This is a genomic window from Pseudomonas sp. lyk4-TYG-107 (assembly GCF_030209055.1).
Taxonomy (GTDB): domain Bacteria; phylum Pseudomonadota; class Gammaproteobacteria; order Pseudomonadales; family Pseudomonadaceae; genus Aquipseudomonas; species Aquipseudomonas putida_A.
In genome coordinates, this window is the sequence record NZ_JARVST010000022.1 from 1 (window position 1) to 115,343 (window position 115,343).

At 61.8% G+C, this 115,343-nt stretch carries 74 protein-coding genes and 1 other RNA gene (1 of these 75 running past the window's edge); 43 read left to right on the forward strand and 32 right to left on the reverse strand.

The genetic code is table 11. The features are described from left to right. Positions 1-180 precede the first annotated feature (180 nt). The 4 genes from QRN61_RS18895 to QRN61_RS18910 form a co-directional block, all read right to left on the reverse strand. A complete protein-coding gene (locus QRN61_RS18895; protein WP_285374546.1) occupies positions 181-1,140 on the reverse strand; it encodes an alpha/beta hydrolase in 960 nt (319 codons plus the stop codon). A 67-nt stretch (positions 1,141-1,207) separates the two neighbouring features. Then, complete coding sequence (locus tag QRN61_RS18900; protein WP_285374549.1) at positions 1,208-16,204, reverse strand: non-ribosomal peptide synthase/polyketide synthase; 14,997 nt, start codon at positions 16,202-16,204, stop codon at positions 1,208-1,210. Further along, a complete protein-coding gene (locus QRN61_RS18905; protein WP_285374552.1) occupies positions 16,204-28,524 on the reverse strand; it encodes a non-ribosomal peptide synthetase in 12,321 nt (4,106 codons plus the stop codon). The genes QRN61_RS18900 and QRN61_RS18905 overlap by 1 nt, the downstream gene beginning before the upstream one ends. Positions 28,525-28,753: 229 nt before the next feature. Beyond that, the gene (locus QRN61_RS18910; protein ID WP_027614202.1) at positions 28,754-29,488 is read right to left on the reverse strand and encodes a thioesterase II family protein; all 735 of its coding nucleotides are present in this window, start codon (positions 29,486-29,488) and stop codon (positions 28,754-28,756) included. Positions 29,489-29,620: 132 nt separating this feature from the next. Between QRN61_RS18910 and QRN61_RS18915 the strand changes: the two genes are divergently transcribed. After that, a complete protein-coding gene (locus QRN61_RS18915) occupies positions 29,621-30,754 on the forward strand; it encodes a cupin-like domain-containing protein (protein WP_108182192.1) in 1,134 nt (377 codons plus the stop codon). A 179-nt stretch (positions 30,755-30,933) separates the two neighbouring features. On the opposite strand, the gene QRN61_RS18920 is transcribed toward QRN61_RS18915, so the two are convergent. Then, the gene (locus QRN61_RS18920; RefSeq protein ID WP_285374561.1) at positions 30,934-32,106 is read right to left on the reverse strand and encodes an MFS transporter; all 1,173 of its coding nucleotides are present in this window, start codon (positions 32,104-32,106) and stop codon (positions 30,934-30,936) included. 252 nt (positions 32,107-32,358) lie between these two features. Here QRN61_RS18920 and QRN61_RS18925 point away from each other — a divergent pair, with 252 nt between their 5' ends. From QRN61_RS18925 to QRN61_RS18940, 4 genes are all read left to right on the forward strand, one after another. Beyond that, positions 32,359-33,159, forward strand: a complete 801-nt coding sequence (locus tag QRN61_RS18925; RefSeq protein ID WP_285374563.1) for a glucose 1-dehydrogenase — start codon at positions 32,359-32,361, stop codon at positions 33,157-33,159. After that, the gene (locus tag QRN61_RS18930; RefSeq protein ID WP_285374565.1) at positions 33,152-34,978 is read left to right on the forward strand and encodes a glycoside hydrolase family 15 protein; all 1,827 of its coding nucleotides are present in this window, start codon (positions 33,152-33,154) and stop codon (positions 34,976-34,978) included. Before QRN61_RS18925 ends, QRN61_RS18930 begins: the two co-directional genes overlap by 8 nt. 390 nt (positions 34,979-35,368) lie before the next feature. After that, the gene (locus QRN61_RS18935) at positions 35,369-35,758 is read left to right on the forward strand and encodes a hypothetical protein (protein ID WP_135295325.1); all 390 of its coding nucleotides are present in this window, start codon (positions 35,369-35,371) and stop codon (positions 35,756-35,758) included. Between the two features lie 176 nt (positions 35,759-35,934). After that, entirely contained in the window at positions 35,935-36,828 is an 894-nt protein-coding gene (locus QRN61_RS18940) for an alpha/beta fold hydrolase (RefSeq protein WP_285374570.1), read from the forward strand. Here the strand turns inward: QRN61_RS18940 and QRN61_RS18945 are convergent. After that, a complete protein-coding gene (locus QRN61_RS18945) occupies positions 36,797-37,780 on the reverse strand; it encodes a GlxA family transcriptional regulator (protein WP_285374572.1) in 984 nt (327 codons plus the stop codon). The two genes, QRN61_RS18940 and QRN61_RS18945, sit on opposite strands and share 32 nt — an antisense overlap. Before the next feature lie 89 nt (positions 37,781-37,869). On the opposite strand from QRN61_RS18945, the gene inhA reads away from it, so the two are divergent. The 3 genes from inhA to QRN61_RS18960 all read left to right on the forward strand — a co-directional run bounded on the left by inhA (position 37,870) and on the right by QRN61_RS18960 (position 41,252). Further along, complete coding sequence (gene inhA, locus QRN61_RS18950) at positions 37,870-38,556, forward strand: isonitrile hydratase (protein WP_285374575.1); 687 nt, start codon at positions 37,870-37,872, stop codon at positions 38,554-38,556. A gap of 236 nt (positions 38,557-38,792) precedes the next feature. Beyond that, complete coding sequence (locus QRN61_RS18955; protein ID WP_285374578.1) at positions 38,793-39,584, forward strand: CPBP family intramembrane glutamic endopeptidase; 792 nt, start codon at positions 38,793-38,795, stop codon at positions 39,582-39,584. A 102-nt stretch (positions 39,585-39,686) separates the two neighbouring features. Beyond that, positions 39,687-41,252 carry a methyl-accepting chemotaxis protein gene (locus QRN61_RS18960; RefSeq protein ID WP_003223402.1) on the forward strand — a complete coding sequence of 522 codons (1,566 nt, stop codon included), beginning with the start codon at positions 39,687-39,689 and terminating at the stop codon, positions 41,250-41,252. Between the two features lie 739 nt (positions 41,253-41,991). On the opposite strand, the gene QRN61_RS27805 is transcribed toward QRN61_RS18960, so the two are convergent. Continuing rightward, a complete protein-coding gene (locus QRN61_RS27805; protein ID WP_440131040.1) occupies positions 41,992-42,210 on the reverse strand; it encodes a DUF6124 family protein in 219 nt (72 codons plus the stop codon). A 308-nt stretch (positions 42,211-42,518) separates the two neighbouring features. Between QRN61_RS27805 and QRN61_RS18970 the strand changes: the two genes are divergently transcribed. Next, the gene (locus tag QRN61_RS18970; RefSeq protein WP_098967989.1) at positions 42,519-42,986 is read left to right on the forward strand and encodes a hypothetical protein; all 468 of its coding nucleotides are present in this window, start codon (positions 42,519-42,521) and stop codon (positions 42,984-42,986) included. Between the two features lie 647 nt (positions 42,987-43,633). Here QRN61_RS18970 and QRN61_RS18975 read toward each other — a convergent pair. Beyond that, positions 43,634-44,311 (reverse strand): alpha/beta family hydrolase, encoded by a 678-nt coding sequence (locus QRN61_RS18975; protein ID WP_027613247.1) that lies wholly within the window; start codon positions 44,309-44,311, stop codon positions 43,634-43,636. Between the two features lie 95 nt (positions 44,312-44,406). Here QRN61_RS18975 and ccoN (QRN61_RS18980) point away from each other — a divergent pair, with 95 nt between their 5' ends. From ccoN (QRN61_RS18980) to ccoP (QRN61_RS19015), 8 genes are all read left to right on the forward strand, one after another. Further along, positions 44,407-45,831 carry a cytochrome-c oxidase, cbb3-type subunit I gene (gene ccoN / locus QRN61_RS18980; protein ID WP_103368400.1) on the forward strand — a complete coding sequence of 475 codons (1,425 nt, stop codon included), beginning with the start codon at positions 44,407-44,409 and terminating at the stop codon, positions 45,829-45,831. 10 nt (positions 45,832-45,841) lie between these two features. Beyond that, entirely contained in the window at positions 45,842-46,450 is a 609-nt protein-coding gene (gene ccoO / locus QRN61_RS18985; protein ID WP_003223389.1) for a cytochrome-c oxidase, cbb3-type subunit II, read from the forward strand. Positions 46,451-46,455: 5 nt separating this feature from the next. After that, a complete protein-coding gene (locus QRN61_RS18990; RefSeq protein WP_095138674.1) occupies positions 46,456-46,653 on the forward strand; it encodes a cbb3-type cytochrome oxidase subunit 3 in 198 nt (65 codons plus the stop codon). Further along, a complete protein-coding gene (gene ccoP / locus QRN61_RS18995; RefSeq protein WP_285374589.1) occupies positions 46,650-47,603 on the forward strand; it encodes a cytochrome-c oxidase, cbb3-type subunit III in 954 nt (317 codons plus the stop codon). The genes QRN61_RS18990 and ccoP (QRN61_RS18995) overlap by 4 nt, the downstream gene beginning before the upstream one ends. Before the next feature lie 482 nt (positions 47,604-48,085). Further along, positions 48,086-49,528, forward strand: a complete 1,443-nt coding sequence (gene ccoN, locus QRN61_RS19000; RefSeq protein ID WP_285374591.1) for a cytochrome-c oxidase, cbb3-type subunit I — start codon at positions 48,086-48,088, stop codon at positions 49,526-49,528. Continuing rightward, positions 49,528-50,136, forward strand: coding sequence for a cytochrome-c oxidase, cbb3-type subunit II (ccoO, locus tag QRN61_RS19005; protein ID WP_024164411.1), 609 nt, complete (start codon positions 49,528-49,530; stop codon positions 50,134-50,136). The genes ccoN (QRN61_RS19000) and ccoO (QRN61_RS19005) overlap by 1 nt, the downstream gene beginning before the upstream one ends. Before the next feature lie 6 nt (positions 50,137-50,142). Further along, on the forward strand, positions 50,143-50,328 hold the full coding sequence (locus QRN61_RS19010) for a CcoQ/FixQ family Cbb3-type cytochrome c oxidase assembly chaperone (protein ID WP_003175465.1): 186 nt from the start codon (positions 50,143-50,145) through the stop codon (positions 50,326-50,328). Then, a complete protein-coding gene (gene ccoP / locus QRN61_RS19015; protein ID WP_027613250.1) occupies positions 50,325-51,308 on the forward strand; it encodes a cytochrome-c oxidase, cbb3-type subunit III in 984 nt (327 codons plus the stop codon). The genes QRN61_RS19010 and ccoP (QRN61_RS19015) overlap by 4 nt, the downstream gene beginning before the upstream one ends. Positions 51,309-51,363: 55 nt before the next feature. Here ccoP (QRN61_RS19015) and QRN61_RS19020 read toward each other — a convergent pair whose 3' ends face one another. Beyond that, positions 51,364-52,368 (reverse strand): metallophosphoesterase family protein, encoded by a 1,005-nt coding sequence (locus QRN61_RS19020; RefSeq protein ID WP_285374595.1) that lies wholly within the window; start codon positions 52,366-52,368, stop codon positions 51,364-51,366. A 626-nt stretch (positions 52,369-52,994) separates the two neighbouring features. Between QRN61_RS19020 and QRN61_RS19025 the strand changes: the two genes are divergently transcribed. The 8 genes from QRN61_RS19025 to hemN all read left to right on the forward strand — a co-directional run bounded on the left by QRN61_RS19025 (position 52,995) and on the right by hemN (position 61,000). Further along, on the forward strand, positions 52,995-53,249 hold the full coding sequence (locus QRN61_RS19025) for a type II toxin-antitoxin system Phd/YefM family antitoxin (RefSeq protein WP_047599120.1): 255 nt from the start codon (positions 52,995-52,997) through the stop codon (positions 53,247-53,249). Continuing rightward, complete coding sequence (locus tag QRN61_RS19030) at positions 53,249-53,659, forward strand: type II toxin-antitoxin system VapC family toxin (RefSeq protein ID WP_027613254.1); 411 nt, start codon at positions 53,249-53,251, stop codon at positions 53,657-53,659. The genes QRN61_RS19025 and QRN61_RS19030 overlap by 1 nt, the downstream gene beginning before the upstream one ends. 222 nt (positions 53,660-53,881) lie before the next feature. After that, a complete protein-coding gene (gene ccoG / locus QRN61_RS19035; RefSeq protein WP_027613255.1) occupies positions 53,882-55,297 on the forward strand; it encodes a cytochrome c oxidase accessory protein CcoG in 1,416 nt (471 codons plus the stop codon). Between the two features lie 11 nt (positions 55,298-55,308). After that, on the forward strand, positions 55,309-55,848 hold the full coding sequence (locus QRN61_RS19040) for a FixH family protein (protein ID WP_096797655.1): 540 nt from the start codon (positions 55,309-55,311) through the stop codon (positions 55,846-55,848). 212 nt (positions 55,849-56,060) lie between these two features. Beyond that, positions 56,061-58,511 carry a heavy metal translocating P-type ATPase gene (locus tag QRN61_RS19045; protein WP_285374600.1) on the forward strand — a complete coding sequence of 817 codons (2,451 nt, stop codon included), beginning with the start codon at positions 56,061-56,063 and terminating at the stop codon, positions 58,509-58,511. 22 nt (positions 58,512-58,533) lie between these two features. Further along, positions 58,534-58,746: a cbb3-type cytochrome oxidase assembly protein CcoS gene (ccoS, locus tag QRN61_RS19050; protein ID WP_007965536.1), complete on the forward strand. Its 213-nt coding sequence runs from the start codon at positions 58,534-58,536 to the stop codon at positions 58,744-58,746. Further along, positions 58,739-59,422, forward strand: coding sequence for a sulfite exporter TauE/SafE family protein (locus QRN61_RS19055; RefSeq protein WP_285374603.1), 684 nt, complete (start codon positions 58,739-58,741; stop codon positions 59,420-59,422). Before ccoS ends, QRN61_RS19055 begins: the two co-directional genes overlap by 8 nt. Positions 59,423-59,617: 195 nt before the next feature. Beyond that, on the forward strand, positions 59,618-61,000 hold the full coding sequence (gene hemN, locus QRN61_RS19060) for an oxygen-independent coproporphyrinogen III oxidase (protein WP_285374606.1): 1,383 nt from the start codon (positions 59,618-59,620) through the stop codon (positions 60,998-61,000). On the opposite strand, the gene QRN61_RS19065 is transcribed toward hemN, so the two are convergent. After that, positions 60,997-61,479 carry a hypothetical protein gene (locus tag QRN61_RS19065; protein ID WP_103368391.1) on the reverse strand — a complete coding sequence of 161 codons (483 nt, stop codon included), beginning with the start codon at positions 61,477-61,479 and terminating at the stop codon, positions 60,997-60,999. The two genes, hemN and QRN61_RS19065, sit on opposite strands and share 4 nt — an antisense overlap. A gap of 155 nt (positions 61,480-61,634) precedes the next feature. Between QRN61_RS19065 and fnr the strand changes: the two genes are divergently transcribed. Together fnr and QRN61_RS19075 are read left to right on the forward strand one after the other, a co-directional pair. Continuing rightward, the gene (fnr, locus tag QRN61_RS19070; RefSeq protein WP_003223347.1) at positions 61,635-62,369 is read left to right on the forward strand and encodes a fumarate/nitrate reduction transcriptional regulator Fnr; all 735 of its coding nucleotides are present in this window, start codon (positions 61,635-61,637) and stop codon (positions 62,367-62,369) included. A 78-nt stretch (positions 62,370-62,447) separates the two neighbouring features. Beyond that, positions 62,448-62,996, forward strand: a complete 549-nt coding sequence (locus QRN61_RS19075) for an adenine phosphoribosyltransferase (protein WP_027613261.1) — start codon at positions 62,448-62,450, stop codon at positions 62,994-62,996. Between the two features lie 110 nt (positions 62,997-63,106). Here QRN61_RS19075 and QRN61_RS19080 read toward each other — a convergent pair whose 3' ends face one another. From QRN61_RS19080 to dnaX, 5 genes are all read right to left on the reverse strand, one after another. Beyond that, positions 63,107-64,255, reverse strand: coding sequence for an acyl-CoA dehydrogenase family protein (locus QRN61_RS19080; RefSeq protein ID WP_285374614.1), 1,149 nt, complete (start codon positions 64,253-64,255; stop codon positions 63,107-63,109). Between the two features lie 209 nt (positions 64,256-64,464). Further along, positions 64,465-65,067, reverse strand: coding sequence for a recombination mediator RecR (gene recR, locus QRN61_RS19085; protein ID WP_007965550.1), 603 nt, complete (start codon positions 65,065-65,067; stop codon positions 64,465-64,467). 66 nt (positions 65,068-65,133) lie between these two features. Further along, the gene (gene curA, locus QRN61_RS19090) at positions 65,134-66,168 is read right to left on the reverse strand and encodes an NADPH-dependent curcumin/dihydrocurcumin reductase (protein ID WP_135295317.1); all 1,035 of its coding nucleotides are present in this window, start codon (positions 66,166-66,168) and stop codon (positions 65,134-65,136) included. 263 nt (positions 66,169-66,431) lie between these two features. After that, positions 66,432-66,770 carry a YbaB/EbfC family nucleoid-associated protein gene (locus QRN61_RS19095; RefSeq protein WP_003223337.1) on the reverse strand — a complete coding sequence of 113 codons (339 nt, stop codon included), beginning with the start codon at positions 66,768-66,770 and terminating at the stop codon, positions 66,432-66,434. A gap of 67 nt (positions 66,771-66,837) precedes the next feature. Continuing rightward, positions 66,838-68,919, reverse strand: a complete 2,082-nt coding sequence (dnaX, locus tag QRN61_RS19100) for a DNA polymerase III subunit gamma/tau (RefSeq protein ID WP_285374620.1) — start codon at positions 68,917-68,919, stop codon at positions 66,838-66,840. A 143-nt stretch (positions 68,920-69,062) separates the two neighbouring features. Here dnaX and QRN61_RS19105 point away from each other — a divergent pair, with 143 nt between their 5' ends. After that, positions 69,063-69,812 (forward strand): substrate-binding periplasmic protein, encoded by a 750-nt coding sequence (locus tag QRN61_RS19105; RefSeq protein ID WP_027613266.1) that lies wholly within the window; start codon positions 69,063-69,065, stop codon positions 69,810-69,812. 121 nt (positions 69,813-69,933) lie between these two features. On the opposite strand, the gene QRN61_RS19110 is transcribed toward QRN61_RS19105, so the two are convergent. The 7 genes from QRN61_RS19110 to QRN61_RS19140 form a co-directional block, all read right to left on the reverse strand. Then, positions 69,934-71,883, reverse strand: coding sequence for a hypothetical protein (locus tag QRN61_RS19110; RefSeq protein ID WP_285374622.1), 1,950 nt, complete (start codon positions 71,881-71,883; stop codon positions 69,934-69,936). 228 nt (positions 71,884-72,111) lie between these two features. Beyond that, positions 72,112-72,208, reverse strand: an RNA gene (gene ffs / locus QRN61_RS19115) — signal recognition particle sRNA small type. Between the two features lie 111 nt (positions 72,209-72,319). Continuing rightward, the gene (locus QRN61_RS19120; RefSeq protein WP_027613268.1) at positions 72,320-73,486 is read right to left on the reverse strand and encodes a zinc-binding metallopeptidase family protein; all 1,167 of its coding nucleotides are present in this window, start codon (positions 73,484-73,486) and stop codon (positions 72,320-72,322) included. Positions 73,487-73,738: 252 nt separating this feature from the next. Continuing rightward, on the reverse strand, positions 73,739-76,096 hold the full coding sequence (gene ligA, locus QRN61_RS19125; protein WP_285374626.1) for an NAD-dependent DNA ligase LigA: 2,358 nt from the start codon (positions 76,094-76,096) through the stop codon (positions 73,739-73,741). A gap of 147 nt (positions 76,097-76,243) precedes the next feature. Then, positions 76,244-77,107 carry a cell division protein ZipA gene (gene zipA / locus QRN61_RS19130; protein WP_027613270.1) on the reverse strand — a complete coding sequence of 288 codons (864 nt, stop codon included), beginning with the start codon at positions 77,105-77,107 and terminating at the stop codon, positions 76,244-76,246. 259 nt (positions 77,108-77,366) lie between these two features. Then, positions 77,367-80,855, reverse strand: a complete 3,489-nt coding sequence (gene smc, locus QRN61_RS19135; RefSeq protein ID WP_285374629.1) for a chromosome segregation protein SMC — start codon at positions 80,853-80,855, stop codon at positions 77,367-77,369. A 2-nt stretch (positions 80,856-80,857) separates the two neighbouring features. Then, positions 80,858-81,517, reverse strand: a complete 660-nt coding sequence (locus QRN61_RS19140; RefSeq protein ID WP_007961062.1) for a GntR family transcriptional regulator — start codon at positions 81,515-81,517, stop codon at positions 80,858-80,860. 267 nt (positions 81,518-81,784) lie between these two features. Between QRN61_RS19140 and xdhA the strand changes: the two genes are divergently transcribed. From xdhA to guaD, 4 genes are all read left to right on the forward strand, one after another. Continuing rightward, positions 81,785-83,239, forward strand: coding sequence for a xanthine dehydrogenase small subunit (gene xdhA / locus QRN61_RS19145; protein ID WP_285374634.1), 1,455 nt, complete (start codon positions 81,785-81,787; stop codon positions 83,237-83,239). After that, on the forward strand, positions 83,232-85,631 hold the full coding sequence (gene xdhB / locus QRN61_RS19150) for a xanthine dehydrogenase molybdopterin binding subunit (protein ID WP_097087625.1): 2,400 nt from the start codon (positions 83,232-83,234) through the stop codon (positions 85,629-85,631). The genes xdhA and xdhB overlap by 8 nt, the downstream gene beginning before the upstream one ends. A 142-nt stretch (positions 85,632-85,773) precedes the next feature. Continuing rightward, complete coding sequence (xdhC, locus tag QRN61_RS19155; RefSeq protein ID WP_285374637.1) at positions 85,774-86,631, forward strand: xanthine dehydrogenase accessory protein XdhC; 858 nt, start codon at positions 85,774-85,776, stop codon at positions 86,629-86,631. Positions 86,632-86,644: 13 nt separating this feature from the next. Next, positions 86,645-87,949: a guanine deaminase gene (gene guaD / locus QRN61_RS19160; RefSeq protein WP_285374638.1), complete on the forward strand. Its 1,305-nt coding sequence runs from the start codon at positions 86,645-86,647 to the stop codon at positions 87,947-87,949. A 156-nt stretch (positions 87,950-88,105) separates the two neighbouring features. On the opposite strand, the gene QRN61_RS19165 is transcribed toward guaD, so the two are convergent. After that, entirely contained in the window at positions 88,106-88,870 is a 765-nt protein-coding gene (locus QRN61_RS19165; protein WP_027613276.1) for a GntR family transcriptional regulator, read from the reverse strand. Positions 88,871-89,229: 359 nt separating this feature from the next. Here QRN61_RS19165 and QRN61_RS19170 point away from each other — a divergent pair, with 359 nt between their 5' ends. Further along, positions 89,230-90,426 (forward strand): benzoate/H(+) symporter BenE family transporter, encoded by a 1,197-nt coding sequence (locus QRN61_RS19170; protein WP_097087620.1) that lies wholly within the window; start codon positions 89,230-89,232, stop codon positions 90,424-90,426. Positions 90,427-90,463: 37 nt separating this feature from the next. Here QRN61_RS19170 and QRN61_RS19175 read toward each other — a convergent pair whose 3' ends face one another. Next, on the reverse strand, positions 90,464-90,808 hold the full coding sequence (locus QRN61_RS19175; protein ID WP_003223308.1) for a YggL family protein: 345 nt from the start codon (positions 90,806-90,808) through the stop codon (positions 90,464-90,466). A 235-nt stretch (positions 90,809-91,043) separates the two neighbouring features. Here QRN61_RS19175 and dacB point away from each other — a divergent pair, with 235 nt between their 5' ends. Further along, on the forward strand, positions 91,044-92,504 hold the full coding sequence (dacB, locus tag QRN61_RS19180; RefSeq protein ID WP_096797083.1) for a D-alanyl-D-alanine carboxypeptidase/D-alanyl-D-alanine endopeptidase: 1,461 nt from the start codon (positions 91,044-91,046) through the stop codon (positions 92,502-92,504). 125 nt (positions 92,505-92,629) lie between these two features. Here dacB and QRN61_RS19185 read toward each other — a convergent pair whose 3' ends face one another. Both QRN61_RS19185 and rlmKL read right to left on the reverse strand, forming a co-directional pair. After that, positions 92,630-95,017 carry a sensor domain-containing diguanylate cyclase gene (locus QRN61_RS19185; protein WP_027613279.1) on the reverse strand — a complete coding sequence of 796 codons (2,388 nt, stop codon included), beginning with the start codon at positions 95,015-95,017 and terminating at the stop codon, positions 92,630-92,632. A 148-nt stretch (positions 95,018-95,165) separates the two neighbouring features. Beyond that, entirely contained in the window at positions 95,166-97,436 is a 2,271-nt protein-coding gene (gene rlmKL / locus QRN61_RS19190; RefSeq protein ID WP_285374643.1) for a bifunctional 23S rRNA (guanine(2069)-N(7))-methyltransferase RlmK/23S rRNA (guanine(2445)-N(2))-methyltransferase RlmL, read from the reverse strand. Positions 97,437-97,968: 532 nt separating this feature from the next. Here rlmKL and rmf point away from each other — a divergent pair. Next, complete coding sequence (gene rmf, locus QRN61_RS19195) at positions 97,969-98,184, forward strand: ribosome modulation factor (protein WP_003223300.1); 216 nt, start codon at positions 97,969-97,971, stop codon at positions 98,182-98,184. A gap of 267 nt (positions 98,185-98,451) precedes the next feature. On the opposite strand, the gene QRN61_RS19200 is transcribed toward rmf, so the two are convergent. Beyond that, positions 98,452-99,471: a quinone-dependent dihydroorotate dehydrogenase gene (locus tag QRN61_RS19200; protein WP_027613281.1), complete on the reverse strand. Its 1,020-nt coding sequence runs from the start codon at positions 99,469-99,471 to the stop codon at positions 98,452-98,454. A gap of 222 nt (positions 99,472-99,693) precedes the next feature. Between QRN61_RS19200 and QRN61_RS19205 the strand changes: the two genes are divergently transcribed. From QRN61_RS19205 to cobA, 8 genes are all read left to right on the forward strand, one after another. Continuing rightward, a complete protein-coding gene (locus QRN61_RS19205) occupies positions 99,694-100,905 on the forward strand; it encodes a CmpA/NrtA family ABC transporter substrate-binding protein (protein ID WP_285374647.1) in 1,212 nt (403 codons plus the stop codon). 15 nt (positions 100,906-100,920) lie between these two features. Next, a complete protein-coding gene (locus tag QRN61_RS19210) occupies positions 100,921-101,496 on the forward strand; it encodes an ANTAR domain-containing response regulator (RefSeq protein WP_027613283.1) in 576 nt (191 codons plus the stop codon). A gap of 365 nt (positions 101,497-101,861) precedes the next feature. Beyond that, positions 101,862-103,073 (forward strand): nitrate/nitrite transporter, encoded by a 1,212-nt coding sequence (locus tag QRN61_RS19215; protein WP_027613284.1) that lies wholly within the window; start codon positions 101,862-101,864, stop codon positions 103,071-103,073. Between the two features lie 7 nt (positions 103,074-103,080). Then, positions 103,081-104,751: a bifunctional protein-serine/threonine kinase/phosphatase gene (locus QRN61_RS19220; protein ID WP_285374652.1), complete on the forward strand. Its 1,671-nt coding sequence runs from the start codon at positions 103,081-103,083 to the stop codon at positions 104,749-104,751. 420 nt (positions 104,752-105,171) lie between these two features. Further along, complete coding sequence (nirB, locus tag QRN61_RS19225; RefSeq protein ID WP_285374654.1) at positions 105,172-107,625, forward strand: nitrite reductase large subunit NirB; 2,454 nt, start codon at positions 105,172-105,174, stop codon at positions 107,623-107,625. After that, positions 107,622-107,939, forward strand: a complete 318-nt coding sequence (nirD, locus tag QRN61_RS19230) for a nitrite reductase small subunit NirD (protein ID WP_027613287.1) — start codon at positions 107,622-107,624, stop codon at positions 107,937-107,939. The genes nirB and nirD overlap by 4 nt, the downstream gene beginning before the upstream one ends. After that, entirely contained in the window at positions 107,939-110,650 is a 2,712-nt protein-coding gene (locus QRN61_RS19235) for a nitrate reductase (RefSeq protein WP_285374658.1), read from the forward strand. Before nirD ends, QRN61_RS19235 begins: the two co-directional genes overlap by 1 nt. Before the next feature lie 13 nt (positions 110,651-110,663). Continuing rightward, entirely contained in the window at positions 110,664-111,428 is a 765-nt protein-coding gene (gene cobA / locus QRN61_RS19240) for a uroporphyrinogen-III C-methyltransferase (RefSeq protein ID WP_285374661.1), read from the forward strand. Between the two features lie 62 nt (positions 111,429-111,490). On the opposite strand, the gene QRN61_RS19245 is transcribed toward cobA, so the two are convergent. From QRN61_RS19245 to cmaX, 5 genes are all read right to left on the reverse strand, one after another. Beyond that, a complete protein-coding gene (locus QRN61_RS19245; protein WP_027613290.1) occupies positions 111,491-112,540 on the reverse strand; it encodes an OmpA family protein in 1,050 nt (349 codons plus the stop codon). A 107-nt stretch (positions 112,541-112,647) separates the two neighbouring features. After that, complete coding sequence (sigX, locus tag QRN61_RS19250; protein ID WP_011333251.1) at positions 112,648-113,238, reverse strand: RNA polymerase sigma factor SigX; 591 nt, start codon at positions 113,236-113,238, stop codon at positions 112,648-112,650. Between the two features lie 87 nt (positions 113,239-113,325). Next, on the reverse strand, positions 113,326-114,150 hold the full coding sequence (locus tag QRN61_RS19255; protein ID WP_007916401.1) for a mechanosensitive ion channel family protein: 825 nt from the start codon (positions 114,148-114,150) through the stop codon (positions 113,326-113,328). A 2-nt stretch (positions 114,151-114,152) separates the two neighbouring features. Further along, positions 114,153-114,401: a hypothetical protein gene (locus QRN61_RS19260; protein ID WP_003223293.1), complete on the reverse strand. Its 249-nt coding sequence runs from the start codon at positions 114,399-114,401 to the stop codon at positions 114,153-114,155. A gap of 63 nt (positions 114,402-114,464) precedes the next feature. Beyond that, on the reverse strand, positions 114,465-115,343 hold the 3' portion of the coding sequence (cmaX, locus tag QRN61_RS19265) for a divalent cation transporter CmaX (protein ID WP_027613291.1). 117 nt of this gene lie beyond the right edge of the window; only the last 879 of its 996 coding nucleotides appear in the window; its start codon lies off the right edge, out of view; it ends in the stop codon at positions 114,465-114,467.

Here is a 115,343-nt window from a genome sequence, read left to right on the forward strand (position 1 = left end):
GCAAACCGTAGGCGCTGCCCCCGGATGAATCCCGGAGCGAAGGAACCCGAGCCTAAGCGAGGGCCGAACGTCAGGGTAAAGCCCTTTGGTTACTTTGGGGCTTTTGCCAAAGTGACCCGCCGTCAGGGCGGAACCCTAGGCGGCCGTTACCGCAGCAACGGATATTCACCCCCCACCCCGTCAAGCCAAAGCAAACACCTCCATCAAGCGCCCAGCAATCAACCCCAGCGCCTCTTCAGCCTCATCAACAATCGCCCCCATCCGCATAAAGTCATGGGTCATGCCCGAGTACACCTGCAAATCCACAACAACCCCCGCCGCCTGCAAATGCCGGGCATACGCCACCCCCTCATCGTGCAACGGATCACACTCGGCCAACACCATCAGCACCGGCGCGACATTGGCCGGGACTTCGCCGAGCAACGGCGAGAAACGCGGATCAAGACGATCGCTGGCATCACGCTGATAGTGCGCGTAGAACCACTGCAGCGAAGCCTTCTCCAGCAGATAACCTTCGGCAAAACGCTCGATCGAAGGCGTAGTGCGACTGGCATCGGTAACCGGATAAATCAGCACCTGCAAACGCGGCTGCACAGCAGCATCCGTCAGTTGCGCAGCCAGCACCGTGGCCAGGCTGCCACCGACGCTGTCGCCGGCAATCGCCAGCCGCGCCGCATCGATGCCCAGATCAGCAGCACTCGCCACCAGCCAGTCCCAGGCATCGCGGGCGTCGTCGGCCGCTGTCGGGAAACGATGTTCCGGCGCCAGCCGATACGCCACCGACAGCACCACACAATCGGCCAGCGCGGCCAACGCGCGGCACAGCGAATCATGCGAGTCGAGGCTGCCGACCACATAGCCGCCGCCATGGAAATACAACAGCGCCGGACGTCCGGCGCCCGCCTGCAACGGATGATTGCTGTAGATCCGTGCGTTCAACAGTGCACCGTCACGCACCGGCAATTGCAGCTCATCGACTACGGCCAGTTCTTCACCGCCGGCGTCCATCAGCAACGATGACTGATCGAATTGTTCACGGGCCTCGGTCGGACTCAACTCGTGCATGCCGACGCGTTTGCCACTGGCCCGGCCGTTGCCGACCAGTTGCAGAAATGCGGCGATATCAGGATTCAATGACATTCAAATCTCCAAACCGATCGGGCGCCATCAGCGCCCGATCGGTTTTGCTTGGGTTTCACAGCAGGTTTCAGGACATGACTACTGATTCAACGATCTGGCCGAGCATTTCTTCAGCCTCGGACAGGAAAGTTTCATCGCGCGGGATCTGGAAGTGCCCGCAATCCAGCCATTCACCGCCCATGCCCGGCTGGTCGAGTTGCGCCGCCAGCTCCAGTGCCTCGGCTTCGCGACCCAAGGTCCACCAGCACGTCGGGTTGACGGTCAACGGCGCACAACGCTCAAGCTTGAGCGACAACTGCTTGAGCCGGCGCGCCACGCTGAACACCTGCGCCAGTTCTTCGGCACCCAGCGCCACATAGGTCGACGCCCCGCGCTCGGCGCTCATGGCACGCTGGAACAGCGCGCGCAGGTTGTGCGGCGTTTCCTCACCGTCGATAGACAAGTCCGAAGCGGCGTCCGGCAGCGTCACCTGCAAGAAATCGCGCAGGTCGGCTTGCCAGTTATCGACAGCCCCGGCGTCGACCGCCGCCGACGGCACGAAGCTGTCGACCAGCCCGACAAACTTGACCTGTTGCCCGGCCTGCTCCAGTTGCGCGGCGATCAACATCGCCAGCGTACCGCCCAGTGACCAGCCCAGCAGGTGATACGGCCCCTGCGGCTGTTTCTGACGAATCTGCGCCAGGTAATCACTGGCCATTTCCTGCAGCGAGGTGTCGTTGAATGCCGGATCCAGCAGCATCCGCGACTGAATCGCCAACACCTGGCGTTGACCGCTCAAGCGCCGCGCCAGCGGCTCGTAGTCGAACACCGTGCCGAAACCGGCGTGCAGGCAGAACAACGGCGCCACGCCCCTGACCTCGGCGTTCATCGCCAGCAACCCGGAGGCTTTTTCCGCCGTGCCCTGAACACTCGCTACCAGTTCACCGATGCTCGGTTTCTGCATCAGGTCGCGCAGTTTCAGGCTCAGGCCCTGAGCCTTGAGCACACGGCTGCGGGCAACCACTTGCAGGCTGAGGATCGAGTCGCCACCCAGTTCGAAGAAGTTGTCGCTGAGCCCGACCCGTTCGACTTTCAGCACCTCCTGCCAGATCTTCGCCAGGGCTTTTTCCAGCTCGGTGCGCGGCTCGACGTAGGCCAGACGCTGTTCGGCGTCCGGATTCGGCAGGGCCTTGCGGTCAAGTTTGCCGTTCGGCGTCAGCGGCATGCGCTCAAGCACCATCAGGTGTGCCGGCACCATGTAATCCGGCAGGCTGGCCTTGAGTTGCTCGCGCAGACGTTCGCCCAAACCGTCGGCCGGCGTCTCGGCAGCGGCCAGTACATAGCCGAGCAGTTGCTTGCCGCTGACGCCCTCGCGGGCCACCACGGCGGCGTCACGCACGCCCGGCTGCTGCTTGAGGCGCGCTTCGATTTCACCCAGCTCGATGCGGAAACCACGGATCTTCACCTGATGGTCGATCCGCCCGAGATAGTCGACAGTGCCGTCGGCACGCTGGCGCACCAGGTCGCCAGTGCGGTAGAGGCGACTGCCATCGGCACTGAACGGGTTGGCAACGAAACGTTCGGCGGTGCCACCGGCACGCCCCAGATAACCGCGAGCCAACGCGCCACCCAAGTACAACTCACCGGCAATGCCGGCCGGCAGCGGGTTGAGATCGCTATCGAGCACATAACAGCTGCGCTCGCCGACCACGCTGCCGATCGGCGCATAGGCCGCGCCGCATTGATCGTCGACCGCGGCCTTCCAGATCAACGGCGTGACCACCGTTTCGGTCGGGCCATAGCCGTTGATGATGTACTGCGGTTGCAGTGCGCGTTTGGCCAGTTCGAAACTCGCCACCGGCACCGCATCCCCGCCGAAGCAGTAGATCCGTACCGGCGGCGGATTGCCGTGCTGCTCAGCGTGTTCAGCCAGTTGTTGCAGATACACCGGCGGGAACGCGGCCACAGTCACGCCATGCTGATGCAGGGCGTCGAAGGTTTGTTCGGCCGTCCACAGGCTGTCGTCACGAATCAGCAAACGGGCGCCGTGCGTCAGGGTGGTCAGCCAGCGCTCATGCGCGCCGTCGAAGGCGAACGACATGAAGTGCAACTCGCAATCGGCTGCGCTCATTTCGTAACGCTGACCGATCGCCTGGCAGTGCATCGCCAGCGGCCCGTGCGCCACGCCGACACCTTTCGGTTGACCGGTGGAACCGGAGGTGTAGATCACGTAGGCCAGGTTGCCCGGCTGCACCGCCACCTGCGGTGCCGACTGCGGCTGAATGCGCAGGTCCAGTTGATCGAGTTCCAGCACATGCAGGTTGGCCTGGGTCGGCAGCACCTGACGCAGACTCGAATCGCTGAGCAGCAAGGCGATGCCCGAATCGTGCATCAGATAACTCAAGCGCTCGCGGGGATAGGTTGCGTCCAGCGGCACATAGGCGCCACCGGCCTTGAGCACCGCCAACAGCGCGACGATCATGTTTTCGCTGCGTGGCAGGGCCACACCGACCCGCACTTCCGGACCGACACCTTCGGCAATCAGCGCATGCGCCAGACGATTGGCCCGCGCTTCGATCTGGCCATAACTGAAGGCTTGCTCATTGAAGATCACTGCGGTTTGTTCGGCACGCTGTGCGGCCCAACCGGCAATGCGCTGGTGCACCAGCGGGGCCTGCGCTTGCGCGACAACCTCCGGCGCGGGCGCGACTTGCCCGGTCGGCAGACCGATGCGTCCCAGCGCCTGCCCGGCGTCCTGAACCATTGCGGTGAGCAGGCCTTCCATGTTGCTGCGGATGCCTTCCACGGTCGCCAGATCAAAATGCTCGCGCAGGAACATGTACTCGATCACCAACCCGTCTTCGAGGGTGACCATCAGGTCCATCGGGAAGTTGGTCAGGCCCGAGTTATTGATCTCGCCAAACTTCAGCGAATCATCGCGCCACTCACGCAGCGCCTGATCGATCGGGTGGTTTTCGAACACGATGATGCTGTCGAACAGCGACTGCCCGGCACGTCCGCCCCAACGCTGGACGTCGGTCAGCGGGGTGTACTCGCGCTCGCGCAGTTCCAGGTTGAAATCCTGCAACTCGCGCAACCAGGCGCCCACGGCCTGCTCGGCCGGCACGTCCTTGATCACCGGCAAGGTGTTGATGAACAGGCCGAGGATCGATTCCGACGCCGGCAGACTCGCCGGACGCCCCGCCACCGTGGCGCCGAACGCCACGCAACGCTGCCCACTGTACCGGCTCAGCAGCACCAGCCACGCGCCCTGCACCAAGGTGTTGAGGGTGACCTGCTGCGACTGGGCAAAGGCTTTCAACTGCTCGGTGCGGGTTGCGCCCAGACGGCTGTACAGCGCCTGGTGACCGCGACCACTGCCGGTGCGCGTCACCGCGTCCGCCAGATAGGTCGGCTCGTCGAGCAGGCTCAGGTGCTGACGCCAGAAACCTTCGCTGGCATTCGCGTCCTGCTGCTGCAGCCAGTTGATGTAACCGCGGTACGGCACCGCGTCGGCCAGTGGTCGTCCGGAATACTGGCTCAGCACTTCACCGATCAACTGCGAACTGCTCCAGCCGTCGATCAGAATGTGATGGTAAGTCCAGATCAGTTGATAGCTGTGCTCGCCGACTTGCACCAGCGTCAGCCGCTGCAGCGGTGGCTGGTCAAGGTCGAAGCCCTTGGCCCGCTCGGCATCCGCCAGGCCTTGCAAGGCTTCGGCCGAATGATCCTGCTCACGCCAGTCGAGCAGACTGAACGGCAACTGCGGATCGGCGAGCACAAATTGCAGCGGCTCGGCCATATCCTGCCAGAGGAAACCGGTGCGCAGAATGTCGTGGCGACGGCTGACGGTTTCCCACGCGGCTTGCAGACGCAGCGGCTCAAGGCCCTGCACCGGAACGCTCAACTGGTTGACGTAGAGATCCGCTTCCGGCGAATTCAGGCCAAGGAACAGCATGCCCTGCTGCATTGGCGACAAGCGATAGAGCCCGTCCAGTTGCCCGGCCGGCAGTGGCAGTTGCGCCACCTGCGCCTCGCTCAAGCCGTGCAGCGGCAGGTCGATCAGCGCCGGCTCCGGCGCCACACGCCCTTCGGCAGCCTGCACGCACAGGGCCAATTGTTGAATGGTCGGTTGCTGGAACAGGTCTTTCGGGCTCAGCTCCAGCCCTTGCTGACGGGCGCGACTGACCACCTGAATCGAGATGATCGAGTCGCCGCCCAAGGCAAAGAAACTGTCGTGGGTGCTGATCTGCTCAAGGCCCAGCACCTCTTTCCAGATCTCCACCAACGCCTGCTCGGTGGCGTTCACCGGTTCGACATGCAGCTGCGCGGCGCTGAGCTCCAGTGCTGGCAGGCGCTTGCGATCGATCTTGCCGTTGGGGGTCAGCGGCAGCTGCGCCAGCCACAGGCGGTGGCTCGGCACCATGTAATCCGGCAAGGTCGCGCCCAGCCAGTTGCCGAGGGTTTTCTGCAGTGCGGCCTGTTGCTCGGCGTTGGCGTCGATGATCGCCGGATCGCTCGGCACCAGATAGGCAATCAGTTGCTGACTGCTCGACACTTCGCTGGCCACGACCACCGCTTCACGCACGGCGGCATGCGCCAGCAGACGCGCTTCAATTTCGCCCAGCTCGATACGCAAGCCGCGAATTTTCACCTGATGGTCGATCCGGCCCATGTACTCCAGCTCGCCCGCTTCACGCTCACGAATCAGGTCGCCGGTGCGGTACATGCGCTCGCCGTTGCCGACGAAAGGATTCGGCACGAAGCGCTCAGCGGTCATCGCCGCACGCCCCAGATAACCGCGCGTGATGCCTGCGCCGGACACGTACAGCTCGGCCGAAACACCCTGCGGAACCGCGTGCAAATCGGCATCCAACAGATGGCTGGCGCTGTGCTCGAGCGCGCGACCAATCCGTGCCTGACCGCCAGCGCTGCGGCGGGTCCAGGTCGAATAAGTGGTGTCTTCCGACGGGCCGTACAGGTCGTAGACGTGCTCGACGGTTGACTGCTGATACAGCGCATCGACCAAGGCTTGCTTCAGCGGCTCACCCGCCAGATTGATGATGCGCACGCTTGGCGGAATCTGCCCGGCACGCTGCAGCGCGGCAATCGCCGACGGCACAGTGTTGATCAGGCGCACCTGATCACGGGCCGGCAGTTGCGCCAGCTCCAAGGCATTACGCGCGATGATCAGCGAACCACCGTTGGCCAGCGTGACAAACAGCTCCCACACCGACAGGTCGAAGCACACCGAGGTCGAGGCCAGTACGCCTTGAATGTCGTCGCGGCTGTAGACCTTGGCCGACCAGTCGATCAGCGCCATGACGTTGCGATGGGCAATCGCCACGCCTTTCGGTTTGCCGGTGGAACCGGAGGTGTAAATCACGTAGGCGAGGTTGTCCGGTTGCACCGCAGTCTGTGGCGCAACAGTCGAATAACCGCTCAACGAAACCTGATCCATCAGCAGCACTTGCGTATCGCCCGGCACGCTCAGGGTCGAGGCAACCGCCTGTTCGGTCAGCAACACCCGCGCCCGGCTGTCCTCCAGCATGTAGGCAACGCGATCCGCCGGGTAATCCGGGTCCAGCGGCACATACGCACCACCAGCCTTGAGCACCGCCAGCAAGGCAATCAGCAACTGCTCGGAACGCGGCATCGCCACGCCCACGCGCACTTCCGGGCCGACACCCAACTCAAGCAGTTTGTGCGCCAGACGATTGGCCTGCGCGTCCAGCTCGACGTAGGTCAGTTGCGTATGGGCGAAGGTCACCGCCAAGGCATCCGGGGTCGCCGCCACTTGGCGGGCGATGGCTTGATGGATGCACAACTCGGTGGCGAAATCGCTGTTTACCGACGGGCTGTGTTCGATCAGATTCAGTTCGCTAAGCGAACGCTCCCCCGACTCGCTCATTTGCCCGAGCAGGCGCTGCAGATACCCGGCCAGTTGCACCACGCTGTGCGCGGCAAAGCTTTCGCACTGGTAGCTGAAGTGCATCGACAATTCGTCGCTCAAGTGCACCAGCAGCGTCAGCGGGTAGTTGGTCTGCTCATGATTGTGGATTTCACCGAAGCGCAGTTCTTGCGGTGCGCCCTGCGCCAGGGCCTCGGACACCGGGTAGTTCTCGAACACCAGAATGTTGTCGAACAGCGCCTCACCGTTGCGCTCGGCCCAGCGCTGAATGTCGAACAGCGGGGTGTGCTCATGCTCTCGCAAGGCCAGGTTCTGCGCCTGCACGCTCTGCAACCATTCGCCAACGCTCGATGGCGACTGCGGACTGGCGATGACCGGCAAGGTGTTGATGAACAGACCAATCTGCTGCTCGACCCCTTTGAGCTCGGCCGGACGCCCCGCTACCGTCGCGCCGAACGCCACGCACGGCTGGCCGGTCAGGCGCTGCAACAGCAGCAGCCATGCCGCTTGAATCAGCGTGTTGAGGGTGACTTTCTGCTGGCGCGCAAACTCGCCCAGACGCCGCGTCTGCTCAGCGTCGAGCACGCAGAAATGCTCGCCGTGGCCGTCGCGCGGTGCATCGCCGCGCTGCGCCTGCAACGCTTGCGCCAGCAAGGTCGGCGCTTGCAGGTCAGCCAGTTGTGCGGTCCAGTAACGCTCGCTGGCCTGCACGTCCTGGCGCTGCAGCCATTCGATGTAATCGCGATAACGCCCGGCCAATGGCGGCTGGGCAACCCCGCTGTAGCGCTGCAGGACTTCACCAAGCAATTGCGAGTTGCTCCAGCCGTCCATCAGGATGTGGTGGTTGGTGTAGATCAAGTGGCAGCGCTGCTCGTCCAGACGCACCACGACCATGCGCAACAGCGGTCCCTGGCTCAGGTCGAAACCTTGCGCCTGTTCGGCGGCCGCCAGTGCATTCAGATCACCCTGGCAATCGTCACGATCGCGCCAGTCGAGGACGCGGAACGGCATGTCCAGTTGCTTGTGCACCACTTGCACTGGACGCGCCAGTTCACCCTGCCAGACAAAGCTGCTGCGCAGGATGTCGTGGTTGTCCACCGCCGCTTGCCAGGCTTGCTGGAAGCGTTGCGGATCGAGGCCTTCGACATCGAGCCGGACCTGGTTGATGTAATCGCCGGTGGCCTGCTCGTAGAGGCTGTGGAACAACATGCCCTGCTGCATCGCCGACAGCGGATACACATCGGCGACCTGCCGTGGCGCCAGCGGGAACTGATCGAGCTGCGTCTGCGTCAGGCCAGCCAGCGGGAAGTCCGACGGGGTCAGGCCTTCGATGCCCGGGGTCAGGCAATGGCCGATCAACGCTGCGAGTTCTGCGGCGTAATCTGCGGCCAGGGCTTCGATCACTGCACTGTCGAAACGCTCGCGGCTGAACGTCCAGCCCACCCGCAGCTCGCCGCCATACACTTGACCGTTGAGGGTCAACCAGTTGCCCAGCGGCGCCTCCGGGCTCTGATCGAGGCCGGCGTTGTCCGGCGACGGCACGAACAGCGCAGCGTCATCGCCGGCGAAACTGCCGTCGAACTGCCCAAGGTAGTTGAAGGTGATGCGCGGGCTCGGCAAGGCCTGCAGGCTCTGCTGCGCTTGCGCATCACCAAGGTAACGCAAGGCGCCGAAACCGATGCCCTTGTTGGGGATCGAGCGCAGTTGTTCCTTGATCTGCTTGATCGACTCGCCAAGCGTCTCTACCGGCGTCAGGCGCACCGGGAACAGGCTGGTGAACCAGCCCACCGTGCGGGTCAGATCGACACCGTCGAACAGTTCTTCGCGACCATGGCCTTCGAGCTGGATCAGCGTCGACGCCTGCCCGCTCCAACGGCCGATGACCCGCGCCAGTGCCGTCAGCAACAGATCGTTGACCTGGGTGCGGTACGCCGCCGGGGCCTCTTGCAGCAGTTGGCGGGTCAGCTCGGTGCCGAGCCGGGTTTGTACGGTCTGGGCCAGACGATTGTCCTGACTGGCGTCAACGCGTTTGCACGGCAGATCGGTACTTACATCGCTCAGGCAGGCCTGCCAATAATCCAGTTCGGCCTGCAACGCCGGGCTGTTAGCGTAACGCTGCAAATGCTCGCCCCAGTCCTTGAAGGCGCTGGTCCGGGACGGCAGGCTCAACGGCTGATCATTCAGCAATTGCTGATAAGCGTTTTGCAGGTCTTCCAGCAGAATCCGCCACGACACGCCGTCCACCGCCAAGTGATGAATCACCAACTGCAGACGCTGCGTGCCATCGGCCAGATTCGCCAGTACCGCACGCAGCAACGGCCCGTGTTGCAGATCGAGACTGCGCTGGGCGCGATTACCCAAGGCCTCAAGGGCGGCGGCATCGGCCACGTCCTCCTGCCAGAGCAGGTGCTGCGGCAGCGCTTCGACCGCGCGGTGCTCGGCCTGCCACACGCCATCGCGCTGGGTGAAGCTCAGGCGTAAGGCATCGTGATGAGCCACCAGTGCGCGCAACACTTGCTCGAGTTTTTCAGCGTCCAGCGCCTGCCGCGGTTGCAGCAGCACCGACTGGTTCCAGTGATGACGCTGCGGAATTTCGTCGGCGAAGAACTGCTGCTGGATCGGCAGCAGCAACGCTGCACCGCTCGCGGCTTGCTGATCAATCGTCGACTCGTCGCCACCCCACTGCGCGACCAGTGCCAGACGCTGCACGGTCTGGTGCTGGAACAGGTCTTTGGGATTGAGGCGAATGCCGGCCTGACGGGCACGGCTGACCACCTGAATCGAGATGATCGAGTCGCCGCCCAATTCGAAGAAGTTATCGTGGATGCCGACTTGCGGCAGCTTCAACACGTCTTGCCAGATCGCCGTCAGACCCTGCTCCATCGCGCTTTGCGGCGCCTGATAGGCCTGCTGTGACTGGCTGGCGTCGGGTGACGGCAAGGCGCTGCGGTTGAGTTTGCCGTTGGCGGTCAACGGCAATTGCGCCAGCAGCAACAGGTGCGCCGGAACCATGTGATCCGGCAGATTGGCCTTGAGTTCGGCACGCACGCTGTCGCGCCACAGCGCCTGTTCGGCCGGGCTTGCGTCGAGCAGCGCGGCGTCGCCTGGCACCAGATACGCCACCAGTTGCTGACCGCTGAGGCCCGGCTGCGCCAGCACCACGGCCTGGCGCACGGCAGCCTGTTCCAGCAGCTGCGCTTCGATCTCGCCGAGTTCGATACGGAAACCGCGAATTTTCACCTGATGGTCGATCCGGCCGATGTATTCGATCACGCCGTCGGCGCAGTAACGCGCCAGGTCACCGGTACGGTACAGACGCCCGCCATCGGCGGCGAACGGGTCGGGAATGAAGCGCAGGCTGGTCAGATCCGCGCGGTTCAGGTAACCGCGAGCCAGGCCGGCGCGACCGACGTACAGCTCACCGATGCAGCCTTTGGCGACCGGATTCAGATCACCGTCGAGCAAGTACCAGGACAGGTCCGGGATCGGCTCGCCGATCGGACTGCTGGCATCACGCTGCAAGTCGGCCAGCGAAATCGGCCGGTAGGTCACGTGCACGGTGGTTTCGGTGATGCCGTACATGTTGATCAGTTGCGGTGCCTGATCGCCGAAACGCTCGAACCACGGACGCAGGCTCTTGACCTCCAGCGCCTCGCCGCCGAACACCACGTAACGCAGCGCCAGTGCTTGCGTCGCGTGTTCGGGGGCACAGGCCACTTGCATCAATTGCTTGAACGCCGACGGCGTCTGGTTCAGAACGGTGACGCCTTCACGGCAGAGCAAGGCGAAGAAATCTTCCGGCGAACGGCTGACCTCGTAAGGCACCACCAGCAGTTTGCCGCCGTACAGCAGCGCCCCGAAAATCTCCCACACCGAGAAATCGAACGCGTAGGAATGGAACAGGCTCCAGACATCCGTGGCGCCGAAATCGAACCACGCATCAGTGGCCTCAAAAAGGCGCAGCACGTTGCGATGGGCCAGCAACGTGCCCTTCGGCTGACCGGTGGAGCCGGAGGTGTAGATCACGTAAGCCAGGTTGTCCGGGCTCATACGCACCTGCGGATTGCTGTCGCTGTAGCCTTCCAGACCGTCACGTTCCTGATCGAGCATCAGGCTGCGCAGCGAATCCGGCACCGGCAGACGCCCCAGCAGATGACTCTGGGTCAGCAGCAAGGCGATGCCGCTGTCGCCGATCATGTAGCTCAGGCGTTCCTCCGGATACGTCGGGTCCAACGGCACATAGGCGCCGCCGGCCTTGAGGATCGCCAGCAGACCGACCAGCATGTCGAGGCTGCGCTCCACCGCCAGACCGACGCGCACGTCCGGGCCGACACCGCTGGCAATCAGCTTGTGGGCCAACTGGTTGGCGCGACTGTTCAGCTCGCCGTAGCTCAAGGACTGCCCGGCACAGCTCACGGCAATCGCTTGCGGGGCGCGGGCGGCTTGTTGTTCGATCCGTTGATGCAGGCACTGCTCGCTCGGGAAATCGCGGATGGCCGGATTCCACTGCTGCAAGGTCGCCGCGCGTTCGGCGGCGTCATGCAGCGGCAGTTCGGCGATGCGCTGAGCGCTGTCGGCGACGATGCCTTGCAGCAGATGGGTCCAGTGTTGCGCCAGGCGTTCGATGGTCTCGACGTCGAACAGGTCGGTGGCATAGGTCAGCTCGGCCCAGACGTTGTCGCTCGATTCAAAAGTGTTCAGGGTCAGGTCGAACTGCGCGGTACTGGACGCCCACGGCAAGCCTTCAATCGCCAGTTTTGGCAGACGCGTGGCGCCCTGCGCCTGACGCACCTGGCTCTGGTGGTTGTGCATCACCTGGAACAATGGGCTGTGGCTGAGGCTGCGCTCCGGTTGCAGCGCGTCGACCAGTTGCTCGAACGGCAGATCCTGATGCGCCTGGGCGCCGAGCACCGTATTTTTCACTTGCTGCAGCAGGCTGCGGAACGTCTGCTGACTGTCGAACTCGGCCTTGAGTACCTGGGTGTTGACGAAGAAACCGATCAGGCCTTCGGTCTCGACCCGGTTGCGGTTGGCCACCGGCACTCCGACGCGGATATCGGCCTGACCGCTGTAGCGATGCAGCAAGGTCTGGAACGACGCCAGCAACAGCGCAAACAGCGTAACGTTCTCGCGCTGCGCCAGTTGCTTGAGCGCGGCGGCCAGTTCGCGGCTCAGCGGGATATCGCGACGGGCGCCACGATAGCTCTGCTCGGCTGGACGCGGCCGGTCGGTCGGCAACTCCAGCAGCGGTTGATCACCATCGCCGAGTTGTGCGGCCCAGTAGCTCAATTGACGCTCGCGTTCACCGGCGTCCATCCACTGTTTCTGCCACACGGCGTAGTCGGCGTATTGCACCGGCAGCGCCGGCAATTGCACGCTCTGGCCCTGGCTGTAGGCGGCATACAGCGCCACCAGCTCATCGACCATGACATTCATCGACCAGCCGTCGGAGACGATGTGATGCAGGGTGATGACCAGCGCGTGGTCATCGGCGGCCAGACGCAGCAGTTTGACCCGCAGCAACGGGCCTTGCTGCAGATTGAACAGGTGCAGGGTTTCGGCGGAGACCAGCGCTTGCAGCGCCGCCTCGTCGAGATCCGCCGCCACGTCCTGCACCTGCAGATCGAGCGTGCCGTGAGCCTGGATCACTTGCAGGGTCTGCCCCTGCTGCTCGACGAAGCAGGTGCGCAGCGATTCGTGGCGCTCGATCAGCGCGTCGAAGCTGCGCTGCAACGCTGGCAGATCCAGCTCACCGCGCAGACGCAGCGCCGCCGGCACGTGATAAGCGGTGCTGGTCGGTTCCAGTTGCCAGAGGAACCATTGACGCTCCTGGGCATAGGACAGCGCCAGCGGCTGCTGGCGTGGCAAGGCAACAATTGGCGGCTCCCGATGCGCCTGATCGACACCCAGCGCGGCGACAAAGTCTTCCAGCGTGCTGTGTTCGAACAACGTGCGCAGCGGCACTTGAACGTTCAGTGCCTGACGTACGCGCGAGACCACTTGCGTGACCAGCAACGAGTGGCCGCCCAGTTCGAAGAAGTTGTCACTCAGGCCTACGCGATCGAGCTTGAGCACCGCTTGCCAGATCTCGGCAACGCTGTGCTGAGTGGCGGTTTGCGGCGCGAGGTAAGTCGATTGCAGCTGGCTGGCGTCGGGTGCCGGCAAGGCTTTGCGGTCGACTTTGCCGTTCGGCGTCAGTGGCAGTTGCGCGAGGAACAACAGGTGCGCCGGCACCATGTATTCCGGCAGCTCGGCCTTGAGGCTGGCTTTCAATGCGGCGCGCAGTTCGCCTTCATCAAAAGCCTCGGCGGTCGGCACCACATAGCCGACCAGTTGCGGGCCGGTCGGGCCGTCCTGAGCGACTACCACGGTTTCGCGCACGCTATCGAGGGCGAGCAAACGCGCTTCGATCTCACCGAGTTCAATCCGGAAACCACGGATTTTCACCTGATGGTCGATTCGCCCGATGTACTCGATCACGCCTTCGGCGCGGTAACGGGTCAGGTCGCCGGTGCGGTACAGACGCGCGCCGGTTTTCGAAAAGGGATCCGGGACAAAACGTTCGGCGGTCAGGCCTGGGCGCTGGAAGTAACCACGCGCCAGGCCGTCGCCGCCGATCAGCAGTTCCCCCGGGGCGCCGAGCGGATTGAGCTCCAGGTCGCTGCCGAGGATGTACAACGCGGTGTTGTCGATCGGCGTGCCGAGGAATGGACGGCTGCTGTCCGCACTCAAGGCGTGCTGCGCCGACCAGATAGTGGTTTCGGTCGGGCCGTAGAGGTTCCACACGCTCGGCGTCAGTGCAAGCATGCGTTGCGCCAGTTCCTGCGGCAGCGCTTCACCGCCACAGAGGAACGTGCGGCCCGCCAGGATTGGCGCCTGTTCATTGTCCAGCAGCATGCGCCAGGTCGAGGGCGTGGCTTGCAGCGCCGTCACGCCATGACGCGCGATCAGTTCGAGCACCGCTTGCGGGTCTTGATGCACATCCTTGCCGGTCAGCACCACACAGGCACCGGCCAGCAATGGGCCGTAGATTTCCAGGCCGAAAATATCGAACGAAAAGGTGGTCAGCGACAGCATGCGATCGGCGGCACAGATGCCCGGCTGCTTGATCATGCTCGCGACAAAGTTGCTCAGCGCCGCGTGGCGCACCATCACGCCTTTCGGTTTGCCGGTAGAACCGGAGGTGTAGATCGTGTAGGCCAGATGCTCGCCATTGACTGCCACGTCCGGCGCGGTCTGTGGATAAGCCGCCAGCCACTCGTGTGGTTGATCCAGCAACAGCGCTTGCACGCCCGGCGGGATCGGCAGCTGCGTCTGCAAATGGCTTTGGGTCAGCAGCAATTGCAGGCCGCTGTCCTCGATCATGTAGGCCAGACGATCCTGCGGATACGCCGGGTCCAGCGGCACATAAGCACCGCCAGCCTTGAGGATCGCCAGCAGGCCGACGATCATTTCCACGCTGCGCTCGACGGCGATACCGACCAGTTGATCCGGGCCGACACCGGCCTCGATCAGCTTGTGCGCCAGTTGACTGGAGCGGGCATCCAGCTCGCCGTAGCTCAGCACGTCTTCGCTGATGATCAGTGCCGTGGCCTGCGGCGTTTGCTGCGCACGCCGGGAGAAATCCTGCTGCACGCATTCGGCTTGCGCAGTGCGGTCGGCGCTGCGCAACCAGTCCTGCAACAGCACGCCGTGTTCGGCGCTTTCCAGCAACGGCAATTCGCCGACGCGCAGGCTCGGTGCGGCGACAATGCCGCGCAGCAGGTTCTGCCAGTGACGCGCAAGACGCTCGACGGTTTCAGCTTTGAACAGGTCAGTGGCGTAGGTCAGCTCGGCGGCAAAACCGTCGCTGGACTCGTAGGTATTCAGCGTCAGGTCGAACTGCGCGGTGCGCCCTTCCCACTGCACATCCTCGACACTCAGCTGCGGCAACTGCGCCGCGTTGCGCCCCTGATCACGGCTGGTCTGATGGTTGAACATCACCTGGAACACCGGGCTGTGGCTCAGGCTGCGCTCCGGCTGCAGGGCTTCGATCAGTTGCTCGAACGGCAGATCCTGATGCGCCTGCGCGGCCATCGCCGCCTGCTTGACCTGAGCCAGCAACTGGTTGAACGGCAGTTGCCCGCTGACCTCGGCACTCAGCACCTGCGTGTTGACGAAGAAGCCGATCAGGCCTTCAGTCTCGACCCGATTGCGGTTGGCGGTCGGCACCCCGACGCGAATCTGCGCCTGTCCGCTATAGCGATGCAGCAACGCCTGGAACGACGCCAGCAGCAGCATGAACAGGCTCGCACCTTCGCGCTGCGCCAGCTGTTTGAGGGCGTCACCGAGGTCAGCCGGCAGGTTCAGTTCCAGCCGCGCACCGCGCAGGCTTTGCACGGCCGGACGCGGGAAATCGATCGGCAGCTCCAGCACCGGCTGCTCGCCGCCCAGGGTCTTGACCCAGTAGGCCAACTGGCGTTCACGCTCGCCCGCTTCCAGCCAGTGCCGCTGCCAGATCGCGTAGTCGGCGTACTGTATTTCCAGCTCTGGCAGGCTCAGCGGCTGCCCGGCGGTGTCGGCGGCGTAATGCTGAATCAACTCGTTGACCAGAACTTTGATCGACCAGCCATCGGAGATGATGTGGTGCTGGATCAGCACCAGCACATGGTCGTCTTCCGCCACTTCGAGCAGCGCCACCCGCAGCAGCGGGCCCTGCTGCAAATTGAACGGGCGTGCGGTTTCGCTCTCGACAAAGGCCTTGATCGCCGCGTCTTCCCCGGCGGCATCGAGGCCCTCCGGCAATGGCGTCAGGCTGATGCTCAGCGGCAGCTGCGGGTGAATCACCTGGCAAAAGCTTTCGCCTTGCTCGGCGAAGGTGGTACGCAAGCTTTCGTGACGCGCCGCCACCGCGTTGAAGCTTCGTTCCAGTGCCGCCACATCCAGCCGACCCTTGAGGCGCAAGGCGCTGGGGATGTGATACGCGGTGCTGTGCGGGTCCATTTGCCAGAGGAACAGTTGACGCTCCTGAGCGTACGACAGAGGAATCGCCGCAAACCCGGAACGTGTTTCCGGGATCGGCAGGTTGGCCGGAGAGACGCCCTCTTCGAGCATCTTTTCCAGGTACAGCTTACGTTTGTCCAGCGGCAGAGTGATAAAGCGCTTGGCTACCCTCAAAGCAACACTCTTGTCCATCAGACTTCCTCCATATCGTCAAGCAGGGCTTCCAGCTTGCTCAGTTTCTGTTCGTTGATTGCCCCGCCTCCTGTATCGAGTCGAGCGACAAAATCGCTCAGGACGGGGTGCTGGAATAACAGTTGCGGGGTCAGCGTCAGGCCCAGTTCAAGGGCCATGCGCGACACCACGTTGACCGCCAGCAGCGAGTGCCCGCCGAGTTCGAAGAAGTGATCGTTCAAGCCGATGCGTTGCACTTCGAGCACTTGCTGCCAGATCGCCGCGACCTGCTGCTCAAGCTCACTGTGCGGCGCGACATACGCGGCCTGCATCTGGCTGGCATCGACCGCCGGCAGGGCCTTGCGGTCGAGTTTGCCGTTGGGGGTCAGTGGCAACTGCTCAAGGAACAGCAGGTGCGCGGGAATCATGTAGTCAGGTAACGAAGACTTGAGGCCAGTCTTTAGTCCCTCGCGCAGTTGGCGCTGCGCGTCCCCGTCGTGCATCTCCAGTGACGGGGCAACCACATACGCCACCAGTTGCGCGCCGGTGTCGCTCTCGACGGCCAGCACCGCGGCCTCAGTGACTGCCGGTTGCGCGAGCAATCGCGCCTCGATCTCCCCCAGTTCGATGCGGAATCCACGAATTTTCACCTGATGGTCGATCCGGCCCATGTACTCCAGCTCGCCCTCCTCGCGCTCTCGAATCAAGTCGCCGGTGCGGTACATGCGCTCGCCGTTGCCGACGAAAGGATTCGGCACGAAGCGCTCGGCGGTCATCGCCGCACGCCCCAGATAACCGCGCGTGATGCCGGCGCCGGACAGGTACAGCTCGGCCGAAACACCCTGCGGAACCGCGTGCAAATCGGCATCCAACAGATGGCTGGCGCTGTGCTCGAGCGCGCGACCAATCCGTGCCTGACCGCCAGCGCTGCGGCGGGTCCAGGTCGAATAAGTGGTGTCTTCCGACGGGCCGTACAGGTCGTAGACGTGCTGGACCGTCGACTGCTGATACAACGCCTCCACCAGCGCTTGTTTCAGCGGTTCACCCGCCAGATTGATGATGCGCACGCTTGGCGGAATCTGCCCCGCACGCAGCAGCGCGGCAATCGCCGACGGCACAGTGTTGATCAGGCGCACCTGATCGCGGGCCGGCAGTTGCGCCAGCTCCAGCGCATTACGCGCGATGATCAGCGAGCCGCCGTTGGCCAGCGTGACAAACAGCTCCCACACCGACAGGTCGAAGCACACCGACGTCGAGGCCAGCACGCCTTGGATGTCGTCGCGGCTGTAGACCCTGGCGGACCAGTCGATCAGCGCCATGACGTTGCGATGGGCAATCGCCACGCCTTTCGGTTTGCCGGTGGAACCGGAGGTGTAGATCACGTAGGCGAGGTTGTCCGGCTGCACCGCAGTCTGTGGTGCAACAGCCGAATAGCTGCCCAGCGACATCTGATCCATCAGTAGCACTTGGGTATCGCCCGGCACGCTCAGGGTCGCGGCAACCGCCTGTTCGGTCAGCAACACCCACGCCCGGCTGTCTTCGAGCATGTAGGCAACGCGATCCGCCGGATAGTCCGGATCCAGCGGCACATACGCACCACCAGCCTTGAGCACCGCAAGCAAGGCAATCAGCAATTGCTCGGAACGCGGCATCGCCACGCCCACGCGCACTTCCGGGCCGACGCCCAGTTCTACCAATTTATGCGCCAGACGGTTGGCGTGGGCATCCAGTTCGGCGTAGCTCAGTTGCTTATGGGCGAAGGTCACCGCCAAGGCATCCGGAGTCGCCGCCACTTGATAGGCGATGGCTTGATGGATGCACTGCTCGGTAACGAAATCGCTGTTCACCGGCAGGTTATGTTCGATCAGGTTCAGCGCGCTGAGCGTACGTTCGCCGCCATCCGCCATCTGGCTCAGCAGACGCTGCAGATGCGCGCCCAACTGCGCTACGCTGGCCGCAGCGAAGCTGTCGCGTTGATAACTGAAATGCACCGACAGTTGCGCGCCCATGTTCACCAGCAGGGTCAGCGGATAGTTGGTCTGCTCCTGATTGGCCACCGCGCCGAAGCGCAGACCCTGCGGCGCACCGCGTTCCAGTGCTTCGCCGATCGGGTAGTTCTCGAACACCATCAGGCTGTCGAACAGCGCGTCACCGCCCTGCCCGGCCCAGCGCTGAATGTCCGCCAGCGGCGTGTGTTCGAACTCGCGCGAGGCGAGGTTCTGCGCCTGCACCGCTTGCAGCCAGGCGATCACGCTCTGCTGCGCGGACGGCGCAGCGATCACCGGCAGCGTGTTGATGAACAGGCCGATCTGCGCTTCGGCCCCCGGCAGATCCGCCGGGCGCCCGGCGACGGTGGCGCCGAACGCCACGCAATCCTTGCCGGTGTAGCGCTGCAACAGCAGCATCCACGCCGCTTGCACCACGGTGTTGACGGTAACTTTCGCGGCCCGGGCAAACTCGCCCAGGCGCTGGCTCAGCTCAGCGTCCAGCACCTGGTAATGATCGCCGTAACCCACGCTCGGCAAACCGGCCTGCGGCCGCGCGATGGCATCGGCCAGGCGCGTCGGTTCCTGCAGATTGCCCAGCGTCGCCCGCCAGTAGGCTTGCGCCGCCGCGCCATCCTGACGTTGCAGCCAAGCGATGTAATCGCGGTAGCGACCTGCGCCACGGGCGACCGCTTCGCCGCTGTAGTGCTGCAACACTTCGCCGAGCAACTGCGCGCTGCTCCAGCCGTCCATCAGGATGTGATGGTTGGTGTAGATCAGGTGATAACGCTCGGCTGCAGTGCGCACCAGCACCAGGCGCATCAGCGGCGCACAGCTCAGGTCCAGACCCAGTGCGCGCTCCTCATCGGCGAGGGTTTGCAGCGCTGCCTCCAGATCAGTCCTGCCGTGCCAGTCGAGCACGCTGAATGGCACCTCGACCTGACGCTGCACCACTTGCACCGGTTGCGGCAGATCGCCTTGCCAGAAGAAACCGCTGCGCAGGATGTCATGCGCATCCACCGCCGCCTGCCACGCCGCGCGGAAGCGTTGCGGATCGACACCGTCGACGTCCAGACGCATCTGGTTTATGTAGTCGCCATTGCCGTGTTCGAGCAAGGTGTGGAACAGCATGCCCTGCTGCATCGGCGACAGCGGATAGATGTCGTCGATGCCTTGCGGCTCCAGCACCAGCGCATCCAGTTGCGCTTGCGACAGTTGCGCCAGCGGGAAGTCCGACGGTGTCACGCCACGGTTGGCACTGTCGCAGCAGTGGCCGATCAGCGTGGTAAGTTCCTGCACATAGTCGTCGGCCAGACGCTGGATGGTGGCGGTGTCGAACATCGCGCCGCTGTAGGTCCAGCTCAGGTCCAGCTCACCGCCGAATACCTTGCTGTTGAGCGCCAGCGGATTGCCCAGCGGCCCTTGCAGATTGACCTCTGCGCCGCCGGACTCGCTGGTCGGCACGAACAGGGCATCGCTGGCAGCGTCGAAGCTGCCGTCGAACTGGCCGAGGTAGTTGAAAGTCAGGCGCGGCGCCGGCAAGGCTTGCAGGGTGGCACGCGCCGGCTCATCACCAAGGTGCGCGAGTGCGCCGAAGCCGATGCCCTTGTGGGGAATCGCCCGCAGCTGCTCCTTGATCTGTTTGAGCGAGGCGCCGAGTTCGGCGGCCGGTGCCAGACGCGCCGGGAATACGCTGGTGAACCAGCCCACGGTGCGGGTCAGATCGATGTGTTCGAACAGGTCTTCGCGACCATGGCCCTCAAGCAATACCAAGGCATTGTCGTCCCCGGTCCAGCGCACCAGCACCCGCGCCAGCGCGGTCAGCAACAGGTCGTTGACCTGGGTGCGATAAGCCGCCGGAGCTTCCTGCAACAGCTGACGGGTCAGGGTCTGATCGAGTTTGCTGCGCAGGGTCAGCGCCTGATCGTGTTGCTGACCACCCTGCGGCCGGTCGTAAGGCAAGGCCGCCGAAGCGCCCTGCAACTGCTGCTGCCAGAAGCCCAGCTCGGCCTGCAACGCAGGGGTTTGGGCGTAGTCCTGCAACGCCGCTGCCCAGGCTTTGAGCGCACTGGTTTTCGCCGGCAATTGCACGGGCTTACCTGCGAGGAGCTGGCGATAGGCGTTTTGCAGATCTTCGAACAGAATCCGCCACGACACGCCATCGACCACCAGGTGATGGACGATCAGCAGCAGGCGCTGACTGCCATCAGCCAGGTTTGCCAGCACCGCGCGGATCAGCGAACCGCCGCTCAGTTGCAAGCTGCGCTGGGCCTTGTTGCCCAGTGCCTCAAGGGCGGCGAGATCAGCGACCTCGACTTGCCAGAGAATGGTTTCCCCCGCTTGCGTGGCGACGTCGCGGTAGTACGCCGACCAACCCGCAGCCTGCTCGACAAAGTCCAGACGCAAACTGTCGTGCTGAACGACCAACGCATCCAGCGCCTGCTCCAGTACCTGAGCGTCCAGTGCCTGCGTCGGCTTGAGCATCACCGACTGGTTCCAGTGGTGACGGTCGGGAATCGCTTCGGCGAAGAATGTCTGATGAATCGGCAGCAGCGCGGTTTCGCCGGTTTGCGCATGCTGATCGATGGGCTGCACGGCTTCGCCGATCTGCGCGACTGTAGCGAGGGCCTGAATGGTCTGGTGCTGGAACAGGTCTTTGGGGCTGAAGCGAATCCCGGCCTGCCGCGCCCGGCTGACCACTTGAATCGAGATGATCGAGTCGCCACCCAGTTCGAAGAAGTTGTCGCTGACGCCGACCTGCTCAAGCTTGAGCACGTCTTGCCAGATCGCCGCCAGTTGCTGCTCCAGCGCCGTCTGTGGCGCGAGGTAGGTCTGTTGCAGTTGGCTGACGTCCGGTTTTGGCAGGTTCTTGCGATCGAGCTTGCCGTTCGGCGTCAGCGGCATGCGCTCAAGACGCAGGACATACGCCGGCACCATGTGCGCCGGCAGGCTGGCCTTGAGCTGCGCGCGCAGGTCTTCGGTGAAGCCGTCACGGGCCGAATCGCCGACCACGTAGGCCACCAGACGCTTGCCACTGCCGGCACTGCCTTCCTGCGCCACGACCACCGCTTCACGCACGCCGTCGAGGGCTTGCAGCGCCGCTTCGACTTCGCCCAGTTCGATACGGAACCCACGAATCTTCACCTGATTGTCGATGCGATCCAGATAGTCGAACGTGCCGTCGACGCGCTGGCGCACCAGGTCACCGGTGCGATACAGCAAGCCGCCATTTGCGCTGAACGGGTCGGCGACAAAACGCTCAGCAGTCAGCCCCGGACGGTTCAGATAACCCCGCGCCAACCCGGTACCACCGAGGTACAGCTCACCGGCCATGCCTTGTGGCAGCAGGTTCAGATCGGCGTCGAGCACGTAGGCGCTGCGGTCGCCGATCCGGCTGCCGATCGGCGCGTAAGCGGCACCGCATGGCTCTTCACGGCCAGCCTTCCAGATCAATGGCGTGACCACGGTTTCCGTCGGGCCGTAGCCGTTGATGATGTAGTCCGGATCGAGCGCGCGTTTGACCCGTTCGAAACTGGCGCTCGGCACCGCATCGCCGCCGAAGCAATAGATCCGCACCTTCGGCGGGCTGCCGACACGCTCGGCGTGTTCGGCCAGTTGTTGCAGGTACACCGGCGGGAACGCAACCACGCTCACGCGGTGTTCGATCATCGCGTTATAGGTCTGCTCCGGCGTCCACAGCGTGTCGTCGCGAATCAGCAGCGAAGCCCCGTGGGTCAGGCTGGTCAGCCAGCGTTCGTGGGCGCCGTCGAAGGCGAACGACATGAAGTGGAATTCGCAGTCGCTGTCGCGCATTTCGTAGCGCTGACCGATGGCTTGGCAATGCATCGCCAGTGGGCCGTGGGCAACGCTGACGCCTTTCGGATTGCCGGTAGAACCGGAGGTGTAGATCACGTACGCGAGGTTATGCGGATCGACTGGCACCTGTGGCGCCGTGATCGGCAATTCGCGCAGGTCGAGACGATCCAGCTCCAGCAATGGCACCGATTCGGCCACCGGCAATTGCGCCGACACCGACGAATCGCTGATCAGCAGCGCCAGCCCCGAATCTTCGATCAGATAGGCCAGGCGTTCACGCGGATAACTGGTGTCCAGCGGCACATACGCACCGCCGGCCTTGAGCACCGCCAGCAGCGCGACGATCACCGCCTCGCTGCGCGGCAGGGCCACGCCGACCCGAGTCTCGGCGCCGACACCACGGGCGATCAGCGCGTGAGCCAGTTGATTGGCACGCTGCTCGATCTCGCCATAGCTGAAGTGCTGACCGTTGAAGATCACCGCGGTGCGCTGCGGACGCTCGACCGCCAGCACGGCAATGCGCTGATGCACAGCGATCTCCACCGGGTAAGGCTGCGGCTGGTTTTCGGCTTGCTGGCGGGCATGCTCTTGCGCGCTGGCCAGAGCGATTTCACCGAGGTTGCGCTCGGCCGACAGCGCAAACTGCTCAAGCAATTGCAGCAGATGGGCACTGATGCCTTCGATCATCTCACTGGCAAACTGGCTGCGGTCGAAGCTGTAGTGCAGCGCCAGTTGCTGACCGAGGGTGACCGCCACGCTCAGGGCGTAGTGGGTCTGCTCCAAGTTGCCGACATCACCGAATGTCAGGCCTTGCCCGGCCTGGCTCAGCGCCTGGGCGACCGGGTAGTTTTCGAACACCAGAATGTTGTCGAACAGCGCTTCCCCGCCCTGCCCGGCCCAGCGCTGGATGTCCGCCAGCGGCGTGTGTTCGAAGTCGCGCAGGCTGAGGTTTTGCGCCTGCACCGCTTGCAGCCATTGGCCAACGCTTTGGTCTGGACGCGGCGCGCCGATCACCGGCAGGGTGTTGATGAACAGGCCGACCTGCTGCTCGATGCCCGGCAAATCCGCCGGGCGCCCGGCCACGGTCGCACCGAACGCCACCGCTTCGTGACCGGTGTAGCGTTGCAGCAACAGCAGCCACGCAGCTTGCACGAGGGTATTGACGGTGACTTTCTGCTGCCGGGCAAACGCTTCCAGCGCCTGAGTGCGCGGCACGTCCAGCGTCAGGTAATGGTCGCCATGGCCGCTGTCGCCTTCGCAGCCGGTGGCGGCGCGAGCCAGTCGGGTCGGCTCTTGCAGCGCGGCCAACTGAACGCTCCAGAAGTCCTGACTGAGTTGCGCGTCCTGACGCTGCAGCCAGGCGATGTAGTCGCGATAACGTCCGCCACCATGGGCCGGGGTGCGACCGCTGTAGCGCTGCAAGACTTCGCCGAGCAACTGCGAGTTGCTCCAGCCGTCCATCAGAATGTGGTGATGGGTGTAGATCAGGTGCCATTGCTCGGCAGCGGTCTGCACCAGCACCAGACGCAGCAACGGTGCCTGGCTCAGATCGAATCCTTGCTGACGTTCGGCATCGGCCAGCGCCGCAAGGGCTGCCGGCTGATCGTCGCGCTCGCGCCAGTCGAGAATGCTGAATGGCAACTGCACCTGCTTATGGACGATCTGCAGCGGTTGCGCCAGTTCGCCTTGCCAGACGAAACCGCTGCGCAGAATGTCCTGCGCAGCGACGGTAGCCTGCCATGCGGCGCGGAAGCGCTCAGGGTCAAGACCTTGCACATCCACGCGCAATTGGTTGATGTACTCACCCGCCGCCTGCTCGTAGAGAGTATGGAACAGCAAACCCTGCTGCATCGGCGACAGCGGATAGACATCATCGAGCTGACCGGCCGGCACCGGCAGCGCATCCAGTTGCGCCTGGGTCACCCGAGCCAGCGGGAAGTCCGACGGCGTCGCTTGCGCGGTTTGCAGTCTGCAGCAGTGTTCGATCAGCGCCTGCAATTCGCTGGCGTATTGATCGACCAGGTGCTGCACCGTGGCGCTGTCGAACATCTCGCGGCTGAAGCCCCAGCTCATCGACAGTTCACCGCCATACACCTGACCTTCGACGGTCAGCCAGTTGCCCAGAGGCGCCGACGGATCCTGCGCCACGCCGCTGGTTTCAACAGCCGGCACGAACAGCGCAGCTTCGTCGAACTGGCGGTCGAACTGGCCGAGGTAGTTGAAGGTGATGCGCGGTTGCGGCAGCGCGGCCAGTTCGGCGCGCACCGACGGTGCGGCCAGATGCCGTAGCACGCCGTAACCCAGACCTTTGTCCGGCACCGCGCGCAGTTGCTCCTTGATCGCCTTGATCGAGCCGTCGAGATCAGCGCTGGCGGTCAGGTTGACCGCGAACAGACTGGTGAACCAACCCACGGTGCGGGTCAGGTCGACGTCATCAAACAGGTCTTCGCGACCGTGGCCTTCCAGTTCGATCAGCGTGCCCGGCTGCTGGCTCCAGCGGCTGATGGTGCGCGCCAGTGCGGTGAGCAAGAGGTCGTTGACCTGCGTGCGATACGCGGCGGGCGCCTGTTGCAGCAACTGGCGGGTGCGCTCGGCGTCGAGGCGCCATTCGATTTTCGCGCCATGCAAATTTTGCAGGCTGCCATCCGGGCGGTCGCACGGCAGATCCTTGGCACCCTGATGCTGGGCTTTCCAATAGCTCAATTGCTCATCGAAGCGCGACGCTTCCTGCGCCAGACGCGCAGTCCAGCTCTGGAACGCGCTGGTCTTCGCTGGCAACTGAATGCCGCCACCCGCCGCCAGTTGCTCGTAAGCCTGCTGCAGATCTTCCAGCAGCACCCGCCAGGAAACGCCATCGACCGCCAGGTGATGAATGATCAGTGCCAGTCGTTGCGAGCCGTCGGCCATCGTCACCAGCAACGCGCGCAGCAACGGGCCGTTTTGCAGGTCGAGGCTGCGCTGCGCTTCGTTGCACAGCGCCTGCAACTGTTCGGCAGATTCGGCATCGCGTTGCCACAGCTCAGCGCTGCTCAGCAACGGGCCGTGGCTTTGCTGCCAGCCTTCGCTGCCTTCGACAAAACGCAGGCGCAAGGCGTCGTGGTGATTGATCAGGTGGGTCAGCGCCGCATCGAGCCATTGCGCGTTCAATGCCTCACGCGGGGTCAGCAGCAACGACTGGTTCCAGTGCTCGCGCACCGGCATCGCCCGACTGAAGAAATCCTGCTGGATCGGCCCGAGCACGGCGTCGCCGGTCACCGGGCCCTGATCCACCGAGGACAGATGATCGTGGCTCGCGACCAGCGCCAGACTGCGCACCGTCTGGTACTGGAACAGGTCACGCGGGCTGATGCGGATCCCGGCCTGCCGCGCACGGCTGACCACTTGAATCGAGATGATCGAATCGCCGCCCAGTTCGAAGAAGTTGTCTTCGAGGCCGACGCGGTCGAGGCCGAGCACAGCTTCCCAGATCGCCGCGAGGGCTTTTTGCATGGCGTCCTGTGGCGCCACGAATGCCTGTTGCGGCGCGGCCTCCGGTTGTGGCAAGGCCTTGCGGTCGAGTTTGCCGTTGGCGGTGACCGGCAATTTGTCGAGGGTGATCAGGTAGGTCGGCACCATGAACTCCGGCAGACTGCCGAGCAGCCACGCCTTGACCTCCTGCTGCCACTGCTCGTCTGCCTGCGGGTTTTCCAGCACCAGATAAGCCACCAGATGCTTGCCGCCCTGCACCAGCACCACCGCCTCACGCACCAGCGAGTGCTGCATCAGGCGGGTTTCGATTTCACCCAGTTCGATGCGCAAACCGCGCAACTTGACCTGATGGTCGAGACGCCCGAGGTATTCGATCACGCCGTCGGCACGCTGCCGCACACGGTCACCGGTGCGGTACAGGCGCGCGCCGTCATGGAACGGGCACGGCACAAAACGTTCGGCCGTCAGCGCCGGGCGCTGGTGGTAACTGCGCGCCAGCCCGGCACCACCCAGATACAGTTCACCGGCGACACCGCTCGGCACCGGCAGCAATTCGGCATCGAGGACATGGGTGCGCAGGTTGGCGATCGGCCGGCCGATCGGCACGCTGTCGGCGCCTTCATCGACACAGGTCCAGTGGGTAACGTCGATGGCCGCTTCGGTCGGGCCATACAAGTTGTAGAGGCTGGCGTTCGGCAGCTTGGCGAAAACCTGCAGCTGCGCATCAAGCGGCAACGCTTCACCGCTGCAGACAATCCGCTTGAGTCCGCTGCAGCTTTCCACGCCCGGTTCATGGATGAACGCTTGCAACATCGACGGCACAAAGTGCAGCGTGCTGATGCCGTGGCGGTTGATGCTATCGATCAGTTGCAGCGGATCACGGTGCGCGCCCGGCGCGGCCACCACCAGCCGTGCGCCGGTCAGCAGCGGCCAGAAGAACTCCCACACCGACACGTCGAAACTGAACGGGGTTTTCTGCAGCACCGAATCACTGGCATCCAGCGCATAGGCTTCCTGCATCCAGCACAAACGGTTGACCAGCGCCGCGTGGCTGTTGCCAGCGCCCTTCGGTTTACCGGTGGAACCCGAGGTGTAAATCACGTACGCCAGGTTCAGCGGATCGACGCTGACCTCCGGACGGCTATCGCGGTAACGGTCGAGCAGCCCCGGCTGATCCAGGGTGATGACGTTTACGCCGTCAGTCGGCAGCGCTGCCAGCAACGCCTGTTGCGTCAGCAGCAAAGTGATGCCGCTGTCCTCGATCATGTAGGCCAGACGCTCCTGCGGGTACTCCGGATCCAGCGGCACGTAGGCGCCGCCGGCCTTGAGAATCGCCAGCAGCGCGACGACCATTTCCACCGAACGCAGGGCACAGACGCCGACCAGGCTGTCCGCTTGCACGCCCTGTTCGCGCAGCAGATGCGCCAGGCGATTAGCTCGGGCATCCAGTTCGGTGTAACTCAGGGTCTGTTCGCCGAACAGCAGTGCCGGTGCCTGCGGCGTACGCGCGACCTGCGCTTCGATCAACTGGTGAATCGGCGTGTTGCTCGGGTACTGCGCATGGACGTTGTTCCAGTCGTGCACCAGGGTGCGCTGCTCGTCAGCCTCCAGCAGCGGCAACTCACCGATGCGCTGCGACGGATCAGCGACCATCGCCGTCAACAAGCGCAGCCAGTGCCGCGCCATGCGTTCGATGGTCGGTGCATCGAACAGGTCGCTGGCGTAGGTCAGTGCGGCGTGGAGCTTGCCGCCCTTCTCCCAGGTGTCCAGCGTCAGGTCGAACTGGGTGGTGCGGCTCTGCCAGTCGAGGCTGTCGAGTTGCAGGCCGGATGCGGTGCTAATGGTGGCGATATCGGCGACGTGCGGCTGATGGTTGTACATCACCTGGAACAGTGGCGTGTGGCTGAGGCTGCGTTCCAGCTTCAGCGCTTCGACCAGTTGCTCGAACGGCAGATCCTGATGCGCCTGGGCACCCAGCGCGGTTTCCTTAACCGCCCGCAACAGTTCGTCGACCCGGGTCTGGCCGTGCAGCTGCGTGCGCAGCACCTGGGTGTTGACGAAGAAGCCGATCAGGCCTTCGATCTCGCCACGATTGCGGTTGGCGATCGGCACGCCGACCCGCAGGTCAGTCTGCCCGGTGTAACGGTGCAGCAGCGCATTGAAGGCGCCGAGCAGGAACATGAATAAAGTGACTTGATGCTGTTGCGCAGTGCTGCGCAGTTGCTCGGCGAGTTGGCCGTCGACCGCAAACTCGTAACGAGTGCCGCGATAGCTCGGCATCGCCGGGCGCGAATGATCCAGTGGCAGCTCCAGCACCGGGTGTTCGTCGCCCAGTTGCGCCTGCCAATAGTCGAGCTGGCGCGCCTGCTCACCGGCCTCCAGCCAGCGGCGTTGCCACAGCGAATAGTCGCTGTACTGGATCGGCAATGGCGGCAATTGCGGCGTCTGACCGGCGTCGAACGCGTCGTAGCAACGGATGAATTCGTCGATCAACACGTTCATCGACCAGCCATCGGACACGATGTGGTGCAGGGTCAGCAGCAGCACGTGTTCCTGCTCGGCAAGCTTGAGCAAGGTCACCCGCAGCAAGGGGCCGACCGCCAGATCAAATGGCAACACCGACTGCTGTTCGGCGGCACGGATCACCGCCTGCTCGCGCTCACTGGCCGGCAGTGCGCTGAAGTCTTCCCGGGTAATCAGCAGCGGCGCGCTGGCTGGCACTTGCAGCAGGCTGTCATCGGCCTGGCGCTGGAACACCGTGCGCAGGGTTTCGTGGCGCTCCACCAGACTGGCGAAAGCTTGCTCCAGCGCCGACTGGTTCAGTCGACCATTGAGTCGCACCGCACCGGGCAGGTTGTAGGCGCCGCTCTGCGGATCGAGTTGCCACAGGAACCACATGCGTCGCTGCGCGTAAGACAGCGCCTGACGATCCTCGGCTGCGATGCCGGCCGGTATCGGGAACCGCGCGAAATCCACGCCCTCCTTGTGCAGGGCCGCGAGGAACATCTGGCGCTTTTCCAGGGGCAACCCGATAAACCGGCGAGCAAGTTTCAAGGAGTCTTCAGCATTCATTTCTCAGCATCCGGATCAGTAGGCAGGAAGCACAAAGGCACGTCGTCCCTATAAAACGAATGCAGACCGGAAAAATTAGCGGATGAGAACAACTGTCAGACAGACAAAACCCTGTGGGAGCGAGCCTGCTCGCGATAGCGACCTGTCAGTCAATGTTGCAGTGACTGATCTATCGCTATCGCGAGCAGGCTCGCTCCCACAGGGTCTCGGATGAATCCGCAGAATCGGTTTACACGACGGCCATCAGGCTGTGCCGACGATGATGGCCCTCCAGCTGATCCTTGATCACCTTGAGCACTTTGGCCTCATGCTCATGAATGAAGAAGTGCCCGCCGGCGAGCATGTCCACCGAAAAGCTGCCACGGGTTTCCTTGCTCCAGCCGATCAGTTGTTCGGTGGTCGCGCGATCCGCCTTGCCGCCCAGCACGTGCACCGGGCAGTTGAGCAACGGCCGCGACAACGGCTCGAATTTGCCGCAGAGCAGAAAGTCGGCGCGCAGGATCGGCAGGGTCAGGCTCATCAGCTCGGCATTGGCCAGCACTTCTTCGCTCGTGCCGTTGAGTGTGCGCAATTGATCGATCAGCTCGGCGTTGGTTTTCGGCTCGGCAAAACCGCGATCGTAATCGGCGCGCATCGTCGGCGCCGCCGTGCCCGAGGCAAACAGCGCCACCGGTTCCGGACAGCCCAATGCGCGCAGCGCGTGAGCGATTTCGCAGGCCAGCAGCGCGCCCAGGCTATGGCCGAACAACGCATACGGCGCTTTGAGATTCGGCCGCAATTCCTTGGCCAGTTGCATCGCCAGCGCACGCATATCCGTGTGCAGCGGCTCGTCAAAACGTGCGCCGCGCCCCGGCAGTTCCACCGGCTGCAGTTGCAGCCATTGCGGCAGTTTTGGCCGCCAGCGGCTGTAGACCATGGCGCTGGCGCCGGAATACGGCAGGCACAGCAGGGTCAGCTTGTTCACCCGGCTTTCCTCGAAAAATTTGTCTGTAGAGAGAAACGGATTACGCCCCCGGCAAATTAGTCGCGCGCCGGTAAATTGCGCCAACAGGCGCTCGTTAACTGTTCAGGCCAAAACCAATAACGAGGATTCACCGTGGACCTGCAGAGCATCCTGGGCAAGTTGTTCGCCAACGCCGGTGCCGTCGGCATCGAAGGCGTTTTCCAATTCGTGTTTGGCCCGCAGCAGGCCTACTGGTCGGAGGTCAAGGCCAGCAGCCGCACCGCGCCCGGACGCCATCCCAGCCCCGACGTGACCATTGAAGTCGCCGAGAGTGATTTTCTCGGGATCATGGGCGGCCGAGTCAATGTCGAAGAACTGTTCGCCAGCGGACGCCTGAAAATCGGCGGTAACATGGGCCTGGCGACGCTGCTGCCGCAGATCATCGAGCATGCGATGCACGGTGGCGCCGTGGCGCAAAAGGTCGACATGAACAAGCGCTACCCGACCCCGCCACGCTTCAGTGAACAACTCACCGCCGGGCTGCCGGTGCAGACCCGCATCGAGCGCCATGCGCGCGATGAATTGTCGGTCAGCGAATTCAAAAGCAGATACTTGCCCAACGGCATCCCGGTGGTGATCAGCAATGCCTTGCAGGACTGGCCGCTGTTCAAGCTCAGTCGCGAGGAATCACTGGTGCATTTCGCCGAACTGCAGGGCATCACCCGCCACGGCGATTACGTGAAGAAAACCTTTTCCACCGAACGTGATTTCCGCTCGACGTCGATGGCCGAGTTCATTGCCTCGCTGGACCAACCGGCAGTCAAACGGGCTGACGGCGAACCGCCAGCCTACATGGGCAACAACATCCTGCCGGCGCAATTGCTGCAGCAGATCAAGTACCCGCCCTACTTCGATGCCTCGCTGTTCATCCCGCCACGCATCTGGATCGGCCCCAAAGGCACGCTGACGCCGCTGCACCGCGACGACACCGACAACCTGTTCGCGCAGGTCTGGGGCCAGAAGCAGTTCACCCTCGCCGCCCCGCATCACCGCGAAGCACTGGGCACCTGGTCGACAGCGCCAAAGGGTGGCCTGGACGGCTGCGACTTCAACCCCGATGCGCCGGACTATGAGCGTTTTCCTGCGGCACGCGATGTGACATTCCTGCGCGTGACGCTGGAGGCCGGGGATCTGCTGTTTTTACCGGAGGGCTGGTTCCATCAGGTGGAATCGGTGTCGACGTCGCTGTCAGTGAATTTCTGGGTGAATTCGGGACGGGGTTGGTAACCCATCCGCTGTCTGTGTGGATAACTCTGTGGCGAGGGGATTTATCCCCGATCGACTGCGCAGCAGTCGCAAACTCACCCGGCACGCTTCTTCTGAAGGAAAGAGCTGGCTGGATTTGGGGCTGCTTCGCGGCCCATCGGGGATAAATCCCCTCACCACAACAGCTCATCAATGCCGGGTTATTTCAGGTGCCGATAACTCTGAAACGCCGACGCCAACACCACCGCCCCCGCCACAATCGCCAGCCAGAATCCGCTGCGTGCACCGAAAGCATCCACCAGAGCGCCCGAGCCGGCGGCGCCGATCGCCACGCCGATGCTCAAACCCGTCACCAGCCAGGTCAGGCCTTCGGTCAGTTTGGCCGGCGGCACGATGCGCTCGATCAACGCCATCGCCACAATCAGCGTCGGCGAGAAGAACAATCCCGCGACAAACACCGCCAGCGACAAACCGAAAATATTGCTCGCCAGCAACAGCGGCAGCGTGGTCACCGCCGTCGCCACGCCGCCGTACAGAAACAGGCGCGGCAACGGCAGTTTCGAACGCATCGCGCCAAACGCGATACCGGCCAGACACGAGCCGATGGCGTACACCGACAACACGATGCTCGCCGCCGCCGGCTGGCCCTGCTGCTGGGCGAAGGCGACGCTGACCACATCGACCACACCGACGATAACGCCCATGGCGAGCATCAACGCCAGCAGCCATTGCACGTCGGTCGAGCGAATGATCGAACCCTGATGCTTTGATTCCTGTGGGTGCACCGCCGGCTCGGTGCTGCGCTGGGCGACAAACGCCGTCACGCCAATCGCCAGCGCCAACAGCGCGGCCAACGGCCCGGCCTCGGGAAACGCCACCACGCACAATCCCACTGACAGTGGCGGGCCAACGATGAAACAGACCTCATCGAGTACCGATTCCAGCGCATAGGCGGTCTGCAATTGCGGCTGGCCGCGATAGATCTCGGTCCAGCGTGCGCGCACCATCGCCGACATGCTCGGCATGCATCCGGCCAGCGCGGCGAAGATGAACAGCGTCCAGGTCGGCGCCTGCAAACGCGTGCACAGCAGCAACATCAACAGCGCCCCGCCACCGATCAATGCCGACAGCGGCAGCACTTTGCCCTGGCCGAAACGATCCACCAGACGCGAGACCTGCGGCGCACAAAACGCCGTGGCCAGGGCAAACGTCGCCGCCACCGCACCGGCCAGCGCGTACCCGCCCTTGAGCTGCGAGAGCATGGTGATCACGCCAATGCCGGTCATGGAAATCGGCATGCGCGCGATCATCCCGGCCAGTACAAAAGCCCGGGCGCCGGGGGCGGTGAATAATTCGCGGTAAGGGTTTGCCATGGATTGCAGCCTCATCAGGGGCCGCCAAGTTGCCATAAAGGTTGATAAGCGTGGAAGCGCACAATTGTTGGTGGAATGTGAAGGCCCCTTCGCGAGCAAGCCCGCTCCCACGGGGCCAGCGCATTCTAACCGTGGGAGCGAGCCTGCTCGCGAAGAGGCCGGCATATTCACCACAACACCGCACCGTCGAATGAACTCTCATGGCTTGCGACCAGTCAGCTAAATAGGCCCTCACTCAAGGCGCGACCCTGCATGCAAATATCCCTCGCCCGCCAAGTAGCACTGGTCACCGGCGCCAGCTCCGGCATCGGCCACGCTGCCGCCAAAGCGCTGGCCGCTGCCGGCGCAGCCGTCGTGATCAATTACAACCGTCAGGCCGAACCCGCCGAAGCGCTGGCCCGGCAGATCATCGCCGATGGCGGTCAGGCACTGGCCATCGGCGCCGATGTGTCGAAGGAAGACGAGGTTGAACGGCTGTTCGCCGAGACCCTTGAGGCCTTTGGCTCGCTGGATATCCTGGTGGCCAACTCCGGCCTGCAAAAGGATGCCGCTGCGGTCGACATGACCCTCGAAGACTGGAACACGGTGATCGGCGTCAACCTCACCGGCCAGTTCCTCTGCGCTCGCGCCGCGCTGCGGATTTTCAATCGCCAGGGTGTGCGTGAAGGCGTGTCCCGCGCGGCCGGCAAGATCATTCACATGAGTTCGGTACATCAACGCATTCCGTGGGCCGGGCACGTCAACTATGCGGCGTCCAAGGGCGGCGTCGATCAGTTGATGCAGACCCTCGCCCAGGAAGTCAGCCAGCAGCGCATCCGTATCAACGGCATCGCGCCGGGGGCGATTCGCACGGCAATCAATCAGGAAGCCACTGAAGGCGCGGCCGGTGAAAAGCTGCTGGAGCTTATCCCCTACGGGCGCATCGGCGATGTCGAGGACATCGCCAACGCGGTGGTGTTTCTCGCTTCCGACGCCGCCGACTACATCGTCGGCACCACCCTGTTCATCGACGGCGGCATGAGTCTTTATCCGGAGTTTCATGGCAATGGCTGAGCATCATCCTGAACGACAAAGCCCGATCGACGCCCACGGCATCATCGGCGACCTGCGCAGTGCCGCACTGGTCAACGACAAGGGCAGCGTGGATTTTTTCTGCTGGCCGGAATTCGACAGCCCGTCGATCTTCTGTTCGCTGCTCGACACGCCCGAGGCAGGGATTTTCCAGCTCGCCCCGGACTTGCCCGATGCCCGGCGCGAGCAGATCTACCTGCCCGACACCAACGTTTTGCAGACGCGCTGGCTCAGCGAACAGGCCGTAGTGGAAATCACCGATCTGCTGCCGATCGGCGACAGCGTCGATGACCTGCCGCTGCTGATGCGCCGGGTACGGGTGGTCAGCGGGGAAGCGACGTTTCACATGCGCTGCGCGGTGCGGCATGACTACGCGCGTGCCAACACCCGGGCGCAAATGGATCAACAATCGGTGATTTTCAGCGCCGAGGGTCAGCCATCGCTGCGGCTGGTGGCGGATCAAGCGTTGCAGATCGATGGCGAATCGGCCGTTGCCGCGTTCAGTTTGAAACAGGATCAGCACGCCGAATTCGTCCTCGGTGGCGCCGACGATCCGCGTTTCAAGGATGACGGCGCGAAAATGTGCCTGGAGCGCACGTTGAAGTTCTGGCGCGACTGGATCGGCCAGTCCAACTACCGCGGGCGTTGGCGGGAGATGGTCAATCGTTCGGCCCTCGCGTTGAAGCTGCTGACCTCGCGCAAGCACGGCGCAATCCTCGCCGCCGCCACCTTCGGCCTGCCGGAAACTCCCGGCGGCGAGCGCAACTGGGATTATCGCTACACCTGGATCCGCGACGCCTCGTTCACCGTCTACGCGTTCATGCGCCTAGGTTTTGTCGATGAGGCCAATGCCTACATGGGCTGGCTGCGTGGTCGGGTCAGCGATTGTCAGGGAAATTCGACCAAACTCAACATCCTCTATGCGATCGACGGTCGCCAGGAGCTGCCGGAAACCGAACTCTCTCACCTCTCCGGTCATGGTGGCGCGCAACCGGTGCGCATCGGCAATGGCGCGTACGATCAGATTCAGCTCGATATCTTTGGCGAACTGATGGACGCGGTGTACCTGGTCAACAAGTACGGCGACGCGATTTCCCACCAAGGCTGGAAACACGTGCGCGAAGTGGTCGATCAGGTGTGTGAGACCTGGCAGACCAAGGATGTAGGCATTTGGGAAATGCGCGGTGAGCAACATCACTTCCTGCACTCGCGACTGATGTGTTGGGTGGCGCTTGACCGGGCCATCCGCCTGGCCTCGAAACGCTCGCTGCCGGCGCCGTTCGTCCAGTGGGATCAGACCCGGCAGGCGATCTACGCCGACATCTGGGACAACTTCTGGGATGAGGAGCGCGGGCATTTCGTCCAGTACAAGGGCGGTACCGCGCTCGACGGTTCGATGCTGCTGATGCCGCTGGTGCGCTTCGTCAGCGCCAAGGACCCGCGCTGGCTGTCGACCCTTGAAGCGATCGAAAAGCATCTGGTGCGCGACGGCATGGTTTATCGCTATCGCAACGACGACGCCAACATCGACGGTCTGACCGGCACCGAAGGCGCGTTTGCCGCCTGCTCGTTCTGGTACGTCGAATGCCTGGCCCGGGCCGGTCAGGTGGAAAAGGCCCATCTGGAGTTCGAGCAATTGCTGCGTTATGCGAACCCGCTGGGCCTGTACGCCGAAGAGTTCGACAGCAAAGGCCGCCATCTGGGCAACACCCCGCAAGCGCTGACGCATCTGGCGCTGATCAGTGCGGCGAGTTTTCTTGATCGGCGTCTGAGTGGGGAGAAGAGTGTTTGGCAGCCGTAATTTCGTCAGTGTCTGTAGGAAATATGCCGCATAAGCGCGCTGCGCCGGGCTAACCCCTACACAGAAATAAACAGAATCAGATCCCCTGTGGTGAGGGGATTTATCTCCGACGGGCTGCGCAGCAGTCCTGATTTTTCCGGTGCATTTCGTCAACAGCACCGCGTTGCTTGGCTTTGCGCCTGCTGCGCAGCCGATCGGGGATAAATCCCCTCACCACAGTTTGGGTAGTTTGTTCCTGCTTCTTCTAAACAACACCCAGGCAAATCCCTCCCCCGCAACCTGCACTTACACCCTGAAATACCCTGTTGCCAGCTGTTACATCCCCCCCTACCATCCACCGCAACGGGCACAGCGGAGCTGTCCAATAAAACCCGAATTCAAGGAACCAGAATGACCCAGCACGTCCACCGCCCCATCGCCACGCCCCTGCGCAGCGGCCTGACCCGCACCCAACTCTGGGAAGCCGCCGACAAAGGCCTGATCAAGTGCTGGGAAATCGGCCGCCAGCGCGCCACCCGCTTCCCCGACCTTGCACAACAATGCCTCGCCGGCGAACTGCCGGTGCTCGGCTGGAAAGGTGGCGTGAGCCGCAGCCTGAAGAAAAACGAGAAATACGGCTCGCTGAAATACCTCGCCCAGTGGCAGGGGTTGCGTGGCGAGGATCTGGATATTGATCTGGGTGAGGAACGTTCGCTGACCTGCTCGCGGACGAAGATGCGGGTGACGTTTACCCCGGATCGGACGAAGTATTTCAATCAGGTGGCGGAAGCCGAGGCTTAAGGAGAAGCAACCCCGGCAAGTGACGCTTCACCGGTGGCGAGGGAGCTTGCTCCCGCCGGGTTGCGAAGCGACCCCATACTTCAATGGACCTGCTGCGCAGGCCTGCGGGAGCAAGCTCCCTCGCCACAAAGGAATGGTCTAGTGTTGCCTGACGCCCAATTGCTGTGGAGTCTGCCGTGTCTGACATTCAATGCGTATTGACACCGAACTTGGCCGTAGCCTTTGAACAGCACGGCCCGTCCAGCGGCGACGCGGTCATATTGCTGCATGGCTTCCCCTACTCGCCTCGGGCGTACGACGAAATCGCCCCGGTCCTCGCCGCCCACGGTTATCGGGTGATCGTCCCGTACCTGCGCGGTTACGGGCCGACTCGCTTCAACTACCCCGAAACACTGCGCTCCGGCCAGCAAGCAGCCCTCGCCCAGGACTTGCTGGAGTTGATGGATGCATTGGGTATCGAACACGCCACGCTTTGCGGTTACGACTGGGGCGGTCGGGCAGCGTGCATCGTTGCGGCGTTGTTTCCCGAGCGGGTACGCGGGCTAGTGACGGGGGATGGTTACAACGTGCAGGACATCGCCAATTCGACCCGGCCACTGGACCCCGAGACCGAGAACCGTTATTGGTACCAGTACTATTTCCACACACCCCGCGGCATCGCAGGCCTGACGCAAAATCGGCGGGCGTTCTGTGAGCTGCTGTGGAAATTGTGGTCACCGACCTGGGCACGCAACGCCGAACGTTATCCGCTGAGCGCACCGGCCTTCGACAACCCTGATTTCGTAGACGTGGTGATTCATTCCTACCGTCATCGCTTCATGTACGCCGCAGGCGATCCGGCGCTGCAATGGCTGGAAGATGCGTTGATCAAACAACCGCCGATCAGCGTGCCGACTATTTCTCTGTGCGGTGCCGATGACGGGGTCGGCCCGGCGCCGGAAATAGATGACGACATTGCGCACTTCACCGGCCCGTACGAAAGGCGCGTCCTGCCCGGTATCGGCCACAACATTCCCGAAGAAGCACCGCAGCAAACCCTCAAGGCATTACTGGATCTGCTCCGGAACTGACCGAAAACCGCTCCCTGTACGCCTGCGGCGTCACCCCGATCGCCCGCAGAAAACTGCGGCGCAACGTTTCTTCACTGCCAAACCCGCAGTTGGCCGCAATCCGTTTCACCGGCAGCCCGGTGTCGCTGAGCAGGCGCCGGGCGGTTTCGACGCGGATCAGTTCGATGGCGCGGGCCGGGGTCTGGCCGGTGTCGGCGCGGTAGTGGCGGACGAAGCTGCGTTCGCTCATGCCGGCCTGTTCGGCCAGGGTCGGCACGCCGAGGTCGCAGGTGAGGTTTTCGGCGATCCAGGCGTGCAGTTCATCAAAGCGATTGCCCTGATTCTGCAGGGCCAGGGTCACGCTGAATTGCGATTGGCCGCCCGGACGTTTGAGGAACACCACCAGATGCCGAGCGACGTCGAGGGCGATGTCGCGGCCCAGATCTTCCTCGACCATCGCCAACGCCAGATCGATGCCGGCGGTGACGCCGGCCGAGGTCCAGACCGGGCCGTCGTTGATGAAAATCGGGTTGGCTTCGACCTGCAGCTTCGGGTGCTGCAGGGCCAGTTGTTCGCAACGAGTCCAGTGGGTGACCACGCGACGTCCGTCGAGCCAGCCGCTCGCCGCCAGTAGAAATGCCCCCGTACACACCGAGGCGACGCGTCGACATTTCGCTGCGTGCTCGCGTACCCAATCCACCAGCGACTCATCTTCAGATGCCGGATAGATCCCCCAACCACCCGCGATAATCAGCGTGTCGCTGGCGTCTTGCGGCAACGGTTCGGCGAGCACCGCCAGCCCCGCCGAGGACATCACCGCCCCGCCCTCGCGAGCAATCACCGACGGTGCATACGGCACCGGCAAGCCGCGCTGGCGAGCGATGTCGTTGGCCGAGGCGAACACTTGCAGTGGGCCGGTGACGTCGAGGATCTGCATGTTGGCGAACGCGAGTACGTGAATGGCTTTGGGCATTTGGCGTAATTCGTGGGGTGATTGGCGTATACGCCAGAACCTACGCGCCTACAGTGAAGCCGTCCACCCCCCAACTGGAGAAACACCCCATGACGTTGCAGATCGGTTTTCTGTTGTTTCCGCAGGTGCAGCAACTCGACCTGACCGGTCCCTATGACGTACTGGCCTCGCTGCCGGACGTGCAGGTGCATCTGATCTGGAAAGATCTGGTGCCGGTCACCGCCAGCACCGGCCTGCTGTTGAAACCGACCACCACCTTCGAGGACTGCCCGGATCTGGATGTGATCTGCGTTCCCGGCGGCGCCGGGGTCGGGCCGCTGATGGAAGATGAGCAGACGCTGGGGTTCATCAAGCGTCAGGCGGCACAGGCCCGATATGTGACGTCGGTATGCACCGGTTCGCTGGTGCTGGGCGCGGCGGGACTGCTGAAAGGCAAACGTGCGACCACCCACTGGGCCTATCACGAACTGCTGCCGAAACTCGGCGCGATTGCGGTGCAGGACCGGGTGGTACGCGACGGTAATCTGTTTACCGGTGGCGGCATTACCGCCGGCATCGACTTTGCGCTGGTGCTGGCTGCCGAACTGGTGGGGGCCGAGGCGGCGCAGCTGATTCAGTTGCAACTGGAATATGCGCCGGCGCCGCCGTTCAATTCGGGCAGCCCTGATACGGCACCGAGCGCGATCGTCGATGAGGCTCGCCTGCGTGCAGCACCGTCGCTGAAACTGCGCAAGGAAATCACCGAGCGCGCGGCGGCGAAGCTCGATCTGCGCTGATTCCTCAGCCACACACAGATCTACTGTGGGAGCGGGCTTGCTCGCGAATGCGGTGTATCCGTCGAGATTTTTATCGCCTGACACACCGCATTCGCGAGCAAGCCCGCTCCCACAATGGGTTTTGTGGATAGCCTCAGGTTGGGAGCCTGTCCCCGCATCCCGCCACAGCTTTACTTGTCCCGACGCCCTCACCCGTGTAGAAAGCCCTTCCACAAAATTCTGCACAAGGACTTTCGATGAAGGCGTTGCCATGGCTCTATCTGGCACTTCTCAGCCTCGGTTATGGATTGGCGTTAAGCTTTGGCCAACTCGGCTGGCTCGCGCTGATCTCCGTGGGACTATTGCTGTTGACCGGTTTCGCCGTGCGCCAACAGCAGGTGCCGGTGGCGCGCCTGTTGGGGCATGCCGTGTTCATCTTCCTCGCCCTGTCGCTGGCGCTGCACTGGTTGCCGGGATTCGCCAACGGCCGGGCCATTGCCCCACTGCGTTTCACCGACGACGCCGTGCCGTTTGCGATGTACCTGAATCTGGACAAACCCTTGATCGGCTTCTGGCTGTTGCTCGCCTGCCCGTGGATTGTCGCGGCACGCTCGCTGCGTCCGACGGTGTACGCCAGCGTCCTCGCCCTGACCTTGAGCGCCGTCCTGGCGCTGGGCGGCGCACTGTTGTTCGGCATGATTGCCTGGGCGCCGAAGTGGCCCGATCAGGCGTGGCTGTGGCTGCTGAACAATCTGCTGTTGGTGACGCTGGTCGAGGAGGCGCTGTTTCGCGGCTATATACAGGGCGGTTTGAGCCGACTGTTCAAACACCAGCCCCACGGCGACAACCTCGCCCTGCTGCTGGCGTCGCTGATCTTTGCCCTGGCGCATGTGGGTGCCGGCTGGCACTGGGTGTTGCTGGCGGGTCTGGCGGGTGTCGGCTATGGTCTGGCCTACCGTTTCGGTGGCCTTGCGGCGGCGATCGCCACGCACTTCGGGCTGAACCTGCTGCATTTTGCGCTGTTCACCTATCCGATGCTGGTCGCTTGAAGCAAGAGCCGTTTTGCGACGCCGTACTTATATCTGAAAAAAAACTTCAATAATTTCCTGACAGCGCCGACAACCTTTCAAAGCCTTGCGGATTGAAAAACCATGCGTAATAACCAGCCCATTACACAACGCGAACGGACTTTCCCGGCTCAGCAGCGGTTGATTTCCACAACCGACGCCAAAGGCGTGATCACCTACTGCAACGACGCTTTCGTCGAAATCAGCGGGTTTTCGCGTGAAGAGCTGATCCGTGCGCCGCACAACCTGGTTCGTCACCCCGACGTCCCGGCTGCGGTGTTTTCGCACATGTGGGGCACACTGAAACAAGGCTTGCCATGGATGGGCATTGTCAAGAACCGCTGCAAATCCGGTGACCACTACTGGGTGAACGCCTACGTGACACCGGTGTTCGACGGCAATCAGGTGGTCGGTTACGAGTCGGTGCGGATCAAACCCACCGCCGAACAGATCCGCCGTGCCGAAGCGCTCTACCAACGCATCAACCAGGGCAAGTCGGCGATCCCTTCCAGCGACAAATGGCTGCCGGTGCTACAGGACTGGCTGCCATTCATTCTGGTCAGCCAGCTGAGCTTCGTGATCGGCGCGACGCTGAACTCGCACTGGGGCTTTGCCCTCGCGGCCGGTTTGTCGGTACCACTGGGCCTGATGGGCCTGCAATGGCAGCAACGCGGACTCAAGCGCCTGCTGCGCCTGGCCGAACAGACCACCTCCGACCCACTGATCGCGCAGATGTACACCGACAGCCGTGGCGCGCAAGCGCGTCTGGAAATGTCGATCCTCAGCCAGGAAGCGCGCCTGAAAACCTGCCTGACCCGTCTACAGGACACCGCCGAGCACCTGACCGATCAGGCCAAACAGTCCGACGCCCTGGCGCACAACAGCTCCAGCGGTCTGGAACGTCAGCGCGTGGAAACCGAACAGGTCGCCACTGCGGTCAACCAGATGGCCGCGACCACCCAGGAAGTGGCCAGTCACGTGCAGCGCACCGCTGACGCCACTCAGGAAGCCAACCGCCTGACCGGTCGCGGCCGCGACATCGCCGGGGAAACCCGCGAAGCCATCCAGCGCCTGTCGGTGGTGGTCGGCGAAACCGGCCTGACCGTCACCCAACTGGCCAAGGACAGCGACGAAATCGGCGGCGTGGTCGACGTGATCAAAGGCATCGCCGACCAGACCAACCTGCTCGCGCTCAACGCCGCCATCGAAGCGGCACGTGCCGGCGAGATGGGCCGTGGCTTCGCCGTGGTAGCTGACGAAGTGCGCCAACTGGCGCAACGTACCAGCGAATCCACCGGCCAGATCCACGCCCTGATCGCCAAGCTGCAACAGACCGCGTCCAGCGCCGTGCAAACCATGGAAGCCGGCCATCGCCAGGCGGAAGAAGGTGTGGCGCGGGTACTGGAAGCGGATCAGGCACTGGTCGGCATCAGCGAAGCAGTGGCCAACATCACCGACATGACCACCCAGATCGCCGCGGCGACCGAAGAGCAAAGTGCGGTGGCTGAAGAGATCAGCCGCAACATCAGCAACATTTCGGAACTGGCGGATCAGACCTCGGAACAGGCGCATAACTCGGCGTTGCTGAGTGAAGAGCTGACCAAGACGGCGAATACTCAGTATTCGTTGGTGGAGCGGTTTAACCGCTAAAAGCAAAAGATCGCAGCCTGCGGCAGCTCCTACACCGATCACCTGTAGGAGCTGCCGCAGGCTGCGATCTTTTGACCTGGAAGCCCGGGCAGCGAAAGCGTCCGGGCTTTTTATTGCCAGTCTGAAAATGATGGTGCTTGGCAGACCGCATTCGCGAGCAGGCTCACTCCCACAGGGAAATGCATTCCAAATGTGGGAGCGAGCCTGCTCGCGAAGAGGCCTTCTCTACCAACGACGATCTCACTCAAGCAACGCAGACACTGCCTACAACTGCGCCAGAATGCGCCGACTGGTGCTTGGTGCAGCCAAGTTCTATCGTTTGCCGGTCGCTACTCAATCACGCAGATCGGCCAGCATGAATCCATACCCCACGCGAAAACCCCACAAACCGAAAGTTCGTGATGAACTGACATTCCTGGATGTTCGGCACGCCGCGCGTGATGGGCAGAAAGTATTCGATAAATATGTGATCTCTGGCAGGCTATCCACCACAAAGTAAATCAAAAGTTCGCAGCCTGCGGCAGCTCACCGATCACCCGTAGGAGCTGCCGAAGGCTGCGATCTTTTGACCTGGAAGCCCGGACAGCGAAAGCGTCCGGGCTTTTTATTGCCAGTCTGAAAGTGATGGTGCTTGGCAGACCGCATTCGCGAGCAAGCTCGCTCCCACATTTAGTCCTGTGTACGCAGAACCAATGTGGGAGCGAGCTTGCTCGCGAAGAGGCCATAACGGCCAGCGGAATTATTGAGGCAACCGCAGTTTGTCCAGCAATCGATTAACCAACAGCTCGTTCAACATGATCAGCTGTTGCAGCGCCAGCAGCGGATTGCCCTCCGGGCCACCGATTGAGTTGGCGATATTGCCAGCCATGACTTTGGCCAACGACAACGATTCGCAAGCCTCGGCGATCGAGAGGAGGTGCAGCGAAGCAAACCGTAGGCGCTGCCCCCCCGGATCGATCCCGGAGCGAAGGAACCCCGAGCTCCAGCGAGCGGGCCGAACGTTGGAACAAGCGTTTTTTTGCTTACTTTTGAGGTATTTGTCAAAAAAGTGAGTCGTCGTAAGGGCGAAACCTTAAGTGGCCGTTACCGCGGCAATGGATATTCACGCAGTCTCGGCAACGTTATTAGCTGACCAGCACATATAAGGCTGGCTGCCTAGCTGTCAGATCTGACAGTAGACGCACACCTGTTCGAGCGCATATCAAGAGAAACCGTAATTGCAGTCGGTTGTAACACCTCCTCTTACTCGAAAAGGCAGGTTTAACAATGACCACTCACGTTATGTTTCTCCCGAAAAAACCGCTCGTCAGTGATGACAGGTTTCAATGGAGATTGGGCGGTAAACGGAAAACAGCGAAATTCAGATCTTTCTATCAGGACGAGTTCTTGGGCGAGCGGTATTGGTCCATCAGTGGAGGAACAGGAAATTTCGACGATGAAAGCTATTTTTCATTCTCCATGACTCTGCCCTACCAATCCGATGAGTCACTCACAGGCGTCTATAACTTCGACAACGGGCTGACATTTGTTCACAGCCATTGGATCCCTGCGCCGCCGGGATTTATCGGAATGGCTTCGGTGGACGCCGACTCGGCGATCCTCAGCGTTAAATATGATGCTGAAACGGATATCGCTACGGGATCATTCGAGGCCGTATTCAAAAGTCATCGCTATCGCCTGAATCCCAAGGGGACTTTCACCATGACGAGACTGAGACCGTCGGATGCTGGCTAGATCTGGCAGGGGTGCTCGCTGCAACTCCGGAGGAGTACCCCTTCAATGTAATTTGAAAGAATGACTCCTTGGAGCTGCCGCAGGCTGCGATCTTTTGATCGTGAAAAACCGGTTAGCGAAAGCCTCCGGGGTTTTATTGCCTGTTAGAAATGGATGGCGCGCGGAAGACAGCTTTCGCGAGCAGGCTCGCTCCCACAGTAGGGCCGGGGACATCAGTAAGAGAATGGTCGGCTGTCAGGCCGCCATCGCCAGCAGTCAGGCTCCACACAAAGGCAAGAGCAGAACGCGCACCGCTCTTGCTCCTCACCACTCAACACGATGAGCGTTAGCTCGAGTACCGCTTTTGATCTTGATCCACAGGCGACATCGGAAGGCTGAGCGGAGGGATTCATCCGGGGGTGGGAGCGCAGCGACCGTTTGGCGAAGCCAAACACAGCGAGAGGAGGTGCAGCGAAGCAAACCGTAGGCGCTGCGCCCGGATGGATCCCGGAGCGAAGGAACTCCGAGCCCCAGCGAGCGGGCCGAACGTAGGAGCAAGCGTTTTTTGGCTTACTTTTTTTAGGCGCTTGTAAAAAAAGTGAGTCGCCGTCAGGGCGAAACCCTAAGTCGCCGTTACCGCAGCAACGGATATACCCCCCAACCAAACCTCAACGAAGAAACCCGGCAACCTTCTCCACCGCCGAAGCCAAATGGTCCGAATGCGTAAACCCGGAAACCTTGAGCGGCTTCAAATCATGATCCCCAGAGGCTAACCAAAACACCTCAATACTCGGCGATAGATCGTAAGCCTCGACAGCGTCCCGATTTCCGAGAGCATCCCGCTCCCCCTGAACAATCAACGTCCGAGTCCGCAAAGAAGCCAAATGCTCAACCCGCGGTTTCTCAGGTTTCCCAACCGCATAAAACGGATAACCGAGACAGACAAGCGCATCAGCGCCCAACTCATCAGCCAAGAGACTGGCCATCCGCCCGCCCATGGACTTACCACCGATGGCCAAAGTCCCAGCGACATGACGTCGCACTTCAGCGAACACTTCGCGCCAGCACTCAAGCAGTTTCGGCGCCGGATTAGGCGGCCGTTTACTGCCATCCACCCGCCGCTGCGCCATATACGGAAACTCAAACCGCAACACATTCACCCCAAGTGCAGCAAGGCGCCCAGCCATATCCGTCATCCACTCACTGTCCATCGGCGCCCCTGCCCCATGCGCCAGGATCAAAGTCGCCGAAGCCTCGCCCGACGCGGCATCCCACAACCACCCATGATCCCGCACGCACTGCGCCCATTGATCCCCGTCAATACTGGCCTTGTGCTGTTTGTCCATGCTTGCCTCGCTTTTAGTCTGCCTATAACTCCAGGCGAAGGATTCGCGGCGTTTTCTGCGCGCGCTCACTTCGGCTGAACCGTGGATGGGGAACCATGAACACTTCTATCAGTACCGCCTACAACTACAAGGTGGTCCGCCAATTCGCCATTATGACGGTGGTGTGGGGCATCGTCGGCATGGGGCTCGGGGTTTTTCTCGCGGCCCAATTGGTCTGGCCTGAACTCAACTTCAATTTGCCCTGGACCAGTTTCGGCCGTCTGCGCCCGCTGCACACCAACGCGGTGATCTTCGCCTTCGGTGGCTGCGCGCTGTTCGCCAGTTCGTTCTACTCGGTGCAGCGCACCTGCCAGACGCAATTGTTCGCGCCGAAAATCGCCGCGTTCTGCTTCTGGGGCTGGCAGCTTGTGATTCTATTGGCGGCGATCAGCCTGCCGCTGGGTTACACCAGTTCCAAGGAATACGCCGAGCTGGAATGGCCGATCGACATCCTGATCACCATCGTCTGGGTCGCCTACGCCATCGTGTTCTTCGGCACGATCATGCAGCGCAAGACCAAGCACATCTACGTCGGCAACTGGTTCTTCGGCGCGTTCATCATCACCGTGGCGATCCTGCACATCGTCAACAACCTTGAGTTGCCGGTGAGCCTGACCAAGTCCTACTCGGTGTACGCCGGTGCAACCGACGCGATGGTGCAATGGTGGTACGGCCACAACGCCGTGGGCTTTTTCCTCACCGCCGGTTTCCTCGGGATGATGTACTACTTCGTGCCGAAACAGGCCGAACGTCCGGTGTATTCGTATCGCCTGTCGATCGTGCACTTCTGGGCGCTGATCACCCTGTACATCTGGGCCGGCCCCCACCACCTGCACTACACCGCGCTGCCGGATTGGGCACAGTCGCTGGGGATGGTGATGTCGCTGATTCTGCTGGCACCGAGCTGGGGCGGCATGATCAACGGCATGATGACCCTCTCGGGCGCCTGGCATAAGTTGCGCAGCGACCCGATCCTGCGCTTCCTCGTGGTGTCGCTGGCGTTCTACGGCATGTCGACCTTCGAAGGTCCGATGATGGCGATCAAGACTGTAAACGCCCTCTCCCACTACACCGACTGGACCATCGGCCACGTACACGCCGGCGCCCTCGGCTGGGTGGCGATGATCTCGATCGGCGCGCTGTACCACATGATCCCGAAAGTCTTCGGCAAAGAGCAGATGCACAGCATCGGCCTGATCAACGCGCACTTCTGGCTCGCGACCATCGGCACCGTGCTCTACATCGCCTCGATGTGGGTCAACGGCATCGCCCAGGGCCTGATGTGGCGCGCAGTCAACGAGGACGGCACGCTGACCTACTCCTTCGTCGAAACCCTGGTGGCCAGCCACCCAGGCTTCATCGTGCGTCTGGTGGGTGGGGCGATCTTCCTCAGCGGCATGTTGCTGATGGCTTACAACACCTGGCGCACCGTGCGGGCCTCGCAGCCTGCTGACGTCGTTGCTGCCGCGCAGATGGCCTGAGGAGTCCGCCATGAAACACGAAACGATTGAAAAGAACGTCGGCCTGCTGATGCTGCTGATGGTGTTCGCCGTGAGCATCGGCGGCCTGACCCAGATCGTCCCGCTGTTCTTCCAGGACGTCACCAACAAACCGGTAGAGGGCATGAAGCCCTATACCGCGCTGCAACTGGAAGGCCGCGACATCTATATCCGCGAAGGCTGCGTCGGTTGCCACTCGCAGATGATCCGGCCGTTCCGCGCCGAAACCGAACGCTACGGGCACTACTCGGTGGCCGGTGAGAGCGTATGGGATCACCCGTTCCTCTGGGGTTCCAAGCGTACCGGGCCAGACCTGGCCCGGGTCGGCGCGCGTTACTCGGACGACTGGCACCGCGCGCACCTGTACAACCCGCGCAACGTGGTACCGGAGTCGAAAATGCCGGCCTACCCGTGGCTGGTGACGCAAGCGGTCGACAGCAGCCACACCGAAACCAAGCTCAAGACCATGCGCACCCTCGGCGTGCCGTACACCGACGATGACATCAGCGGCGCGGTCGCCAGCCTCAAGGGCAAGACCGAAATGGACGCCCTCGTCTCCTACCTGCAAGTGCTTGGCACTGCGATCAAGAGCAAGAGGTGAGCACGATGATCATTGAAATGAGTGCAGGGCTGATTCGCGGCCTCGGCACCGTCGTGGTGTTCGTCGCCTTCGTCGGCCTGACGATCTGGGTGTTCAACCGCAAGCGCACGCCGGAGTTCGCCGAAGCGCGCCTGCTGCCGTTCGCCGACGAGCCGCAACCCGACACCCAACCAGTATCTGAACCAAGGAGTACCCGGCCATGACCACCTTCTGGAGTACGTGGATCTGCGTACTGACCATCGGCAGCCTGATCGGCCTGACCTGGCTACTGATCGGCACGCGTCGGGGTGAGACCAAGGGCAGCGTCGACCAGACCATGGGCCACAGCTTCGACGGCATCGAGGAATACGACAACCCGCTGCCGCAGTGGTGGTTCATGCTGTTCGCCGGCACGCTGGTGTTTTCCGTGGGCTATCTGATCCTGTATCCGGGCCTCGGCAACTGGAAAGGCATCCTGCCCGGCTACGAGGACGGCTGGACCGGCGTCCACGAGTGGGAAAAGGAGATGAACAAGGCTGACGCCAAATTCGGGCCGATCTTCGCCAAATTCGCCGCCATGCCGGTGGAGGAAGTGGCGAAGGATCCGCAGGCGCTGAAAATGGGTGGCCGACTGTTCGCCTCCAACTGCTCGGTGTGCCACGGTTCCGACGCCAAGGGCGCTTTCGGCTTCCCTAACCTGGCCGACAAGGACTGGCGCTGGGGCGGCGACGCCGAAACCATCAAGACCACCATCATGGGTGGCCGCATGGCGGCGATGCCGGCCTGGGGCGAAGTGCTGGGCGAAGCCGGGGTGAAGAACGTCGCGGCGTATGTGCGTCACGAACTCGCCGGCCTGCCGCTGCCTGCCGACAGCAAGGCTGACCTGCAAGCCGGACAGCAAGCGTTCAGCACCACCTGCGTAGCCTGTCATGGGGCAACCGGCCAAGGCACTGAAGCCATGGGTGCGCCGAATCTGACGCACCCGGCCGGATTTATTTATGGCACGAGTCTGACGCAGCTTGAGCAGACCATCCGCCACGGTCGCCAGGGCCACATGCCGGCACAGAACGAACTGTTGGGCAATGATAAAGTGCAATTGCTCGCCGCTTATGTGTACAGCCTTAGCCATGGATTGAATACAGAGAAACTGATTACTGAAGACAACAAACAGTAATCATTGCACACACCTCTGCCGCACCATTCTCGGTGCGGCAGCATCCCGCCCCTTTGCGACGCATTGTCGCACCCCGTCACACCCTCTCCTTTCGGTTCCCCGGATTCGGGTCTACGCTTGCTCGATGCGGACTGGCTTGTGCTGGTTCCAGGTCAACGCTGACTGCTGTGTTCTGCGAACCGGCTGACTGATGTGGCCGCAAACGCCGGTAGATACCGGCTGTCGTGCCATTTACCGTCCGTCACCCGAACTGAGCGTTTGAACACACCCCGTTACAAGCGACCTGATCCCCTCGCTTTTTTCGTCCGCTGCGACATTTTGTCCGAGGCCAATTTTGACCTTACGCGGCGTATGGAAAGGCCGCAGAATCAGCGTTGGAAAGCATTGACCCAGGTCATGGCGCGTTGCAATGACCCCCTGCTCTCTGCATACTTGCGGCCGATTTTAATCCTAATAAAACACCCAAACCGTGGAACCTTAGAATGAGCACAGCAATCAGTCCGACTGCTTATAACTATAAGGTAGTCCGCCAGTTCGCCATCATGACGGTGGTCTGGGGGATCCTTGGCATGGGGCTTGGTGTCTTCATCGCCTCGCAACTGGTCTGGCCGGAGTTGAACTTCGGTCTGCCGTGGACGAGCTTTGGACGCCTGCGCCCGTTGCACACAAACCTGGTGATTTTCGCCTTCGGTGGTTGTGCACTGTTTGCCACTTCCTACTATGTCGTGCAGCGAACCTGTCAGACGCGACTGATCTCCGACAGCCTTGCCGCCTTCACCTTCTGGGGCTGGCAGGCGGTCATCGTCGGCGCCATCATTACCTTGCCGCTGGGTTACACCACCACCAAGGAATACGCCGAACTGGAATGGCCGCTCGCCATTCTGCTGGCCATTGTCTGGGTCTCCTACGGGCTGGTGTTCTTCGGCACCATCACCAAGCGCAAGACCAAACACATCTATGTCGGTAACTGGTTCTACGGCGCGTTCATCGTCGTGACCGCAATGCTGCACATCGTCAACCACGCCTCCCTGCCGGTGAGTTTCTTCAAGTCCTACTCCGCCTATTCGGGCGCGACCGACGCGATGATCCAGTGGTGGTACGGCCACAACGCCGTGGGCTTCTTCCTGACCACCGGCTTCCTCGGGATGATGTACTACTTCGTGCCGAAGCAGGCCGAGCGTCCGATCTACTCGTATCGCCTGTCGATCGTGCACTTCTGGGCGCTGATCACCCTGTACATCTGGGCCGGTCCGCACCACCTGCACTACACCGCACTGCCGGACTGGGCACAGTCGCTGGGCATGGCGATGTCGATCATCCTGCTGGCGCCAAGCTGGGGCGGCATGATCAACGGCATGATGACCCTCTCGGGCGCCTGGCATAAGCTGCGCACCGACCCGATCCTGCGCTTCCTCGTGGTGTCGCTGGCGTTCTACGGCATGTCGACCTTCGAAGGTCCGATGATGGCGATCAAGACCGTCAACTCGCTCTCGCACTACACCGACTGGACCATCGGCCACGTCCACGCCGGCGCTTTGGGTTGGGTGGCAATGATTTCGATCGGCGCGATCTACCACATGATCCCGAAACTGTTCGGTCGTGCGCAGATGCACAGCGTCGGCCTGATCAACGCGCACTTCTGGCTCGCGACCATCGGTACTGTGCTGTACATCGCCTCGATGTGGGTCAACGGCATCACTCAGGGTCTGATGTGGCGTGCAATCAACGATGACGGCACCCTCACCTACTCGTTCGTCGAAGCGCTGCAGGCCAGCCACCCGGGCTACATCGTCCGTGCCCTGGGCGGTGCTTTCTTCGCCAGCGGCATGTTCCTGATGGCTTACAACGTCTGGCGCACCGTGCGCGCCTCGAATGCGGCTGAAGCCGAAGCCGCCGCCCAGATCGCTATCGTTGGAGCTCACTGATGAAGCATGAAGCTGTCGAGAAGAATATTGGCCTGCTGGCCTTCTTCATGGTCATCGCCGTCAGCATTGGCGGCCTGACCCAGATCGTTCCGCTGTTCTTCCAGGACGTCACCAACAAGCCGGTCGAAGGCATGAAGCCGCGTTCGGCGCTGGAACTGGAAGGCCGCGACGTCTATATCGCCAACGGTTGTGTCGGCTGCCACTCGCAGATGATCCGTCCGTTCCGCGCTGAAACCGAACGCTACGGCCACTACTCGGTCGCCGGTGAAAGCGTCTGGGACCACCCGTTCCTGTGGGGTTCCAAACGTACCGGCCCGGATCTGGCTCGCGTGGGCGGTCGTTACTCCGATGACTGGCAACGTGCGCACCTGTACAACCCGCGCAACGTGGTGCCTGAGTCGAAAATGCCGGCTTACCCGTTCCTCGTGGAAAACAAGCTCGACGGCAAAGACACGGCCAAGAAAATGGAAGTGTTGCGCACGCTCGGCGTCCCTTACACCGACGAAGACATCGCCGGTGCAAAAGATGCCGTGAAGGGCAAAACCGAAATGGACGCGCTGGTGGCCTACCTTCAGGGCCTGGGCACCATCATCAAAAGCAAACGGTGATTCTTCATGGATATCGGGATGATTCGCGGCCTGGGCACCGTCGTCGTGATGGTGGCCTTCATCGGTTTGGCGTTGTGGGTATTCAGCCCCAAGCGCAAGTCGGAGTTTGAAGACGCAACCTTGCTGCCTTTTGCGGATGATCCCGAAGCCATCAAGCACGTCGAGCAAGCTTCTAGGAGTAACAAAGAATGACTACATTCTGGAGTCTGTACGTCACAGTCCTCAGTCTCGGTACGATCTTCGCCCTGACCTGGCTGCTGCTGTCGACCCGCAAGGGCCAGCGCAGCGAACAGACGGACGAAACGGTCGGCCACTCCTTCGACGGGATCGAGGAGTACGACAACCCACTGCCGAAATGGTGGTTCATGCTGTTCGTGGGCACCATCGTGTTCGCCCTGGGTTATCTGGTGCTGTACCCGGGCCTGGGCAACTGGAAAGGCCTGCTGCCGGGCTACAACTACCTCGATAACGACAAGCAGACCGCGTTCGCCAACGGCCAGACCGGCTGGACCGGCGTGCATGAATGGGAAAAGGAAATGGCCCGCTCGGACGCCAGGTTCGGTCCGATCTTCGCCAAGTTCGCGGCGATGCCGATCGAGGAAGTGGCCAAGGATCCGCAAGCACTGAAGATGGGCGGCCGTCTGTTCGCCTCCAACTGTTCGGTATGCCACGGTTCCGACGCCAAGGGCGCCTATGGCTTCCCGAACCTGACCGACGCCGACTGGCGCTGGGGCGGCGAGCCGGAAACCATCAAGACCACCATCATGGGCGGTCGACACGCGGTGATGCCGGCCTGGGCCGAAGTCATTGGCGAACAAGGCGTAGCCGATGTCGCAGCCTTCGTGGTGACCCAGCTCGATGGCCGCAAACTGCCGGAAGGCACCAAGGCTGACCCGGCCAACGGCCAGAAACTGTTCGCCGCCAACTGCGTGGCCTGCCACGGTCCGGAAGGCAAAGGCACCCCGGCGATGGGCGCGCCTAACCTGACCCACCCGGCCGCGTTCATCTACGGTTCGAGCTTCGCGCAACTGCAGCAGACCATCCGTTACGGCCGTCAGGGCCAGATGCCGGCGCAGGAACAATTGCAAGGCAACGACAAGGTGCACCTGCTGGCAGCGTACGTGTACAGCCTGTCCCACGGTGAAAAAGCGCCGGAGGCCGAGGCGCAATAAGGCCAGGGCTTGATGTAATGAAGAATCCCCCGCCAGTGCTCTGGCGGGGGATTTTTTATGGGTTACTGGCCCAGATCGACTTCACCGGCACGGTGGCCACCGGCGTACGTTTGCGCCACTGATTGTCCTCGACCAGACTCACCTCCAATTGCTTGCGATCCTTGGAAAAAGTGGCGGTCAGGTACGTCTGCTGAGAAGCTGAACCGCTGAGAAACATCGGCACGCTCCCCATATAGGTCTGGCTACCACCCTCGTCGTGGAAGTGGCCGGCGAACATCGCCGTCACCTGATACTTTTCAATCATTTCGCGAAAGCGCTTCTCTTGATCCCAACTGCCTTTCCACTCATAGGGCTTGTGCATGTTGATAATGATCGCGTAGCCCTGCGCTCGCGCTATTCGCAAATCATTTTCCAGCCAGTCCAACGACGCCGTGATATCGAATGTGGTCGGATTCAACGCGTGAGAAATCTTCACCGCATAAGTGGGTTCATTGTTCAACTGCACCAGATGCACTTCACCCACATTCTTTGAATAAGCCAGACTACCCAGATAGTGTTTATTCACAAAGCTGCCGGTGACTTCCAGATCAAATTCATCGACTTTACCGACATGATGATCACGGTAATCAACAATACTGCCCGCTGCGCAACTTTCACTGAAACAGTCATTCACGTTGTTCTGGTAGTCGTGATTGCCCAATCCGTAGAGCACGTGATCGCCAAAGTGTTTCTTCAGCATCGAACCGATGAAAGAGCGCTGCCAGCCGTGGCCAAACGCGGTCATGTCACCGTTGATCATCAATGGCACCGCAGCCTGCCCGCCCATCTCGGTGCGGAACTGGGCAATGCTCGCGAACTGGGTTTCCACCAGCCATTTCGCGCGTTTTTCGAAATCCGCGCTCGATTCATCCTCGCCACTGTCCGACTTTTCTGTCCACGGGTATTGCGGGTCTGATGCAAATACCATGTGCTGCGGCATACCTTCATTGGCACTGGCGAGAGAAGTCAGTGACACCAGACACAGACAAGCGAAAAGCTTTTTAACTTCCTTGGTTTTCATAACACTCCATTATTCCGTTAAATTTCAAAACATAAACATGCAACTAGCACGCTGCAGAACAGCCACTAAGCTATTCGAAAAAAACAAGAAAGCAAAACCCATTAATTAACTAATGATATTTCTGGAGTATTAAAATCGCCTTCGAAATTAATACTTTGAGACACATGCCTGATGGACTCGATTCGCTATGCTCTGTAGGGTCGTCCACAGCCCGTTGACCCTCATCGGAGCCACTTCAAGGATGAAGCCGCTATGTTGAATGACAGCACAAACCCTCTGCCGGTTGATCAGAAACTCATAGACAACGATCAGGCAATCGATCCATCGAACCACCCCGTGGAATCGATTGCCGTGACACTGGGTAATCCGTTGCAACCCGACTCCAGAAGCACCACAAAGCCCCACAGAAATACCGGCAGTCTCGAGAGCCTGGGCGGCGGCAGACTTCCCTGAGTCTTGACGCCACGTCTGAATCAATCAGAGCCGGCCTGCGCCTTTTGCGAGGCTGGCTCGACTATGCCAGCCACGGACCGACCCACGGACGGCTGAGTTCTGTCTTCCTTGATTGCCGCCCCCAAGGCGAAGTAGTAACGTTGCTACATCTGTATTGCGAGAGGTCAACCATGATGGCAATCACCACCATCTCCAGCCGTGAATTCAATCAGGACACCAGCAGCGCCAAAAAGGCTGCGCGTCTGGGTCCAGTGATCATCACCGACCGTGGCAAGGCCTCTCATGTCCTGTTGAGCATTGAGGAATATCAGAAACTGAGCGGCGCAAACACGAGCATTGTCGATTTGTTGGTCATGCCGGAGGCTGCCGACATCGATTTCGAAACCGAGCGCGCAGTCATCATTCATCGTCCCGTGGATCTGTCCTGATGTATTTACTCGACACCAATGTGATTTCCGAACTTCGCAAGCCGCAGGCCGATGCCAATGTGGTCAGTTGGGCCAAAGGCGTCATCGCCCCGCGCCTGTACATTTCCGCCATTACTTTGAAAGAACTGGAAACCGGAGTACTGCGAATGGAACGGCGTGATCCTGCTCAAGGAAAGCTGTTGCGCAGTTGGCTGACGCGTCACGTTATTCCGGCATTCGAAGCCCGAATCCTGCCGGTCGATGCCGCGGTGGCACTGCGTTGTGCCAGCCTGCATGTACCCGACCAGGCCAATGAAAGCGATGCATTGATAGCTGCCACGGCCCTGGTGCATGGACTCACAGTGGTCACGCGCAATGTCGGTGATTTCCGCTCGAGCGGCGTCGCCCTGATCAACCCGTGGGAACATTGAATTAGCCGCCACTCCAAAACCGTCCATACTCAACAAGTCAATTGATCTGCATCAGGCTTTTCTGCATTCGCTACACCAATAATGCTTTTTCCCCAACGCGACCAAAGGTCGCACCCTTGAGTTAGAGCGACAGGCGTATCATTGCGCCACTGCCACACCCCTTTCTGACCGCGGTCGGCACGTATCGACCGAGGCATTTGTCCACTGCCGTGGGATGCAATGATGAGCAACCAGATTCCGGTACACGACGTCACACCACCGAGCAAAAACGCGAACAACAGCGTCGATCTTTACGCCTCTCGAGAAAAAATCTACACCCGTGCTTTCACCGGCCTGTTCCGCAATCTGCGGATGATCGGCGGCGCTGCGCTGTTCCTGTTGTATTTCGGTACGGTGTGGCTGAACTGGGGCGGGCATCAGGCGGTGTGGTGGAACCTGCCGGAACGCAAGTTCTTCATCTTTGGTGCGACCTTCTGGCCGCAGGACTTCATCCTGCTGTCGGGGCTGCTGATCATTGCGGCGTTCGGCCTGTTCTTCATCACCGTTTACGCCGGCCGCGTCTGGTGCGGCTACACCTGTCCGCAAAGCGTGTGGACGTGGATTTTCATGTGGTGCGAGAAGGTCACCGAAGGCGACCGCAATCAGCGGATCAAGCTCGATAAAGCGCCGATGAGCGGCAACAAATTTCTGCGCAAGCTCGCCAAGCATTCATTATGGCTGCTGATCGGCTTCGTCACCGGCATGACCTTCGTCGGCTACTTCTCGCCAATCCGCGAACTGGTGTTCGAATTCTTCACCGGTCAGGCCGATGGCTGGTCGTATTTCTGGGTCGGTTTCTTCACCCTCGCCACCTACGGCAACGCCGGCTGGCTGCGCGAGCAGGTGTGCATCTATATGTGCCCCTACGCACGTTTCCAGAGCGTGATGTTCGACAAGGACACCCTGATTGTTTCCTACGACCCGCGTCGCGGCGAAAGCCGTGGCCCGCGCAAGAAAGGTGTCGACTACAAGGCCATGGGTCTGGGCGACTGCATCGATTGCACCATGTGCGTTCAGGTGTGCCCGACCGGTATCGACATCCGTGACGGCCTGCAGATCGAGTGCATCGGTTGCGCCGCGTGTATCGACGCCTGCGACGCGATCATGGACAAGATGGACTACCCGCGCGGCCTCATCAGCTACACCACCGAACACAACCTCTCCGGCCAGAAAACCCATAAACTGCGGCCACGCCTGATTGGCTACGCGGTGGTGCTGCTGGCGATGATCAGCCTGCTGGTGACCGCGTTCTTCATGCGCTCGCTGGTCGGTTTCGACGTCAGCAAGGACCGCGTGCTGTACCGCGAAAACGCCGAAGGCCGGATCGAAAACGTCTACAGCCTGAAGATCATGAACAAGGATCAGCGCGACCACACCTACGTGCTGGAAGCCGCCGGTCTGCCGGATCTGCGCCTGCAAGGCAAACGCGAGATCAAGGTGCCGGCCGGCGAAATCTTCAGCATGCCGGTGGAGTTGTCGAGCGCACCGGAACAATTGCCGTCGAGCACCAACGAGGTGAAATTCATCCTCAAGGATGCCGACGATGATAGCGTCCACGTTGAAGCCAAGAGCCGATTCATCGGCCCACAAACCCGTTGAGAGAACTGAACATGCCCGCAGCAAACGCCGCCAGTCCTTGGTACAAGCACCTTTGGCCATGGATCATCATCGGGATTCTGGCCTGTTCGGTGACCTTGACCCTGTCGATGGTGACCATCGCGGTGAACAACCCGGACAACCTGGTCAACGACAACTATTACGAGGCCGGCAAAGGCATCAACCGCTCGCTGGATCGCGAGCTGCTGGCGCAGGAGCTGAAGATGCGCGCCAGCGTGCATCTGGATGACCTGACCGGCGAAGTTGACCTGCGCCTGAGCGGCGACAGCCAGCCGAAAACCCTGGAACTGAACCTGATCTCGCCGACCCAACCGGAGAAGGATCGCAAGATCGTCCTGACCCGCAGCGAAACCGAAACCGGCCGTTACATCGGTCAGTTGGGCGACAAGGTCGAAGGCCGGCGTTTTGTCGAATTGCTGGGCACGCAGGACGACCACGTGTGGCGCATGTTCGAAGAGGAACAGGTCAGCCACGACAAGGATCTGTTGCTCGGTGACGAACCGCTGCAGGGCGCCGAAGACCTGGATAAATAAATAAACTGCAGAAGCCCCTCACCCTAACCCTCTCCCGGAGGGAGAGGGGACTGATTTCGGCCGCTCGCATACCTTGTGTATGGCAGTGACGATATCCGTGGATGCACCTCTTTTCCGGCCTCCATCAATCGGCTCCCTCTCCCTCCGGGAGAGGGCTGGGGTGAGGGCAAGCGGACAACCCCAATGCAAGGGCTTACCCCCTCAACGATGCCATGACCACCCCACTCCCCTGCTACCACTGCGCTCTGCCCGTCCCGTCGGGCAGCCGCTTCACCGCCGTCGTGCTCGGGGAGTCCCGCGAGTTCTGCTGCCCCGGCTGTCAGGCCGTGGCCGAAGCCATCGTCGCCGGTGGTCTGGAAAGCTATTACCAGCATCGCAGCGAAGCCTCGGCCAACCCCGAAGCCTTGCCGGTGCAATTGACCGATGAACTGGCGCTGTACGACCGCGCCGACGTGCAAAAACCCTTCGTCCGTCACGAGGGCGAACTCGCCGAAACCACGCTGTTGATGGAAGGCATCAGTTGCGCCGCCTGCGGCTGGCTGATCGAGAAACATCTGCGCACCCTGCCGGCAGTGGCCGAAGCGCGGCTCAATCTGTCCAACCATCGCTTGCATGTGCAATGGGCCGACGCGCAATTGCCGCTGAGCCAGATCCTCGCCGAGCTGCGCCACATCGGTTACGCCGCCCACCCCTATCAGGCCGACCGCGCCAGCGAGCAACTGGCCAGCGAAAACCGTCTCGCGTTGCGTCAGCTCGGTGTCGCCGGGCTGCTGTGGTTTCAGGCAATGATGGCGACCATGGCGACCTGGCCGGAATTCAACATCGACCTCAGCCCCGAACTGCACACGATCCTACGTTGGGTCGCGCTGTTCCTGACCACACCGATCGTGTTCTACAGCTGCGCGCCGTTCTTCAAGGGCGCCATGCGCGATCTGCGCACCCGCCACCTGACCATGGACGTCTCGGTGTCACTGGCGATCGGCAGCGCCTACATCGCCGGGATCTGGACCTCGATCACCGGGGTCGGTGAGCTGTATTTCGATGCGGTCGGGATGTTCGCGCTGTTCCTGCTCGCCGGCCGCTATCTGGAACGCCGTGCCCGCGAGCGCACCGCCGCTGCCACCGCACAGCTTGTGAACCTGCTGCCGGCCTCGTGCCTGCGCCTCGACGCCGACGGCCAGAGCGAACGCATCCTGCTCAGCGAATTGCTCCTGGGTGACCGGGTGCTGGTGCAACCGGGTTCGATCCTGCCGGCGGATGGCAGGATCCTCGACGGCCAGTCGAGCATCGACGAATCGCTGCTGACCGGCGAATACCTGCCGCAACCGCGCACGCTGGGTGATGCGGTCACCGCTGGCACGCTGAATGTCGAAGGCGCACTCACTGTCGAGGTACTGGCGCTGGGTCAGGACACACGCCTGTCGGCCATTGTCCGCCTGCTCGATCGCGCCCAGGCCGAGAAACCCCGATTGGCGGAAATCGCCGACCGCGCCGCGCAATGGTTCCTGCTGTTGTCGCTGATTGCGGCCGCAGCGATCGGCCTGTTGTGGTGGCAGCTGGACTCGTCGCGGGCGTTCTGGATCGTGCTGGCGATGCTGGTCGCGACCTGCCCTTGCGCGCTGTCGCTGGCAACCCCGACGGCGTTGACCGCCGCCACTGGCACCCTGCACAAACTCGGTCTGTTGCTGACGCGCGGCCATGTGCTGGAAGGCCTGAACCAGATCGACACGGTGATCTTCGACAAGACCGGCACCCTCACCGAGGGGCGGCTGGTTTTGCGTTCGATCCGTCCACTGGGCACGCTGAACAGCGACCAGTGCCTGAGCCTTGCCGCCGCATTGGAAAATCGTTCGGAACACCCGATTGCCCGCGCCTTCGGTCGTGCGCCACTGGCGGCTGAAGAAGTGCACAGCACGCCGGGACTGGGTCTCGAAGGGCTGGTGGGTGCGCAGCGTTTGCGCATCGGTCAGGCAGAATTCGTCTGCGCCCTCAGCGGTTCGCCGTTGCCGGCGATGCCGGATGAACCGGGTCAGTGGCTGCTACTGGGGGATGATCAAGGGCCGTTGGCGTGGTTCGTTCTCGACGACCGTTTGCGCGACGATGCGCCCGCTCTGCTCGCCGCGTGCAAGGCCCGTGGCTGGCGCACATTGCTGCTGTCCGGCGACAGCTCGCCGATGGTCGCCAGCGTCGCCGCCGAACTGGGCATCGACGAAGCCCGTGGCGGTCTGCGCCCCGACGACAAACTGCAAGTGCTGCAACAACTGCACGCACAAGGACGCAAAGTGCTGATGCTCGGCGATGGGGTGAACGACGTACCGGTGCTGGCAGCGGCCGACATCAGCGTGGCCATGGGTTCGGCCACCGATCTGGCGAAAACCAGCGCCGACGCGGTGCTGCTGTCCAACCGCCTCAACGCGCTGGTGCAAGCCTTCACATTAGCGCGCAGAACCCGTCGGGTAATCATCGAGAACCTGCTGTGGGCGGCGCTGTACAATGGCCTCATGTTGCCGTTTGCCGCCCTCGGCTGGATCACCCCGGTGTGGGCTGCGGTCGGCATGTCGATCAGTTCGTTGACCGTGGTGCTCAACGCCCTGCGCTTGACTCGCCTGCCGAGCGCGCCGGTCGCCGGCACCCGTTCAGAAACCCGTCCGTTGCCGGCCTGAGCCGCGCGGGCTTGGAGTACCGATGCCAGCTCTTTACGTGATGATCCCGGCCGCCCTGCTGATCGTGGCCATCGCCGTGTACATCTTTTTCTGGGCGGTGGACAGCGGACAGTACGACGATCTTGATGGTCCGGCCCACAGCATCCTGTTCGACGATCAGGACCCGAACCACACCGCCGCCGTGGACGAAGCCAAAGCCGACAAACCGCAGGACAAGGCGCCACCCCATGCTTGAGCTGGCGCCGCTGCTGGTTTCCGCGCTGATCCTCGGCCTGCTCGGTGGCGGGCATTGCCTGGGGATGTGCGGCGGCCTGATGGGCGCGCTGACCCTGGCGATCCCCAAGGAGCAGCGCAGCCGACGCTTTCGTCTGCTGCTGGCCTATAACCTCGGGCGGATTCTCAGCTATGCCACGGCCGGTCTACTGACCGGGTTGGCGGGATGGGCGGTGGCCAACAGTCCTGCGGCGTTGTTCATGCGCGTGCTTGCGGGTTTGCTGCTGATCGCCATGGGCCTGTATCTGGCGGGCTGGTGGAGCGGCCTGACACGCATCGAAAGCCTGGGCCGTGGTCTCTGGCGCTACATTCAACCTGTCGCCAATCGGCTGTTGCCGGTGTCGAGCCTGCCCCGCGCTTTATTGCTCGGCGCGCTTTGGGGCTGGCTGCCGTGCGGGCTGGTTTACAGCACATTGCTGTGGTCGGCCAGCCAGGGCAATGCACTCGACAGCGCGTTGCTGATGCTCGCCTTCGGGCTCGGTACCTGGCCGGTGTTGCTGGCCACCGGCCTCGCCGCCGAGCGGGTCACGGCGCTGCTGCGCAAACGCAGCGTGCGCATGGCCGGCGGTCTGCTGGTGATCCTGTTCGGCATCTGGACCCTGCCGGGGCCGCACCAGCACTGGCTGATGGGCCACTGACCGGCGGCGCGGCCTTCGCGAGCAGGCTCGCTCCCACAGGTTTTGTGTACGCCACAAATCTCCTGTGGGAGCGAGCCTGCTCGCGATGGGGCCGCGTGACTTATACGAATCCTCCCCGTTGATACAAATCAAGATGCCCCGCCGCGCCCTCCCCTAGACTAGCCACACTGCCAGCCTATCCGGGGGAATGCCCGCATGCTCGACGCCATTCGTTGGGACACTGATCTGATCCGCCGCTACGACCTGGCGGGGCCGCGCTACACCTCGTATCCGACCGCCGTGCAATTCAACAGCCAGGTCGGCACCTTCGACCTGTTCCATGCCCTGCGCGACAGCCGCAAGGCGTTGCGCCCCTTGTCGCTGTACGTGCACGTGCCGTTCTGCGCGAACATTTGCTACTACTGCGCCTGCAACAAGGTCATCACCAAGGATCGCGGGCGAGCGCAGCCGTATCTGCAACGGCTGGAGCAGGAAATCCAGTTGATCGCCTGCCACCTGGAACCGGCGCAGAAAGTCGAGCAACTGCACTTCGGCGGCGGCACCCCGACCTTTCTCAGCCACGACGAACTGCGCCAGTTGATGGCGCACCTGCGCAAACACTTCAATCTGCTGGATGACGATTCCGGCGATTACGGCATCGAGATCGACCCGCGCGAGGCCGACTGGTCGACCATGGGTCTGTTGCGCGAACTCGGCTTCAACCGGGTCAGCATCGGCCTGCAAGACCTCGATCCGGCGGTGCAACGGGCGGTCAATCGCCTGCAAAGCCTGGAAGAAACCCGCGCGGTGATCGATGCGGCGCGCACCCTGCAATTTCGCTCGATCAACATCGACCTGATCTACGGCCTGCCCAAACAGACACCGGAGAACTTTGCGCGCACCGTCGAGGAAGTCATCAGCCTGCAACCGGATCGACTCTCGGTGTTCAACTATGCACACCTGCCGGAGCGCTTCATGCCGCAGCGGCGGATCAACAGCCACGAACTGCCAAGCCCTGCGCAGAAACTCGACATGCTCCAGCGCACCATCGAACAACTGACCGCCGCCGGCTACCGTTACATCGGCATGGATCACTTCGCCCTGCCCGACGATGAGCTGGCGATTGCCCAGGAAGAACAGACCCTGCAGCGCAACTTTCAGGGCTACACCACTCACGGCCATTGCGACCTGATTGGTCTTGGGGTGTCGGCGATCAGCCAGATCGGCGACCTCTACTGCCAGAACAACAGCGATCTGAACCAGTACCAGAACACCCTCGCCGCCGCGCAACTGGCAACCAGCCGTGGCCTGGTGTGCAATGCCGACGATCGCCTGCGCCGCGCGGTGATCCAGCAACTGATCTGCAATTTCAGCCTGGAATTCGCCGAAATCGAGCAGGCGTTCAACATCGATTTTCAGGGTTACTTCGGCGCGCTGTGGCCGCAACTGCAAGGCATGGCCAACGATGGATTGATCACGCTGGAACGCGAGCGCATCGAGGTGTTGCCGGTCGGGCGTCTGCTGGTGCGTTCGGTGTGCATGGTGTTCGACGCGTATCTGGAACAGCAGAACCGCCAGCGCTTCTCGCGGGTGATCTAGTTTTTCGTCAGCAGTGAGCCGAGTTTGAGGTTCTGCTCGGAGGTGAGGCCGGACTGATCCATGACTTTGGACAGGGCCAGATTGGCGCTGATCAGCCCGGTATTCAGGGCGGCGATGGCACCGCGCAGCGCGGCGAGCATATTGACCTTGGCTTCGTTGGTCAGTGTTCTGTCGGACATGACGGCCGCCATCCGGGCTTTCTTCTCGGCGATCTCTTTTTGCAGTTTGCGGATCATCTTCAGCAACTGCTGGACGTTCTCGGGCAAGCCGCTGTCTTCGATGTCGCTGTTCTCACCACCGACGCTGAAGGATTTTTCGATCGAGGCGCCGGACAGCGACACTTTGACGCCCTCGACCAAGGTCGGGATTGCCAACGGCGCAGAGGCGGCATTCTGCTCGCTGTCGGTGCCTGTCCTGGCGGTGCTCGGCACAGACGCAACGCCGCTGCTACCGGGGTTCAGCGTGTCAATGGCGGCCATCGAAGCGATTCCTTGCATGCGTGGTGATACCCCTTTATCGGCCACTTGCCCTGCGGCTTAACGCCCGTGGGACAAACTCGCCGCAGACTGGCCTGAATGTCCTCCCGTGGGTTACCCTTACGGCTTATGTGTGTTTTCCCACAAGGATTTAAGAAATGTCCGAGCCAGTCAAACTGCGCGCTCACAACCAGGCCCATTGCAAGGATTGCAGCCTGGCCCCTCTCTGCCTGCCACTTTCTCTGAATCTGGAAGACATGGATGCGCTGGACGAAATCGTTAAACGTGGCCGCCCGTTGAAAAAGGGTGAGTTCCTGTTCCGCCAGGGCGACACCTTCGATTCCGTTTATGCAGTACGCTCCGGCGCCCTGAAGACCTTCAGCCTGAGCGACAGCGGCGAAGAACAACTGACCGGTTTCCACCTGCCGAGCGAGCTGGTCGGCCTGTCCGGCATGGACACCGAGAAACACCCGGTGTCGGCCCAAGCCCTGGAGACCACCTCGGTCTGTGAAATTCCTTTCGAACGCCTTGATGAACTGGCCCTGCAACTGCCGCAGCTGCGCCGTCAGTTGATGCGGGTGATGAGCCGCGAGATCCGTGACGACCAGCAAATGATGCTGTTGCTGTCGAAAAAAACCGCCGATGAGCGCATCGCCACGTTCCTGGTCAACCTGTCGGCCCGCTTCCGTGCTCGCGGGTTCTCGGCCAACCAGTTCCGTCTGAGCATGTCGCGCAATGAAATCGGCAATTATCTGGGCCTGGCGGTGGAAACCGTGTCGCGGGTGTTCACCCGCTTCCAGCAAAACGAGCTGATCGCCGCCGAGGGCAAAGAGATCCACATCCTCGACCCGATCCAGCTCTGCGCCCTGGCCGGCGGCTCCCTCGAAGGCTGATCTCGATCCGCGGTTGAGCGAAGCGTTTCAGCCGCGGGTATACTGCGCCGTTTGCAGCCCTGCCAGGACACCTCGACGATGGTCTTCGACTCCTTCGACATCAAATCCCTGATCCGCCCCGTGATCGGCTTCCCGAAACCGGGCGTGATCTTTCGCGACATTACCCCGCTGTTTCAGTCGCCCAAGGCCCTGCGCCTGGTGATGGACAGCTTCGCCCACCGTTATGTGGAAGCCGATTTCACCCACATCGGCGCGATGGATGCGCGCGGCTTCCTGATCGGTTCGGTGCTGGCCTACCAGCTGAACAAGCCGCTGGTGCTGTTCCGCAAGCAAGGCAAACTGCCGGCGGACGTGCTGGCCGAAGGTTACGCGACCGAGTACGGCGAAGCGTTCCTCGAAGTCCACGCCGACAGCCTGTGCGAAGGCGATTCGGTGGTGATGTTCGATGACCTGATTGCCACCGGTGGCACGCTGATCGCCGCGGCCAACCTGATCCGCCGCATGGGCGCGCGGGTGCATGAGGCGGCGGCGATTATCGATCTGCCGGAGCTGGGGGGTTCGCAGCGTCTGGAAGATATGGGCATCCCTACCTTCTGCCTGACGCAGTTTGCCCTGACTGATAAGTAAGTAGCGCCTGTCAGACCGCTTTCGCGAGCAGGCTCGCTCCCACATTTGGAATGCATTCTCCTGTGGGAGCGAGCCTGCTCGCGAAGGCGTCGGCCGCCTCAACGCAGAACCTAAAGCCCCATCTGCTTGCTGATGATCTCGTTCATCACCTCCCGCGTCCCGCCGCCAATCGACAGAATGCGGTTATCCCGATACAGCCGCTCCACCAGGCTTTCGCGCATGTAACCCAGGCCGCCAAGAATCTGCACTGCCTCGCTGGTAATCCGGTCCGAGGTGTCCGTGGCGACGTTCTTGGCCATGGAAATCTCCTTGATCACGCTCTGCCCCGCCGCCATTTTCGCCGCCTGGCGGTAGGTGAACTCGCGCGATACTTCCAGCGCCGTGGCCATCTCGGCCAGCCGGTGCTTGATCACCTGAAACTTGCCGATGGGTTTGCCGAACGCCTCACGCTCACGCGCCCACTTCAGCGCCTCTTCGAGCGCGAGCTGCGAGGTCATGTTGGCCATCAGCGCCAGCGCCAGCCGTTCACTCTGGAAATTGCCCATGATGCAGGCGAAACCCATGTTCTCGGCGCCGACCAGATTGCCCACAGGCACCCTGCAATCGTCGAAGAACAGCTCAGCGGTGTCCGAGGCCCACCAGCCCATTTTCTTCAACTGGCGGCCTACGGTGAAGCCTGGAGTGCCCTTCTCGATCAGCAACAGGCTGATGCCGCCGAAACCCGGCGCTCCGGTGCGCACCGCGACGGTGTAGAAATCGGCACGCACGCCGCTGGTGATAAAGGTTTTGCTGCCGCTGACCCGGTAGAATTCGCCGTCACGCACGGCGCGGGTTTGCAGGTTGGCGACGTCGGAACCGCCGCCGGGCTCGGTGACCGCCAGCGCGCTGATTTTCTCGCCACTGAGCACTGCCGGCACCACGCGCTCGCGCACCTCGGGCCGGGCCCATTTGACGATCGGTGGCAGGCCGATATCCAGCGATCCAAGGCCGGCGACCAGACCACCGGAACCGCAGCGCATCAGTTCTTCGCTGGCGGCGATCTTGGCGAACACATCACTTTCGTGGCTACCACCCAGCGCTTCGGGATAACCGATACCGAGAATCCCCGCTGCCCCGGCCTTCAGGTACAGCTCACGGGGAAAGCTTTCGGCTTCTTCCCACGCATCGATGTCCGGCAGGATCTCGCGCTCGACGAAACGTCTGACGCTGTCGCGGACCATTTGGTGGCTGGGGTCGAAGTAATCCTGGAAGGCAGGCATCGGCGAACTCCACTGAAGGGTTGACCGACGTTAACCGAGCGCTTGCTTGGGTTTCAATAAGTTTGTGTGAATCAGTCATACCGAGGTGCGCCCATCGCTGGCAAGCCAGCTCCCACAGGTTTTTTTGGTGTGCACAACATTTGTGAACGACCGAAGTCACTGTGGGAGCTGGCTTGCCAGCGATGGGGCCAGTTCAGGCAACACACCTGTCAGAGGGAAATCGGCTTACGCCCGGCAAACGAATGCGCCAGTGTCCCGCCATCCACCAACTCCAGCTCCCCACCCAACGGCACACCGTGGGCAATCCGCGAGGCGATCAGGCCTTTGTTGGCCAGAAGTTGAGCGATGTAATGCGCAGTAGCTTCACCTTCCACCGTCGGGTTGGTGGCGAGGATGACTTCGGTAAACGTGCCCGCCTCTTCAATACGCGCCATCAGCTGCGGAATACCGATAGCTTCCGGCCCCAGACCGTCGAGCGGCGACAGGTGGCCCTTGAGCACAAAGTAGCGCCCGCGGAAACCCGTTTGCTCCACCGCGTAGACGTCCATCGGCCCTTCCACCACGCACAGCAGCGTGTCGTCGCGGCGCGTGTCGGCGCATTGCGGGCACAGATCGTCTTCGGTCAGCGTGCGGCACTGACGACAGTGACCCACCCCTTCCATGGCCTGGCTCAGGGCCTGGGCCAGGCGCGTGCCGCCGCTGCGATCACGCTCGAGCAACTGCAACGCCATGCGCTGGGCGGTTTTCTGACCCACGCCCGGCAAAGTGCGCAGGGCGTCGATCAGTTGGCGAATCAAAGGGCTGAAGCTCATGGGTAAAAAGTCCGACAAAACAACGAGACGCGGTTTATACCCGCGCCTCTGGCCAGCGTCAAATGCTCAGTCCTGGGCGACCTTCACCACCAGTTTGCCGAAGTTGCGCCCCTCCAACAGACCGATAAACGCCTCGGGCGCCTGCTCCAGGCCTTCCACGACGTCTTCACGGAATTTGACCTTGCCGTCGCGCACCCACGGCACCATGTGGCTGATGAATTCCGGCTGACGGTCGCCGTAGTCATCAAACACGATGAAGCCCTGAATCCGCACGCGCTTGGTCAGCAACGTACGCTGCAGCATTGGCAGACGATCCGGGCCTTGCGGCACTTCAGTGGCGTTGTAACCGGCAATCAGCCCGCACAGCGGGATCCGCGCCTTGGGGTTGAGCAACGGCACCACGGCATCGAACACATGCCCGCCGACGTTTTCGTAATAGATGTCGATGCCTTTCGGGCAAGCCTTGGCCAGTTGTTCGGCAAAGTCCGGCGCCTTGTGATCGATGCAGGCATCAAACCCCAGTTCCTCGACCACGTATTTGCATTTGTCGGCACCACCGGCCACACCCACGGCGCGCAGGCCCTTGATCTTCGCCACCTGACCGACCACTGAACCGACCGCACCTGACGCTGCAGCCACCACCAGGGTCTCGCCTTCTTTCGGCTGACCGATGTCGATCAGCCCCATGTACGCGGTCATCCCCGGCATGCCCAGTACACCGAGGGCCATCGACGGGCTCGGCAGACCGGACGGAATCGGCATGATGTTGCGCCCGTCGCTGATGCTGTGGCTTTGCCAGCCGGTGAGGCCGACCACCAGATCGCCCTGGTGGAATTTCGGATGACGGGAATTCTCGACACGGCTGACAGCGCCACCGGTCATCACTTCGCCGATTTGTACCGGCGCGGCGTAGGACGGCGCGTCACTCATGCGTCCGCGCATGTACGGGTCCAGTGACAGGTACAGGGTCTTGAGCAGCACCTGGCCGTCTTCGAGATCCGGCAACGCTTCGCGCTCCAGACGGAAGTTTTCCGGAGTCGGCGCGCCGACCGGGCGCGAGGCGAGGACGAAGCGTTGATTGAGGGTCAGAGGGTCGGACATGTCAGCGTCTCCTGTGAATGGGGAATTCGGGGGTATAGGGAGCAGACCTTTGTGGCATTGGGGCGTTCGATGTTTATTCAGTTGTACCGAGGTGAGTTCATTCGCGAGCAGGCTCGCTCCCACAGGGAAATGCATTCCAAATGTGGGAGCGAGCCTGCTCGCGAAGGCGGCATCAAAGACACCGCACCTCCAGGAGCCAGAAACAAAAATGCCAGGCGCGATGCCTGGCATTTTGTGTAGCTCATCCGACCCGCAAAGGCGAATCAGAATGGCAGTTTCATACCTGCTGGCAGGTTCATGCCGGCGGTCATGCTGCCCATTTTTTCCTGGCTGTTGGCTTCGATCTTGCGCACGGCGTCGTTGACGGCGGCAGCGACCACGGCTTCGAGCATTTCCTTGTCGTCTTCGCTCAGGCCTTCAACCAAGCTTGGGTCGATGCTGACGCTTTTCACGTCGTGACGACCGGTCATGACCACGGTGACCATATCGCCACCGGCCTTGCCGGTGACTTCGGCGTTGGCCAGTTCTTCCTGCATCTTGGCCATTTTTTCCTGCATCTGCTGTGCCTGCTTCATCAGGCCGGCCATGCCACCTTTCATCATGGGAATCACCTCAAAAGTACTTGGATCAAAACAGCGCCCGGCCAGCGAGGCCGGACGCCCTCAGTTATTAGCCTTGGGCGACCAAGGCGTCGACAGGTTCAATAGTATCGTGTCGAACCACTGCACCGAACTGCTGGACCATCTGCTGGATGAACGGATCACCATGGATCGATTCTTCCGCCTCGCGCTGACGGTTGGCCCGGCGACGGGACGCGGCCTGCGCCGGGGTTTCCTGCTCGGGCTTGATCAGTTCGATGGTCAGGGTCAGCGTGCGACCGTGGAACTGGTTCAACGCATCGTTCAGGCGCCGCTGTTGCGTGGCGTTGAACAGCGCGCTGTGCGCCGGGTCCAGGTGCATCAGCCAATGGTCGCCATCGACCGCGATCAGCGTGCAGTTGGCGGCGATGCTGCCGGTCATGCCGGAGATCGGCAATTGCGGGAACAGCTCCAGCCATTGCAACGCCAGACCGGTGGCCGGCGCGGCGGCAGGCTCCGGCTCGGGTTCCGGGGCTGGCTCGGCGGTGTGTTCGCTGGCCAGATCGTCGAGGTAGCTGTAGGCCGAATCCATGTCCGGCTCGATGTAGTCTTCGTCCAGCGGCGGCTCATCGTCGAGATCCATGCCCGGTGTGGCGGCATCGACGTCGGCGACCGACGGCTCGGGAATCGGCGCAGCCGCCCACTCCGGTGCATCCGGCACCACGCTGTCCGGGGTCGGCAGCGGCATCGGCGGCAACTCGGGCTGCTCGCTGGCGGTTTCCAGCACCGGCTCGACGGCTGGTTGCTGCACTGGCTCGGGTTCCGGCTCGGGTTCGACCGGGTCGTTCCACGGCAGGTCGACCAGCGCTTCGGCGACGACCGGTTCAGGTTCTGCTTCTGGCGCAGGTGCCGGCGCAGCCACCACCACAGGCGCTGGAGCCGGCGCTGGCGCAACCACCGGTGCAGGCGCAACAGCCGCAGCGACTACCGGCGCAGGCTTGGGCGCGGCAGCCACTGAGTTTACGGAATCAACTGTGGCCTGGCTGATCCCCACTGGCTTTAGCGGTTGCCTCGGGGCGTCCGCCGTATCCGCCGGCCGGAAGGCCAGCATCCGCAGCAGGACCATCTCGAAACCACCACGCGGGTCCGGCGCCAGCGGCAAGTCGCGGCGACCGATCAGGCCCATCTGGTAATAGAACTGCACGTCTTCGGCCGGCAGCGCCTGCGCCAGCGCCAACACCCGATCACGGTCGCCATGGCCGTTATCTACACCTTCCGGCAAGGCCTGGGCGATGGCGACGCGGTGCAGCACGTTGAGAATTTCCGAGAGCACGCCGTTCCAGTCCGGGCCTTGCTCGGCCAGGTGGCGCACGGCTTCGAGCAACGCCTTGGCGTCACCCTCGATCAGCGCGTGCAGCACGTCGAAGACCTGGCCGTGATCCAGCGTGCCGAGCATCGCTCGCACATCGGCGGCCAATACCTTGCCTTCACCGAAGGCGATGGCCTGGTCGGTCAGACTCATGGCGTCACGCATCGAGCCGTCAGCGGCACGGCCCAGCAACCACAGCGCGTCGTCCTCGAACGGCACGTTTTCGGCGCCGAGCACGTGGGTCAAATGCTCAACCACGCGCTCGGGCGTCATGTTCTTCAGCGAGAACTGCAGGCAGCGCGACAAAATCGTTGCCGGAAGTTTCTGCGGGTCGGTGGTCGCCAGGATGAACTTGACGTACGGCGGCGGCTCTTCAAGGGTTTTCAACAGCGCATTGAAGGAATGGCTGGAGAGCATGTGCACTTCGTCGATCAGATAGACCTTGAAGCGCCCGCGGCTCGGCGCGTACTGCACGTTGTCGAGCAGCTCGCGGGTGTCTTCGACCTTGGTCCGGCTCGCGGCGTCGATCTCGATCAGGTCGACGAAGCGGCCTTCGTCGATCTCGCGGCACACCGAACACTCGCCGCAAGGGCTGGAAGTGATACCTGTCTCACAGTTCAGGCATTTGGCAATGATCCGCGCAATGGTGGTCTTACCGACCCCGCGCGTACCGGTGAACAGGTACGCATGGTGCAGCCGCTGGCTGTCCAAGGCATTGATCAGAGCCTTGAGCACATGGGTCTGGCCGACCATTTCGCGGAACGAGCGCGGACGCCATTTACGTGCAAGAACCTGATAACTCATCGAAAACCGTCGCAACGAAGGAAGCTGAAGCGGCTAATGCTAGCGGAGCAAGGGCAAAATTGCATCCGGTGTGCTCGTCTAATCTGGCTAAGCTGCTGTTGGCGGGGAAATTTCGCTCGTGATCGGGACTCATCGGAGCATGTATGCGTTGGGCCTTGGGAGCTTTGTTGGGGATCAGTCTGAGCGTGAGCGCGGCCGAACCGCCGCTGCGCTTCGTCGTGGCCGACAGCTGGGCGATGCCGATGGTGCAGATCGACCATGGCCGCCCGACCCAGGGCATCCTCCACGACATCATGCTCAGCCTTGCGACGCAGGTCGGCGTGCCGGCCGAATTCCACGTCCTGCCGCGCGCCCGGGTGCAGAACGCCATGGAGCACGGTGAAGTCGACGTGCGCTGCTATGCCGCACAATCGTGGCTGCCGAATCAGTCCGGGGACTATATCTGGAGCCTTCCGCTGCTGTTCCAGCGCGATTTGCTGATCAGCCGCGATGCTCAGCCGCCCCGCGTCGACCCTGCCGACCTGCCCCGCCAATCGATCGGCACCGTGCTCGGCTATACCTATCCGACCCTGCAACCGCTGTTCGACGCCGATCGCCTGCAACGCGAGGACGCGCGTAATCAGGAACAAGTGCTGGAAAAACTCCTGGCCGGCCGCTACCGCTATGCGGTGAGCAATCAATGGACACTGGACTGGTTCAATCAGCGCCTGCTGCCCGGGCAGCAACTGCACGGCGTCGCGGTGCTGCAGGAGCAGCATGTGGGCTGCTACGTGAGGAATGACCCTCAGGTGCCGGTGCAGCGGATCTTGCGCACGTTGTTGCGGATGAAAATGTCGGGGGAGATTGATGACATCATCCGGTTGTATACCGGGTCCGCTGAAGCCACCCCATAACCCATTGTGGGAGCGGGCTTGCTCGCGAAGGCGGTGTGTCAGTCATCAGATTCGTTAACTGGCACACCGCCTTCGCGAGCAAGCCCGCTCCCACAGGGGGACATTTCCGACAGAGAATTATTCAGTAGCCGTGCGACTCACGGAACTTCTGGTAGTCGTGAAACTCGATCCACTCGACCACGTCGTACGGCAGATAAAGCTGCTGCCGGGCGCGGGAGATGGCGATGTATACGGCGCAGATCCGCTGATCGAACGCGTAGGCGTCCTTGAACTGCACGTTGGTCAGCAGCTCGGGCGTCAGCAGAACGCGGTCGAACTCCATGCCGCCCGCCTCTTGCGCCAGCATCAGCAGGCAGCTTTTGCCGGGGCCGCCGATCATCCGGTTGAGCCGGGTCAGGTCAGCGACCTTGAAGCCCTTCTCCAGCTCGGCCTCGACCCACAGAAACGCCTCGTCGAACTGGTTGGCATCGCGCACCTGCTGCCACTTCGGCAGATCGCTGAAATAGCGATGCGGGCCCTTCTCGCTGTGCGTGGAACTGTAGTAATCCACCCTGAACAACTCGATGGCGCTGGTCATGAAGTGCTCAAGGTCGCGCTGCGCTGTCATGTCGGCAAAGCTGAACAGGCAATTGGCATCGTGCAGTTGCATGGCCCACTTCATGGTGTCCCAAGGGGACGCCGTCAGCACCACGCAACCTTCGGGCGGGACAAAGCCCTGTGGATAAAACTCGATGCCGACGTCCGCCTCACGCGCACCTTCGAAGGGCACCTTGCTCTTTTCCGAGTGCCGGGAAATCAGCGGATTGACCAGACGCTCGACGTTTCGTCCCGAGCGTACCGAGTAGGTGATATCGCTCTGGCGCACCTCACGCTTTCTCTTCACCAGATCACGCTCGGCGTGCTGGTACTCATCGCCCAGCGTGATCAGCACCTGTCGGCCACGCTCGATAATCTGCAGCAGCGAAGCGGGAATGTCCTGACTCTCGTCGATCAGCACGTGGGTATAACGCGGCGGCACCACGCAGCCCGCAAGGCTTGCACGCTTGATCAGCAACAAGGCTTCAAAGCCGCTCTGCCGGCCCCACGCCGGGTTGGCCTCAAGGTAAGTCCAGACGCGGCTCGAATACTCCAGCAACACTTTGGACTCAAGGCCGGACAAGGACAGTTTGAAATACGGCAGATGATGCGCCGACAGGCTGTAGTCCCGGGAGTGGCAATAGCGCTCGAGGGTTTCCAGGCAGACGTTCAGGGTGCGTTGCGCGTCATGCTCGCGAAAGCCGAGGATGTTCAGCTCCTGCGCCAGACTCTGTTTACTCGCGACTCGGCCGGCGGCGCTTGCCGGCTGTGGCTTGCGCCCATAAATCAGCCCGCGGGCGAACGCCTCAAAGGTGATGCCGGGCTTGCGCTCACTGGCAACGCCCATGCGCTGGCACAGGGTCGCAAGTTTTTCCGGGGTACGTGCCAGCAACAGGGTTTTCCCGGGGTCCAGGCACTCGGTCAAGGCACCGACCAGGTGGCTCTTGCCGATCCCGGCATAGCCTTGCACGTGCAGGTCTTCATCGAGGTTGGCGCGGAAGGTTCTGACCAGTTTGTCCTGCGCGGCGCTGAGCCAGCGCTCGCGGTGTGCCGGGCTGATCATCTGCTGGCTGAACGGATTGTTGATCGCGTGGTGGCGCGTCTTGAACTCGTCATCCCACTTGCCATCGGGCAGCAGGTAATCCTGCGCCGCCACCTCTTCGGCCAACAGCAATCGCAGGTTCAATCCCCTGATGGCGTTCAGGCCGAAGTACAACTGGCGCGGGTCGAACAGCCGTTGCGCCTCAGACAGCAGCCCTGCCCCGCCATCGACCGCCCAGGCGATCAGGCGCGCCAGCACCTTCTCCGCCGCTGCGGCGGTGAGATCCTTTTCGGTGGCCTGAGCCAGATTCTGGATGACCAGCACGGCGGCCAGCTGCGCATCCGTCAACTCGCCGAGGTTTTTTGCGCCATCGGGCTGCAACAGGCTGGCGCAGGTCTCATCCGTCACGGGCAAGTACACGGCGGTGGATAAATCGTGATGTTCCGGGTGCATACAACCTCGTAGCCAGGGCGCGAACTTGTCAACGACGCGCGCAGCAAGACGGTGGAGTATGCCACTGTTCAACCTTGGTGACTGAACAGGCATCGGGGGGCAGCCTTCGCGAGCAGGCTCGCTCCCACAGGGGCTGGCGTGAAAGCCCAAATCGCGGGCATAAAAAAACCGCAGTGGGCGAAACCCATGCAGTTCTGTTGAAGCGTTCTTCGTTCGTCAAGGTGGTAACCCCACCAGCCACACCCCGGCACACAATGTTCCCGCTGTGGCTGCTGCCTTCCGGCTCTGACCAGGTTCACGGGTAATCGTTGCGGGGGGACCGATGGGGTCACCATAACGACACTCACCTGTCGGCGAGCCGCGCCATTGTACCTATCTGAAGCGAAGTTACAACCGTTGGTTTCAGATTAAAAATATGAAGGGCTTCAAGCACTTGCTATTGCGCCTGCAACACCTCGTCCGCCTTGCCGCCCGCCTGCTGGATCACCAGATGGATGAAGTGCAACTTGGCAATCGCCGCCGCCGGCAGCACGAACGGGTAGAAATCCGGCTGCCCCATGCTGCGTGACAGCTCGTTGAGCATGCCCGCCAGTTCGATCCACGCATTGACGAACGACAGGAACGCCGCGCCGCCGGGGTGCTCCGGGTCGTACAGCGTGCTGGACGGGAACGGCTGGTAGTCGAAGTCCATTTCCCGCGCGCTCATGCCGAAACCCAGCGCGGTATCCACCGCATCCATCATGTGCAGGTAATGCGCCCAGGTTTCGGCCCAATCTTCCCATGGGTGCATGGTCGCGTAGGCGCTGACGTAGTGTTGCGGCCAGTCCAGCGGTGCGCCTTGCTGGTAGTGACGGTCGAGCGCTTCGGCGTAACTGGCGCGCTCGTCGCCGAACAGGTTGCGGAAAGGTTCAAGCCACGGCCCATTGGCGATCAGACGATCCCAATAATAATGCCCGACCTCATGCCGGAAATGCCCGAGCAGCGTGCGATAGGGTTCATGCATTGCCGCCCGCACCTGCTCGCGATGGGCGTCGTCGGCTTCTTTGATATCGAGGGTGATCAGACCGTTGGCGTGGCCGGTCATTGGCGCGTTGCCTTCGAGGTCGACGCCGATGAAGTCGAAGGCCAGACCGGTGGCCTCATCCACGGTTTTCGGGATGACCGGCAGGCCGAGGGTGATCAGTTGCGCCACCAGCCGGCGCTTGGCGATTTCGACTTTGCGCCAGCGTTCGGGGTTTTCCGGCACTGAGAGGTCGGGGATGGTGCGGTTGAGGCTGCAGGCGATGCACAGGCTGTCGTGGCCGTTATCCGGCAGCAGCCAGTTGCACGCGGCGGGCGTGTCGAGGTTGGCGCAGCGACGAAACAGTCCGGCGTCGGGATCGGCATCGAGTGTCCAACTGCCGTCCTGTGGCCCGGGCTGCAACGAGGTCAGGCGACTTTCTTCAGGCTGATAGCCCAACATGGCGCTGCAAGCCAGACATTGACTGTTGCGAAAGAACAGCGACTGGCCGCAGCGGCACGGCCAGATTTTGCTGTTGCGTGAAGATTCGCCCATGAACGGCGCGACGATGCGAGAACTGAGCTGCTCGAAAAAGCGGTACATGGCGATCTCTCCCTGGGGCTTGCCAAGACTAGATCATCCTGAAGTCAACAATGTTCCCGAATACAACGCAGCTACTGAGTGACACTGCCGATGTGGCGAGGGAGCTTGCTCCCGCTGGGTTGCGAAGCAGCCCCCAAAACCATGCGACCTCATTTACCCTGAAATACCGAGGATGGTGGTTTTGCGACGACTTCGTCGCCGAGCGGGAGCAAGCTCCCTCGCCACAAAAGCAGACTGCCGAACAAAACTGTATCAGGCAGAAATGCCATGGGTTTTGAGGAACGCGATAAACGCCTCTTCGTCCATCACCTTCACCCCCAGCTCATTGGCCTTGGTCAGTTTCGAGCCGGCACCGGGCCCTGCGACCACACAATGCGTTTTCGCCGAGACCGAGCCAGCAACCTTGGCGCCGAGGCTTTCCAGGTGTTCTTTGGCCACATCGCGGCTCATCAATTCGACCTTGCCGGTCAGCACCCAGGTTTCGCCGGACAGCGGCAGGCCCTCAACGACTTTCTTCTCGCTCAGCCAGTGCATGCCGAAATCCCGCAGCTGTTTCTCGGCGGCCTCGGCGATCTGCCGATGCTCGGGCACAGCAAAAAACTCGCGCACCGAATTGGCCTGCTTCTCCGGTAGCGCCTGACGCATGTCCAGCCAGTCGGCATTCATCACTGCTTCCAGCGAACCGAATTTGTCCGCCAGTTTCTGCGCGCCGCCCGGGCCGACAAAGGGAATGTGCAGCTTGTCGAGCAGACCACCGAGGGTGGTGCTGGCAGCAAATTCGGCGCCGAGTTCACCCTGATCCTGAATCTGCAGGCCATGCCCCAACAACTCGGTGATCACCTGCTGGTTGTGTGCATCTTCGAAGAAGCTGTGAATCTCGTGGGCCACTTCCAGGCCGATGTCCGGCAGATAGGTCAGCACTTGCGGCAGCGCCTGCTGCACGCGTTCCAGCGAACCGAGCGAGCGCGCCAACACCTTGGCCGTTTCCTCACCGACATCGGGAATGCCCAGCGCATAAATGAACCGCGACAGTCCCGGTTGCTTGCTGTCTTCGATGGCCGCCAGCAGCTTGTTGCTGGAGACCTCGGCAAAGCCTTCCAGATCGACAATGTCGTCGAACTTCAGCGCATACAGATCCGCCGGTGAACTGACCAGACCTTCATCGACCAGTTGCTCGACGCTTTTGTCACCAAGGCCTTCGATGTCCATCGCCCGGCGCGAGACGAAATGAATGATCGCCTGCTTCAGTTGCGCACCGCAGGCCAGACGGCCAACGCAGCGGTACACCGCGCCTTCGCTGATGGTCTCCTTGCCCTTGCTGCGCTTGACCAGTTGCGTGCGCTCGACATGGGAGCCGCAGACCGGACAATTCTCTGGAATCGCTACAGGACGAGCATTCTCCGGGCGACGTTCGGTGACCACTTGCACCACCTGCGGGATCACATCACCGGCACGGCGGATGATCACGGTGTCACCAATCATAAGGCCCAGGCGCGCCACTTCGTCCATGTTGTGCAGGGTCGCGTTGGCGACGGTGACGCCGGCGACCTTGACCGGTTTCAACCGCGCCACCGGAGTGACCGCGCCGGTGCGACCGACCTGGAATTCCACGTCGAGCAGTTCGGTGAGTTCTTCCATCGCCGGGAATTTGTGCGCGATCGCCCAGCGCGGTTCGCGGGCCCGGAAGCCCAACTCGCGCTGATCGGCGATGCTGTTGACCTTGAACACCACACCGTCGATTTCGTAGGCCAGCGCGTTACGCCGCTCACCGATGTCGCGGTAGTAATCCAGGCACTCGCCGATGCCTTTGGCCAGCTTCAGCTCGTGGCTGATCGGCATGCCCCACTTCTGCAATTGCTTGAGGTTGCCGATGTGGGTGTCGGAGATATCGTGGGAGACCTGACCGATGCCGTAGCAGCAGAATTCCAGCGGGCGATTGGCGGTGATCTTCGAATCCAGCTGACGCAGGCTGCCGGCAGCGGCGTTGCGCGGGTTGGCGAAGGTCTTGCCGCCGACTTCCAGTTGCGAGGCGTTGAGGCGCTCGAAACCGGCCTTGGACATGAACACTTCCCCACGCACTTCCAGAGTCGCCGGCCAGCCTGTGCCATGCAGCTTCAACGGAATGTTGCGCACGGTGCGCACGTTGACGCTGATGTCCTCACCGGTGGTGCCATCGCCACGGGTGGCGCCGCGCACCAGCACGCCGTCCTGATACAGCAGGCTGACCGCCAGGCCATCGAGTTTCGGCTCGCAGCTGTATTCCACCGCCGCACCGCCACCGAACAGATCGCCGGCCGGCAGATCCAGACCCTCGGTCACCCGACGGTCGAACTCGCGCATGTCGTTTTCTTCGAAGGCGTTGCCGAGGCTGAGCATCGGTACTTCGTGACGCACCTGGGTGAACGCGGTCAATGCCACGCTGCCGACACGCTGGGTCGGCGAGTCGCTGGTGATCAATTCCGGATTGGCCGCTTCCAGCGCCTTGAGCTCGTGGAACAACCGGTCGTACTCGGCGTCCGGAATGCTCGGCTCGTCGAGGACGTGGTAACGGTAGTTGTGCTGATCGAGTTCAGCGCGCAGCTCTAGAATGCGGTTTTTGGCGGCGGTCATGGGTGTTCTCTCATAAAGCAAAAGAGCAGCCGAGGCTGCTCCAGTTTCATCATTCAAAGATCGCAGCCTCGTTGCACTCGACAGCTCCTACAGGGATCGCGTTCCTCTGTAGGAGCGGCCGAAGGCTGCGATCTTTTGATCTTGGCCTTAGCGCTTCTGGGTCAGGGCGCGGCGTTCGAATTCGACGATGCGCTGACGGTAATGCTCGATGGTTTGCGCGGTCAGCACGCTGCGCTGGTCGTCTTTCAGCTCGCCGTTCAGTTCCTGCGACAGCTTGCGTGCTGCCGCCACCATCACGTCGAAGGCCTGCTTCGGATGACGCGGGCCTGGCAGGCCGAGGAAGAAGCTCACCGCCGGGGTGCTGAAATGGTCGATGTCGTCCAGATCGAAGATACCCGGCTTGACCGCGTTGGCCATGGAGAACAGCACTTCACCGTTGCCGGCCATGCTTTCGTGACGGTGGAAAATATCCATCTCGCCAAAACGCAGACCGCTTTCCAGAATATTCTGCAACAGCGCCGGGCCTTTGAAGCCGGCGGCGTCGCGGCAGATCACGCTGATCACCAGGACTTCTTCGGCTTGCGGCTGATCCTTGTCGGCCACCGCTGGCGCAGGCTTGCTGTCGTCGACGAAGTCATCATCACGGCTGCTGAAGCTCGGGCCGCCGTCCAGGTCCAGGTCGAGGTTCAGGTCGCCCTGGGCCGGACCGTTGCTGCCGCGCTTGCCACGTTTCGAACCGGATTCGCGAGGCTCGCGTGCTTCGCGGGCCGGCATGCTCACCGACGGCAGATCGTGTTCGTCCAGTTGCGGCTCTTTATGTGTGTCCAGCACGCGGGCCGGGCCCAACAGCTCAGCACTGGTGTCCTCGTCCGGCAGGTTGGACAGACTTCGGTCAAGACGGAATTTCAGTTTTCCCTTGCCGCCGCGCATACGGCGCCAGCCATCGAAAAGAATACCGGCTATCACAATGATGCCGATGACGATCAGCCACTCGCGCAGACCGATTTCCATGTAATCCCGTGCCTCTATAAAAAATGCTGAAAAATAAGGGGTTTACATTGTGCAAACCGCTTTAAAACGTGGCGCCAACTCTATGTTCTGACAGGCGTTTTGCCCACGTATACGAAAAATTGACATTAAACTAGCACGACCAAAGACAACTTTACACCGTCTGTCACATTGGCTTGCGCGAATATGTCGATTGGCCAGCAAGTCGAAGTCGGTAAAAAAGTCCTACAGACTACTCATACCCTTCCGACACCACGCTGACTCAGGCGTCCACCATCGCCATCGCCTCCTCGACATCCACTGCAACCAGTCGCGAACAACCCGGCTCGTGCATCGTCACACCCATGAGTTGATCGGCCATTTCCATGGCGATCTTGTTGTGGGTGATATAGATGAACTGCACGGTCTGCGACATCTCTTTAACCAATCGTGCGTAGCGTCCAACGTTAGCGTCATCCAGTGGCGCGTCAACTTCATCGAGCATGCAGAACGGCGCCGGATTCAATTTGAAGATCGCAAAAACCAGTGCCAGCGCGGTCAGGGCTTTTTCCCCGCCAGAGAGCAAATGGATGGTGCTGTTCTTCTTTCCTGGCGGCCGCGCCATGATCGTCACCCCTGTATCGAGTAGATCTTCGCCCGTCAGTTCCAAATACGCGCTGCCACCACCGAAAACTTTCGGGAAAAGCGCCTGTAATCCGCCATTGATCTGATCAAAGGTATCCTTGAAGCGGTTACGGGTTTCCTTGTCGATCTTGCGAATGACGTTTTCCAGGGTCTCCAGTGCTTCGACCAGATCGGCGTCCTGCGCATCCAGATAACGTTTACGCTCGGATTGTTGCGTGTATTCGTCGATGGCCGCGAGGTTGATCGCACCCAGGCGCTGAATCCGCGCATTGATCCGTTCGAGTTCTTCTTCGGCGGCGCGTTCACTGGCCTCAGGCGTCAAGGTCGCGAGCACGCCATTGAGATCGTAGCCGTCTTCGAGCAATTGATCCTGCAACGCCTTGCGCCGCACGGTCAGCGCTTGCCATTCCATGCGCTGTTGTTCGAGCTGGCCACGGATCAGTTGCGATTGCTGCTCGGCCTGGGTCCGGCGCTTTTCCGCCTCGCGCAGTTCGCGGTCGGCGTCTTCCAGCGCAATCTGCGCAGTCTTCAGTTCTTCGTCGACGGTCATGCGTTTGTCGAGCAGCTCTTCGAGTTTCAGGCGCAGCTCTTCCAGCGGTGCCTCGCCCTCCTCCAGATTCAGACTCAACTGCTCACGCTTTTCGGTCAGGCGCTCGGCCTGCATCTCCAGACGTTCCAACGCCTGACGCGTGGAATCGTGCTGCGCGCGCAACGAACCGAGACGCACCGCCAGTTGATGGGCGTGATCCTTGTGCTGACGGGCTTCCTGGCGCACGCGATCAAGGCGTTCGCGCAGGCTGTCACGCTGAGCCAGCAGCAATTCGCGCTGCTCGGTGTCCAGCGCCATGGCATCGAGCGCTTCCTGCAATTGCATGCGCGCTTCGCCGATCTGTTCGTGTTCCAGTTCGCGTTGCTCGCCGAGTTCGATCAGCTCCTCATCGAGTCGGGTGCGGCGCAGCGTCAGCTGTTCAGCCTTGGCTTTACCGGCGGACAACTGGGCTTTCAATTCACCTTGGGAGCGGGCTTCGTCCTGCAGCAAACGGCGCAAATGCTCACGACCGTTTTCCTGCTGCCGCTGTTGCGCACGCAGGGTTTGCAGACGGGTTTCCATGGCTTCGACCGTGGCTTCGCGCTCTTCGCGTTCGACCTGCAGCGTCTCGATTTCCTGGCCACGGGCAAGCATGCCGCTCTCGGCTTCACTGGCGCGACGCACCCGCAGGAAGTGTCGGCCAACCCAGTAACCGTCGCGACTGATCAGGCTCTGCCCTGCACTCAACTGGCCGCGCAAGGCCAAGGCCTGCTCAAGGCTGTCGACCGGTTTGACCTGGCCGAGCCACGGCGACAGATCGATCTGTGCCTCGACCTTGTCCAGCAGACTGCCCGCTATCCGCACACCATCGCTGGCAGGGCTGAGCAGGCGCAGATCGCCTTGGGTGAAACCGGACAGATCGAAACCGTTGAAGTCGTCCACCAGCACCGCTTGCAGATCGGCGCCGAGCACGGTTTCCACCGCCAGCTCCCAACCAGCCTCGACCTTCAAGCCTTCGGCGAGACGCGGCCGTTCGGCGAGGTGGTGTTCCTTCAGCCATTCGGCGGTGCCGGTGCCCGGGTCGAGCGCGGCTTGTTGCAAGGCTTCCAGCGACGCCAGTCGTCCGTTCAGGCGCTGCAAATCGCCCTGCGCCTGCTGCTGCGCGGTCAGTGCCTGCTGCAATTCCTGACGCAGTTGTTCAAGTTTTTCGACCTGCGCTTCTTCGCTGGTCTGCAAATCTTCGAGGGTCGCCTCGGATTCGGCGAGCTGCTCGTTGAGCGCCATGATCGCCGCGTCTTCCGGGTCGGCGGAAAGCAGATCGCGCTCTTCGGCGAGACGCTTTTGCCGATCGGCCAGACGCTCCATGCTGGTTTCCAGCTGCTGGATCCGCGACTGCTGCACTTCGGCCTGGCGCCGTGGTTCGGCAGCGGTCAGGTTGAAAGTGTCCCACTGCTCCTGCCAGCCGTGCATGACGCTTTCGGAATCTTCCAACGCAGCGGCGGCTTCTTCGGCAGCGGCGCTGGTGACTTCCTGCTCGGGGGTGAGCATGTCCAGCTCTTCGCCGAGGGTCAGCAGCAGCGTGCGGTCGTGGCCCAGGTGCGATTCGGTTTCCAGACGCGCGCGCTCGGCTTCTTTCAGATCGTCCTGCAACTGGCGCAAGCGCTGCTGGCCGTGCTGGATGCTCTGCTCGACCCGGGCGATGTCGCCGCCGACCGAATAGAAGCGGCCCTGCACCAGATTGAAGCGCTCGGACAGTTCATGGTGCCCGTCGCGCAGCCGCTCGATAGCCGCATCGGCATTGCGCTGCTCGGCGACCAGCGCTTCGAAACTGACTTCCTGGTTGCCGATGATCGATTCGCGTTGGCCGACTTGATCGTTCAGATCCTGCCAGCGCAGGGCCGACAGTTGCGCCTTGAGCTGACGCTCTTCGGATTTGTATTCCTGATACTTCTTCGCGGACTCGGCCTGCCGGTGCAAACGTTCGAGCTGACGCTCAAGCTCTTCGCGCAGGTCGGTCAGACGCGCCAGGTTTTCGTGGGTGCGGCGGATGCGGTTTTCGGTCTCGCGCCGACGCTCCTTGTACTTGGAGATCCCCGCCGCCTCTTCGATGAAGTTGCGCAGGTCTTCCGGTTTGGCTTCGATCAGCTTGGAGATCATCCCCTGCTCGATGATCGAGTAGCTGCGCGGGCCGAGGCCGGTGCCGAGGAAGATGTCGGTAATGTCGCGACGACGGCACTTGGCGCCGTTGAGGAAATAGCTGTTCTGGCTGTCGCGGGTGACTTTGCGGCGAATGGAGATCTCGGCGTAAGCCGCGTACTCGCCGACCAGGGTGCCGTCGGAGTTGTCGAACACCAGTTCGATGCTCGCCTGGCTCACCGGTTTGCGGCTGGTCGAGCCGTTGAAGATGACGTCGGTCATCGACTCGCCACGCAGGTTCTTCGCCGAACTCTCGCCCATCACCCAGCGTACGGCGTCGATGATGTTCGACTTGCCGCAACCGTTCGGCCCGACGACCGCCGCCATGTTACTGGGGAAGTTCACCGTGGTCGGGTCGACGAAGGACTTAAACCCCGCCAGTTTGATGCACTTCAGCCGCACGCTCAGGCAACCGTCAGGGCGGAGACCACCAGATCGCAGCTGCGCTGGGCGTAAGCCGTCAGCACGATGCGGATCTGCGGCAAATCACGGGCGAGCACAGCGGCCAGCAGGCGTTCGAACAGCTCGAGGAACTCGCTCATTTCGGCCTTGCGCTGTTCGAGGGCGAGGAAATACGCACGGCTCATGGCCGGCTGCAGGTTCTCGACGGTCTCTTGCAGGTACGGGTTGTTGGCAAACGGGTACGCAGCGCGCATCACGGCGAAGCTGTCGTCGACGAAGGTGCGGATGTCCTGACGCTCGTAGCTGGCGGTCAGGCGCTGCTGGATCTGCACGAACGGCGCCATGTCGGCCTGGGTCTGCCAGCCATTGGCGACCGCATTGCCGAGCAGGATGTACAGCTCGCTCATCAGCGTGCACAGGCTCTGCACCTTGTGTGCGGTGAGTTCGGTGACATGGGCGCCACGTCGCGGCAGGATCGCGATCAGGTGACGGCGTTCGAGGATCAGCAGGGCTTCGCGGACCGATCCGCGGCTGACATTGAGGGCCAGCGTGACCTTCTGTTCCTGAATGCGCTCTCCCGGCTTCATTTCGCCGCGAATGATGCGTTCGGCGAGGTGGTGAGCGATTTGCTCGGCGAGGCTGTCCGGCGCCTTGAACGTCATGGTTGTCCTTCAAACTCTTCGATCTGCACAAGCGGCGCAGTGTAGCGCAAATGCAGGTGCATGGCGGAGTGCCCGCACGGCGCTTTTTGGCACGATTCAAGCAAAAAGGCAGTGAATCCGCTCAGGGTCAATACTCAATAGAGCACGCGTTAATCGACAAAACCGTTTTTCCTGACCTTTAAGTCAGAAAACCATTGACCGAAAAGTCAGACCTGCTAAATTCGGCTCAAGTCGGTTAACAACAATAATGAGTCTGCGAGGCCTTCCGTGATCCAGTTTTTACTTAACCAGGAACTCCGTAGCGAGCACGCCCTGGACCCGAATCTGACCGTGCTCAATTACCTGCGCGAACACGTGGGCAAATCCGGCACCAAAGAAGGCTGCGCCAGCGGCGACTGTGGCGCCTGCACCGTGGTGGTCGGCGAGTTGCAAACGGATGACGCCGGCCGCGAACACATTCGCTATCGCAGCCTCAACTCGTGCCTGACCTTTGTGTCGTCGCTGCATGGCAAACAACTGATCAGCGTCGAAGACCTCAAGCACCAGGGCGAACTGCACAGCGTGCAGAAAGCCATGGTCGAGTGCCACGGCTCGCAGTGCGGCTTCTGCACCCCCGGCTTCGTCATGTCGCTGTTCGCCCTGCAAAAGAACAGCGATGCACCGGATCCGGCCAAGGCGCACGAAGCGCTGGCCGGCAACCTCTGCCGCTGCACCGGCTACCGGCCGATCCTCGCCGCCGCCGAACAATCCTGCTGTGGCAAGCAACCGGATCAGTTTGATGCCCGCGAAGCCGAGACCATCGCCCGCCTCAAAGCCATCGCCCCGACCGATATCGGTGAACTCAACAGTGGCGACAAGCGTTGCCTGGTGCCGCTGACCGTCGCCGATCTGGCCGATCTGTATGACGCTTACCCACAAGCGCGGCTGCTGGCCGGCGGCACTGATCTGGCGCTGGAAGTCACCCAGTTCCACCGCACCCTGCCGGTGATGATCTACGTCGGCAACGTCGCCGAAATGAAGCGCATCGAAACCTTCGATGACCGCATCGAAATCGGCGCCGCCACCTCCCTCTCCGACTGCTATGAAGCGCTGACCGCCGAATACCCGGACTTCGGCGAGCTGCTGCACCGCTTCGCCTCGCTGCAGATCCGCAACCAGGGCACCCTCGGCGGCAACATCGGCAACGCCTCGCCGATCGGTGACTCGCCACCGCTGCTGATCGCCCTCGGCGCGCAAGTGGTGCTGTGCAAAGGCGAAACCCGGCGCACGCTGAACCTGGAAGATTACTTCATCGACTACAAGGTCACCGCGCGTCAGGAAAGCGAGTTCATCGAAAAAATCGTCGTCCCGCGCGCCACGGCCGAGCAGCGTTTCCGCGCCTACAAGGTTTCCAAGCGTCTGGACGATGACATCTCCGCCGTCTGCGCCGCATTCAATCTGCGCGTGGAAAACGACGTGATCAGCGATGCGCGCATGGCGTTCGGCGGCATGGCCGCGATTCCGAAACGCGCCGCCCATTGCGAAGCCGTGCTGCTCGGCCAGCCGTTCAACAACGCTGTGATCGAACGCGCCTGCGCTGCGCTGGCCGAAGACTTCACGCCGCTCTCGGACTTCCGCGCCAGCAAGGAATATCGCCTGCTCAGCGCGCAGAACCTGCTGCGCAAATACTTCATCGAACTGCAAACACCGCACATCGAGACTCGGGTGACCGCTTATGTCTAACCATCACGCCGTAGAGAAGACTCAAGCCGAACTGGCGGAACTGTTCGCCAGGGACCTGACCACCGGTGTCGGCCGCAGCGTCAAGCACGACAGCGCCGCCAAGCATGTGTCCGGTGAAGCGCAGTACATCGATGATCGCCTGGAGTTTCCCAATCAGCTGCACGTTTACGCACGGCTGTCAGACCGCGCCCACGCGAAAATTATCAGCATCGACACCAAGCCCTGCTACGCCTTCGAAGGCGTGCGCATTGCGATCACCCATGAAGACGTGCCGGGCCTGAAAGACATCGGACCGCTGCTGCCGGGCGATCCGCTGCTGGCCATTGACGACGTGCAGTTCGTCGGGCAACCGGTGCTGGCCGTGGCCGCCAAAGACCTGGAAACCGCGCGTAAAGCGGCAATGGCGGCGATCATCGAGTACGAAGATCTCGAGCCGGTGCTGGACGTGGTCGAAGCCTTGCGCAAACGGCACTTCGTGCTCGACAGCCACACCCATCAGCGCGGCGATTCGGCTTCGGCATTGGCCACCGCCGAACATCGCATCCAGGGCACGCTGCACATCGGCGGCCAGGAACACTTTTATCTGGAGACGCAGATCTCCTCGGTGATGCCCACCGAAGACGGCGGCATGATCGTCTACTGCTCGACGCAGAACCCCACCGAAGTGCAGAAGCTGGTGGCCGAAGTGCTCGACGTGTCGATGAACAAGATCGTCGTCGACATGCGCCGCATGGGCGGTGGTTTCGGCGGCAAGGAAACCCAGGCCGCCAGCCCGGCGTGCCTGTGCGCGGTGATCGCGCACCTCACCGGGCAGCCGACCAAGATGCGTCTGCCACGGGTCGAAGACATGCTGATGACCGGCAAGCGCCACCCGTTCTATGTCGAGTACGACGTCGGCTTCGACAGCACCGGGCGCCTGCACGGGATCAATATGGACCTGGCTGGCAACTGCGGCTGTTCGCCGGACCTGTCGGCGTCGATCGTTGACCGGGCGATGTTCCACTCGGACAACTCGTACTACCTTGGGGACGCGACCATCAATGGTCACCGCTGCAAGACCAACACCGCGTCGAACACTGCCTACCGTGGTTTCGGCGGCCCGCAAGGGATGGTCGCCATCGAAGAAGTGATGGACGCGATTGCCCGTCACCTCAACCTCGATCCATTGGCCGTGCGCAAGGCCAACTACTATGGCAAGACCGAGCGCAACGTCACTCACTACTACCAGACCGTCGAGCACAACATGCTCGAAGAGATGACCGCCGAACTGGAAGAAAGCAGCCAGTACGCCGAGCGCCGCGAAGCGATCCGTCGCTACAACGCCAACAGCCCGATCCTGAAAAAAGGCCTGGCGCTGACCCCGGTGAAATTCGGCATTTCCTTCACCGCCAGTTTCCTCAATCAGGCCGGCGCGCTGATCCACGTCTACACCGACGGCAGCATCCACCTGAACCACGGCGGCACGGAAATGGGCCAGGGTCTCAACACCAAAGTCGCGCAGGTGGTGGCCGAAGTGTTCCAGGTGGAAATGGATCGGGTGCAGATCACCGCGACCAACACCGACAAAGTGCCGAACACCTCGCCGACTGCGGCCTCCAGCGGCGCTGACCTCAACGGCAAGGCCGCGCAGAACGCCGCCGAGATCATCAAGCAGCGTCTGGTGGAATTCGCCGCGCGGCACTACAAGGTCAGCGAAGAAGACGTGGAATTCCACAACGGCCATGTGCGCGTGCGTGACCACATCATGACCTTCGAGGCGCTGATTCAACTGGCGTATTTCAATCAGGTCTCGCTGTCGAGCACCGGCTTCTACAAGACCCCGAAAATCTACTACGACCGCAGCCAGGCCCGTGGTCGGCCGTTCTACTACTTCGCCTTCGGCGCGGCGTGCTGCGAAGTGATCGTCGACACCCTGACCGGCGAGTACAAGATGCTCCGTACCGACATCCTCCACGACGTCGGTGCCTCGTTGAACCCGGCGATCGACATCGGTCAGGTCGAGGGTGGTTTCGTCCAGGGCATGGGCTGGCTGACCATGGAGGAGCTGGTCTGGAACAACAAGGGCAAGCTGATGACCAACGGCCCGGCCAGCTACAAGATCCCGGCCGTGGCGGACATGCCGCTGGACCTGCGGGTGAAACTGGTGGAGAACCGCAAGAACCCGGAAGACACGGTGTTCCATTCCAAGGCTGTGGGTGAGCCGCCGTTCATGCTCGGGATTGCCGCGTGGTGCGCGATCAAGGACGCGGTGGCGAGCCTCGGTGACTACAAGCATCAGCCGCAGATCGACGCACCGGCGACCCCGGAGCGGGTGTTGTGGGGCTGTGAGCAGATGCGCCAGCTCAAGACTGTAAAAGCGGTCGAAGCTGAAACCGAGTTGGCTCCGCTCTAGACCGAGGCGCGGCTAATCGCTGGCAAGCCAGCTCCCACAGTGATCTGTGGTGATTTCAGGATTTGCGGTACACCACAAACCTGTGGGAGCTGGCTTGCCAGCGATGAGGCCTGAACAGACAACGATGTTGTAGGGGTGACATATGTACAACTGGATCGACGCCCTCGCCGACCTGCAGAACCATGGCGAACCCTGTGTTCTGGTGACGATCATTGAAGAACTCGGCTCGACCCCGCGCAACGCCGGCTCGAAGATGGTCGTCAGCGCGAAACAGACCTTCGACACCATCGGTGGCGGGCATCTGGAATACAAAGCCATGCAGATCGCCCGCGAGATGCTCGCCAGCGGCAAGCAGGACACCCATCTGGAGCGCTTCAGCCTCGGCGCCAGCCTCGGCCAGTGCTGCGGTGGCGCCACCGTGTTGCTGTTCGAACCGATGGGCCAGGTGCAGGCGCAGATCGCGGTGTTCGGCGCCGGGCACGTCGGCCGTGCGCTGGTACCGTTGCTCGCCAGCCTGCCGTGCCGGGTGCGCTGGATCGATTCGCGGGAAGAAGAATTCCCCGAACAGATCCCCCACGGCGTGCGTAAAATCGTCGCCGAAGAGCCTGTGGATGAAATCGACGACCTGCCCGCCGGCAGCTACTGCATCGTCATGACCCACAACCATCAGCTCGACCTGGAACTCACTGCCGCGATCCTCCAGCGCAACGACTTCGCTTACTTCGGCCTGATCGGTTCGAAGACCAAACGGGCCAAGTTCGAACATCGCCTGCGTGATCGCGGCTTCGACAGCGGCGTCGTGCAACGCATGCGGTGCCCGATGGGCATTGGCGACGTCAAAGGCAAACTGCCTGTGGAAATCGCCATCTCCATTGCCGGCGAAATCATCGCCACCTATAACGCCAATTTCGGCCAGCACAGCGCCAGCGCCGAACCGATTGCCAGACTGCTGCCGGTTTCGCGGCGCAGTCAGGCCGCCAAACTCAAAGCCTCAAACTGATTAGAGAACCCTCATGCCTCTGACTCGCAAAGCCTACCGCGCCGCCATCCTGCACAGCATCGCCGACCCCGCCGAAGTCGGGATCGAAGCCTCCTACGAATATTTCGAGGACGGCCTGCTGGTGGTCGATGGCGGCAAGATCAGCGCCCTCGGCCACGCCAGCGAACTGCTGCCGACCCTGCCGGCGGACATCGAGATCACCCAATATCAGGACGCGCTGATCACCCCGGGCTTCATCGACACCCACATCCACCTGCCGCAAACCGGCATGGTCGGGGCCTACGGCGAGCAACTGCTGGACTGGCTCAACACCTACACCTTCCCGTGCGAAAGCCAGTTCGGTGACAAGGCCCACGCCGACGACGTCGCCGATATCTTCATCAAGGAACTGCTGCGCAACGGCACCACCACCGCGCTGGTATTCGGCAGCGTGCACCCGCAGTCGGTGAATTCGTTCTTCGAAGCCGCCGAGAAGCTCGACCTGCGGATGATCGCCGGCAAGGTGATGATGGATCGCAACGCGCCGGACTACCTGACCGACACCGCCGAATCGAGCTACGTCGAGAGCAAGGCGCTGATCGAACGCTGGCACGGCAAGGGCCGCCTGCACTACGCGGTCACCCCGCGTTTCGCTCCGACCAGCACCCCGGAGCAACTGACCCTCGCCGGCCAACTGTTGACCGAATACCCGGATCTGTACATGCAGACCCACATCAGCGAAAACCTCAAGGAAATCGAGTGGGTCAAGGAACTGTTCCCGGAGCGCAAGGGTTACCTCGACGTTTACGATCACTACAAGCTGCTCGGCGAACGCTCGGTGTTCGCCCACGGCGTGCACCTGTGCGACGACGAATGTGCGCGACTGGCGGAAACCGGCTCGGCGATCTCGTTCTGCCCGACCTCGAACTTCTTCCTCGGCAGCGGCCTGTTCAACCTGCCGATGGCCGAGAAGCACAAACTGAACGTCGGCCTCGGTACTGACGTCGGCGGCGGCACCAGCTTCTCGCTGCTGCAAACCCTGAACGAAGCCTACAAAGTCATGCAGTTGCAAGGCGCGCGGTTGAGTCCGTTCAAGTCGCTGTACCTGGCGACGCTGGGCGGTGCGCGGGCGCTGCGTCTGGAAGACAAGATCGGCAACCTGCAGCCGGGTTCCGATGCGGACTTCCTGGTGCTGGATTACAACGCCACGCCACTGCTGAGCTATCGCCTGAAACAGGCTAACAACATTGCCGAAACGTTGTTTGTGCTGATGACACTGGGCGATGACCGCACGGTGCAGCAGACTTATGCGGCGGGGGCTTTGGTGCATCAGCGCTGAGTTTTCTCCAGGCATAAAAAATCCCCCGGCGGTGTTAGCCCCGGGGGATTTTTGTTGCCTATCAAAAAGCTATCGCGAGCAGGCTCACTCCTACAAGTGAACGCATTTCAAGTGTAGGAGTGAGCCTGCTCGCGATGGGTTCGACTCGGTGTCAGCTCAAAGCTTGGCCGCCGGGCGCCCAGTTTTTTTGGTCTGCAACAAATGCGAGAACACCGCATGCAGATCATCCGACGCACTTTCCTCATCGAGGTTGAGCTTGCTGTCGATGTGATCCATGTGATGCATCATCAGGTCCACCGCCAGCTCACCGTTGCGCGCTTCGATGGCGTCGATCAATTGGGTGTGCTCGTCGTAGGAGCAATGCGAGCGGTTGCCGCTTTCGTACTGGGCGATGATCAGCGAGGTCTGCGAGACCAGGCTGCGCTGGAAGCTGATCAGTGGCGCGTTCTTCGCCGCTTCGGCGAGCTTCAGGTGGAATTCGCCCGACAGACGGATACCGGCGCCGCGATCTCCACGGGAGAAGCTGTCGCGCTCGTCGTTGACCATCTGACGCAATTCGGCGATCTGCTCGGCGGTGGCGTGCTGCACGGCCAGCTCGGTGATCGCGCGCTCCACCAGACGGCGGGCCATGAACACTTGACGCGCTTCTTCAACGCTCGGGCTGGCGACAACGGCGCCACGATTCGGCCGCAACAGGACCACGCCTTCATGGGCCAGACGCGACAGCGCGCGGCGAATGATGGTGCGGCTGACCCCGAAGATTTCCCCCAGCGCTTCTTCGCTCAATTTTGTACCGGGCGCCAGACGCTGTTCGAGGATGGCCTCGAAGATATGCGCATAGACAATATCGTCCTGGGTTCCGCTGCGGCCGGCTTTGCCTGCTCGCGGTTGTTTCTTGAGGGGTTGCAACTGTTCGTTCATGGGCACTCGAGTCGGGAGAACTGCGGCGAATAGACCGTGACTGTAATACGGCACAGTAGGTCGCTGGCAAGTATCGCGTAAAAAACAGCGCGATTGTACACAATGAATGGTGGCAACACGACTGTACGGCTGTTTGTGACCACGGCTGTATTGCAACGATCCGTCAGGTTTGAGTTTAGGCTTGATCGCAGAATCCGCAGCCAGAACACAACTCTCCTGTGGGAGCGGGCTTGCTCGCGAAGGCAGTGTGTCAGGCGACATCTGCTTTTACTGGCCCAGCGCTTTCGCGAGCAAGCCCGCTCCCACAGGGATTCAGGGTAATTGCGGACATCTCCATCTGTATAAGGAACACCGCCGTCATGAACGACGCCACCTACACTCGCCTGCGCCCTCTCGCCGACACTTCGCCCTCGGCGATCGTCGCCGGTTTCATTGCGATGATGACCGGCTACACCAGTTCCCTGGTGCTGATGTTTCAGGCCGGACAAGCGGCGGGCCTGAGCAGCGGGCAGATTTCCTCATGGATCTGGGCGATTTCCATCGGCATGGCGGTGTGTTCGATCGGCCTGTCGCTGCGCTATCGCACACCGATCACCATCGCCTGGTCGACACCGGGTGCAGCCCTGCTGATCACCAGCCTCGGTGGCGTCAGCTACGGCGAGGCCATCGGTGCCTACATCACCTGCGCGGTGCTGGTAACGATTTGTGGCCTGACCGGCAGCTTCGAACGCTTGGTGAAGAAGATCCCGGCGTCGCTGGCGGCAGCGTTGCTGGCGGGGATTCTGTTCAAGATCGGCAGCGAAATCTTCGTCGCCGCACAACACCGTACCGGGCTGGTGCTGGGGATGTTTTTCACCTATCTGCTGGTCAAACGCCTGTCACCGCGTTACGCGGTACTGGCTGCGCTACTGATCGGCACTGCGCTGTCAGGTTTCATGGGTCTGCTGGATTTCAGCGGTTTCCATCTGGAACTGGCGACGCCGGTGTGGACCACGCCGCACTTCTCGCTGGCCGCGACCATCAGCATCGGCATTCCGTTGTTCGTGGTGGCGATGACCTCGCAGAACATGCCCGGCATCGCCGTGCTGCGCGCCGACGGCTACAACGTCCCGGCTTCACCGCTGATCACCAGCACCGGCATCGCCTCGCTGTTGCTGGCGCCATTCGGCTCCCACGGCATCAACCTCGCGGCGATCAGCGCGGCGATCTGCACCGGGCCGCACGCCCATGAAGATCGCAACAAACGCTACACCGCCGCCGTCTGGTGCGGGATTTTTTACGGGATTGCCGGGGTGTTCGGCGCCACATTGGCGGCGCTGTTTGCCGCGTTGCCAAAAGAACTGGTGCTGTCGATTGCCGCGCTGGCGCTGTTCGGTTCGATCATCAACGGCCTGAGCATTGCCATGACCGAAGTGAAGGAACGCGAGGCAGCGCTGATTACCTTTATGGTCACGGCGTCGGGGTTGACGCTGTTTTCCATTGGTTCGGCGTTCTGGGGGATTGTCGCGGGGGTTTTGACATTACTGATTTTGAATTGGCGTAAAGCCCAGGCATAAAAAAACGGCGACCCTCAGGTCGCCGTTTTTTTCAGTATCACTTGGCCGCGTTGATCGGCTTTTCCGGATACCAGACGTCCAGCAGCGGGCTGACGGTCATGCCGGTCAGTTCGCTACGGTTTTTCAGCCAGGCTTCAACGGCAGCGCGCTGCTCTTCGTTGACCGAGCCACGCTTCTGCAGGCAAACCAGACCGAAGTCATCGCCGCCAACATAACCCAGACCGTTGGCTTCCATGGCTTCTTTGATGAATGCTTCGAGGAAAGCGTCAATGGCTTCTTCGGACAAGTCTTCTTTGAAGTCCAGGTTCAGTTCGAAACCCAGCTCTTGGAATTCATCAACGCACAGTTTTTTGCGCAGACGCTGGGAACGGTTAGTCGCCATTGGAACAATCCTCTTAAGTAATAACGGCCGGCACTTTACCAGTTTAAGCGGTCAATTGCCCGACTCTCTGGGCGCGATGGTCGACCGCCTGTAAAAAAAATAACGAAATGGCCGCCCCGGGCAAGGCACAAGCTGTTACACCTTGGGGCATAATGCCGACACTTTCATGACCACTGAGGGCTTTTTCATCCATGCCCTCGTTATTTTTCCCCTCTTCTGCAGGGTTTTATTTCATATGATCAAATCGTTGCGTCCTCTCTTTCTCGCCGGCCTTCTTCTGCCCCTGGCCCTGCCGGTTGCCGCTGCCACCATCAACACCGCCCTCACCCCTAACGTCGAAAAAGCCCTCAAGGCCAGCAAGCTGCAGCCCACCGCACTGTCACTGGTGATGATCCCGCTCGACGGCCCGGGCAATCCGACCGTGTATAACGCCGACGTCTCGGTCAACCCGGCTTCGACCATGAAACTGGTCACCACCTACGCCTCGCTGGAAATGCTCGGCCCCAATCATCAGTGGAAAACCGAGTTCTACACCGACGGCGACCTCAGTGGCGGCATTCTCAACGGCAACCTGTACCTCAAGGGTGGCGGCGATCCGAAGCTCAACATGGAAAAACTCTGGCTGCTGATGCGCGACCTGCGCGCCAACGGCGTGACCCAGGTCACCGGCGATCTGATCCTCGACCGCGGCTTCTTCATCCAGCCGCAACTGCCGGAATTCAACGACGACGGCAACGACGAGAACAAGCCGTTCCTGGTCAAACCGGACTCGCTGCTGGTCAACCTCAAGGCCCTGCGCTTCGTCGCGCGCAATGACGGTGGCCGGGTGCTGATCTCGGTGGAGCCGCCGATTGCCAGCGTGCGCATCGAAAACACGGTCAAGGCGCTCAACTCCAAGCAGTGCACCGGTGGCGTGCGCTACAACCCGGTGACCCAGGCGGACGGCAGCGTCACTGTGACCGTCGCCGGCCAGTTGGGCGAAGGCTGCAGCTCGCAGACTTATCTGTCGCTGCTCGACCACGCGACCTACACCGCCGGTGCCGTGCGCGCGATCTGGAAAGAACTGGGCGGCAGCATTCAGGGCAAGGATCGCCTCGCCGCGACCCCGAGTGGCGCCAAGCTGCTGGCCCGCGCCTACTCGCCGGATCTGGCGGAAATCATCCGCGACATCAACAAATACAGTAACAACACCATGGCCCAGCAGCTGTTCCTGAGCCTCGGTCAGAAGTACCGCAACGAAGCCGACGGTGACGACGCCAAGGCCGCACAACGCGTAGTCCGCCAGTGGCTGGCGAAGAAAGGCATCACCGCGCCGCACCTGGTGATGGAGAACGGTTCCGGGCTGTCGCGCGCCGAACGCGTCAGCGCCCGCGAGATGGCCAACATGCTGCAAGCCGCCTGGCACAGCCCATACGCCGCCGAGTACATCAGCTCGCTGCCGATTGCCGGCACCGACGGCACCATGCGCAAACGCCTGAAGACCACCGCAATGCGCGGCGAGGCCCACGTCAAGACCGGTACCCTGAACACCGTGCGCGCCATCGCCGGCTTCAGCCGCGACGTCAACGGCAATACCTGGGCGGTGGTGGCGATCCTCAACGACAAGGCGCCGTTCGGCGCGTCGTCGGTGCTGGATCAGGTGCTGCTGGATCTGTACAAGCAGCCGCGCCTGCCGCAGACCGCTTCGGCCCTGTAAAAACACAGCCGCTCTAATGTGGGAGTGGGCTTGCTCGCGAAGGCGTCAGATCAGTCAGTATTTTTGCTGGCTGACACACCGCTTTCGCGAGCAAGCCCGCTCCCACAGGTAGATCGTGCCAAGGCTCAGCTCATCTGCTCCACCCGATCACGCCCGCCCTGCTTCGCCGCATACACCCCCGAATCCGCGCGCAGCAGCAGCGCATCCGCGCCCTCCCCCGGGCGCCAGCTGGCGATGCCGAAACTGGCCGTCACCACCCCGACCACATCCACCGGCGCACTGCGCAGGCCTTGCCACAACTCCACCGCCAGCATGTACGCATGCTCGCCGTCGATGTCCGGGCACAGCACCATGAACTCTTCACCACCGAGACGACAGAACACATCGGTACGCCGCAAGCGATGGCCGATGCGCTCGCACACCGCCTGCAGCACCCGATCACCGACGGCATGACCGTACTGGTCGTTGATGCGTTTGAAGTGGTCGATGTCGAGCATGATCACCGACAGCTCACCGCCGCCGCGCTCCACCCGGGCCATTTCGGTGGTCAGGCGTTCCTGGAAGTAGCGGCGGTTGTGGATACCGGTCAGCGAGTCGGTGACCGATAGCGCCCGCAATTCCTCTTCCACCCGTTTCAAGTCGGAAATGTCCGAGATGTAGCCGTGCCACAGCACGCCGCCGCCCGGCAGCTCTTCCGGCGTCGCCTCGCCGCGCACCCAGCGCAGGCCGCGCTCGGGCAACTGCACACGGTATTCCTCGCGCCATGGGCTGAGGCTGTCTGCCGAAGCACGGATCGAGCTGCGCACTCGCGAGACGTCTTGTGGATGGATGCGGGTGAAAATCGCCTCGGCATTGAGCAGCAACACGTCCGGCTCCAGCTCGTAGATCTCGCGGATGCCATCGCTGGCGTAGATCACGCTGAAGCGCCCGTCGAACTCCATCTTGAATTGGTAGATGCCGCCGGGCACGTGCGCGCTGAGCTTTTTCAGCAATACATCCCGCGCCGCCAGCGCTTCGTGCACGCGCTTGCGCTCGGTGATGTCGATGCAGATCGCCAGATGCCCGACCCACAAACCCTGCTCATCGAGCACCGGGGTGGCGAGCATGTTCACCGGCAGATGACTGCCGTCGCTGCGCACCAGCGTCCATTCGCGCGCCTCATGACCGCCGACCTCGCCGCCCTCGACCAGCATCGCGTGGCAGGTCGGAATGCTCTTGCCGTAACGCGCACTCAACTCCGCCGAACGCGCCGCCAGCTCTCGCGGCAGATGCAGGTTTTCCAGGGTCATGTGCCCGACCACATCGGCGCTGCTGTAGCCGAGCATCTGTTCGGCGCCAGGGTTGAAGGTGTTGATCACCCCGCGCAGGTCGGTGGCGATGATTGCCACCTGGGTTGCGGCATTCAGCACGCCACGCAACTGACCGTGGGTGCCGCGCAATTCCTGCTCGCGGGCGTGCAGTTCCTGGGTGCGCAGTTCGACCATGCGCAAGGCGCGCTGGCGTTGACTGACCAGCACGTATAGCAGTGCGCTGAGCAACAGACTCAGCAGCGCCCCCAGCACCACCAGGCTGCTGATCGACGAATGGTTGGCCTGCAGAAAGGCTTCACTGGGCTGCATGTCCACTTGATAGTCATGGTCGGCCATGCGCAACAGACGTGTGGCGGACAGATCACTGGCCCCGGCCTGGTTGGCGGACTCGTAGAGCACTTCATGCTGTTCATCGGTGGACAGGTCGAGAATGCGTACATTTAGGAAATCCTGGTGCTCCTCCGGCAGTCCGTCGGCCAGCAACTGCTGCATGCTGATCACCGCCATCACATAGCCTTGCGGCGGCCCTTTCGGCGCCCCTTCACGAGTGACCGGCGCCAGCAGCAAGACGCCCCGGGCATACGCCGGATCAATCCCCACTAGATGCAATGGTTGCGACACCACCATGTGCCCGGTGCGGTCGGCGCGTTCCAGCGTCGCCCGGCGCAGCGGCTGCGCCAGCAAGTCGTAACCCAGCGGTGTGGGCAAGCGGCTGAGGCTCTGGGTGTAGATCACCGGTACGTATTCGGGGCGATCAGCGGCGGTCTGCAACTGATCGTCAGCGTTCAGTTCACGAAAGGTGAAGGTACTGAAGCCTTCGTTACGCACGGCCTGTTCGACCGCCGGGCGTTCGGCACGGCTAATCCGTGGCGCATAGGAATAGGCCTGGGTGCGTAATAGAAGCGGTTTGGCATAGCCGTCGAATTCGTTGCGTGAGACCGAATCGGAGTTGGCGAAGAAACGGCGCAGGCCATCGAGACGCTGTTCCTGATCCTGGAAACGTTCTTCGATGCGGCTGTAACGCTCATTGGCCAGCAGCTGGAAGCGTTGGCGCAGTTGATGGTGAAACTGATTGAGGGTAGCCCAGGCGAGCAGCCCCGTGAGAATCCCGCCGGCGAGCAATACCAGCAGCGCGACCAGCCAGGCCGAGACGTCTTCGCTGATAAAACCCAGAATCTTTGGGCGCACGGGGTGCAACGACATAGGGGCAACTCACGACGCCATTGTTTCGGGGGGAAAACCCCATTGGCCATGAGTTGAGTTATAGCTATTAGCCATTAATTTGGCTAGCGCTGATCGGATCCAAGAGCCTTTAAAAATCAAGGCTCTGTGGATCCAACCCGCCCAAGCGTCAACGAGCCGTGATTTTCCAGGCGCGGTGGATCTTGGTGTTACGCGCAAAATCCGGATCGATGGTCTGCGCGCTGATTTCCTCGACCGCGTAACGTTCGGCCAGGTTCTCCTCCAGCTGGAACTTGCGGAAGTTGTTGGAGAAATACAGCACGCCACCCGGCGCCAGACGTGCCATGGCCAGGTCGATCAACTGCACCTGATCACGCTGCACGTCGAAGATGCCTTCCATGCGCTTGGAGTTGGAGAAGGTCGGCGGGTCGATGAAGATCAGGTCGTACTCGTCGCGGCTGCTTTCCAGCCACGCCATCACGTCGCCCTGCTCCAGACGGTTCTTGTCGGAGAAGCCGTTCAGCGACAGGTTGCGCCGCGCCCAGTCGAGGTAAGTCTTCGACAGGTCGACGCTGGTGGTGCTGCGCGCGCCGCCCTTGGCCGCGTGCACACTGGCGGTCGCGGTGTAGCAGAACAGATTGAGGAAGCGCTTGCCGGCGGCCTCTTTCTGAATGCGCATGCGCATTGGCCGGTGATCGAGGAACAGCCCGGTGTCGAGGTAGTCGGTGAGGTTCACCAGCAGCTTGACGCCGCCTTCGCTGACCTCATTGAACTTGCCCTGCGCCGCCTGACGCTCGTATTGCTTGGTGCCGCTCTGCCGCTCGCGGCGTTTGACCACCACGCGGCTCTTGTCGACGTTCAGCGCCTGCGGGATCGCCGCCAGGGCATCGAACATGCGCGCCGAGGCCTTTTCCGGATCGATCGACTTCGGCGCGGCGTATTCCTGCACGTGCACCCAGTCGTGATACAGGTCGATGGCCATGGCATATTCCGGCATGTCGGCATCGTAGACGCGGTAGCAGTCGATGCCTTCGCGCTTGACCCACTTGCTCATCGCCTTGAGGTTTTTCTGTAGGCGGTTGGCAAACATCTGCCCGCCTTCGCTCAGGCGCGGCTGCTCGACCACTGGCGCCGGGGCTGACGTCGGTTTGATCGGGTTGCCGTTCTTGTTGTACTTGCGCTCTTGCGGCTCGTTCGGGGTTTGATCGTAAGCGGCTTGCTCACGCTCGGCCTGACGCTGTTCCGGGGTCCGCCGCTCGCCGGTGACGAACTGATCCGGCAGCACTTTGATCAACAGCAGTTTGCACGGCAGCGCGCCGTTCCAGAACGAATACTGTTTGTGGCTGCGAATGCCCATGCGCTTGCCCAGATCCGGGGCGCCGGTGAATACCGCCGCTTCCCAGTTCAGGCAGGCCTGCCGCAGGCGCTCGCCAAGGTTCTGATAGAGGTAAAGCAGGCTGGCTTCGTCACCCAGACGCTCACCGTACGGCGGGTTGCAGATCACCAGACCTTTCTGGTTCTGGTCCGGACGCGGCTCGAAGGTCGCGACTTCGCCCTGATAGATCTTGATCCACTCGCTCAGACCGGCGCGCTCGACGTTATTGCGGCCCGGCTGAATCAGGCGCGGGTCGGCTTCGTAACCGCGAATCCACAGCGGCGGCTTGGCCAGACCGGCAGCGGCGCGTTCGACCGCTTCTTCATGGAGTTTTTTCCACAGCGCCGGAACGTGACCGAGCCATGCGGTAAAGCCCCACTGCTCGCGGCGCAGGTTCGGCGCCATGTCGGCGGCGATCATCCCGGCTTCGACGAGGAACGTACCGACACCGCACATCGGGTCAGCCAGCGCGCCGCCTTCGGCCGCAATGCGCGGCCAGCCGGAACGGATCAGGATCGCTGCCGCGAGGTTTTCCTTCAGCGGCGCCGCGCCCTGCTGCAGGCGGTAACCGCGCTGATGCAGGCTGTGGCCGGAAAGGTCGAGGGACAGGATCGCTTCGCCGCGATCCAGGCGCAGGTGAATACGCAGATCCGGGTTGAGCTTGTCGATCGACGGACGGTCGCCTTGCGGGGTACGCAGTTTGTCGACGATGGCGTCTTTGACTTTCAGCGCACCGAAGTGGGTGTTGTCGATGCCCGAGCCGTGGCCGCTGAATTCAACGGCCAGGGTGCCGTCGGCGAGCATGTGATCCTGCCACTCGACGTCAAGCACGCCGTGGTACAAGTCTTCAGCATCTTTCATCGGGAAGCGCTTGAGCACCAGCAACACCCGGTTGGCCAGACGCGACCACAGGCACAGGCGATAAGCGGTTTCCATGGTCGCCATGCCACGCACGGCGGAGGTGTGCTCGCGGGCGTCTTCAAGGCCAAGCCCGACGGCTTCCTCGATGAGCAGGCCTTCAAGGCCTTTGGGGCAAGTGAGGAAGAGTTCGAAACGGTCGGACATGGTATTTCCAGAGCCTTTGGCTAGTGAACCGGCAACGCATTGCCGATCCGGTTTTCAATCAGGCGCTTTTCTAAAAGAGCGCCCGCGTGGCACGAAGGTGTGCCGTTCCATCCCCGCTGCTCGGGTTAAAAGAGCTTAGATGCCGGGACAGAGAAAATAGTTGATGAAACAAAAAGTCTTAAAGCGACCCTTCGTCGCTTAGTAACCGAGCGTAAACGTGGGTCATTCTCACTAAAGGATTAACCCCATCATCCAGCGCGGGGCCGATCATACCGGGGTTTGCTGAAAAAACGTTCATGAAACCCGTCGTTACTTATGGCTGTAGCACTATTTTCGTTACGTCCTTATGACAAAACGATCATTCCCTCGGTGTGACTCATTGGTTAGAACTGACCACAGGTTGACGTCGCAACGGCGTCAACACCTTGGCTCGCCACGCCGGCAGCGAGCCGCCCAACGGCAGAGTTTTTTCTGCCAGACCTCGGTTGAGGTCAACGCGACGAAAACAGTCAACAAGTGAGGGAAACACCCTATGAGAAGACTTAAGCGTGATCCGTTGGAAAGAGCATTTTTGCGCGGATATCAATATGGCGTTGGTGGCAAATCCCGCGAGCTTTGCCCATTTACTCTACCGTCGGTACGCCAAGCCTGGATCAACGGCTGGCGAGAAGGACGCGGCGACAACTGGGACGGTATGACCGGCACTGCGGGGATCCACAGACTCAACGAACTTCACGCCGTCGGCTGACACAGGGCACTTATTGCAACACGACAATCTGAATTTCTAGCGACTTACCATGCACGTCCTTCCCGGACGGCGGGCTTCGGCCCAGGGGCTCCTTCGAGGAGCCCTTTTTTATGCCTGAAAATGCAATCCCCTGTGGCGAGGGAGCTTGCTCCCGCTCGGCTGCGCAGCAGTCGTAAATCCTGAATCCTCGCTATACCTGACAAACTTGGGGCTGCTTCGCAACCCAGCGGGAGCAAGCTCCCTCGCCACAAAAGCCCTCAGAAAACCTCAGCGCAGCGCGGCGATCGCGTCGACCGATTCGCGAATCAGCGCCGGGCCCTTATAGATGAAGCCCGAGTAAATCTGCACCAGGCTCGCACCCGCCATGATCTTCTCGGCCGCATGCTTGCCCTCAGTGATGCCACCGGCCGCGATGATCGGCAACCGACCACCCAGCTCAGCCGCCAACACCTTCACGGTATGCGTGCTCTTGTCACGCACCGGAGCGCCGGACAGACCACCCGCCTCGTCACCGTGCTCCATGCCTTCGACGCCGACGCGACTCAGGGTGGTGTTGGTGGCGATCACTGCGTCCATTCCGGTTTCGATCAGTGCCTGAGCCACCTGCGCCGTTTCTTCGTCGGTCATGTCCGGGGCGATCTTGATCGCCAGCGGCACATGTTTGCCGTGACGCAGGGCCAGTTCGGCGCGGCGCGTGGCCAGATCCGCCAGCAACTGCTTGAGCGAATCACCGAACTGCAGACTGCGCAGGCCCGGGGTGTTCGGCGAGCTGACGTTGACCGTGACATAGCTGGCGTGGGCATACACCTTGTCCAGGCAAATCAGATAGTCGTCCACCGCGCGCTCGACCGGAGTGTCGAAGTTCTTGCCGATGTTGATCCCCAGCACGCCCTTGTATTTGGCCGCCGCGACCCGCGCCAGCAGGTTATCCACACCGAGGTTGTTGAAGCCCATGCGATTGATGATCGCCTCGGCTTCCGGCAGACGGAAGATCCGTGGTTTCGGGTTGCCCGGCTGCGGACGCGGGGTCACGGTGCCGATTTCGACGAAACCGAAACCCAGTTGCGAGAAACCGTCGATGGCCGCGCCATTCTTGTCCAGACCGGCCGCCAGACCCACCGGGTTCGGGAAGTCCAGGCCCATGACCGTCACCGGCACATTCGCCGGCTTCTTGCACAGCATGCCGTTGAGGCCCAAACGCCCACCCGCGCCGATCAGATCCAGCGACAGATCGTGGGAGGTTTCCGGGGAAAGTTTGAACAACAGCTGACGGGCCAGGGTGTACATGGGCGGCGATGACTCGGGCGGCGAAAAGAGGCGGCGATTATAGCCGGGCAACGTCCCCCGGCGCGAGGCACACAGGTAAATCAGCCTGACTGGCATATGCCTTGCACTTTCAGGGTATCAGCCCACAGGCCAATGGCGGCGTGCGGGCACGGACAATGGCGTCGTTCGGAGGTTTTGCCTTAGCAAAGCCTGGGACGGCGTTTTTTTTGAGGGTGGCTTTATATGAGTGATTCGTCCGTCGGGCCGCTGGCCTGGGTCAACGGCAGTGATGCTCCAGAAAAAAGCGTGATCAACCTCGGCTTCATGGCCCTGAGCGATTGCGCTTCGGTAGTCGTGGCCGCGACACAGGGCTTCGCCCAGCCCTACGGCCTGACGATCAACCTCAAGCGCCAGGCGTCCTGGGCGACCTTGCGCGACAAACTGGTCAGCGGTGAGCTGGATGTGGCCCACAGCCTGTACGGGCTGATTTACGCGGTGCACCTGGGCATCGGCGGCGTCGCCCCGAGCGACATGGCGGTGCTGATGGGCCTGAACCAGAACGGCCAGAGCCTCAACCTGTCTCACGGCTTGCAGCAACTGGGCGTGACCAGTCCTGAAGCACTCGATCGGCAGGCGCACCAAACCCGCGCAAAACTGACCTTCGCCCAGACCTTCCCCACCGGCACCCATGCGATGTGGCTTTATTACTGGCTGGCGAGTCAGGGCATTCACCCGTTGCAGGACGTCGACAGCGTAGTGGTACCGCCGCCGCAAATGGTTGCGCATCTGCAAGCCGGGCGTATCGATGGCTTCTGCGTCGGTGAGCCGTGGGCGGCCAGCGCCGTGCAACAGGATCTGGGGTTCACCCTCGCTACCAGCCAGAGCATCTGGCCTGACCACCCGGAAAAAGTCCTTGGCTGCACCCGCGCGTTCGTCGAGCAATACCCCAACACCGCCCGGGCGCTGGTGATGGCGATCCTCGAGGCCAGCCGCTTCATCGAGCAAAACCCGGAAAACCGCCGCAGCACCGCGCAGCTGCTGAGCGCCCCGGAATACCTCGACGCCCCGCTGTCCTGCATCGAACCGCGTTTTCTCGGGGATTACGCCGATGGCCTCGGCAACCGCTGGCAGGACCCGCACGCCTTGCGTTTTCACGGCAACGGCGAGGTGAATCTGCCGTACCTGTCCGACGGCATGTGGTTCATGACCCAATTCCGCCGTTGGGGCCTGTTACGCGAGGATCCCGACTACCTCGCGGTGGCCCGCCAGGTTCAGCAACTGGACATTTACCGCGAAGCAGCCACCGCCGTCGGTGTCGCCGCGTGGGGCAAGGAGATGCGCAGCAGCCAGTTGCTCGATGGCAAAGTCTGGGACGGCAGCGATCCGGCTGGTTACGCCCGCAGTTTCAAGCTGCACGCCCTGAGCGGCAGCGCTGCCCTTCTCGCCCGCCGCTGACAGGAGACCGCCAATATGCTGCGCATTCTGCTGATCAACGACACCGCGAAAAAAGTCGGGCGCCTGAAGGCCGCGCTGACCGAGGCCGGTTTCGAGGTCATCGATGAGTCCGGCCTGACCATCGACCTGCCGGCCCGCGTCGAAACAGTGCGCCCGGACGTGATCCTGATCGATACCGAGTCACCGAGCCGCGATGTCATGGAGCAAGTGGTGCTGGTCAGCCGCGACCAGCCCCGGCCGATCGTGATGTTCACCGACGAACATGACCCGGGGGTGATGCGCCAGGCGATCAAATCCGGGGTCAGTGCCTACATCGTCGAGGGCATTCACGCCCAGCGCCTGCAGCCGATTCTCGATGTGGCCATGGCGCGCTTCGAAAGCGATCAGGCCTTGCGCGCGCAACTGCTGGCCCGCGACCAGCAACTGGCGGAGCGCAAACGCATCGAACTGGCCAAAGGGCTGCTGATGAAAATGAAGGATTGCAACGAAGAAGAGGCCTACACCCTGATGCGCCGCCAGGCCATGAGCCGCCAGCAGAAGCTGATTCAGGTGGCGGAGCAGATCATTGCCATGAGTGAGTTGCTGGGCTGAAGGCCTGCGCTGGCTTTCCCGGCCCCTTCGCGAGCAAGCCCGCTCCCACATTTGGAACGCATTCCCCTGTGAAGCAGGTCGGGGTTCCACTTTGAAATGCATTCCCTGTGGGAGCGGGCTTGCTCGCGAAGGCCGCGACGCCGTTTCACTCATTGGCACAAATCTGGCTAAGTATTCCGCACAGGTAACCAACGGCGGTTGCCCCACCCACGACAAAGACGTCGCTCACCCCGCTCGCCCACATCGGCGAACCAGGTAGCGGCGTTTTTGCGTTTTGGCCCCACAGCCCGGGGCCGGTGGTGCGGCCGTGGCGGCGCGCCACCTGCTGTGACTCCTTTCGAGACTCTTTTCAGCTGAGGTGCGCGATGAATTCAAGCTTCTGGAAATCCGGCCACACCCCGACCCTGTTCGCAGCGTTCCTGTATTTCGACCTGAGCTTCATGGTCTGGTACCTGCTCGGTCCGTTGGCGGTGCAGATCGCCGCCGACCTGCACCTGACCACGCAACAACGTGGTCTGGTGGTGGCGACACCGATTCTCGCCGGCGCGGTGCTGCGCTTTGTGATGGGCATGCTGGCCGATCGTCTGTCGCCGAAAACCGCTGGCCTGATCGGTCAGGTGATCGTGATCTGCGCGCTGTTCGGCGCGTGGAAACTCGGCATCCACAGTTATGAACAGGCGCTGATTCTGGGACTGTTCCTCGGCATGGCCGGTGCTTCGTTTGCTGTGGCCCTGCCGCTGGCCTCGCAATGGTATCCGCCGCAGCATCAGGGCAAGGCCATGGGCATCGCCGGCGCCGGTAACTCCGGCACCGTGTTTGCCGCACTGATTGCCCCGGTGCTGGCTGCGGCGTTCGGCTGGAGCAACGTCTTCGGTTTCGCCCTGATTCCATTGATCCTGACGCTGGTGCTGTTCGCCTGGCTGGCAAAAAACGCCCCGCAGCGGCCCAAGGCCAAAGCCATGGCCGACTACTTCAAAGCCCTCGGCGACCGCGACAGTTGGTGGTTCATGTTTTTCTACAGCGTGACCTTCGGCGGCTTCATCGGCCTGGCCAGCGCCCTGCCCGGCTACTTCAACGACCAATACGGCCTGAGTCCTGTCACGGCGGGTTACTACACCGCTGCCTGCGTGTTCGGTGGCAGCCTGATGCGTCCGCTGGGTGGCGCGTTGGCAGATCGCTTCGGTGGCATCCGCACCTTGTTGGCGATGTACACCGTAGCGGCAATCTGCATCGCCGCCGTCGGTTTCAACCTGCCCAGCTCCTACGCCGCACTGGCGCTGTTCGTCTGCACCATGCTCGGTCTCGGTGCCGGCAACGGCGCGGTGTTCCAGTTGGTGCCGCAACGTTTTCGCCTGGAGATCGGCGTGATGACCGGGCTGATCGGCATGGCCGGCGGCATCGGCGGCTTTGCCCTGGCGGCCGGCATGGGCGCGATCAAGCAAAGCACCGGCAGCTATCAACTGGCGCTGTGGTTGTTCGCCAGCCTCGGCGTGTTGGCGTGGTTCGGTCTGCACGGGGTCAAACGTCGCTGGAGAACCACCTGGGGTTCGGCCGCAGTGACCGCTGCGCGGGTCTGAAGCCTCCATGCCCCTGCAACTGAGCTTTGCCCAGGCCAGCGCCACCGGCCCGCGCGCGGAAAATCAGGACGCAATGCGCCTGGTGACGCCCGCCCCGGCGCTGGCCGCCAGCAAAGGCTATCTGGTCGCCATCGCCGACGGTGTCAGCCAATGCGCCGACGGCGGCCTGGCCGCACGCTCGACCCTGCAAGCACTGGCGCTGGACTACTACGCCACGCCGCAAACCTGGAGCGTGGCCCAGGCGCTGGATCGCCTGCTGCTCGCGCAAAATCGCTGGTTACAGGCCAATGGCGGCGGGCAACCGTTGCTGACCACGGTCAGCGCGCTGGTCCTGCGCGGTCGGCGTTTCACCCTGGCCCACGTCGGCGATTGCCGGGTCTATCGCTGGCAGGCTGACGCTTTGCAGCGGATTTCGCAGGACCATGTCTGGGAGCAGCCGGGCATGCAGCACGTGCTCAAACGCGCGCTGGGGCTGGATCAGCATCTGGTGCTGGATTTTCTCGACGGTGACTTACGCGAGGGCGAATGTTTCGTGCTGCTCAGCGATGGCGTGTGGTCGTCGCTGGGCGATACCGCAATCGCGGCGATTCTGCGCGATCAACCGGATCTCGACAGCGCCGTACGCACGCTGGTCAACGCCGCGCATCTGGCCGGCAGTCAGGATAATGCCAGTGCGCTGCTGGTGCGGGTCGATGCGCTCGGCGAAGCGAACATCGGCGATGCGCTGATTCACTTACAGCAGTGGCCGCTGCCGCCAGCGCTGAAAACCGGGCAGATGTTCGAAGGCTGGCAGGTGCAAGGCGTTGTCGCTCAGAGCCAGCAATCGCTGCTGTATCGAGTGCTGGATGGCCAAGCTCGGGGCTGGTTGTTGAAAACCCTGCCGGCGCGGCTGGCCGATGATCCCAAGGCCGGGCAAGCCTTGCTGTCGGAAGAATGGTTCCTCAAGCGTGTCGCCGGTCGGCATTTTCCTGAAGTCCATGCCGGCACTCAGCGTCAGCATTTGTACTACGTGATGCGCGAATATTCCGGGATGACCCTGGCGCAGCTGTTTCAAAACAGCAACCCGTTGCCGTTTGCGCAGTGGCAGGAGATTGCCGAGCGCTTGCTGCGGGCGGTAGGCCTGCTGCATCGGCGGCAGATTCTGCACCGCGACATCAAGCCGGAAAACCTGCATCTGGGTGACGATGGCGAGTTGCGCCTGCTGGATTTTGGTCTGGCGTACTGCCCCGGTCTGTCCGAAGACACCCCGTCAACGCTGCCGGGAACGCCCAGCTATATCGCCCCGGAAGCCTTTCGCGGCGAGCCACCGAGTGCGCAACAGGATCTGTACGCGGTGGGCGTGACCCTGTTTTTCCTGCTGACCGGGCATTTTCCCTATGGCGAGGTCGAAGCGTTCCAGCGGCCGCGATTCGGCCTGCCGGTGAGTGCTGGTCGCTACCGCCCGGACGTGCCGGAATGGATTGCGCAGAGTCTGGAGCGTGGCGTGGCGGCGGATCCGCAACAGCGCTTTGAAACGGCTGAGGAATGGTTGCTGGTGCTGGAACAAGGTGAGCGGCGCAGTTTGAGTGTGCGACCCAGGCCTTTGCTGGAGCGTGAGCCGTTGACGGTCTGGCGGACGGTGGCGTTGTTGGCCTTGCTGGGGAATCTGGTGCTGCTGGTGGTGTTGTTTCACCGCTGATACCGCGTCGCGCCCTTCGCGAGCAAGCCCGCTCCCACAGGGGATTTGTGAACGACACCGATCCACTGTGGGAGCGAGCCTGCTCGCGAAGAGGCCAGCCCAATCACAACAATTCTGTCTGCCTGAATGCCCCGCGAACGAGCAACCCGCGTCGATTCGGTGCAAAAAATCCCCGTCTATAACCGCTTTCGCCTAATAAACACGCCATTCTCCCACTTGGCACAACCACTGCATTACCCGTTTCACCATACATAAAGCCCAACCTTCAACGACGAAGGCTGCGCTTCCCGAGAGAACGGGACCAGGACAAAGGCGTCCTCGCTAGGCAACTAGCGGGACGCCTTTTTTTGTTTGCGCAACATTTGTCGAGCACGGCCTGACTGCCCACAAGAGGCCAGCCACCGCTCCCCGGAGAACCTGATGAAAAAACTCAAACTGGTGATGATCGGCAATGGCATGGCTGGGGTTCGCACCCTGGAAGAACTGCTCAAGCTGAGCAACGAGCTGTACGACATCACGGTCTTCGGTGCCGAACCGCACACCAACTACAACCGCATCCTGCTGTCGCCGGTGCTGGCCGGTGAACAGACCTTCGAAGAGATCGTGCTCAACGACCTCGACTGGTACCTGGAAAACCACATCAAATTGCTGCTTAACCGCAAGGTGGTGCAGATCGACCGGGTTAAACGCCGGGTGATCGCCGAGGACGGCACCGAGGCTGAGTATGATCGCCTGCTGATCGCCACCGGCTCGACGCCGTTCATCCTGCCGATTCCGGGCAATGACTTGCAGGGTGTGATCGGCTACCGCGACATCGCCGACACCCAGGCGATGATCGACACCGCCAAAACCCACAAACACGCGGTGGTCATCGGCGGCGGCCTGCTCGGCCTCGAAGCCGCCAACGGCCTGATGCTGCGCGGCATGCACGTCACCGTGGTGCACATCGGCGAATGGCTGCTGGAGCGACAACTGGACAAGACCAGCGGCCAACTGCTGCAAACGGCGCTCGAAGCCCGTGGCCTGCATTTTCGCCTGTGCGAACAGACCCAGGCCCTGCACGACGCAGGCAACGGCCGGGTCGGCTCGGTACAGTTCAAGAACGGCGAGATCATCCCCGCCGATCTGGTGGTGATGGCCGCCGGTATCCGCCCCAATACCGAACTGGCGGAACGCGCCGGCATCCCCTGCAATCGCGGGATTCTGGTCAACGACACCCTGCAGACCTACGATCCGCGCATCTATGCCATCGGCGAGTGCGCCAGCCATCGCGGCATCGCCTATGGCCTAGTGGCGCCGCTGTTCGAACAGGCCAAAGTCTGCGCCAATCACCTCGCACAACTGGGTTTCGCCCGCTATCAGGGTTCGGTGACCTCGACCAAATTGAAAGTCACCGGCATCGACCTGTTTTCCGCCGGTGATTTCATGGGCGGCGAAGGCACCGAAACCATCACCCTCTCCGACCCGATCGGCGGCGTGTACAAAAAACTGGTGATCAAGGATGACGTGCTGGTCGGCGCCTGTCTGTACGGCGATACGGCAGATGGCGGTTGGTATTTCCGGCAGATTCGTGAGAATCACGCCATCGGCGAGATCCGCGATCACCTGATGTTTGGTGAAAATTCTATCGGCGACGTAGGACATCAGGGCCAGGACAAAGCCATGAGCATGGCCGACACTGCCGAAGTCTGCGGCTGCAACGGCGTGTGCAAAGGCACCATCGTCAAGGCGATTCAGGAACACGGTCTGTTCAGCGTCGATGACGTGAAGAAGCACACCAAGGCTGCCAGTTCCTGCGGCTCCTGCGCCGGGCTGGTCGAGCAGATCCTGATCAACACCGTCGGCGGCGCGGCGGACGTCAAACCGAAAAGCGAAAAAGCCATCTGCGGTTGCAGCGACCTCAACCACGGGCAGATCCGCCAGGCGATCCGCGAACAGCATCTGCTGACCATCGCCGGCACCATGAGCTACCTCAACTGGCGCACCCCGAACGGCTGTGCCACCTGCCGGCCGGCGCTGAACTACTACCTGATTTCCACCTGGCCCGGCGAAGCCAGGGACGATCCGCAATCGCGCCTGATCAACGAACGCGCCCACGCCAACATTCAGAAGGACGGCACCTATTCGGTGGTGCCACGGATGTGGGGCGGCGTGACCAACCCTTCGGAACTGCGCCGCATCGCCGACGTGGCCGACAAATACAACGTACCGATGGTCAAGGTCACCGGCGGTCAGCGCATCGACCTGCTGGGGATCAAGAAGCAGGACTTGCCGGGCGTCTGGAAAGACCTCGACATGCCCTCCGGCCACGCCTACGGCAAATCCATCCGCACTGTGAAAACCTGCGTCGGCAGCGAGTTCTGCCGCTTCGGCACGCAGAACTCGACGCAGTTGGGTATCGAGCTTGAGCACGACCTGTTCAACATGTGGTCGCCGCACAAAGTGAAACTCGCTGTCTCCGGATGCCCACGCAACTGCTCGGAAGCGGGGATCAAGGACGTAGGAATCATCGGTGTCGACTCCGGCTGGGAGATGTACATCGGCGGCAACGGCGGGATCAAGACCGAAGTCGCCGAGTTCTTCGTCAAGCTGAAAACCGCCGAGGAAGTTCGTGAATACAACGGCGCGTTCCTGCAGCTGTATCGCGAAGAAGCCTTTTACCTCGAACGCACCGTGCACTACCTGCAACGGGTCGGCATGGAGCACATCAAGCAGGCCGTGCTTGAAGATCCGGAGCGGCGCAAGGCCCTGAACGAGCGTCTGCAGTTCTCCCTGTCGTTCGAACAGGACCCGTGGAAAGAGCGTCTGGCGCAGCCGCAACTCAAGAAAGAATTCGAGGTGATCCCCGTGAAAAACCTGGAGGTGCCGGCATGAATTGGCTCGATATCTGTGCCCTGGAAGAGATCAATGCCCTCGGTTCGCGGATCATTGCCGGGCCGAAAGGCGACATCGCGATTTTTCGTACAAGCGACGACGAAGTTTTCGCCCTAGACGATCGCTGCCCGCACAAGGGCGGGCCGTTGTCACAGGGTTTGATCTACGGCAAACGTGTGGCGTGCCCGCTGCACAACTGGCAGATCGACCTGCAAACCGGCGAGGCTCAGGCCCCGGACATCGGCTGCGCGCACCATCATCCGGCCCGGGTCGAAAACGGCCGCGTGCAGCTGGCACTGCGGGATGCGGTCTGATGAACCGCCAGACGACCGCCTCGACCTGCTGTTATTGCGGCGTCGGCTGCGGCGTGCTGATCGAGCATGACGGCGAGCGCATTCTCGGTGTCAGCGGCGATCCGGCGCATCCGGCCAACTTCGGCAAATTGTGCAGCAAAGGCTCGACCCTGCACCTGACCGGCGACCTGGCCGCCCGGGCGCTGTATCCGGAACTGCGTCTGGGCAAAGGCCTGGCACGCAGCCGTTGCGACTGGGATACGGCGCTGGATCACGCGACCCAGGTCTTTGCCGAGACCATCGCCGAACACGGCCCGGACAGCGTGGCGTTTTACATCTCCGGCCAGTTGCTGACCGAGGACTACTACGCCTTCAACAAATTGGCGCGAGCACTGGTCGGGACCAACAACATCGACAGCAATTCCCGACTGTGCATGTCGTCAGCGGTGGTCGGTTACAAGCGCAGCCTCGGCGCCGATGCGCCGCCGTGCAGCTATGAAGATCTGGAGCTCAGCGATTGCGTGATGATCGCCGGCAGTAACATGGCCTACGCCCACCCGGTTCTTTTCCGACGCCTTGAAGAGGCAAAATCGCGCCGACCGCAGATGAAGGTCATCGTCATCGATCCCCGACGCACCGACACCTGTGAGTTGGCGGACCTGCATCTGGCGATTTTGCCCGGCACCGATGTCGCTCTGTTCCATGGGATTTTGCATCTGCTGCTGTGGGAAGACTGGATCGACCGCGACTTCATCAAGGCGCACACCGACGGTTTGCCTGAACTGAAAAATCGGGTGCGCGATTACACCCCGCAAATGGTCGCGCAACTGTGCGGGATCAGTGTCGAGCAATTGCAGCAGTGCGCGGAATGGGTGGGCACGGCGCCAAGTTTCCTGTCGCTGTGGTGCATGGGCCTGAATCAGTCCACCGCTGGCAGCGCGAAAAACAGCGCGCTGATCAATCTGCACCTGGCCACCGGGCAGATCGGCCGGCCAGGCGCAGGACCTTTCTCGCTGACCGGTCAGCCAAATGCCATGGGCGGGCGGGAAACCGGCAGCCTGTCCAATTTGCTGCCCGGTCACCGGGAGGCAGCCAACCCCGAACACCGCGCCGAAGTGGCAGCCTATTGGGGCGTCGATCAACTGCCTGAAAACATTGGACTGAGCGCCATCGAGCTGTTCGAGCGGATGCGCAGCGGCCAGATCAAGGCACTGTGGATTGCCTGCACCAACCCCGCACAGTCCATGCCCGATCAACACGCGGTTCGCGAGGCGCTGCAGGCCTGCCCGTTCGTGGTGTTGCAAGAAGCCTTCCGCACCACCGAAACCGCCGCCTTCGCCGACCTGTTGTTACCCGCTGCCAGTTGGGGCGAAAAGGAAGGCTCGGTGACCAACTCCGAACGGCGCATTTCCCACGTGCGCCAGGCCATTCTCCCACCCGGTGAAGCGCGGCCGGACTGGGCGATCACCGTGGATTTCGCACAACGGCTGGAGCAACGTCTGCGTCCGCAACAACCAAGCCTGTTTGCTTTCGAGCATCCGGCGCAGTTGTTCGACGAATACAAGCAACTGACCCGTGGACGCGATCTGGACCTGTCGGGCATCAGCCATCAATTGATCGATGAACTGGGACCGCAGCAGTGGCCCTTCCCCACCGGCGCCCGACAAGGCACCGCGCGTTTGTATGGCGACGGGATTTTTCCCACGGCCAACGGTCGTGCGCAGTTTGTTGCCGATCCTTATCGTGCGGCCAAAGAACAACGCGATGCACGGTTTCCGCTGACCCTGATCACCGGGCGTCTGCGCGATCAATGGCACGGCATGAGCCGCACCGGCACCGCAGCGCAATTGTTCGGGCATGTCAGCGAAGCGCTGTTGAGCCTGCATCCGGACGAAATGCGCCGTCATCGTTTGCAGCCGGGAGATCTGGTCAATCTGAAGAGTCGACGCGGTGCGGTGATTGTGGCTGTCGGCAGCGACGACGGCGTGCGTCCGGGTCAGGCTTTTTTGCCGATGCACTGGGGCGAGCGCTTTCTCAAGGGCGGAGTAAACAGCCTGACCCTGGCGGCCTTCGACTCGCTGTCGAAGCAGCCCGAACTCAAGCACAGCGGCGTGCGTCTGGAACCGGTGAATCTGCCATGGCAGCTCTTCGCACTCATCGAGGGCGATGTTCAACGGCATTTCGAGACACTACGCCCCCTGTGTGAGGCGTTTTCCTACGTCAGCCTCAGCCTTGCCGGACGTGAACGGCCCGCGCTGCTGATACGCGCTGCCAACGCCACGGCGCCGGAGCCGCAACTGCTGCGCGATATCGATCAGTGTCTGGCGCTGCTCGACGGGCCGGTACTGGCCTACGACGACGCGCGTCGAGCCATCGGCAAACGGGTACGCATCGAAAACGGCCGAATCACCGCGATCCGCCTGGCCGGCGAAACCCTGGCCCGGCATTGGCTGCAGGGGCTATGGCTGGAGGGCCGCGCCGATGAACAACTGCGACGCTGGCTGCTGGCGCCGATGAGTGCGCCGCCGGGCAGTGCCAGTTTGCAGGCCAATCCGGGAAAAACCCTATGCAACTGCCAAAACGTCAGCCACCGCGCGGTGTGTGCCGGGATTCGCCAGGGTCTCGATCTGCAAGGCCTCAAACAACAACTGGGATGCGGCACGCAATGCGGTTCGTGCGTCCCGGAAATCAAACGATTGCTGGCGGCCGATCTGCAGCCGGTATCCAGCTGATAAGGAAAACACCATGAATGCAAAAGTCTGGCTGGTGGGTGCAGGTCCCGGTGATCCCGAACTGCTGACGCTCAAAGCGGTGCGCGCATTGCGTGAAGCGCAGGTGGTGTTGATTGACGATCTGGTCAATGCCGCGGTGCTGGAGCATTGCCCCACCGCGCGAATCATTGCCGTGGGCAAACGCGGCGGCTGTCGCTCGACACCGCAGGCGTTCATCCATCGGCTGATGTTGCGTTATGCGCGCCAAGGCAACTGCGTGGTGCGGCTCAAGGGCGGTGACCCGTGCATTTTCGGTCGTGGCGGCGAAGAGGCGCAGTGGTTACGCGAACGTGGGATTGAGGTCGAGTTGGTCAACGGTATTACCGCCGGACTCGCCGGCGCGACGCAATGCGATATTCCGCTGACGTTGCGCGGTGTGGCGCGCGGGGTGACGCTGGTGACCGCGCACACCCAGGACGGCAGTCAATTGAACTGGCAGGCGTTGGCGCGAGGTGGGACGACACTGGTGATTTACATGGGGGTGGCCAAGCTTGGCGAGATTCGCGATCAGCTATTGGCCGGCGGGATGGCGGCAGATACGCCGGTGGCGATGATCGAGAATGCCTCTCTGCCAGAACAGCGTGAGTGCCGCACTGATCTGATGAGCATGAGTGACGACGCCTGCCGGTTTGAGCTCAAGAGCCCGGCCATACTCGTCATCGGCGCAGTGGCTGCCATTGCAGAGCAAAGGATCGCAGTCTCCGGCAGCTCCCCCATGGGAACTGTGTACGCCCTGTAAAGCCAAATCGCAGGCAAAGAAAAGCCCGGCCTGAGCCGGGCTTTTCTCGTAGCGGCAGCTAATTACTTAGCTTGAGCTTCAACCTGCGCTTCTACGCGACGGTTAACAGCACGGCCAGCTTCAGTTTTGTTGTCAGCAACTGGGCGGGATTCGCCGTAGCCGATCGACTGAACGCGGGACGACTCAACACCGTACTGCTGGGTCAGAACCTGCTTAACGGCGTTTGCACGACGCTCGGACAGTTTCTGGTTGTAAGCGTCAGGACCGACGGAGTCAGTGTGACCTTCAACAGTGGTGTGAGTGGCTGGGTACTGCTTCATGAAGTCAGCCAGGTTCTTGATGTCAGCGTAGCTGTTTGGCTTGACGACCGACTTGTCGAAGTCGAACTTCACGTCCAGCTCTACACGAACAACTTCAGCAACTGCTGGGCAGCCATCAGCGTCAACAGTTACGTTGGCTGGGGTGTCCGGGCACTTGTCAACGTTGTCGCAAACGCCATCGTTGTCGCTGTCGGAGCAGACTTCAGCCGGAGCTGGAACTGGAGCAGCAGCTGGCTTGCCGCCGCCACCGAAGTTCACACCCAGACCAACCGATGGAGCGTAGTCCCAACGGCCGTTGTCCAGTTTGTAGTCAGCTTCTACGCCAGCACGGGCGAAGAAGTTTTCAGCGAAGTAGTACTTAACGCCAGCGCCAGCAGTCAGGAAAGTCGACTGGTCGCGACCGGTGTGGCCGTCAGCAGCTACGTTGGTCAGGTTGCCGTGCTTGACACCACCTTCAACGTAAGGACGCAGAGCGTCGCCAGCGTTGTTGAAGTGGTACTGAGCGGTCAGACCGAAGTTGTCACCGCGCAGTTTCTGGCTACCGGTACCGTCGTTCGAACGGGTGTGGTTGTTACGATCCCAGCCGAAGTTGATCGAGACGTCGTCGGTCAGGAAGTAACCGATTTTGGCGCCTGGGTTGAAGCCGTCTTCGACATGATCAATGCTGTCGTTGTACTGCTTCTTGTAGTTGATCTCGCCTTCAACTGCGCCTTGGCCTTGTGCCAGTGCGCCGAACGAAGTAGCGGCAATAAGAGAACCAATGGCCAAGCCCAAGGTGTTTTTCAGTTTCATCCGTTAAATCCCCATCTGGTGATTGTGAAGCAGTCCCGCAAACCGGGGGACAACTCGGCGGCAAGTCTATCAGAACTTGCCTACACGTAAGAGATATTTGCGCTGAACTAAGTTTCAGCAATGCCTGCAAATTTCTCACGCAATTTGTCTAGAGCACGTTTGTACCGCATTTTTGTCGCACTCAAACCCATGTGCATGATGTCTGCGATCTCCTGAAACTCCAGCTCTGCGACAAATCGTAGCACCAGAATTTCACGGTCAATCGGGTTCACATACACCAGCCAGCGATCGAGTCCGCCCTTCTCCTCGGGTTTCGGCGCCTTTTCTTCCGACGCTTCTTCCAGCGGGTCCAGACTCAAGGCGTCCATCAAGCGACGCTTTCGCCGTTCCTTCCGATACTGCGTGATGCATTCGTTATACGTGATGCTGTAGAGCCAGGTTTTGAACTTCGATTTCCCCTCGAAGTTCTTCAGGCCGTACAACACCTTAAGCATCACTTCCTGACAGACATCGTCTGCGTCGCGATCGTTCCCAAGATATCTCGCACAAACGTTAAATAATGTTCGCTGGTAACGCCGCATCAGCTCTTCATAGGCGCGCGTCACGTGAAACAGCTCGGTATGCGAGCGCGCGACCAACTCCTCATCAGAGAGCTCACGGGGGTCATAGCGCGTGGATAGCGTTTGGGCTTTATTCAAAACAAGTCGTGCCGACAGTCAGGTCAATGTCCGCCGCACCCCTCTCAGGGCATTTTGCGGCGGCATACATTAGCAGGGTTTGCCGGGTTAGCGGCTACTCACATGCTGTTCCAGCAGGATCCGATTGGAGAGTGAGACTAGCTCACCCTCATCGGTCAGCAATGTGGTTTTAACCGTGCCGATCTCTTCGATCTGGCCTTCGACCTCGCCAACACGCACTTGTTGCCCAACCTGATACAACTCACGCACATAGATTCCCGCAAGAATCTGACCGGCAATTTCCCGGCTTCCCAAACCCATGGCCAGCGCAACAGCCAGACCAACGGTAATCAATACGATGACAATTACATGGTTCAGCAGGTCAGTCTTGACCTCAAGCTGGCTGATTGCGACCGAGATACTGATGATGATCACCAGCCCCTGGGCGATTCGGCCCAAACCCGAAGCGTAGTCCAGCCCTACGCCTTCTGCCGCTCCGCGCACCAGGCCGTTGGCCAATTGCGCGAGCAAAACACCGACCAGCAACACCAGCGCGGCGCCGAAAACTTTCGGCAAATACAACGCCAGCATGTCCAGCGTAGCTGAAACTCGCTCAAGTCCAAGGGACTCTGCTGCAGAAACCAGGAAAATCAGCAGAACGAACCAGTAAACAATCTTCCCGATCAAGGTTGAGATCGGCACTTGCAGGCCGGCCCGCGACATCAACTTGGTCAGACCGGTGCCGCCCATCAGGCGATCAAGGCCCAGTTTGGCGAGCAATTTGGACAGCAAGGTATCAAGCAGCTTGGCCACCACGAAGCCCAACAGCAGCACCACCAGTGCGCCGAACAGGTTCGGGATGAAGTTGGCGACTTTGGTCCACAACGCAGTCATTGCAGTGACGAGGCTCTGAGTCCAGAGATCAAGTTCCATATTCAATCAGCCTTATCAGCAGTGCGTGCAGTAGTTTTACGAAGACGGGAAACCGGCGAGACGTGGGCCGATCCGTTATTCAGGGCGATCATCAGCGCGGGCAGCCAGCGGCCCAGCAGGCTGAACAGATCACCGGCGCCCACCTGGCGGTTGGCGGTTTTGAGTACGCGACCCAGGCATGCGTCGTCGTCACGGCTGGACGGCGAGGCGTTGAGCATGTCGCGCAAAGACTGTTCAAACGGATCGTGCATACGCACCTCTCGTGATGTCTGTGAAAGACGCGGGCAAATTTGGTCGGGTCACATGTTGCATATTCACACCCAGCGCAAACGGCGGAATAACCACCATTGGCCGAAGGCCATGGCCAGCACCGTCAGACAGGCAATCAGGAAACCATAGGGGCTGCTCGAGAACGGAATGCCGCCCACATTGATGCCCAGCAGGCCGGTGAGAAAACTCATCGGCAAAAAGATGCAGGTGATGATGCCGAAGCGGTACATCGTGCGATTCATGCGCACGTTCAAACGCCGGTCTTCGGCCTCCAGCACAAGCCCCATGCGCTCTCGGGTCAATTCCAGCTCTTCGAGATAGCGCGTCAGGCTGTTGTTTAATTCGTTCCAGTAGTCAGCGTCATCGTCGACAAACCACGGCAGTTTTATCCGGGTCAGTTGTCCGAAAATATCCCGCTGCGGTGCCAGAAAACGCTTCAGTCCGGCCGCCCGGCGGCGGATGTGCAAAATCGAGCCATGCTCGGGGGTATACCGTTCGTCGGCATCCAGTTTTTCTTCCTCTTCATCGACCAGTTCCGACAGGCAGGTGACCAGATCCTGTACCTTGTTGGTGAGGAATTGCGCCAGATACAGGATCAGTTCAGATGAGGTTTTCGGGCCTTTGCCTTCGCTTAGCAGCGCCAGCAGCTCATCGGTGGCACGCAGCGGACGCAAACGCAGCGAGATGACCCGTTGCGCCGACGCGAAAATCCGCACCGAGACCATGTCTTCCGGCTCGGCGCCGGGGTTGAGGTTGACCCCGCGCAGAAACAGCAGAAGTTCAGCATCCGGCAACGGCAACAGGCGTGGCCGGGTGTTCTCTTCCAGCAGCAGGTCGCAGGCAAATTCATTCAGGCCGCTGGATTTGCGCAGCCAGGTCTGGGTTTGCGGATGGCTGCGATCCCAATGCAACCACAGGCTCTC

Coding starts and splice junctions, on each gene's coding strand:
- QRN61_RS18895 (WP_285374546.1), bottom strand. CDS start 1,140: ATGTCATTGAATCCTGATATCGCCGCATTTCTGCAACTGGTCGGCAAC.
- QRN61_RS18900 (WP_285374549.1), bottom strand. CDS start 16,204: ATGGACAAGAGTGTTGCTTTGAGGGTAGCCAAGCGCTTTATCACTCTG.
- QRN61_RS18905 (WP_285374552.1), bottom strand. CDS start 28,524: ATGAATGCTGAAGACTCCTTGAAACTTGCTCGCCGGTTTATCGGGTTG.
- QRN61_RS18920 (WP_285374561.1), bottom strand. CDS start 32,106: ATGGCAAACCCTTACCGCGAATTATTCACCGCCCCCGGCGCCCGGGCT.
- QRN61_RS18925 (WP_285374563.1), top strand. CDS start 32,359: ATGCAAATATCCCTCGCCCGCCAAGTAGCACTGGTCACCGGCGCCAGC.
- QRN61_RS18930 (WP_285374565.1), top strand. CDS start 33,152: ATGGCTGAGCATCATCCTGAACGACAAAGCCCGATCGACGCCCACGGC.
- QRN61_RS18935 (WP_135295325.1), top strand. CDS start 35,369: ATGACCCAGCACGTCCACCGCCCCATCGCCACGCCCCTGCGCAGCGGC.
- QRN61_RS18945 (WP_285374572.1), bottom strand. CDS start 37,780: ATGCCCAAAGCCATTCACGTACTCGCGTTCGCCAACATGCAGATCCTC.
- inhA (WP_285374575.1), top strand. CDS start 37,870: ATGACGTTGCAGATCGGTTTTCTGTTGTTTCCGCAGGTGCAGCAACTC.
- QRN61_RS18955 (WP_285374578.1), top strand. CDS start 38,793: ATGAAGGCGTTGCCATGGCTCTATCTGGCACTTCTCAGCCTCGGTTAT.
- QRN61_RS18960 (WP_003223402.1), top strand. CDS start 39,687: ATGCGTAATAACCAGCCCATTACACAACGCGAACGGACTTTCCCGGCT.
- QRN61_RS18970 (WP_098967989.1), top strand. CDS start 42,519: ATGACCACTCACGTTATGTTTCTCCCGAAAAAACCGCTCGTCAGTGAT.
- QRN61_RS18975 (WP_027613247.1), bottom strand. CDS start 44,311: ATGGACAAACAGCACAAGGCCAGTATTGACGGGGATCAATGGGCGCAG.
- ccoN (WP_103368400.1), top strand. CDS start 44,407: ATGAACACTTCTATCAGTACCGCCTACAACTACAAGGTGGTCCGCCAA.
- ccoO (WP_003223389.1), top strand. CDS start 45,842: ATGAAACACGAAACGATTGAAAAGAACGTCGGCCTGCTGATGCTGCTG.
- QRN61_RS18990 (WP_095138674.1), top strand. CDS start 46,456: ATGATCATTGAAATGAGTGCAGGGCTGATTCGCGGCCTCGGCACCGTC.
- ccoP (WP_285374589.1), top strand. CDS start 46,650: ATGACCACCTTCTGGAGTACGTGGATCTGCGTACTGACCATCGGCAGC.
- ccoN (WP_285374591.1), top strand. CDS start 48,086: ATGAGCACAGCAATCAGTCCGACTGCTTATAACTATAAGGTAGTCCGC.
- ccoO (WP_024164411.1), top strand. CDS start 49,528: ATGAAGCATGAAGCTGTCGAGAAGAATATTGGCCTGCTGGCCTTCTTC.
- QRN61_RS19010 (WP_003175465.1), top strand. CDS start 50,143: ATGGATATCGGGATGATTCGCGGCCTGGGCACCGTCGTCGTGATGGTG.
- ccoP (WP_027613250.1), top strand. CDS start 50,325: ATGACTACATTCTGGAGTCTGTACGTCACAGTCCTCAGTCTCGGTACG.
- QRN61_RS19020 (WP_285374595.1), bottom strand. CDS start 52,368: ATGAAAACCAAGGAAGTTAAAAAGCTTTTCGCTTGTCTGTGTCTGGTG.
- QRN61_RS19025 (WP_047599120.1), top strand. CDS start 52,995: ATGGCAATCACCACCATCTCCAGCCGTGAATTCAATCAGGACACCAGC.
- QRN61_RS19030 (WP_027613254.1), top strand. CDS start 53,249: ATGTATTTACTCGACACCAATGTGATTTCCGAACTTCGCAAGCCGCAG.
- ccoG (WP_027613255.1), top strand. CDS start 53,882: ATGAGCAACCAGATTCCGGTACACGACGTCACACCACCGAGCAAAAAC.
- QRN61_RS19040 (WP_096797655.1), top strand. CDS start 55,309: ATGCCCGCAGCAAACGCCGCCAGTCCTTGGTACAAGCACCTTTGGCCA.
- QRN61_RS19045 (WP_285374600.1), top strand. CDS start 56,061: ATGACCACCCCACTCCCCTGCTACCACTGCGCTCTGCCCGTCCCGTCG.
- ccoS (WP_007965536.1), top strand. CDS start 58,534: ATGCCAGCTCTTTACGTGATGATCCCGGCCGCCCTGCTGATCGTGGCC.
- QRN61_RS19055 (WP_285374603.1), top strand. CDS start 58,739: ATGCTTGAGCTGGCGCCGCTGCTGGTTTCCGCGCTGATCCTCGGCCTG.
- hemN (WP_285374606.1), top strand. CDS start 59,618: ATGCTCGACGCCATTCGTTGGGACACTGATCTGATCCGCCGCTACGAC.
- QRN61_RS19065 (WP_103368391.1), bottom strand. CDS start 61,479: ATGGCCGCCATTGACACGCTGAACCCCGGTAGCAGCGGCGTTGCGTCT.
- fnr (WP_003223347.1), top strand. CDS start 61,635: ATGTCCGAGCCAGTCAAACTGCGCGCTCACAACCAGGCCCATTGCAAG.
- QRN61_RS19075 (WP_027613261.1), top strand. CDS start 62,448: ATGGTCTTCGACTCCTTCGACATCAAATCCCTGATCCGCCCCGTGATC.
- QRN61_RS19080 (WP_285374614.1), bottom strand. CDS start 64,255: ATGCCTGCCTTCCAGGATTACTTCGACCCCAGCCACCAAATGGTCCGC.
- recR (WP_007965550.1), bottom strand. CDS start 65,067: ATGAGCTTCAGCCCTTTGATTCGCCAACTGATCGACGCCCTGCGCACT.
- curA (WP_135295317.1), bottom strand. CDS start 66,168: ATGTCCGACCCTCTGACCCTCAATCAACGCTTCGTCCTCGCCTCGCGC.
- QRN61_RS19095 (WP_003223337.1), bottom strand. CDS start 66,770: ATGATGAAAGGTGGCATGGCCGGCCTGATGAAGCAGGCACAGCAGATG.
- dnaX (WP_285374620.1), bottom strand. CDS start 68,919: ATGAGTTATCAGGTTCTTGCACGTAAATGGCGTCCGCGCTCGTTCCGC.
- QRN61_RS19105 (WP_027613266.1), top strand. CDS start 69,063: ATGCGTTGGGCCTTGGGAGCTTTGTTGGGGATCAGTCTGAGCGTGAGC.
- QRN61_RS19110 (WP_285374622.1), bottom strand. CDS start 71,883: ATGCACCCGGAACATCACGATTTATCCACCGCCGTGTACTTGCCCGTG.
- QRN61_RS19120 (WP_027613268.1), bottom strand. CDS start 73,486: ATGTACCGCTTTTTCGAGCAGCTCAGTTCTCGCATCGTCGCGCCGTTC.
- ligA (WP_285374626.1), bottom strand. CDS start 76,096: ATGACCGCCGCCAAAAACCGCATTCTAGAGCTGCGCGCTGAACTCGAT.
- zipA (WP_027613270.1), bottom strand. CDS start 77,107: ATGGAAATCGGTCTGCGCGAGTGGCTGATCGTCATCGGCATCATTGTG.
- QRN61_RS19140 (WP_007961062.1), bottom strand. CDS start 81,517: ATGACGTTCAAGGCGCCGGACAGCCTCGCCGAGCAAATCGCTCACCAC.
- xdhB (WP_097087625.1), top strand. CDS start 83,232: ATGTCTAACCATCACGCCGTAGAGAAGACTCAAGCCGAACTGGCGGAA.
- xdhC (WP_285374637.1), top strand. CDS start 85,774: ATGTACAACTGGATCGACGCCCTCGCCGACCTGCAGAACCATGGCGAA.
- guaD (WP_285374638.1), top strand. CDS start 86,645: ATGCCTCTGACTCGCAAAGCCTACCGCGCCGCCATCCTGCACAGCATC.
- QRN61_RS19165 (WP_027613276.1), bottom strand. CDS start 88,870: ATGAACGAACAGTTGCAACCCCTCAAGAAACAACCGCGAGCAGGCAAA.
- QRN61_RS19170 (WP_097087620.1), top strand. CDS start 89,230: ATGAACGACGCCACCTACACTCGCCTGCGCCCTCTCGCCGACACTTCG.
- QRN61_RS19175 (WP_003223308.1), bottom strand. CDS start 90,808: ATGGCGACTAACCGTTCCCAGCGTCTGCGCAAAAAACTGTGCGTTGAT.
- dacB (WP_096797083.1), top strand. CDS start 91,044: ATGATCAAATCGTTGCGTCCTCTCTTTCTCGCCGGCCTTCTTCTGCCC.
- QRN61_RS19185 (WP_027613279.1), bottom strand. CDS start 95,017: ATGTCGTTGCACCCCGTGCGCCCAAAGATTCTGGGTTTTATCAGCGAA.
- rlmKL (WP_285374643.1), bottom strand. CDS start 97,436: ATGTCCGACCGTTTCGAACTCTTCCTCACTTGCCCCAAAGGCCTTGAA.
- rmf (WP_003223300.1), top strand. CDS start 97,969: ATGAGAAGACTTAAGCGTGATCCGTTGGAAAGAGCATTTTTGCGCGGA.
- QRN61_RS19200 (WP_027613281.1), bottom strand. CDS start 99,471: ATGTACACCCTGGCCCGTCAGCTGTTGTTCAAACTTTCCCCGGAAACC.
- QRN61_RS19205 (WP_285374647.1), top strand. CDS start 99,694: ATGAGTGATTCGTCCGTCGGGCCGCTGGCCTGGGTCAACGGCAGTGAT.
- QRN61_RS19210 (WP_027613283.1), top strand. CDS start 100,921: ATGCTGCGCATTCTGCTGATCAACGACACCGCGAAAAAAGTCGGGCGC.
- QRN61_RS19215 (WP_027613284.1), top strand. CDS start 101,862: ATGAATTCAAGCTTCTGGAAATCCGGCCACACCCCGACCCTGTTCGCA.
- QRN61_RS19220 (WP_285374652.1), top strand. CDS start 103,081: ATGCCCCTGCAACTGAGCTTTGCCCAGGCCAGCGCCACCGGCCCGCGC.
- nirB (WP_285374654.1), top strand. CDS start 105,172: ATGAAAAAACTCAAACTGGTGATGATCGGCAATGGCATGGCTGGGGTT.
- nirD (WP_027613287.1), top strand. CDS start 107,622: ATGAATTGGCTCGATATCTGTGCCCTGGAAGAGATCAATGCCCTCGGT.
- QRN61_RS19235 (WP_285374658.1), top strand. CDS start 107,939: ATGAACCGCCAGACGACCGCCTCGACCTGCTGTTATTGCGGCGTCGGC.
- cobA (WP_285374661.1), top strand. CDS start 110,664: ATGAATGCAAAAGTCTGGCTGGTGGGTGCAGGTCCCGGTGATCCCGAA.
- QRN61_RS19245 (WP_027613290.1), bottom strand. CDS start 112,540: ATGAAACTGAAAAACACCTTGGGCTTGGCCATTGGTTCTCTTATTGCC.
- QRN61_RS19255 (WP_007916401.1), bottom strand. CDS start 114,150: ATGGAACTTGATCTCTGGACTCAGAGCCTCGTCACTGCAATGACTGCG.
- QRN61_RS19260 (WP_003223293.1), bottom strand. CDS start 114,401: ATGCACGATCCGTTTGAACAGTCTTTGCGCGACATGCTCAACGCCTCG.